A 103,992-nucleotide genomic window follows, 5' to 3' on the forward strand; every position below is an offset into this window, starting at 1 on the left:
CAGCGGATTCATTTGCTGCTCCCAGGGCGCTGGGCGTTCAGGTATTCGCGCAGCTGTTCGATCATTTCGCTTTGGGTGCTCAGCGGCATTAGCACCACGCGCAGCTTTTGCGCCATCAGGTCCCAACGCTCGATACGCGCTTCGGCCTGCTGACGGTAAGCCCGGCGCAGGTTGGCGTCCAGCGTGTCGAGCTCCAGCTGCGCGCCGCGCTGGGCGAAGCGCAGCAGGCCGGCAGCGGGCAGCGCATGGTCGAGCGGGTCGGAGACCGGCATCAGCAGCAGGTCGCAATGGCGCGAGAGCATGGCCAAGTGCTGTTCGGCCTGGGGGCTGAGCGAGCGTTCGTCGCAAATGACGATGGCCAGGCTGCCGGGGCGCAGCACTTCACGGGCGCGGCGCAGGGCCAGACCGAGGCTGTCGGCCTGGGGCACCGCTTCGGTGTGCAGCGCCTGATTGACCTTGGCCAAGCGGTTGAGCAACTGCAGCAGGCTCTGCTTGCTGCGGCGCGGCTTGATTTCGTGGTGTTCGTTGTCGCCAAACACCAGCCCGCCGATGCGGTCGTTGTGGCCCAGCGCCGCCCAGCCGAACAGCGCGGCGGCCTGCGCCGCGAGTACCGACTTGAACATCAGCCCCGAGCCGAAAAACAGGCGCTGGCTTTGCTCGACGAGGATGAAGATCGGCCGTTCACGCTCTTCATGGAACAGCTTGGTATGCGGCTCCTGGGTGCGGGCGGTGACGCGCCAGTCGATGTTGCGCACATCGTCGCCGGCCTGGTAGACGCGCACCTGGTCGAAGTCCACACCGCGGCCGCGCAGCTTGGAATGGTGCAGGCCGACCAGCGGGCTGCGCTGGCCGGGCCGGGAGAATAGCTGGATTTCGCGCACGCGGTGGCGCATGTCGATCAGCTCGGCGAGGCCGATGCGGATGCCGGGTTCGGCCTGCAGCGCAGTGGGCATGGGCTCAGGCAACGGCGACGACGTCGAGGATGCGCTGAACCACGCGGTCCTGGTCGACCCCCGCCGCCTCCGCTTCGAACGATAGGATGATGCGGTGGCGCAACACGTCGAACAGCACTGCCTGGATATCCTCGGGGCTGACGAAGTCGCGCCCGGCCAGCCAGGCATGGGCCCGGGCGCAGCGGTCCAGGGCAATGGAGCCTCGTGGGCTGGCACCGTAGGCGATCCAGTCGGCCAGTTCGGTATCGAACTTGGCCGGGGTGCGGGTGGCCATGACCAGTTGCACCAGGTATTCCTCTACGGCGTCGGCCATGTACAGGCCGAGAATTTCCTTGCGCGCGGCAAAGATCGCTTGCTGGCTGACCCGCCGCTCGGGCTTGACCTCACCGCCCAGGGCTTCGCCGCGGGCTTGGGCAAGAATACGCCGCTCCACGGCGGCATCGGGGAAGCCGATTTTCACGTGCATGAGAAAGCGGTCGAGCTGGGCTTCGGGCAGCGGGTAGGTGCCTTCCTGCTCGATCGGGTTCTGCGTGGCCATGACCAGAAACAGGGGCGACAGGTCATAGGTGCTGCGGCCCACACTGACCTGGCGCTCGGCCATGGCCTCGAGCAGGGCAGACTGCACCTTGGCGGGCGCGCGGTTGATTTCGTCGGCCAGCACCAGGTTGTGGAAGATCGGCCCCTGCTGGAACACGAAGCTGCCGGTTTCCGGGCGATAGATTTCAGTGCCGGTGATGTCGGCCGGCAGCAGGTCGGGGGTGAACTGGATGCGATGGAACTGCGCTTCCACCCCCTCGGCAAGCTCTTTGATGGCCTTGGTCTTGGCCAGGCCCGGCGCGCCCTCGACCAGCATGTGGCCGTCAGCCAGAAGCACGATCAGCAGACGCTCGACCAGCTTCTCCTGGCCTAGGATCTGGGAGGAAAGAAAAGTGCGTAGCGCGATCAGCGCTTCACGGTGTTCCATCGGCGACGGTTCCTGGAAGAGCGCCAGGGCGTGCGTTGTGGGCAACCGACCTGGCAGGGGGGGATACTTTAATCTATCCGCGGTGCCGCGTCGAAATCTGCGCTTGGGTGCAACGCCGTTGCAGATCTCGCGCGATGCTCATAGGGTCAGTTTTTCGAACTGGAATGTTTGCGACCCTGGTCGCACAGGGCAAACACTACAACCAGCACCCCGGCTATCGCCAGGATCAACGCCACGCCATCGGTGGAGTGCGTCGCCGAACCCGCCACCGGCGACTGCCGTACCAATCTCGCGCCCGGTACCAAAGCCCGACGAGCGTGTCTGGGTCGGGAACTGGCGGCTGAGGAACGAGCCCTGCGGGGCGAACATCATCGGCGCAAGGATGCCGGTGCCGATGGCGATGGCCACGTAGATCAGCATCGGCTCACCGGTGCTCAGCAATTGCAGGAATGGGTAGGCGAACAGCACCGACAATGCGCCGCCGAGCATCAGCACGGTCTTGCTGCTCCAGCGGTCGCACAGCCAGCCGAAAAACGGCACGGCGAAAATCGCTACCAGGCTGGCGATGGTCACCGACAGCGACGTGACATGCGCTTCGACGCCCTTGAACTGGGTCAGGTAGGCCAGCGAGAACGTCTTGAAGATGTAGCTCAGGGCGTTGTAGCCGATGGCCACGAAGAACACCACGGCCAGGCCCTTCAGGTCATTGCGCAGCAACAGCTTCAGCGGCGACACCTGCGGTTTGTCACCCGGTGCCATCCACCGCGGCGCCTGCTTCGCGGCTGAAGCCGCTCCCACAGGGTATGCGGCGCGCTCGCGGGCCTTGTTCTCTGCGCGACAGCGCAGCCCGAACGGCTGGGTAATCTCCCACAGGGCTGAGCAGCGCCGCAGTCATTGTGGGAGCCGGCTTGCCGGCGATGAGGCCGGAACTGACCACCTCAAAGTTCGTTGACGAAGGTGCCGGTGCCTTTGAGGATGTTCTCCAGGGTCAGCGCAACTTCTTCCAGGTCAGTCCCCGCCGAAGTCAGCACGATCTCCAGCGCCTCATCCCCCTTCAACGCATCGCGGTCGCCCGCCGCCACTTCTATCAGCAAACGCTGGGCACTGAGGGTTACCTTCAACCCATCCAGTGTCGACGGCTCATCGTCCAGGGTCAGGTCGACGGTGTCTTCATCCGGGTAGCGGGTCAGCAAGAACATCTGCCCCTTGTCGCTGTGGCAGCACAGGGTCGCCATGTTGTCTTCCTCGTCATCGCAAGGGGTGGCGAACAGCAGGGCAGTGGTGATTTGCATGGAAGCGACTCGGGTCAATGGAAACGAAAGTGAATTCTGACAGCCTTGCGTGCATCCATAAACGTAAAGTTACCCCCCCTTGACCGAAATTGTCGCAGCGCTGCAAGCGGCGATGACCGATCAGTCGTTAAGCTTCCGCGAGCCCTGAACATATGCGTCCGGCTTGCCACGGGTTGGCTATCGTTGATCCGTAACCGTCGGACGCACGCGACGCTTCAATTATTACAAAGCCCAAGCGGAGTACCACAGATGGCGTTCTTCACCGCAGCCAGCAAAGCCGACTTTCAGCATCAACTGCAAGCGGCCCTGGCGCAGCACATCAGCGAGCAGTCACTGCCACAAGTGGCGCTGTTCGCCGAGCAGTTCTTCGGCATCATTTCCATGGACGAACTCACCCAGCGCAGGCTGTCGGACCTGGCCGGCTGCACCCTTTCTGCCTGGCGCATCATCGAGCGTTTCGACTCCGAGCAACCGCAAGTGCGGGTGTACAACCCCGATTACGAACGCAACGGCTGGCAATCGACCCACACCGTGGTCGAAGTGCTGCACCACGACCTGCCATTCCTGGTCGATTCGGTACGTACCGAACTCAACCGCCGTGGCTACAGCATCCATACCCTGCAGACCACGGTGCTCAGCGTGCGCCGTGACGCCAAGGGCGAGCTGCTCGAGCTGCTGCCCAAGGGCAGCCAGGGCGAGGGTGTACGCCATGAATCGCTGATGTACCTGGAAATCGACCGCTGCGCCAATGCCGCAGAGCTGAACGTGCTTACCCGCGAAATCGAGCAGGTACTGGCCGAAGTGCGCGTGGCGGTGGCCGACTTCGAGCCGATGAAGGCCAAGCTGCGTGAAGTCGTGGCAGAGGTGGAGCAAACCGCGTACGCCCCGGCGCAGCATGAAAAGGGTGAGGTCAAAGCGTTCCTCGAATGGCTGCTGGACAACCATTTCACCTTCCTCGGCTACGAGGAATTCACCGTGCAGGCCGACAGTGCCGGCGGCCAGATGGTCTACGACGAGCAGTCGTTCCTCGGCCTGCCGCGCCGCCTGCGCGTGGGCCTGACGGCCGAAGAGCTGCGTATCGAAGACTACGCCGTGGCTTACCTGGCCGAGCCGCTGCTGCTGTCTTTCGCCAAGGCCGCGCTGCCTAGCCGCGTGCACCGCCCGGCCTACCCGGACTACGTGTCGATCCGCCAGCTGGACGCCGACGGCAAGGTGGTCAAGGAGCACCGCTTCATGGGGCTGTACACCTCCTCGGTGTACGGCGAGAGCGTGCATGCCATCCCCTACATCCGGGTCAAGGTTGCCGAAGTGGAGCGCCGCTCGGGCTTCGACCCCAAGGCGCACCTGGGCAAGGAGCTGGCGCAGGTGCTTGAAGTGCTGCCGCGCGACGACCTGTTCCAGACCCCGATCGACGAGCTGTTCAGCACCGTGATGTCGATCGTGCAGATCCAGGAACGCAACAAGATCCGCGTGTTCCTGCGCAAGGACCCCTACGGGCGCTTCTGCTACTGCCTGGCCTATGTGCCGCGGGAAATCTACTCCACCGAAGTACGGCAGAAGATCCAGCAGGTGCTGATGGAGCGCCTCAAGGCCAGCGACTGCGAGTTCTGGACCTTCTTCTCCGAGTCGGTGCTGGCCCGTGTGCAACTGATTCTGCGGGTGGACCCGAAGAACCGCATCGACATCGACCCGCAGCAGCTGGAAAACGAAGTGATCCAGGCCTGCCGCTCGTGGCATGACGACTACTCGGCACTGGTGGTCGAGAACTTCGGCGAAGCCCAGGGCACCAACATCCTCGCCGATTTCCCCAAAGGCTTCCCGGCCGGCTACCGCGAGCGCTTTGCCGCGCACTCGGCGGTGGTCGACCTGCAGCATGTGCTGGCGCTGTCCGAGAGCAAGCCGCTGGCGATGAGCTTCTACCAGCCGCTGACGCGCCTGGGCGACCGCCTGCTGCACTGCAAGCTGTACCACGCCGACACCCCGCTGGCGCTGTCGGACGTGCTGCCGATCCTCGAGAACCTCGGCCTGCGCGTGCTCGGCGAATTCCCCTATCGCCTGCGCCACGCCAGTGGCCGTGAGTACTGGATCCACGACTTTGCCTTCACCTACAGCGAAGGCTTGAGCCTGGACATCCAGCAGCTCAACGACGTGCTCCAGGACGCGTTCATCCATATCGTCCAGGGCGATGCCGAAAACGACGCCTTCAACCGCCTGGTACTCACCGCCGGCCTGCCATGGCGCGACGTGGCGCTGCTGCGCGCCTATGCCCGCTACCTCAAGCAGATCCGCCTGGGCTTCGACCTCGGTTACATCGCCAGCACCCTGAACAACCACACCGACATCGCCCGCGAGCTGACGCGGCTGTTCAAGACCCGCTTCTACCTGGCGCGCAAGCTCACCCTTGATGACCTTGACGACAAGCAGCAGCGCCTTGAGCAGGCCATCCTCACCGCCCTGGACGACGTGCAGGTGCTCAACGAAGACCGCATCCTGCGCCGCTACCTGGACCTGATCAAGGCCACCCTGCGCACCAACTTCTACCAGCCGGATGCCAACGGCCAGAGCAAGCCGTACTTCAGCTTCAAGTTCAACCCCAAGCTCATCCCCGAACTGCCCAAGCCGGTGCCGAAGTTCGAGATTTTCGTCTATTCGCCTCGGGTCGAGGGCGTGCACCTGCGCTTTGGCAACGTCGCCCGCGGCGGGCTGCGCTGGTCGGACCGGGAAGAAGACTACCGCACCGAGGTGCTCGGCCTGGTCAAGGCCCAGCAGGTGAAGAACTCGGTGATCGTGCCGGTCGGCGCCAAGGGCGGCTTCCTGCCCCGGCGCCTGCCGTTGGGCGGCACGCGCGATGAAATCGCGGCTGAAGGCGTGGCCTGCTACCGCATCTTCATCTCGGGCCTGCTCGACATCACCGACAACCTCAAGGACGGCGGCGTGCTGCCACCGGCCAACGTGGTGCGCCACGATGACGATGACCCGTACCTGGTCGTGGCGGCCGACAAAGGCACCGCAACCTTCTCCGACATTGCCAACGGCATCGCCATCGACTACGGCTTCTGGCTGGGCGACGCCTTCGCCTCGGGCGGCTCGGCCGGTTACGACCACAAGAAGATGGGCATCACTGCCCGCGGCGCCTGGGTGGGCGTGCAGCGCCACTTCCGTGAGCGCGGCATCAACGTGCAGCAGGACCCGATCACCGTGATCGGCGTCGGCGACATGGCCGGCGACGTGTTCGGCAACGGCCTGCTGATGTCCGACAAGCTGCAGCTGGTGGCAGCGTTCAACCACCTGCACATCTTCATCGACCCGAACCCGGACCCAGCCACCAGCTTCGTTGAGCGCCAACGGCTGTTCGACTTGCCGCGTTCGGCCTGGAGCGACTACAACACCAGCATCATGTCCGAAGGCGGCGGGATCTTCCCGCGCAGTGCCAAGAGCATCGCCATCAGCCCGCAGATGAAAGCACGCTTCGCCATCGAAGCCGACCGCCTGACCCCGACCGAGCTGCTGCATGCGCTGCTGAAGGCGCCGGTAGACCTGCTGTGGAACGGCGGTATCGGCACCTATGTCAAGGCCAGCACTGAAAGCCACGCCGATGTCGGCGACAAGGCCAACGACGCGCTGCGGGTCAACGGCAACGAGCTGCGCTGCAAGGTGGTGGGTGAGGGCGGCAACCTCGGCATGACCCAGCTCGGCCGCGTCGAATTCGGCCTGCATGGCGGCGCCACCAACACCGACTTCATCGACAACGCTGGCGGCGTGGACTGCTCCGACCACGAGGTCAACATCAAGATCCTGCTCAACGAAGTGGTGCAGGGTGGCGACATGACCGAGAAGCAGCGCAACCAGCTGCTCGGCAGCATGACCGATGAAGTTGCTGGCCTGGTGCTCGGCAACAACTACAAGCAAACCCAGGCGCTGTCGCTGGCGGCCCGTCGCGCCCGCGAACGCATCGCCGAATACAAGCGCCTGATGGCCGACCTGGAAGGCCGCGGCAAGCTGGACCGGGCCATCGAGTTCCTGCCGTCCGAGGAGCAACTGGCCGAGCGCCTGGCTGCCGGCCAGGGCCTGACCCGTGCCGAGCTATCGGTGCTGATCTCGTACAGCAAGATCGACCTCAAGGAGCAGTTGCTCAAGTCGCTGGTGCCGGACGACGACTACCTGACCCGCGACATGGAAACCGCCTTCCCGCCGTCGTTGGTCAGCAAGTTCGCCGAAGCCATGCGTCGCCACCGTCTGAAGCGCGAAATCGTCAGCACCCAGATCGCCAACGACCTGGTCAACAACATGGGCATCACCTTCGTGCAGCGGCTCAAAGAGTCCACTGGCATGAGCCCGGCCAACGTCGCCGGGGCCTATGTGATCGTGCGCGATATCTTCCACCTGCCGCACTGGTTCCGCCAGATCGAGGCGCTCGACTACCAGGTGCCGGCGGAAATCCAGCTGACGCTGATGGACGAGTTGATGCGCCTGGGCCGCCGCGCTACGCGCTGGTTCCTGCGCAGCCGGCGCAACGAGCAGGATGCCGGGCGTGACACTGCGCACTTCGGGCCGAAGATCGCGCAACTGGGCCTGAAGCTCGACGAGCTGCTGGAAGGCCCGACCCGCGAGCGCTGGATGGTCCGCTACCAGAGTTTCGTCGACGCCGGTGTGCCGGAGTTGCTGGCGCGTATGGTGGCGGGTACCAGCCACTTGTACACGCTGCTGCCGATCATCGAGGCGGCCGACGTTACCGGGCATGATCCTGCCCAGGTGGCCAAGGCGTTCTTTGCCGTCGGCAGCTCGCTGGACCTTACCTGGTACCTGCAGGAAATCAGCAACCTGCCGGTGGAAAACAACTGGCAGGCCCTGGCCCGCGAGGCGTTCCGCGACGACATCGACCTGCAGCAGCGGGCGATCACCATTTCCGTGTTGCAGATGGCCGATGCGCCGGAAGACATGGACGCCCGGGTGGCGCTGTGGGTAGAGCAGCACCGGGTGATGGTCGAGCGCTGGCGCGCGATGCTGGACGACTTGCGCAATGCCACGGGGACTGACTATGCGATGTACGCGGTGGCCAACCGCGAGCTGGTCGACCTGGCGATGAGTGGGCAGGCGGCGGTGGTGCCTTCCTGATCCTTCAGGTGAAATGAAAAAGCCCCGGCAGTGATGCCGGGGCTTTTTTGTGTGTCAGTGACGGCCTCTTCGCGGGGCAAGCCCGCTCCCACAGGTTCCACACCGTCCTTAAGCTCACAGGTTTCCCACCGCCCTCAAGCTCGCTGGGGCATCTGTGGGAGCGGGCTTGCCCCGCGAAAGGGCCGGAACAGGCTTACTTGAACCGCCGCTCCACCCCTTTCTCCACCAGGATCTTCGCCGAAATCTCTTCCACCGAAAAATGCGTGGAATTGATGTTGGGAATGTTCTCCCGGCGGAACAGGCTCTCCACCTCACGTACCTCGAACTCGCACTGGGCAAAGCTCGAATAGCGGCTGTTGGGCTTGCGCTCATGGCGGATGGCGGTGAGGCGGTCGGGGTCGATGGTCAGGCCGAACAGCTTGTTGTGGTGCTTTTTCAGCACCGCTGGCAACTGCAGGCGCTCCATGTCGTCTTCGGTCAGCGGGTAGTTGGCGGCGCGGATGCCGAACTGCATCGCCATGTACAGGCAGGTTGGGGTCTTGCCACAACGCGACACGCCGACCAGGATCAGGTCGGCCTTGTCGTAGTAATGGGTGCGCGCACCATCGTCATTGTCGAGGGCGAAATTGACCGCCTCGATGCGTTCCATGTAGTTGGAATTGCCGCCGATCGAGTGGGATTTGCCTACGGAATACGACGAATGGGCAGTCAATTCCTGCTCGAGCGGGGATAAAAACGTCGAAAAGATGTCGATCATGAAGCCGTTCGACGTGGCCAGGATCTCTCGGATGTCCTGGTTGACGATGGTGTCGAAGATGATCGGGCGCATCCCGTCACGCTCGGCCGCAGCGTTTATCTGCTGCACCATGGTCCGCGCCTTGTCCGGCGTATCGATGTACGGGCGGGTGAATTTGTTGAACGGAATGCTATCGAATTGCGCGAGCAGGCTTTGGCCCAGGGTTTCGGCAGTGATGCCGGTGCCATCGGAGATGAAGAACGCGGTTCGTTTCATTTGCGATCTGGGCCTTAAGCTGATGACGTTTCTTGGATATGATAAGTTCGGTTTGCCGAATGCGGCTGTCGGCATTCTCACTTATTTTCCAGGTACAGGCCACAAGCGCCCGGCCAAGTCACAAAGACAGGCGGGCGCCCTTGAGCTTTTCCAATACAGTTAGTGGAGAGATCACCTTGGTAGAGTACGTAGTTTCCCTCGATAAGCTCGGCGTCCATGATGTGGAGCATGTGGGGGGCAAGAACGCATCCCTGGGCGAGATGATCAGTAACCTCGCCGGTGCCGGCGTGTCGGTGCCGGGCGGCTTTGCCACTACGGCTCAGGCGTACCGTGATTTTCTCGAGCAGAGCGGGCTGAACGACCGCATTCACGCCGCGCTCGACGCGCTGGACGTCGATGACATCAATGCCCTGACCAAGACCGGCGCGCAAATCCGCCAGTGGGTGATGGAAGCCGAATTCCCGGCGCGCCTTGATTCGGAAATCCGTACGGCCTTCGCCGAAATGGCCGCCGGCAACGACAACATGGCCGTCGCCGTGCGTTCCTCGGCCACCGCCGAAGATTTGCCAGACGCTTCGTTCGCCGGCCAGCAGGAAACCTTCCTCAACATCCGTGGCGTCGACAACGTGATCCGCGCGGCCAAGGAAGTGTTCGCCTCGCTGTTCAACGACCGTGCCATCGCCTACCGCGTGCACCAGGGCTTCGACCATAAGCTGGTGGCCCTGTCTGCCGGCGTGCAGCGCATGGTCCGCTCGGAAACCGGCACTGCCGGCGTGATGTTCACCCTCGACACCGAGTCGGGCTTCCGCGACGTGGTGTTCATCACCGGCGCCTACGGCCTGGGCGAAACCGTGGTGCAGGGTGCGGTCAACCCTGACGAATTCTACGTACACAAGAACACCCTGCAGGCCGGCCGGCCGGCCATCCTGCGCCGTAACCTGGGCAGCAAGGCGATCAAGATGATCTACGGCGACGAGGCCAAGGCCGGTCGTTCGGTCAAGACCGTCGAAGTCGACCGTGCCGAGCGTGCGCGCTTCTGCCTGACCGACGCCGAGGTCAGCGAGCTGGCCAAGCAGGCCATGATCATCGAGCAGCACTACCAGCGCCCAATGGACATCGAGTGGGCCAAGGACGGTGACGACGGCAAGCTGTACATCGTCCAGGCGCGCCCCGAGACCGTGAAGAGCCGCGCCAGCGCCAATGTCATGGAGCGCTATCTGCTCAAGGAGAAGGGCACCGTTCTGGTTGAAGGCCGTGCCATTGGCCAGCGCATCGGCGCCGGCAAGGTCCGTGTGATCAAGGACGTGTCCGAGATGGACAAGGTGCAGCCAGGCGACGTGCTGGTTTCGGACATGACCGACCCGGACTGGGAACCGGTCATGAAGCGCGCCAGCGCCATTGTCACCAACCGCGGCGGCCGTACCTGCCACGCGGCCATCATCGCCCGTGAGCTGGGTATCCCGGCCGTGGTCGGTTGCGGCAACGCCACCCAACTGCTCAAGGATGGCCAGGGCGTGACCGTCTCCTGCGCCGAGGGCGACACCGGCTTCATCTTCGAAGGCGAGCTGGGCTTCGACGTCAAGCAGAACTCGGTCGATGCCATGCCGGACCTGCCGTTCAAGATCATGATGAACGTCGGCAACCCGGACCGCGCCTTCGACTTCGCCCAGTTGCCCAACGCCGGTGTCGGCCTGGCGCGCCTGGAGTTCATCATCAACCGCATGATCGGCGTGCACCCCAAGGCACTGCTGAACTACGCCGGCCTGCCGCCGGAGCTCAAAGAGAGCGTCGACAAGCGCATCGCCGGCTACAACGACCCGGTCGGCTTCTACGTCGAGAAGCTGGTCGAGGGCATCAGCACCCTGGCGGCGGCCTTCTACCCGAAAAAGGTCATCGTGCGCCTGTCGGACTTCAAGTCCAACGAATACGCCAACCTGATCGGCGGCAAGCTGTACGAGCCGGAAGAAGAAAACCCGATGCTGGGCTTCCGCGGTGCATCGCGCTACATCAGCGAGTCGTTCCGTGACTGCTTCGAACTCGAATGCCGTGCGCTCAAGCGTGTACGCAACGAGATGGGCCTGACCAACGTCGAGATCATGGTGCCGTTCGTGCGTACCCTGGGCGAAGCCAGCCAGGTCATCGACCTGTTGGCCGAAAACGGCCTGGCCCGCGGTGACAACGGCCTGCGCGTGATCATGATGTGCGAACTGCCGTCCAACGCCATTCTGGCCGAAGAGTTCCTCGAGTATTTCGACGGCTTCTCCATCGGCTCCAATGACTTGACCCAGCTGACCCTGGGCCTGGACCGCGATTCGGGGATCATCGCCCACCTGTTCGATGAACGTAACCCGGCCGTGAAGAAGCTGCTGGCCAACGCCATTGCTGCGTGCAACAAGGCTGGCAAGTACATCGGCATCTGCGGCCAGGGCCCGTCGGACCACCCGGACCTGGCCAAGTGGCTGATGGAGCAGGGCATCGAGAGCGTGTCGCTGAACCCGGACTCGGTACTCGAAACCTGGTTCTTCCTGGCCGAGGGCCAGGGCGCAGCCTGATGCGGTAAAACGCGGGGGTGCGTCTGGCGCGCCCCCGCCTGGTTTTTTCCAGGGCGAGCTCCAGCAATGGATCCCGCCCTTTTTTGTGCAACAAGCAACCCTATGCATAGCAGCAGCAGTTTATTTCCCGTGGCTTTGCTCAGTGCCGAGCGCCGTGGCGACCTCAGCGAAGACGTGTACCGAATCAAGGCTGGCAACAGCCCTGACCCGAGCGTTGAATTGGCCGTGACGCGCCTGGGGCTGGCCGACCATGGCAGTGCCCAGGGCGTGCCGGTCATTCTTTTGCACGGCAGTTTCTCCAACCGGCGTTTCTGGTATTCGCCCAAAGGCATCGGCCTGGGCGCCTACCTGGCACGGGTGGGCTTCGATGTGTGGATCCCGGAGATGCGCGGCCACGGCCTGTCGCCGCGCAACCTTCAGTGGCGGCACAACCGGGTGGCCGACTATGCCCGCGATGACCTGCCGCTGATCGCAGCGTTCGTGCAGGAGCAGTCTGGCAAGGCGCCGCACTGGATTGGCCATTCCCTGGGCGGTACCACCCTGGCAGCCGCGCTGGGGGGCGGGTTTCTGCCTGCGGCGCAGGTCGCCAGCGCCGCGTTCTTTGGCACGCAGATCAGCCGAGTGTACTGGCCGCTCAAGGTGCCACCTGTGACCTGGGGGGCAAAGCTGCTGCTCAAACGTTGGGGGCAGATTTCCGGGCCGCGTTTCAAACGCGGGCCCGAGGATGAGCCGATGGGTCTGGCCCTGGAAAGCATGCGCTGGCATGGCCTGTTCGGGCGCTTCGGTGACAAGGACAACGACTGGTGGGCGGGGCTGGCCGAGGTGGATGTGCCGGTGCTGGCGGTGGCGGGGGCGGGCGACTTCCAGGACCCGGTCTGGGCCTGTCGCAAGCTGTTCGATCAACTGGGCGGCGAGCGCAAGCAGTTTCTCAGGCTGGGCCGCGAAGAAGGCTTCGACGCGTTTGGCCATGTCGACATGCTGGTGAGCAAGGCGGCGCAGGAACAGGTGTGGCCGCTGGTGGAGCGCTGGTTGCGTGACCCGATGGTACCGGTGCATGCGTCAACGGTGGGTGCGGAGCCTGTGCCGGCCAGCTGATCCTGGGATCGCTTTACGGGCTTGCCCGCGAACAGGCCGCAATAGACGAAACGCAGATGACCACCCAGTCCCGGATGACTGCGACAGCCTCCCCGGTGTAGCCTTGGCGGATACCCGCTTTCGTTGTGACTGACAGGAGCTTCCCATGCAGCATTACGTAACGCCCGACCTGTGCGACGCCTACCCGGAACTGGTCCAGGTGCTGGAACCGATGTTCAGCAACTTCGGTGGCCGCGATTCGTTCGGTGGCCAGATCGTCACCCTCAAGTGCTTTGAAGACAACTCGCTGGTCAAGGAGCAGGTAGAACTCGACGGCAAGGGCAAGGTGCTGGTGGTCGATGGTGGCGGCTCCCTGCGCTGTGCGTTGCTGGGCGACATGCTGGCCGAGAAGGCCGCCAGGAACGGCTGGGAAGGCCTGGTGATCTACGGCTGTGTACGTGACGTGGATATCCTGATCCAGACCGGCGTCGGCGTGCAGGCGCTGGCCAGTCACCCGAAAAAGAGCAACAAGCGTGGCGTTGGCGAACTCGACGTACCGGTGACCTTCGCCGGCGTCACCTTCCGCCCGGGCGAGTATGTGTATGCCGACAACAATGGCGTGATCGTCTCGCCAAGCCCGCTGAAAATGCCGGAGTGATGCGCCGCACGCGCTGATGGAGCTTTGATGTTCGAGGAAGACAACGCGCAGTGGGGGCTGGTGCATGCCCTGGTGCTCGATGGTAAAGGCGGCGCGCGCTCGATCGCCCGGACCGCGCTGGACGACCTGCAACTGCAGCCACAGGAAAGCCTGTGGCTGCACTGGGATCGCAGCCATCCACAAACCCGTACCTGGTTGCTGCAGGCAAGCGGCCTGAGCGCGTTCGCCTGCGACCTGCTGCTGGAGGAGAACACGCGTCCGCGCCTGCTGCCGCTGGCCGATGAGCAGCTGTTGCTGTTTTTGCGCGGGGTCAACCTCAACCCGGGTGCCGAACCTGAAGACATGGTATCGGTAAGAATCTTCGCCCAGGCGCGGCGGGTGATTTCCCTGCGCTTGCGGCCACTGCGCGCCAGTGACGAAATGCTCCAGCTGCTGGACGAGGGCAGGGGGCCGAAATCGGCGTCCGAACTGTTGCTGCTGATGGGCGAATTGCTGACGGAAAAGGTTCAAGGGTTGGTCAGCGACCTGTCGGAGCTGGTCGATCTGGAGGAAGAAAAGGTCGAAGCCGACGAACGGTACACGCCGGAGCAGGGGAGCCTGCAGCAAATTCGCCGGCGCGCCGCTGGTTTGCGGCGTTTTCTCGCCCCGCAGCGAGAAATCTACGCTCAGCTGTCGCGCAGCAAATGGAGCTGGTTCGCCGACGCCGACGCCGATTACTGGAACGAGCTCAACAACAGCCTGATCCGTTATCTGGAAGAGCTGGAACTGGCCCGCGAGCGCGCGGCGCTGGTGCTGGAAAGCGAGGACCGGCGGCGCAGCGAGCGCATGAACCGGACCATGTACCGCTTCGGCATCATCACCTGCATCTTCCTGCCCATGAGCTTTGTCACCGGCCTGCTGGGGATCAACGTCGGCGGCATTCCGGGGGCGGATAACCCCTATGGCTTCCTGTTTGCCTGCATCGTCGTGCTGGGGCTGGCGGTAGGGCAGTGGTGGATGTTCCGCAAGCTGCGCTGGGTGTGAAAATGTCGAGTCATATTGAAACATTCGTGCCAGTGGGATGTGTGACCCATCGAACGGTGCCCTCGTCTCTGACTGACACTGCGCGAGGTGCACATGCACGATCCGTTTGAAGAATCCCTGCGTGACCTGCTCCAGGCGTCGCCGTCCGGTGAGGACAGAGACGACGCTGCGTGCCTGGGGCGCGTGCTGAAAACCGCTAACCGCCAGGTTGGCGCGGGTGATCTGTTCAGCCTGCTTGGCCGCTGGAGCCAGGCGCTGCTGATCGCTGTGAACAACGGCTCGGCGCATGTTGCGCCGGTGCGCCGCCATTCTGCCCGTAACGCTGCCCCTGGCAGCAAAGCTGATAAGGCCGATTGAATATGGAACTCGATCTCTGGACCCAGAGCCTGGTCACTGCCATGACCGCCCTATGGACCAAGGTAGCGAACTTCATCCCCAACCTGTTCGGCGCGCTGGTCGTGGTGCTGCTCGGTTTCGTGGTGGCCAAGCTGCTCGATACATTGCTGTCCAAACTGTTGGCCAAGTTCGGCCTGGACCGCCTGATGGCCGGTACAGGGCTGACCAAGATGCTCAGCCGGGGCGGCATCCAGGTGCCGATCTCGACCCTGATCGGCAAGATCGTCTACTGGTTCGTGCTGCTGATTTTCCTCGTGTCTGCCGCTGAATCGCTCGGCCTTGAGCGGGTTTCGGCTACCCTCGACATGCTCGCCCTGTACCTGCCCAAGGTGTTTGGCGCAGCCTTGGTGCTGCTGGCCGGCGTATTGTTGGCCCAGGTGGCAAACGGCCTGGTGCGGGGCGCCGCCGAGGGCATCGGCCTGGAGTATTCCGCAGGGCTCGGGCGCATTACCCAGGGGCTGGTGATCATCATCAGCATCTCGGTTGCCATCAGCCAGCTGGAGGTGAAAACCGACCTGCTGAACCATGTCATCGTCATTGGGTTGATAACCGTTGGTCTGGCCGTTGCGCTTGCGATGGGCCTGGGCAGCCGCGAACTTGCCGGGCAGATTCTGGCTGGCATTTACGTTCGCGAACTCTTTCAGGTGGGCCAGCAGGTGCGGATTGGAGAGGTCGAAGGGCAGATCGAGGAAATTGGCACGGTCAAGACGACGCTGTTGACCGATGATGGCGAATTAGTGTCGCTGTCTAACCGCGTGCTGCTTGAGCAACGTGTCAATAGCCGCTAACCGCACAAAAGCTGTTAATGTATGCCGCCGCAAAAATCAGCCTGCGTGGCTGTGCGGCGACATTGACCTGACTGTCGGCCAGATCCGTTTTGAATAAAGTTCATTCGCCGCCCATGCGTTACGACCCCCGCGAGCTCACCGACGAGGAGTTGGTGGCGCGTTCGCATGAGGAGCTGTACCACGTTACCCGCGCCTATGAGGAACTCATGCGGCGCTACCAGCGGACCCTGTTCAACGTTTGTGCGCGTTATCTAGGGAACGACCGGGATGCGGACGATGTCTGTCAGGAAGTGATGCTGAAGGTGCTGTACGGTCTGAAGAACTTCGAGGGCAAATCCAAGTTCAAGACCTGGCTCTACAGCATCACGTACAACGAGTGCATTACCCAGTACCGCAAGGAGCGACGTAAACGTCGGTTGATGGATGCCCTGAGTCTTGACCCTGTTGAAGAGGCGTCTGAAGACAAGGCACCCAAACCCGAAGAGAAAGGCGGGCTGGACAAATGGCTTGTGCATGTCAACCCGATCGACCGTGAAATTTTGGTGCTGCGCTTTGTCGCAGAACTGGAATTCCAGGAGATTGCTGACATCATGCACATGGGTTTGAGCGCAACGAAAATGCGTTACAAGCGTGCGCTAGACAAGCTTCGGGAGAAATTTGCAGGCCTTGAGGAAACTTAATCACCTGCAAATATCTCTAACCAACCGGCGAGTTCTGCTAGACTTGCCGTCGAGTTGTCCCCCGTGTTGTTGGTGGGACTGCTTAACTATCACCAGATGGGGATTTAACGGATGAAATTGAAAAACACCTTGGGCTTGGCCATTGGCTCGCTCGTTGCCGCTACTTCGTTCGGCGTTCTGGCTCAAGGCCAAGGCGCAGTCGAAATCGAAGGTAACGTAACCAAGCAGTACTACGACAGCGAACGTAACTTCAAAAACGACGGCACCAACCCTGGTGTGCGCCTCGGTTACTTCCTGACCGACGACGTCTCCCTGGACCTGGGCTACAACGAGACTCACAACGCTCGTGGCGAAGTCTTCAACAAAGACATCAAAGGTTCCAAGGCCAAGCTCGACGCTACCTACCACTTCGGTACCGTAGGCGATGCTCTGCGTCCGTACGTTTCCGCTGGTTTCGCTCACGAGAGCCTGGGCCAGGCTACCCGTAGCGGCCGTGACCACTCCACCTTCGCCAACGTTGGCGCTGGCGCCAAGTGGTACATCACCGACATGTTCTTCGCCCGTGCTGGCGTTGAAGCCATGTACAACATCGACAACGGCAACACCGAGTGGGGCCCAACCGTTGGTGTGGGTCTGAACTTCGGCGGTAGCGGTGGCAAGGTTGCTCCTGCTCCGGCTCCAGTTGCTGAAGTCTGCTCCGACAGCGACAACGATGGCGTTTGCGACAACGTCGACAAGTGCCCTGACACCCCAGCCAACGTTACCGTTGACGCTGATGGCTGCCCGGCTGTTGCCGAAGTCGTTCGCGTTGAGCTGGACGTCAAGTTCGACTTCGACAAGTCGGTCGTCAAGCCTAACAGCTACGGCGACATCAAAAACCTGGCTGACTTCATGAAGCAGTACCCACAAACCACCACCGTGGTTGAAGGTCACACTGACTCCGTGGGCCCAGACGCTTACAACCAGAAGCTGTCCGAGCGTCGCGCCAATGCTGTCAAGCAGGTCCTGACCCAGCAGTACGGCGTGGAATCCACCCGTGTTGATTCGGTTGGCTACGGCGAAACCCGCCCAGTTGCTGACAACGCCACCGAAGAAGGCCGTGCTGTCAACCGTCGCGTTGAAGCTCAGGTAGAAGCTCAGTCCAAGTAATTGGCCTTAGGCTTCAATGAAAAACCCGGCCTTGGCCGGGTTTTTCTTTGCCCGCGATAAGGGCAGCGCCGGCGCAGCATCAACCGGCCGCAGCCACCAGTGTCTGCATCACCTGCGCCCCAACCACCTCGCCAATCACCAGAATCGCCGGGCTGCGCAAGCCGAACGCCCGCGCATCCTCGAGCATCCCCTGCACATCGCTGCGGCATTCGCGCTGCTCAGGCAGTGATGCATTCTCGATCATCGCCACCGGTATCGTCGGCGCCATGCCACCGTCCAGCAAGCCCTGACGAATCTGCCCCAGCCGCGCCACACCCATGTACACCACCAGGGTGGTGCCGCCCTGCGCCAAGGCTGCCCAATTCAGCTCGCTGTCATCCTGGGTATGTGCTGTCACCAGTGTCACCCCACGGCTAACGCCGCGCGAGGTGAGCGAAATGCCGCACTGCGTCGCGCCCGCCAGCCCTGCGGTAATACCGTTGACCACTTCCACCTCGATGCCATGGCCTTGCAGCCACAGCGCCTCTTCGCCGCCACGCCCGAAGATGCACGGGTCGCCGCCTTTGAGCCGCACCACGCAGCGCCCTTGCCGCGCATGGCGCAGCATCAGGCGCTGAATAAAGGCCTGTGGCGTGGAGCGGCAACCGCCACGCTTGCCCACGGCAATTACGCGTGCCTGCGGGCAGTGTTCCAGCACGGCCGGGTTGACCAGGTCGTCGATCATCACGACCTGCGCCTGCTGCAAGGCGCGTACGGCCTTCAGGGTGAGCAGTTCGGGGTCGCCAGGGCCGGCACCGACCAGCCAGACTTTTGCATTCATCAACGGTTCCTCATCGGCAGGTGTGTTCAGCCCTTGAGCAGGCTGAGCAGCAGTATCAAGTTGAGTAGCAGGGACAGCAGGGCCAAGGTGCGCCATACCTTCAGCGGCTCGCGTTCGAGCAGCGGGCGAGGCTGGCTGTTGAGGGCCTGACGGTCGCCCCGTTCGAGCAGCAACAGCCAGTGTTCGGCCGTTTCGAAGCGTTGCGCCGGGTCTGGGGCCACCGCCTGTTGCAGGTTGTGCTGCAGCCATTCCGGCAAGTCGGGGCGATAGCGCGATGCATTGACCGGCTGGCCGAAGCGCGGGCGTTGGAAGGCCTCGACTTCGCCGTAGGGGTAGTGCCCGGTCAGCAGGTAATAAAGCGTGACACCTGCGGCATAGAGGTCCTGGCGCGGGCTGGGTGGCTGGCCTTCGAAGGCTTCCGGGGCGATGAACGAAGGCGTACCTGGCAGTTCGTGCAGGGAGGCTTGCGACAACCCGGGGCAGTACGCCAGGCCGAAGTCCAGCAGGCGCAGTTGGCCGTCTTCGCCCAGGTGCAGGTTGTCGGGCTTGATGTCGCGGTGCAGCAGGTTGCGCCGGTGCAACACGCCGACGGCCTGCAGCAGCTGGCGCGCCACCTCCAGCCACTGCGGCAGCGGTAGCGGGCCTTGCTCGGCAAGTTGCGCGGCCAGGGTGCGGCCGCTGTGCTCACGCATCACGTAGTAAAGGTGCTGGCGCTGGCTGGCGGCGTGCAGCTCGGGGAAGTGGCGGCCGGCAACCCGGCGCAGGAACCATTCTTCGAGCAACAGCGCCTGCGCAGCACCAGGCTCGTGTTCGCGTTCGGCGGGCAGGGTTTTCAGCAGCCACGGCTGGCCTTGCCCGTCGCGTACACGGTAGAGCAGGGACTGGCGGCTGTGCGCCAGGCGCGTCTCGACCCGCCAGCCATCAATCGCCTGGCCGTCGCGCAGCGCCCCTGGCAGCGGCCATTGCTGCAGTTGCACCAGGGTGTCTCCAAGGTTGCTGGCGCCCAATTGCTCTACCCGCACCAGCAAGGCGCTGGCGTTGTCCTGGCTGCCATTGTGATGGGCGCTGGCAACCAGGGTGTCGGCGGCTATTTGCAAGTCGGGCTGCTCGCGCAGTACGGCCTGGATGTGCTGGTCGCCCAGGCTGGCCCACACCCCGTCGCTGACCAGCAGGTAGCATTCGCCGGGCTGCAGGTCGCCGTCCAGGTAATCCACCAGCAGGTGCTGGTCCAGGCCCAGCGCGCGTTTGAGCACATGTTGCATGCCGGGCTGGTCCCAGACATGGTCTTCGCTCAGGCACTGCAGGCGACCGGCGTGCCAGCGGTAGGCGCGGCAGTCACCGACATGTGCCAAGGTGAAGCGGCGCCCACGCAGCACCAGGGCGCTGAGGGTGGTCAGCAGCGGCTGGCTGCCCTGGGCGCGCAGCCAGCGGTTCTGCGCCAGCAGCAGGCGGTCCAGGGCCTGGGCCACGCCCCAGGTGGCGGGCGTGGCGTAGTAGTCCATGGCCAGCGCCTGCAGGCTGGCCCGTGCTGCCAGGGCTCCGTCGGCACATTGGCTGACGCCGTCGGCAAGGGCGAACAGGTAGCCCTTGCTGGCGGCAAGTTCAGGCGCCGGGGTGACCAGGCGCAGGGCATCCTGGTTCTCTGCGCGCGGCCCGGTGGCGCTGGCCTGGGCGAAGCTCAGTTGCAGGCTCATCGATGTGCCTCAGACCCGCGCCGCGGTAACCGCCGCCGAGCCCCAGGTGGTGCGCCAGCGCTGCTTGACCCCATGCAGGCCGAACCAGGCCAGCACGCCCAGGCTGGCAAACAGCCAAAGGCCCATCTGGTAGTCGCCTGTGTGCTGCTTGATGGTGCCGAGCCCGGCTGCCAGCAGGAAGCCGCCGATGCCGCCAGCCATGCCGATCAGGCCGGTCATCACGCCGATCTCCTGGCGGAAGCGTTGCGGCACCAGCTGGAACACCGCGCCGTTGCCGGCGCCCAGGCCCAGCATGGCGCTGACGAACAGGGCCAGGGCCGCAGCGGCGCTAGGCAGGTTGAAACCGACTGCGGCGATGCAGATGGCCGCCACGCTGTACATCCCGAGCAGGGTGCGGATACCGCCGAAGCGGTCGGCCAAGGCGCCGCCCAGCGGGCGCATCAGGCTACCGGCGAAGACGCAGGCGGCAGTGTAGTAGCCGGCGGTGATCGGGCTCAGGCCGTACTGATCGCTGAAATACCCGGGCAGGGCGCTGGCCAGGCCAATGAAGCCGCCGAAGGTGACGCTGTAGAAGAACATGAACCACCAGCTGTCGCGATCGCCCAGCGCCTTGAGGTAGTCGGCCATGGCCTTGGGTTTGGGCCGTTGGGGTGCGTTGCGCGCGAGCAGGGCGAACAGCACCAGGGTGAGCACCAGCGGAATCACCGCGAAACCGAACACGTTGTTCCAGCCAAAGGCTGCGGCCAGCAGCGGCGCCAGCAGGGCGGCGAACACGGTGCCGGAATTGCCCGCGCCGGCGATGCCCATGGCCTTGCCCTGATGCTGGGGCGGGTACCATTGCGACGCGAGCGGCAGCGACACGGCGAACGACGCACCGGCAACCCCTAGAAACACGCCCAGCAGCAGTGCTTGCTCATAGGTGTGCACGCCCATGTACCAGGCGCTTGCGAGGGCGACGATGACGATGACCTGGCCGATCAACCCAGCGGTCTTCGGCGAAAGCCGGTCCACCAGCAGCCCCATGACGAAGCGCAGCACCGCGCCGGCGAGGATGGGCGTGGCGACCATCAGGCCGCGCTGCTGCGTACTCAATTGCAGGTCGGCGGCGATCTGCACCGCCAGCGGGCCCAGCAGGTACCAGACCATGAAACTCAGGTCGAAATACAGGAACGCGGCGAACAGCGTGGGCACATGCCCGGATTTCCAGAAGCTGGTACTCATCGAACACCTCACTCGGCAATGCAACGGAAACGAAAAGACGCCGCTACCCGGCCCACTGGCGTGGACGGGAGAGCGACGTCTTTGTCGGGGTTTGTGGGCAACCGCCGTTGGCTACCGGTGCGATATCTTCAGCAAGAGCTGGGCCAACATCGCTAGCCAAGCATCTCGTGCATGGCAATGATCTGCTCGGCCACCTGTATCAGCTTCTGTTGCCGGCTCATGGCCTGGCGGCGCATCAGGGTGTAGGCCTGTTCTTCATTGCAGTCCTTCATCTTCATCAGCAAGCCTTTTGCCTGCTCGATGCGCTTGCGCTCGGCCAATTGCTGGTCGCGCGCCAGCAGTTGCGCCCTGAGCGCCTGGTCGCTTTCGAAGCGGGCCATTGCCACGTCGAGGATCGGTTGCAGCCGGGCGGCGTGGATGCCTTCGACGATGTAGGCGCTGACGCCGGCCTGGATCGCCTGGCGCATCACGGCGGGGTCATGCTCGTCGGTGAACAGTACGATGGGCCGCGGCTGGTCGCGGCTGACCATCACTACCTGCTCCATCACATCCCGGTCGGGTGAGTCGGTATCGATCAACACCACGTCCGGGCGCACCGTTTCGACGCAGGCGGGCAGGTCGATGGTCAGGCCTGGCGCTTCGACCACCTCGAAACCGGCTTCGCGCAGCGCCGCCTTGAGCCGGCCAAGCTTGTTCTGGGTATCGTCGATCAGCAGGATGCGCAGCATGGTGGTGACCCTCACAGACCGAGACGGGCATCGGGCGCATCGCCCAAGGCATGCAGGGGGAAGCTTCGGGCATAGCCGTGTGGGTCGCTGCCGTCCCAGCGCTTGCCGTCGATCAGCAGGCTGCTGCGCATGGGCAACGCCGGGCAAGGCACACCCAGTGCTTCGGCGGCCTCGTGGTAAAGCGACAGTTGTTGGACCTGGCGGGCCACGCCGAGGTAATCGGGGTCGTCGCGCAGCAGGCCCCAACGGCGGAACTGGGTCATGAACCACATGCCGTCGGACAGGTACGGCAGGTTGGCGCGGCCCTGATCGAACAGGTGCAAGGCATGCGGGTCCTGCCAGTGGTTGCCCAGGCCGTCCTGATACGCGCCAAGCAGGCGCGGTTCGACGGTTTCGATCGGCGTGTCCAGGTAGGCGCTGCCGCTGAGCAATTGCGCGGTGCTGCGGCGGTTTTCCTGGCTTTGTTCGATGAAGCGGCTGGCGGCGAGGATCGACTTGATCAGCGCGCGCGCGCTGTTGGGATAGTGTTCGGCAAAGGTGCGGGCGCAGGCCAGGACCTTTTCGGGGTGGTCGGGCCAGATCGACTGGCTGGTAGCCAGGGTAAAACCTTGGCCCTGGGCCACGGCAGCGGCAGCCCAGGGTTCGCCCACGCAGAAGCCGTCGATGCGGCCAGCCTGGATGTGCGCGGCCATCTGGGCCGGCGGCACCACCACGCTGTTGACGTCATGCAGCGGGTGGATGCCCTGGCTTGCCAGCCAGTAATACAGCCACATGGCATGGGTGCCGGTGGGGAAGGTCTGGGCGAAGGTCAGCTTTGCACCGTGCTGGTGCACCAGGCGCGCCAGTGCCTCAGGGCTGGTCACCCCCTTGCGCTGCAGGGCAGGCGACAGGTTGATGGCCTGGGCGTTCTGGTTCAGCCCCATGAGCACGGCCATATCGCTGGCCGGCACCCCGCCGATGCCCAGGTGCACGGCGTAGACCAGGCCGTACAGGCAATGCGCGGCATCCAGTTCGCCGCTGGCCAGTTTGTCGCGCAGGCTGGCCCATGAGCCCTGGCGCTTCAGGTTAAGTGTCAGGCCGTGCTGCTGTGCAAAGCCTTGGGTGGCGGCAACCACCACCGAGGCGCAATCGGTCAGGGCCATGAAGCCGATATCGAGGCTGGGCTTTTCTGGCGCGTCGCTGCCGTTTACCCAGGCCAGGGCTGATGTATTCACGTAGATCCTCGCCGGTACGGATTAGGCCGTTATGCAGGCGATGTAGCAACGCATGTGCCAAGGCGCTGTCATGCTGCGCGCGCGCTGGCTATAATCGCACCCTCACTCAACCCTGAGCCTTGCCCGCCCATGTATACCCTGGCCCGCCAGCTGCTGTTCAAGCTTTCCCCGGAAACCTCCCATGACCTTTCCCTGGACCTGATCGGTGCCGGTGGGCGCCTCGGGCTCAATGGCGTGCTGTGCAAGCAGCCGGCGGCGTTGCCAGTGAGCGTGATGGGCTTGAACTTCGCCAACCCGGTTGGCCTGGCCGCTGGCCTGGACAAGAACGGCGCGGCCATCGACGGTTTTGCCCAGCTGGGCTTTGGCTTCGTCGAAATCGGCACCGTGACGCCGCGCCCGCAGCCGGGCAACCCGAAGCCGCGGCTGTTCCGCCTGCCAGAGGCCACGGCGATCATCAACCGCATGGGCTTCAACAACCTGGGTGTCGATCACCTGCTGGAGCGGGTGCGGGCGTCGCGCTATGAGGGTGTGCTGGGCATCAATATCGGCAAGAACTTCGATACCCCAGTCGAGCGTGCGGTCGACGACTACCTGATCTGCCTGAACAAGGTCTACACCGAAGCCAGCTACATCACCGTCAACATCAGCTCGCCCAATACGCCGGGCCTGCGCAGCCTGCAGTTCGGCGATTCGCTCAAGCAACTGCTCGATGCGTTGGCCGAGCGCCGCGAGCAGCTGGCCGGCGAGCATGGCAAGCGGGTACCGTTGGCGATCAAGATCGCGCCGGACATGAGCGATGAAGAGACCGCGCTGGTGGCGGCAACGCTGATGGAATCGGGTATGGATGCGGTGATCGCCACCAACACCACCATGGGCCGTGAAGGCGTCGAGCGCCTGCCGCATGGCGGCGAAGCCGGTGGCTTGTCGGGTGCGCCGGTGCTGGAGAAAAGCACCCATATCGTCAAGGTGCTGGCCGCCGAGCTGGCTGGCAAGATGCCTATCATTGCTGCCGGTGGTATTACCGAGGGCCGTCATGCCGCAGAGAAGATCGCTGCCGGGGCGAGCCTGGTGCAAATCTACTCGGGCTTCATCTACAAAGGGCCGGCACTGATCCGTGAAGCGGTGGATGCCATTGCTGCAATGCCGCGGGCATAACACGCAGGCATAAAAAAGGGCCCCATCTAGGGGCCCCTGGGCCTTAGCCCGCCGCCCGGATGGGGCGTGCATGGTAATTCGAATTCAGTGTCCTCGATCAGCCAACGGCGTGATTTTCGTTGAGTCTATGGATGCCAGCGGTGCCAGTCATACCGTCCCAGTTATCACCGCGACCTTCACGCCAGCCGTTGATCCAGGCTTGGCGAACTGAAGGTAGATTGAAAGGGCAAAGTTCGCGGGATTTGCCGGTGACCCCATATTGGTAGCCACGTGAATATGCTCTTTCCAACGGATCACGCTTAAGTCTTCTCATAGGGTGTTGCCCTCACTTGTTGACTGTAATGTCCCGTCGGCCTCTCCGAGGCCGGGCAGAGTCTTTCTGCCGGTTTGCGCCCGCTGCCGGCGTGGCGGGCTGAAGGTGCCGCCTCGTTGCGAAGCGGCCTGAGACCAGTTCTAACGAATGCGGGTGACGGTGTGAATGATCGATTTGTCATAAGCACGTAACCTTTCCAAGGGTGAGGGGATAAGTAAATAAATGCGACTCAACCTTATTTGGGGTTGGGCCCGCTATGATCGGGGTTTGCGGAACATTGACGTCATTTCGCCAGCGTTGCAGCGTGGTGTCAGAAATATTCAGCAATGCGACGAAGGGTCACATCTACCCCGTTATCGTTAGAAATTATTCGTACTGCCTGATGATCTAAGCTGTTTCTGCCACCGGCGAGAGCAGTTCGATCAGGCGGCCCGGCCAGCCCGCTGCAGCATGATGCGCAGGGGAGGCCACTCGGACGCTTGCTGGAAGGGCGTTCGGGCAAACATCGGCGGGTCGATGCGTCGCCTCGTCACTCAAATAGCCAAAGGCTCTGGAATTTACATGTCGGACCGTTTCGAACTCTATCTCACCTGCCCCAAAGGCCTGGAAGGCCTGCTTGCCGAAGAGGCCAAGGGCCTCGGCCTTGACGAAGTGCGTGAGCACACCTCGGCCATCCGCGGCGCCGCCGACATGGAAACCGCCTACCGCCTGTGCCTCTGGTCGCGCCTGGCCAACCGCGTGCTGCTGGTGCTCAAGCGCTTCAACATGAAGAACGCTGATGACCTGTACGACGGCGTCAACGCAGTCGACTGGGCTGACCACCTGGCCGCCGACGGCACGCTGGCCGTCGAATTCAGCGGCCATGGTTCGGGTATCGACAACACCCACTTTGGTGCGCTCAAGGTCAAGGATGCGATCGTCGACAAGCTGCGCAACCGTGAGGGCCTGCGCCCATCGGTGGAGAAAATCGACCCGGACGTGCGCGTGCACCTGCGCCTGGATCGTGGCGAGGCCATCCTTTCGCTCGACCTCTCCGGCCACAGCCTGCACCAGCGCGGCTACCGCCTGCAGCAAGGTGCTGCGCCGCTCAAGGAAAACCTGGCAGCGGCCGTGCTGATCCGCGCCGGCTGGCCACGCATCGCCGCCGAGGGCGGCGCCCTGGCCGACCCGATGTGCGGTGTGGGTACCTTCCTGGTCGAAGCGGCCATGATCGCAGCCGACATGGCGCCCAACCTCAAGCGTGAGCGCTGGGGCTTCAGTGCCTGGCTGGGCCATGTGCCGGCCACCTGGCGCAAGGTTCACGAAGAGGCCCAGGCCCGCGCGCAAGCGGGCCTGGCCAAGCCACCCCTGTGGATACGTGGCTACGAGGCCGACCCGCGGCTGATCCAGCCGGGCCGCAACAACGTCGAGCGTGCAGGCCTGAGCGACTGGATCAAGATCTACCAGGGTGAGGTGGCCAGCTTCGAGCCGCGCCCGGACCAGAACCAGAAAGGCCTGGTCATCAGCAACCCGCCGTATGGCGAGCGCCTGGGTGATGAAGCCAGCTTGCTGTACCTCTACCAGAACCTCGGCGAGCGCCTGCGCCAGGCGTGCATGGGCTGGGAAGCGGCGGTGTTTACCGGTGCCCCCGAGCTGGGCAAGCGCATGGGCATCCGCAGCCACAAACAGTACGCGTTCTGGAACGGTGCGCTGCCGTGCAAGCTGCTGCTGTTCAAGGTGCAGCCTGACCAGTTCGTCACCGGCGAACGCCGCGAGGCCCAGGCCGACAACGCTGATACCGCTCGCCAGGCGCCGGTGGCCAATGAGCCGGCACGCCTGTCGGAAGGCGCGCAGATGTTCGCCAACCGCCTGCAGAAAAACCTCAAGCAACTGGGCAAATGGGCGCGCAAGGAGCAGGTCGACTGCTACCGCGTGTACGATGCCGACATGCCTGAGTACGCCGTGGCGGTCGACCTGTATCAGGATTGGGTACACGTGCAGGAATACGCCGCGCCGCGCTCCATCGACCCGGAAAAGGCCCAGTCGCGCCTGCTCGATGCCTTGGCAGCGATCCCCCAGGCACTGGGCATCGACCCGCAGCGCGTGGTGCTCAAGCGCCGTGAGCGTCAGAGCGGCACCCGCCAGTATGAGCGCCAGGCTACCGAAGGGCGCTTCCAGGAGGTGAACGAAGGCGGCGTCAAGCTGCTGGTGAACCTGACCGACTACCTCGATACCGGGTTGTTCCTCGACCACCGCCCGATGCGCATGCGCATCCAGCGCGAGGCTGCCGGCAAGCGCTTCCTCAACCTGTTCTGCTATACCGCCACGGCCAGCGTGCATGCCGCCAAGGGCGGTGCACGCAGCACCACCAGCGTCGACCTGTCGAAGACTTACCTGGACTGGGCGCGGCGCAACTTGTCGCTGAACGGTTTCTCGGAGCGCAACCGCCTGGAACAAGGTGATGTGATGGCCTGGCTGGAGGCCAACCGCGACAGCTATGACTTGATCTTCATCGACCCGCCAACCTTCTCCAACTCCAAGCGGATGGAAGGCGTGTTCGACGTTCAGCGTGACCATGTGCAACTGCTCGACCTGGCCATGGCACGCCTGGCGCCCGGCGGCGTGTTGTATTTCTCCAACAACTTCCGCAAGTTCCAGCTCGACGAGCACCTGGATGCGCGGTACGTGGTGGAAGAAATCACTGCCCAGACCCTGGACCCGGACTTCGCTCGTAACAACCGCATCCACCGCGCCTGGCGCCTGCAATTGCGTTAATTGAGACGAGCTACATTGCGTGGCTAATGGCCAATAGCTATAACTCTGCTCAGGGCCAGAATTTTCGCAGGACGCTGACGTGATGAGAGTTGTCTATGTCGAAGTATGGCGTGCGTGCGAAGGTACTGGGCGTGTGCAGCGAGGCAATGGCTGCCTGGGCCTTGGCGTTGGTGGCGCTGGTAGCCGGCGGCTTGCTGTCGGTTGCCTTGGCGCTGGCCACGCAGGCGTTCTACAAGCAGCAGCTGCGCCAGCGCTTCGAGCTGCTGGCCAGCGAGCGTTATAGCCGCATTGCCGAGCGTTTCGAGGATCAGGAGCAGCGCCTTGACGCGTTGCGGCGCTTCTTCGATTTCTCCCACGAAGTCACCCCTCACGAATTCGACGGCTACGCGCGGCCCTTGCTGCGCCGCACCTTGGCCTACTCCTGGGCACCCCGGGTCGAGGCCGCGCAGCGGGCCGAGTTCGAGCGTCGGGCCAGTGACGCACTGGGGCAGGCGTATGGCATCCGCGACCTCGATAGCCAAGGCAACTGGCAGCCGGCACCGCCCCGCGATCACTACTACCCGGTGCTGTACACCCAGGCCACCCTCCAGCAAGGCCAACCCTATGGCCTGGACCTGCGCGGGCAGGTGACCCGTCAGCAGACCCTGCTGCGTGCCTTGCAGCCCGGCAGCATGGCGGTGTCTGCGCCGCTGGACATGATCAATGTGGTACCGGGCTACAGCCGCGGGCTGTTGATGGTGGCGCCTGTCTTTGCCGGGACCCAACCCGAGGTGCCTCCCGCAGGCTATGTGATGGCGTTGTTGAACCTGCGCCAGCTGATTACCGAAGGCTTGCCGGCCGCCGCCGAGGACAACCTGGTGGTGCGCATTTTCGACCCCAGTGGGCGCGACGGGCATGAGGTGTTGTTTGACTCCCAGAACTCGCCTGCGCCATTGGCTTTGGCCAGCACGCAGTCGCTGCACTTGGCCGATCACTTCTTTGAGCTCGATATCCGCCCAAGCCAGGTGTTCATGCAGGGCAATCGTTCTACGGCAGCGCTGGCGGTGGGCTTGCTCGGTGGCCTGTTGAGCCTGCTGCTCAGTGCCTTGCTCTATAACCTGTTCAGCCAGCGGCAGCGGGCGCTGACGCTGGTCGAACAGCGTACGGCAGAACTGCGGGTCAGCGAGCAGTCGCTGCGCGAGACCCATAATCAGCTGCGCAGCGTGCTCGATGCCGCCACCCAGGTCGCTATCATCGCCACCAGCCTGAAGGGCGTGGTCAGCACCTTCAATGCCGGTGCCGAGCGCATGCTGGGCTATTCAGCCAGTGAAGCGATCGGCCATTTGCAGCTCGAAGACCTGGTCTTGCCAGAGGAGCTCAGCCAGCGCGCCCACGCCTTAAGCCAGCGCTATGGTCGGCACATTGCCGGGGGGCAGGCGATGTTCGCCGAAACCATCCAGGAGGGTGGCGCGCAGCCCGGGGAGTGGACCCTGGTGCGCAAAGACGGCAGCCAATTGCTGGCCAACATGCTGGTGACCGCGGTGCTGGACGAGCAGGGGCTGTGGGTCGGCCATCTGGCGATCTGCATCGACGTCACCGAGCGGCGTCGGGTACACGAGGCGCTGGCGCTGCGGGACCGGCTGCTGGAAAAGCTCAGTGCAGAGGTGCCCGGCGGCATCTATCAGTATCGCCTCGACCCGGATGGGCACTCGTGTTTCCCGTACGCCAGCCAGGGGCTGTTCGATATTTACGAGGTCGACTTGCAGCTGCTGCGCGAGGACGCCTCGGTGGTATTCGAGCGTATTCACCCCGATGACCTGGAGCGCGTCCGGCGCTCGGTGCGTGACTCCGCCGAACACCTGTCACCCTGGCGTGAAGAATACCGGGTCTGTTTGCCCCGGGCCGGCTTGCGCTGGGTGCGCGGCGAGGCTACGCCGGAGGTGGGGGAAGAGGGCTGCACCCTGTGGCATGGCTACCTCACTGATATCTCCGACCTCAAGGGCGTGGAGGAGGATTTGCGGGCGCTGTCGGTGACCGATGCCCTCACCGGTATCCATAACCGGCGTTATTTCCAGGAGCGCCTCAAGGTCGAACTGGACCGCGCACAGCGTGATGAGCTGGATCTTGCAGTGATCATGCTCGATATCGACCACTTCAAACGGATCAACGACCAGTTTGGCCATGCGGTCGGGGACCATGTGTTGCGCAGCTTGTGCCAGCGCATTGGCCAGCGCTTGCGGCGCACGGATGTGTTCTGCCGATTGGGCGGGGAGGAGTTCATGGTGCTGTGCCCGGGCAGCGATGCCGAACAGGCACGGCTGCTGGCCATGGAGCTGTGGCAGGGCGTGCGCAATATGCCAGTCGAGGGGGTAGGCATGGTGACCGCGAGCTTTGGCGTGGCAGGCTGGCGGCCAGGGGAGGGGGCTGATGCACTGTTGTTGCGGGCAGATGCCGGGGTGTATGCGGCGAAGCAGGCGGGCAGGGACCGGGTCGAAGGCGAGCTGAACTGATGCCTGAAAGGCCAGGCCTGCCGCACCCGCTACAGGAGCGGCATGGCCGCTCCTGTACAAGCCTCAAGGGTTGATAGCGGCTGTGCTATTGCCAGCCTTGGGCTGGCGATACAGGTCCAGCAGCACCTGGTCCAGCACCTGCGAGGCGCCCCATGGCTTCGGATCGTTGAGGATCGCCGACACCGCCCAGGTATTGCCATTGCTGTCACGGCTGAAGCCGGCAATGGCACGTACGGTGTTCAGGGTACCGGTCTTGATGTGCCCTTCGCCGGTCATCGCCGTACGCTTGAGGCGCTTGCGCATGGTGCCGTCCATGCCCACCAGTGGCATCGAGCTGATGAATTCGGCCGCGTAGGGGCTGTTCCACGCCGCCTGCAGCAGTGCTGCCATCTCGCGGGTGCTTACCCGTTCGGCACGTGACAGGCCCGAACCATTCTCCATCACCAGGTGCGGCGCGGTGATGCCTTTTTTCGCCAGCCACTGGCGCACCACGCGCTGGGCAGCACGGGCATCGTCGCCATCGGCATCGGTGCGGAACTGCGCGCCAAGGCTCAGGAAAAGTTGCTGAGCCATGGTGTTGTTGCTGTATTTGTTGATGTCGCGGATCACTTCCACCAGGTCTGGCGAGAACGCGCGAGCCAGCAGGCGGGCGCTCTTGGGCACGTTCTCGATGCGGTCACGGCCCTGGATGCTGCCACCCAGTTCGCCCCAGATCGCGCGTACGGCGCCGGCGGCGTAGGTTGGGTGGTCGAGCAGCGACAGGTAAGTTTGCGAGTTGCAGCCATCGCCAAGCTGCCCGCTCACCACCACGTTGATACCGTCTGGCTGGGGCACCGGGTTGTAGCGTACGTCGCCGCTGCATTGCTTGGAGGCGACGGCCTTGACCTGGTTGTCGATGCGGATGTTGGCAATCGGCGGCTCGACCGCGATAGTCACCTTGCCGCCATCGTTGCGGGCGACGAAACGCAGGGCCTTGAGGTTGACCAGCAAGGAATCGGGCTTGACCAGGAACGGCTTGTTGACGTCGCCGCCGTCATCGTTGAACTGCGGCAGGTTGGGCTGCACGAAGTGGCTGCGGTCCAGCACCAGGTCGCCGGTGATGGTGCGTACGCCGTTGGCGCGCAGGTCACGCATCAGCAGCCACAGTTTCTCCATATTCAACTTCGGGTCGCCACCGCCCTTGAGGTACAGGTTACCGTTGAGCACGCCATTGCTCAGGGTGCCATCGGTGTAGAACTCGGTTTTCCATTGGAAGGTCGGGCCGAGCAGCTCCAGCGCCGCATAGGTGGTGACCAGCTTCATGGTCGAGGCCGGGTTGACCGACACATCGGCGTTGAACACGGTAGCGGTGCCAGGGCCGTTGAGCGGCAGCATCACTAACGACAGCGCCGTGTCCTGCAGTTTGTTGGCTTTGAGCGCCTGCTGCACCTTGGGTGGCAGTGTGGTGTTAACGGCAGCGGCCTGGCTGGACAGTGCGAATGGCAGAAGCAGGCCGGCGAGAACGAGGGGACGGAGCGTTTTGATCATATGAAATTGATACCCTGCGCACGAGGGAAAAGGACATTGGGGCTGTAAGAGATGGTGACCCCACGACGAAATATAGTGCGCATTATGCCCCAAGCGCAGCGCTCATGCGCCACGTTCGACGGAAAAGCGCCGTTGCACCGCGGAAACTGTTAAAGTGCCGCGCGTAATTACTCAAGAGGATTGTTTCATGGCTACCAACCGTTCCCGTCGTCTGCGCAAGAAGCTGTGCGTTGATGAATTCCAGGAGCTGGGTTTCGAACTGAACCTGGGTTTCAAGGAAGACCTGTCTGACGAAGCCATCGATGCCTTCCTCGACGCTTTCCTGGCAGAAGCCATGGATGCCAACGGCCTGGACTACGTCGGTGGTGATGATTTCGGCCTGGTCTGCAAAGCCGAGCGTGGTTCGGTCACCGAAGAGCAGCGCGCCGCTGTCGAAGCCTGGCTCAAGGGCCGTAGCGAACTGACCACCATCGAAGTCAGCCCGCTGCTGGACGCCTGGTATCCGGAAAAACCGGTCAACCCGGCTTCCTGATGCAGGCTTGAAGCGGCCGCCTGATCGGGCGCCGCTTCATCAAGCTGTGGCCAGCAGCCTGGCCAGGGCTTTCTCGACGCGGCGCATGTGCCGCGCTAGTACCTGCCGCCGCAGCTTCAGCTGTGATACCGGCATAGCGCTTTCTTCCAGGGCCTCGCAGGCCGCCATCATGTCACGTGCATCCAGCATTCGTGCTGCGCTGAGGATCTTGTGTGCCTGCTCGCTGATTGCCGTTGCCTCGGTCTCGGGGTCCAGGGCCAGCAGCTCGGCGAAGTCCTCTTGCAGGCTCAGGTGCACGGCGGCCAGAAACCGTTCGCGATCTTTGCGGTTGCCGCTAACGATGCTGTCTAGCCCGCTCAGGTTGAACGATTGGCCCGTGTGGACCTGTTGCCCGGGAACGATGCCGGCGAGGCGCTGGCTGAGGGCCCGCAGGCTGATCGGCTTGAGCAGGCAGTCGTCCATGCCGACACTGAGGCATTTCTGCCTGACCTCGGGTTGGGCGTTGGCGGTATAACCCAGGATGACGCAGCGCCGTTGCCCGGCTTGGCGCTCCTCAGCGCGCACTGCGGCGGCGAGCTGATAACCATTCATGTGCGGCATGTTGCAATCGAGTACCACCACGTCGAAAGCGCCCTCGCGCCATTTTTCCAGGCCCACGGGGCCGCTGCTGGCACTGGAGTGGCTTAGACCCAGGTAGCCCAGTTGTTGCGACATCAGTAACAAGTTGGCCGGGTGGTCGTCGATCACCAGCACTCTCAGCCGTGGGTCGGGGGGCTCGATCTCGGCGGTGTCCAGCCCTTGTGCAGACGTTGCGCCTACGCGCTGCAGCGGCATCATCAAGCGCACCTGGGTGCCGAAGTCGGGCAGGCTCTTGATGCTCAGGGTTCCACCCATCATTTCACACAGGCTGCGGCAGATGGCCAGGCCCAGCCCGGTGCCCGCGCGGGCGCCCTGGCTATGGGGGTTGGCCTGGACGAAAGGGTTGAACAGGCGCTGCAGGTCATCGTCGTGAATGCCGATGCCACTGTCCCGTACTTCCACCTCCAGGCACGGCGCCGTATCGAGGCTATCGTCAGTCAGGCCAAGGCTGATGCGCACCTGGCCGTGATCGGTGAACTTGATGGCATTGCTGACCAAGTTGGACAAGATCTGCTTGAAGCGCAGCGGATCGAGCAGAGCATGGCATCGGGCACTGGGGTGGATGGTCACTTCAAAGGCCAGGCCTTTCTGCCGCGCCTGGCCATCGAATACGCGACCCACCGATTCCACCAGCGCCGCCAGGTCGACCGGCTCCGGCGCGAGCGACAGGTGCCCGGATTCGATGCGCACGATGTCCAGGATATCCCCGATCAGGCCCAGCAGGTCTTTGGCCGAGTGGTGGGCGACTTCCAGGGAGGTGCTGTCTATCTGCCCTTCGTGGGCGCGTTTGACGGCCAGTTCGAGCATGCCGATGACTGCGTTCATCGGCGTGCGGATCTCGTGGCTGATGGTCGCCAGAAAGGTGCTCTTGGCGCGGTTGGCATCATCAGCCAACTGCTTGGCCTCGCGCAGTTCCTGGACAAGCTTGCGGCGCTCGCTGATGTCGATCCAGCCACCGATGATACCTTGCACTTCACCCAGCGAGTCGCGGTAAGGCAGGATCCAGTGGTAGATGGTGAGCTCGCAATCCTTGACCTTCAGGGGGCGATCGATGATCAGGGGTACGCCGGCTGCCATCACCTGCAGGTAGTCGGCTTGAATCTGACGGGTATTTTCGGCACCCGCGAACAGGCTGTCTTCCAAGCGCTTGCCGATTACCTCATCAAGGGTTGCCTGCACCGCCTCAAGGTAACTGGCATTGCAACTTTGCAGGCGCCCGGCCCGGTCTCGGACGTACATGGGGTGCGGGGTGCCATTGAGCAGCGCACCCATGAACTCCAGCTGGTCATTCAAGGCCCGTTCGGCACGCTGGCGCTGTTTGATCTGGCGCCGTAGGCGGGCGTTCCAGACCAGTGCCAGCAATAGCAGCAGCCCGGTCCCGAGCAGCACTTGCAGTACGATGCGTCGAAACTCTTGCAAACTGCTGTCGTCATGCTGGCTATAGCCTCGCCAGCGGTTATTGATAACCCCCAGTTCTTCCGGCGAAATGCTTACCAGTGCCTTGTCGAGGATGGAGGCCAACACGGCGTCTTTCTCGGTAGTGGCCATGGCGAAGCTGGCGGGCTCGGTGCCCACCGTGCTGCGCAGGACCAGATTGGCGTCGCCGGCCAGGGCGTGATGGGCATCGATCAGCGTGGTGATCACTGCATCGACTGCGCCACTGCTCAGCAGAGCCATGGAATAGAAGGGGCTTTCCGTTTCTATCCAGCCTGTTTCCGGGTAGCGGCTACCCAGCAGTTCGGCCATGGCACTGTAGCGGGTGATGGCGATACGGCGCCCGCGCAGTTTATCCAGTGAGCTGTACTCGGTATTTTCGGCGCGGGTTACCAGCACGTAGGTGCTTTCGAGGTAAGGGCGGCTGAGCTGCAGCCGTTCGCCGTTCATCTTGTCGACGGCAAGGGCGGCGATCATGTTCACGCGCCCGTCTTCAAGGCGGGCGATCATTTCGGCGATGCCGTTGGCCCGCTGTACATCGAAGCGCAGGCCGGTGCGCAAGCGAATCAGGTCCAGCAGGTCTGCGGTTATTCCTCGAAATTGGCCATTGGCGTCGAAATACGACAGTGGCGCTGCGGTCTCGTCGATGGCCACCTGCATGACTGGATGGTGGCGCAACCACTGCTTTTCCTCTGCTGTCAGCGGAAGTTGTCGGTTGCTCAGAAGGATGTCGCCACCCGCGCTCCAGCGTTTGGAAATGCTGGCACGCACGCCACTGGGCTGGTGGTCGAGCGTGGTGTTGACCAACTCCATGAGGTAGGTGTCCTGTGCCCGCATGGCGAAACTGAAGCCGATGCTTGCGTGCTTGCCGAAGCTTGCCATGCGCAGGCGTGGCAGGTGGCCGCGATTGAGCTGGTAGTGGGTCGAGAGGGTGTCGCCGATAAACACGTCGGCCTGGCCGAACGCCACGGCATTGAGGGCCTGGGTGGAGGAGCCAAATGCCAGGAGTTGCGCGTTGGGGTAGACGTTGCTGACATCTTGACTGGGCAGGTAGTGGTAAAGCATCCCCAGGCGCATGCCGTCCAGGCCGTGGTCAAGTGCACGGTTTTCATCCTCACGGGTGACCAGCACGGGCTGGTCGACGGCGTAGGGGTGCGACAGCGCCAGGCCTTGGGTCGCAGCCTCGTAACCGTTGGCGCTGCCGAGCAGGTCGATCTCACCGTTTTTCAGCGCCTCCACGGCAGCCTGCCGGTTGGGGTAGCGCAGCACGCGAACCGGCAGTTGCAGTGCCTTGCCGATCAAGCTCGCGTATTCGGCGGTGAGGCCTTGATAGTCGCGCCCGCCGCTGCTGATGTCGAAGGGGGCATAGTCCGGCGCCGATGTGCCCAGCATCAGGTATTTGCGGCCCATCAGCCATTCCCGCTGTTCTGCGGTCAGTTTCAGCTTTATCGGCGTGGGCATCGAGCGGGCGAGCAGGGAGTAGGGCACTGCCTCCTGCTCGGAAGCCTGCACGCTACCCCCGGCCAATGCCAGCAGGAAGGCCAGGCAGGCAATCAATTGAGCCATGCGCACGCCTCAGACCAGTGCGTTGCGCTTGGCCATATCGATAAGGTCGACCAACGTGTCGACCTGAAGTTTTTGCATCAATCGTTTTTTGTACGTGCTGACGGTCTTGTTGCTCAGGAACATACCTTGAGCAATTTCCTTGTTATTGCGACCCTGGGCGAAAAGTTGCAGGACCATCAATTCACGATCATTCACCTGTCGGAAAAGCCTGAGGTCGGCGTCCGCTGTTTCGTGGCTGGTGTGAATAACCTGACTGGGGAAGTAGTTGTATCCGGAGAGCACCGCCTTGATGGCACTGAGCAATTCCCCCAGGTCTTCCTGTTTGCACACATAGCCCGCCGCGCCTGATTGCATGCAGCGCACTGCAAACAGCGCCGGCGACTGCGCGGTGAGGATCAGCACTTTCAGTGGCAGCGCCATGGCCTGGAGGCGAGAGAGCACCTCGAGGCCGTCCAGCTTGGGGATGCTGATGTCCAGAATCACAAGGTCCGGGAGGGTTTCACGGACCATCTGCATGGCGTCCACGCCATTGTCCGACTCGCCGACGACTTTGTAATTCTGGTTCTCGAGCAACATTCGGACAGCCAGGCGAATGACCGGATGGTCATCGACAATGAATACGGTGTGCATGTTCAACTTTCCTGGGCAAGTGCAGTCAAGCGCACCTTAACCCAGTTGCAACTCACGCGGGTTGCGAGGAGTGGCGATTAAACGTATATGGGAAATGCCCTACAGAAGAAATCTATTAGAGCTACGAAGTGTAAGCGCCTGAAATGAAATTGCCGCAGTTTGTGTGATTTTGTAAGTGCGTTTAACTTAAGTGTTCAAGTGTGGGCGCCCTGTGTAGGAAACTTCCTTCAATAAACACTGCCGCGTGGTGGGGGAGGCGCGGCAGGGTGCTATTTCATGTCGGGCTTGAGCGCCCGGTCATTTCCCGTGCCATCTCGCTGGCGTAGCTGTCGGTCATGCCGGCGATGAAGTCGATCATGCGCAGGAAGGCTGTATGCAGGGAATCGTGCGGGTGTGGGGCGTTGTTGCCGATCAGGTCGAGTACCCGGCGGCTTTTGAAGGAGGGGGTGCGCCCGCCATGCTGTTCGAGCGCGGCGCCACAGAACGTATTGAGGAGAATCTCGAGCGTGGTGTAGGCACCGATCTCATGCAGGGTCTTGCGTTTGTCCTGGAAGATCTTGTGGCGGGCCATGTCTTTGGCCTGGAGCACGCAGCGTTTGGCCGGGCCGTGCATGTGCTCGACCAGGTCGCCCGTCAACTGCCCGGCCAGCAACGCTTGCTGCTGCTCGACGAAGGCGCGGGCGGCGGCGTTGGTCAGGTGTTCGATGGCTTTGCCTCGCAAGATCGCCAGCTTGCGCCGTCGGGAGTCTGCGGGGCCGAGCTGGCGATAGGTTTCGGGCAGGTCATCGCCCACCAGGTCCAGCAGTAACGCCTCGACCTCGGCGTAATGCAGCAACTCCATTTCCAGGCCGTCTTCCAGGTCGATCAGGCCGTAGCAGATGTCATCGGCCGCCTCCATCAGGTACACCAGCGGGTGGCGTGCCCAGCGCTGTTCTTCCAGCAATGGCAGCTCAAGCTTGTGGGCGATCTGTTCGAGTAACGGCAGTTCGCTCTGGTAGCAACCGAACTTGTGTTTTTTGTAGCCCAGCGCGTCGGCATGCCGTGCTGTCCACGGGTATTTGAGGTAGGTGCCGAGGGTGGCGTAGGTCAGCCGGGTGCCGCCATCGAACTGGTGGTACTCAAGCTGTGTGAGCACGCGAAACCCTTGGGCATTGCCTTCGAAGTTGAGGAAGTCGCCGCGTTCTTCATCACTCATGTCATCCAGCCAGCCGCGCCCTGCAGCCTGCTGAAACCAGTGGCGGATGGCATCTTCGCCGGAGTGGCCGAACGGCGGGTTGCCGATGTCGTGGGCCAGGCAGGCCGACTGCACGATCATGCCCAGGTCACTGGGTTCGCACCAGTCGGGCAGGCTGTCGCGCAACGTTTCGCCAACCCGCATACCCAGCGAGCGGCCCACGCAACTGACCTCGAGGGAGTGGGTCAGGCGGGTGTGGATATGATCGTTGCTGGAGACAGGGTGAACCTGGGTCTTGCGCCCCAGGCGGCGAAATGCCCCTGAGAATATGATCCGGTCGTGGTCTTTGTGGAAAGGGCTGCGCCCGAGTTCCTCGGGGCTATACAGGGCTTTGCCCAGGCGTTCGCGGGTGAGCAGGGTGTGCCAGTCCAAGGCTCGGTCTCCTGTCGGTCGAAGGACGTAGCTTCACGTGTCGTCGAGCGCCGTGCAAGTGGCAAATCAGCACCGCCCCTGTAAGCGCGGTGCGGGCCTTCAAGGGCGACGGCTACCTTGCAGGTAAAGTTTTACCAGCGGCAGCAGGCTGGCACCCAGGCGTACCAGGCGCGACAGGTTGCCGCTGCGCACACCCTTGCCGGTCAGGAAACCCATCGCCACCACGGCGCCAATCCCCCAGAGCGGCGCATGCTTGATGCCCAGCCCGTCGTGCAACGAACCGCCAACGCCACGCAGGCGCTGTAGCGGTTCGAGCATCTGCCCCGATTCGACGCGGATCTGCTGGCGGTGCATCTCCATTCGCAGGCGCAGCAGCGCCTTGCGCAGCTCACGCGGGTTACGTGTATTCGGCAGTTCAGGCAGGCTCATGGCAACAGGCGCTCCCGGTCCTTGGCAAGTTCTTCGAGGGTGGAACCGAACGGCGACGACTCGTCGAACACTGCGGCCTTGAGCCGCAGCCCGCAGTACAGTGCGGCCAGGCCATAGAATATGCACAGGCCAATGATGCCGGCCAGGCGATAGCTGTCCCACAGCAGTACCAGCAGCAGCCCCGACAAGGCCGTCAGCAGCAACAGCGCAAACACCAGTGCAAGGCCTGCGAACAGCAGCAGGCTCAAAGTGCGCCCTTTCTGCTCCTGCAACTCGATGCCGAACAGTTCGATATGGCTGTGCAACAGCCCCAATATCGCAGCACCCAGGCGCCTGCCCGAGGCGCCGGTGCCGATGGCGTCATTCTCCATGTAAGCCTCTCAGCGCCGATTGGCCAGCAGGCCGATCAACAGGCCGACACCTGCCGCGATCCCGATGGCGTGCCAAGGGTTTTCCTGTACGTACTGTTCGGCGCTGCCCAGGGCAGCTTGACCCCGTTCGCGGACCGATTCCTGCGTCAGTTGCAAGCTTTCGCGGGCCTGGGTCAGGCGGTCGTGAATCTGCTCACGCAGCTCATCGGCTTGGTCACCCGCCAGGTTGGCGGTATCGGCCAGGAGTTTCTCGGTGTCACGGACCAAGGCCTGGAAGTCAGCCATCAATATCTCTTGTGCAGTCTTTGCCGATTTGCTGGCCATGGTGCTCTCCCTGTGTAGGTGTGTAGGTAGTTCGAGTTACCCGACGTGCGGAAGGTTCACTGCGGTTGCTGGTATGGGGCTTGCTAACAAGCATGCCACAACGCGGGGCGTAGACCGCAGCGATGCGCCGATGCAGGGCGCCGACGCCGGCGACTACCGATAAACCTTAACCCAATCCACGACAAACCCAAGAAAAAACCACGCAGGCTTCGCCCGGTTGCTCGCAACGGGCGGTAGGTTGGCACCGATTCGGTGCAGGGATGCAGGTTCTTGAACTGTCATGGTGCCTTTTATGAAGGTCTGCCAATTCAATGCAAAACATGCACAGCGCGATGGACTCCCTGGTCCACGGTTCCAATACCCTGTTCATCCTCATGGGCGCCATTCTGGTCCTGGCGATGCACGCCGGCTTCGCATTTCTCGAAGTTGGGACTGTGCGGCACAAGAACCAGGTCAACGCCTTGTCGAAGATCCTCAGTGATTTCGCCATCTCGGCCCTGGTGTACTTTTTCATCGGCTACTGGATAGCCTACGGTGTGAGCTTTCTGCAGCCGGCCGCTCAGCTGGCTGCCGACCACGGCTATGCACTGGTCAAGTGCTTTTTCCTGCTGACCTTCGCTGCGGCGATCCCGGCGATCATCTCGGGTGGCATTGCCGAACGTGCACGGTTCGTGCCTCAGCTGTGTGCAACAGCGTTGATCGTGGCGTTCATCTACCCCTTCTTCGAAGGCATGGTGTGGAACGGAAACTTCGGTGTCCAGGATTGGCTGAATGTCCAGTTCGGCGCACCGTTCCATGACTTTGCTGGCTCTGTGGTGGTGCATGCCATGGGCGGCTGGCTGGCACTGGCGGCAGTGCTGCTGCTGGGCGCCCGGCGTGGGCGCTATCGGGACGGCCGGCTGGTGGCCTTCGCACCGTCGAGCATTCCATTTCTGGCGCTTGGGTCGTGGATTCTGATCATCGGCTGGTTCGGCTTCAACGTGATGAGCGCCCAGACCTTGCAAGGTGTCAGCGGGCTGGTGGCGATCAATTCGCTGATGGCCATGGTCGGCGGCACCCTGGCGGCCTTGCTGGCCGGGCGCAATGACCCGGGCTTCCTGCACAACGGCCCCTTGGCGGGCCTGGTGGCGATCTGCGCCGGCTCCGACCTGATGCACCCGATTGGCGCGCTGGCTACCGGCCTGGTGGCCGGGGTGTTGTTCGTGTGGAGTTTCACCGCTGCACAGAACCGCTGGAAAATCGATGACGTGCTCGGCGTCTGGCCGCTGCACGGCCTGTGCGGCGTATGGGGCGGGATTGCGTGCGGCATCTTTGGCCAGGCAGCCCTTGGCGGTATGGGCGGCGTCAGCTTGGCCAGCCAGTTGATCGGTAGCCTGGCCGGTGTGCTGGTCGCGCTGCTCGGTGGGTTTGCGGTGTATGGCGTGATCCGCAAGGTGCTTGGGCTGCGCTTGACCCACGAGCAGGAGTTCCAGGGGGCCGACTTGTCGCTGCACCGTATCGGTGCCACCAGCCAGGATTGAGCGAGGCCAGGTGCGCAGGGGGCGGTAGCGACCTAGAATAGGTGTCTCATCCATGCCAAACCGGGTCCCGCTCCATGTTGCCTGAATGCCAACTCTTCGGCACCGTCGGGTGCCACCTGTGCGAAGTGGCCGAAGCCGTCCTGATGCCTTTTGTCGACCACGGCTTGTTGGTCGAACTGATCGATATCGCCGACAGCGAAGCGCTGTTCGAACGCTACGGCCTGATCATTCCGGTACTGCGCCGCTGTGATACCTCTGCGGAATTGCATTGGCCGTTCGATGGCGAGCAGGTGGTGGCGTTTCTGGCCCAGTGAGGGCGGCCTGTGGAAACGATACCTGCCTGCATGTACGGCATGGCGAGTTGATGATGCTGCGCCGGCGACATTGTTGCCGCCCATCATCAACCCCGTCGAGAACCATGCCATGCGCCTCACGCCACATTTCACGCTTGAAGAAATGACCGCCTCACAAGTCGCCGCCAGAGAAGGGTTGGACAATACGCCCTCGGCAGAGGCCGCCAGCAACCTGCTGCTGTTATGTCAGGCACTCGAACAGGTGCGAGCCCTTTTTGGCCAACCTGTACTCATCAGCAGTGGCTACCGTTGCGCTGCCTTGAACGCACGTGTCGGTGGGGCATCGCGCAGCCAGCACGTGAGCGGGCTGGCTGCGGACTTCACGTTATCTGACTACAGCCCCCGGGAAGTCGCCCGCCGCATCAGTGAAAGTGATGTGGTTTTCGACCAGTTGATCCTCGAGTTTGACAGCTGGGTTCACTTGTCGGTGACAACGGGCACACCGAGGCGCGAGCTGCTGACCATTCGCAAGGGCACCGGCTATTTGCCCGGCTTGCGAGGATGAACAGCATTGACGCAAAGGCAGGCATGTTCGTATGCTGTATATAAATACAGTATCGAGGTAAGCCCATGCTCAACGTCGAGCAATTGAAATACACCGTTAACCGAATGCCGGTCGAACGGGTGTACGACGCCGTGCTGGAACTGCGCCTCAAAGGCCTGGTTACCGATGACCGTACGCCGTTCGGCAAAGTGCATTTCAATACCTGTTTCGCCGAGATCGAAGCACTGTTCCAGCGGGCCGGCTACCACCGTGGGCTGGATGTGGTGGGTTACCAGGGGTTGCTCTATGCACTCTATGACCCCGGCCGCTGGGAGCCTGTACAGGTGCTGCGCTGGCTGAAAGAGCGGAGCGAGGCTGCGGTGCAGGCTGGTTGAGCTGTCGGCCATGGGGGATAATACCCGGCCCTGCCTGTTCCGAGCCTTGCCATGACCACGCCTTTCGACCCCGCCCGCCAGCAAGCCAGTACGGTCTGCCTGCCACCCGGCAACTGGCCAACGGTACTCGATTGCCTGTGCGACCATTTCAAGGCCATCGAGCGTGCGCAGTGGCTTGACCGCTTTGCCCGTGGTCGAGTGCTCGACGCGCAGGGGCAGGCGATTGCCGCCGACCTGCCTTATCGCCGTGGCATGCGCCTGCACTATTTTCGTGAAGTGCCCAACGAGCGACCAATCCCGGTGCAGGAAGCCATCCTGCATGCGGATGAGCACCTGGTGGTGGCCGACAAACCTCATTTCCTGCCGGTGACGCCGACCGGCGAGTATGTCGAGCAAACGTTGCTGCGCCGCTTGATCCGTCGTCTGGACAACCCTCACCTGGTGCCGCTGCACCGCATCGACCGGCATACCGCGGGGTTGGTGCTGTTTTCCGCCAACCCGCAGACCCGCAGCGCCTATCAACGGCTGTTTCCCGAGCGGCGCATCGACAAACGCTACCAGGCCATTGCCGCTGCCTTGACGCAGCGTGAATTCCCGTTGGTACACAAAAGCCGCCTGGTGCACGGCGAGCCGTTTTTCCGCATGCATGAGGTGGAAGGGGCGCACAACAGCGAAACCCTGGCCGAGGTGCTGGAGAAGAACGGTGAGCAGTGGCGCTATGGGCTGTCGCCAGTCACCGGAAAGACCCATCAGCTGCGGGTACATATGGCAGCGTTGGGGGCTGGGATCTGTAATGACCCGTTCTACCCTGAGTTGCTCAAGGTAGAAGATGATTATCAGCGGCCATTGAAGCTGCTGGCGCACAGCTTGCGGTTTGCCGACCCGTTGACGGGGGAAGAGCGCTACTTTGAAAGCCGGTTGACGCTGGATTGGTAAGGGCCGCTTTGCGGCCCATTCGCGGGTCAAGCCCGCTCCCACAGGTTCTGCCGAATCCTCGGAATTCGCAGACTGGTTGCGGGAGCGGGCTTGCCCTTAGCGGTTGAACCGCTCCACCAGCGAATACTGGCCACCGGCGGTAGTGGTCAGCGCTTCGCTGAGCAACGCCGAGTGCTGCGCCTGTTCGGCGGTCTGGTCGGCCAGTTGGGCGATGGTGCTGATGTTGCGGCTGATCTCGTCGGCCACCGCTGTCTGCTCTTCGGTGGCCGCGGCAATCTGGGTCGCCATGTCAGTAATATTGCCCACGGCTTCGCTGATACCGACCAGCGCCTGGTCGGCCTGCATCACACGCTCGACACCTTCCTGAGCCTGGCGGTGGCCGGTTTCCATGGTCAGCACGGCGTTGTTGGCAGTCTGCTGCAGCTTGGCAATCAGGCCATGGATTTGCCCGGTGGACTCCGCGGTGCGTTGGGCCAGCTGGCGCACTTCGTCGGCGACCACCGCGAAACCGCGGCCCATCTCGCCGGCACGAGCCGCTTCGATGGCGGCGTTGAGTGCCAGCAGGTTGGTCTGGTCGGCGATGCCCTTGATCACATCGACCACGCCACCGATCTCGTCACTGTCCTTGGCCAGTTGCGTCACGGTCTCGCCGGTTTCGCCCACCGCAGCCGACAGGCGTGCAATGGCATCGCGGGTTTCCCCGGCGATCTGTCGGCCCTGGCTGGTCAGGCGATTAGCTTCCTGGGTGGCATCGGCGGTGCGCTGAACGTGGTTGGCCACTTCCTGAGTGGTAGCGGCCATCTGGTTGACGGCAGCGGCGACCTGTTCGGTCTCGACCCGCTGGCGCTCCAACCCCGTAGAGCTCTTGTGGGCCAGTGCGTCGGACTGGCGCGCCTGTTCGCTGAGGTGCTCGGCGCTGTCCTGCAGGCGGGTCAGGCAAGTCTTCATGCGCGCGTCCTGGCTGAGCATGGCCATCTCCAGCCGCGCCTGCACACCGCGGCTGTCGGTGAACATCTGCGCGATCAACGGGTCGGAGGTGGTCTGTTCGGCCAGGCGCAACAAACGCTTGAGGCCGCGTTGCTGCCAGCTCAGGCCGAGCAGCCCCAGCGGCACCGACAGGCCGGCGGCCAGGGCAAAGCCCCAGGAGTGGCCGAGCCAGTTGCCGATCAGGAAGCCCACCTGGCTGATCAGGATGAACGGCAGCCAGTCCTGCAGCACCGGCAGCCATGTGTCCCGGCGCGGCACAGCGCTCTTGCCCTGGTTGAGGCGCTGGTACAGGGCTTCGGCGCGGCGGATCTGCTCGGCGGTCGGCTTGACCCGCACCGATTCGAAGCCGGTGACCTGGTTGTTGTCGAAGATCGGCGTCACGTAGGCGTTGACCCAGTAATGGTCGCCCGACTTGCAGCGGTTCTTGACGATGCCCATCCAAGGCTGGCCTTGCTTGAGGGTTTGCCACATATGGGCGAACACCGCCGACGGCACATCAGGGTGGCGTACCAGGTTGTGCGGCGCGCCGATCAGCTCCTCGCGCGAGAAACCGCTGATCTCGACGAATGCATCGTTGCAGTAGGTGATCACGCCTTTGGCGTTGGTGGTCGAGATCAACCGTTGTTGGGCTGGGAAAGTCCGTTCCCGTTGAGTGATCGGCTGGTTGTTACGCATGGGCTGAGTAATCCGCAAGGCTTTCGACAGGTATCGGCAAGCCCTTGCTTTAATTGAATGGATATTTAAGTTTGTTGATCTGACGCAACTGCACGCCGTTGCAGTTGCGCTAGCGCAACTGGCCCGTTCGCGAAAGATGGCGTCACTATTACCGTTGTTTTGCTGAAATAGTGACGTATAAGTCGGATGATGACTGATTGGCTGGCCAAGGGCCAGCCCCCCAGGGCAGGAAGGGGCGCGTAGCGCCCCGGTGTGTGTCAGGCCGAAGGTGCGATCATCTGCCGCAACACATAATGCAGAATGCCGCCCGACTTGAAGTATTCCACTTCATTGACCGTGTCGATGCGGCACAGCACTTCGATGTCTTGCACTTGACCGTCCTCTCGGGTGATCCGCAGCGGCAGGGTCATGCCGGGCTTCAGTTCAACGCCAGCCAGCCCCTTGATGTCAATGCGCTCCTTGCCGGTCAAGCCCAGTTGCTTGCGATCCTGGCCCGCCTTGAACTGCAAGGGCAGCACGCCCATGCCCACCAGGTTGGAGCGGTGGATACGTTCGAAGCTCTCCGCCAGCACCGCCTTGACCCCTAGCAGGTTGGTGCCTTTGGCTGCCCAGTCGCGGCTGGAGCCGGTGCCGTATTCCTGCCCGGCTATCACCACCAGCGGCGTACCATCGGCTTGGTAACGCATGGCCGCGTCATAGATCGACAGTTTTTCGCCCGTGGGCGCGTAGAGCGTATTGCCGCCTTCTTCGCCGCCCAGCATCTCGTTGCGGATGCGGATGTTGGCGAAGGTGCCGCGCATCATCACTTCATGGTTGCCCCGCCGAGAACCGTAAGAGTTGAAGTCCCGCGGCTCTACGCCTTTCTCACGCAGGTAGCGGCCAGCTGGGCTGTCGGCCTTGATGTTGCCAGCAGGGGAAATGTGGTCGGTGGTGACCGAGTCGCCGAGCAGGGCGAGAATATGTGCGCCCTGAATGTTCTCGATGACCGGCAGCGGCCCGCCGATGTCGTCGAAGAACGGTGGGTGCTGGATATAGGTGGAGTCTTCCTGCCACACATAGGTGGCTGCCTGCGGCACTTCGATTGCTTGCCACTGGGCGTCACCGGCGAACACTTCGGCATATTCCTTGTGGAACATCGCTGTATCGACCTTGGCCACTGCGTCGGCGATTTCCTGTTGGGTGGGCCAGATATCGCGCAGGTACACCGGTTGCCCATCCTTGCCCGTGCCCAGTGAATCGCGTGTCAGGTCTACCCGCACGCTGCCCGCCAGGGCGTAGGCCACCACCAGCGGTGGCGAGGCCAGCCAGTTGGTCTTGACCAGCGGGTGCACACGGCCTTCGAAGTTGCGGTTGCCCGACAGCACCGAGGCCACTGTCAGGTCGGCACTGCCGATGGCTTTTTCGATGGCTTCGTCCAGCGGGCCCGAGTTGCCGATGCAGGTGGTGCAGCCATAGCCGACCAGGTCGAAGCCAAGTGCGTCCAGGTAAGGGGTAAGCCCGGCGGCGTTGTAGTAGTCGGTCACCACCTTGGAGCCGGGCGCCAGCGAGCTCTTGACCCAAGGCTTGCGCTGCAGGCCCTTTTCCAACGCTTTTTTCGCCACCAGCCCGGCGGCCATCATCACGCTGGGGTTGGAGGTGTTGGTGCAGGAGGTGATCGCGGCAATCACCACGGCGCCATGGCGCAGTGTGTGGGTTTGGCCTTCATGGCTGTAGTCGATTTCACCGGCCTGGTCGGCATTGCCAACCGCCACGCCACCGCCGCCCTCGCTTTCCAGGCGGCCGACTTCTTTTGCCAGCACCTTGGGCTGCTGTTCGACGAAGTGGTTGAACGCCTGGCTGACCTCGCCGAGGGCGACCCTGTCCTGAGGGCGCTTTGGCCCGGCGAGGCTGGCCTCGACCTCGCCCATGTCCAGCGCCAGGGTATCGCTGAACAGCGGCTCCTGCCCTGGCAGGCGCCACAGGCCCTGGGCTTTGCAGTACTGTTCGACCAGTTGTACCGTCTGCTGCGGGCGGCCTGACAGGCGCAAGTAGTCGAGGGTAACCTCATCGACCGGGAAGAAGCCGCAGGTTGCGCCATATTCCGGCGCCATGTTGGCGATGGTGGCACGGTCAGCCAGGGGCAGGTCGGCCAGGCCGTCACCGTAGAACTCGACGAACTTGCCGACCACGCCTTTCTTGCGCAGCATCTGCGTCACGGTCAGCACCAGGTCGGTGGCGGTGATGCCTTCGCGCAGCTTGCCGGTGAGCTTGAAGCCGATCACTTCGGGGATCAGCATCGACACTGGCTGGCCGAGCATGGCGGCTTCCGCTTCGATGCCGCCCACACCCCAGCCGAGTACGCCCAGGCCATTGATCATGGTGGTGTGCGAGTCGGTGCCGACCAATGTGTCGGGGAATGCGTAGGTGCGCCCGTCGGCTTCGCGGGTCCAGACGGTGCGGCCAAGGTATTCGAGGTTGACCTGGTGGCAGATGCCGGTGCCGGGCGGTACCACGCGGAAGTTGTCGAACGCGCTCTGGCCCCAGCGCAGGAAGGCGTAGCGTTCGCCATTGCGCTGCATCTCGATGTCGACGTTCTGGCCAAACGCCTGAGGGGTGGCGTAGCGGTCGACCATCACCGAGTGGTCGATGACCAGGTCCACGGGTGACAGCGGGTTGATCCGCTGTGGATCGCCGCCGGCCTTGGCCATCGCGGCACGCATGGCCGCCAGGTCGACCACGGCGGGTACACCGGTGAAGTCCTGCATCAATACCCGCGCCGGGCGATACTGGATTTCGCGATCGGAGCGGCGTTCCTGCAGCCAGCCGGCGAGGGCGCGCAGGTCGTCGCTGCTGACGGTCTTGCCGTCCTCCCAGCGCAGCAGGTTTTCCAGCAGTACCTTGAGCGACATGGGCAGGCGCTGCAGGTCGCCGAGCTGCCGGGCAGCCTCGGGGAGGCTGTAATAGTGATAGGTGCTATCGTCCACCTTCAAGGTCTTGAGGGTATTCAGGCTATCGAGCGAGGGCATTGCCAACTCCTTATGCACCGGTGCCCGGCATTTGCTGGCGCATGCCGGTGTCACCGCTCTGTTTCGGCCCGCACGGTACGGACCTGGCTGAGTGGTCAGGTTAGACCTGTTTGCCACCCCTGACCCTTTTCTGGACCGGCGGGGCATGTCGCAGGTTCCGAACTTCCTTTATCATCGCCGCCCTGCCGGCGCCTGTGGTGCGCCAGCCGTAGTGGAGTGAGAGATGAATACCCTGTTCATGCATTGCCGGCCCGGTTTCGAGGGCGAGGTCTGCGCCGAGATCAGCGAACACGCGGCCCTGTTGGGTGTTGCTGGCTATGCCAAAGGCAAGCCGCAGAGCGCCTGCGCCGAGTTTGTCTGTGCCGAGGCCGAAGGTGCCGAACGGTTGATGACGCAACTGCGCTTCGCGCAACTGATCTTCCCGCGTCAGTGGGCGCGTGGCTGCTATATCGAATTGCCGGAAAGCGATCGTATCAGCGTGCTGCTCGAGCACCTGGCTGACCAGCCGGTATTTGGCAGCCTGTGGCTGGAAGTGCTCGACAGCAACGATGGCAAAGAGCTGTCGACCTTCTGCCGCAAGTTCGAAGTGCCGCTGCGCAAAGCGATGGAAAAGGCGGGGCGCCTGGTCGACAACCCCAGCTTGCCGCGCTTGCTGCTGACTTTCATCAGCGGCCGTCGGGTGTTCGTTGGCGTTGCCGAGGCCAATAACAGCGCGCTGTGGCCTATGGGTATTCCGCGCCTGAAGTTCCCGCGCGAGGCGCCGAGCCGTTCGACGCTCAAGCTCGAGGAAGCCTGGCATCAGTTCATCCCGCGCGAGCAGTGGGATCAGCGCCTGGGCGATGACATGACAGGTGTCGACCTGGGTGCATCGCCGGGTGGCTGGACTTACCAGCTGGTACGTCGCGGCATGCTGGTGACTGCAATCGACAATGGGCCGATGGCCGAGAGCCTGATGGACACTGGTTTGGTTCAGCACCTGATGGCGGACGGTTTTACCTGGCAGCCGAAGCAGCCGGTGGATTGGATGGTGTGCGATATCGTCGAGAAGCCGGCGCGGTCCACTTCGTTGATCGAGACTTGGCTGGGTGAGGGGTTGTGCCGTGAGGCGGTGGTGAACCTGAAGTTGCCGATGAAGCAGCGTTATGCGGAGGTGCGGCGGTTGCTGGACCGCATGGAGGCGACGTTCAAGGCGCGTAAGGTCAAGGTGTCGATTGCGTGCAAGCAGCTTTATCACGATCGTGAGGAAGTGACTTGCCATTTGCGTAGGCTGGACTTGAAGCCGCGGTAGCAAACGGCGGGGTTTGGTGCCGGCATCGCAGACGGATATGTCCCCCTTTTTAAAAGCCCGAAAGCATCACGAGACGGTTCTGATGTGTTTGAGATCCATTGGCTGTGGCGACGCTCACCCACCTTTCCGCCCTTAGGGCGGGTCACTTTTTGGCAAACGCCCCAAAAAGTAACCAAAAAAGGCTGCGGTATGACTCACCCACATGGGTTACAAATCAGTTCACGCACATAGGTAACAGTCTTTAACTGGCTTTGGCTTTGGCTTTGGCTTTGGCTTTGGCTTTTAAGCGCGCAATGGTCCAGACGACACAGATTGCGACTTCAGGAGGCCGAGCGGAGGTCTTGCGGAGGGAGGTGACGGACAGGATGCCCGGCAAGCGCTTCGGCCCATGGATGGGCCGTGGGCGCGGTCCTCCCGGGAGCAAGGCCGGAGCGAGGGAACCCCGGAGCGCAGCGTAGGGGCCGGATGATGGGAGCGGGCGGTTTTGGTTACTTTGGCCAAGACCAAAGTAACCCGCCGTAAGGGCGGAAAGGTGACCCAGCGCCGCCATCGCAAATGGATATGCTCGCAAAGCCAAAAGCCAAAAGCCAAAAGCCAAAAGCTCATGCGGTGGTTCTGATGACGGGGAGCAGATCCATTGGCTGTGGCGACGCTCACTCACCTTTCCGCCCTTACGGCGGGTCACTTTTTGGCAAACGCCCCAAAAAGTAACCAAAAAAGGCTGGCTCCTATCATACGGCCCCTACGCTGCGCTTCGGGGTTCCCTCGCTCCGGCCTTGCTCCCGGGAGGACCGCGCCCACGGCCCATCCATGGGCCGAAGCGCTTGCCGGGCATCCTGCCCGTCACCTCCCTCCGCAAGACCTCCGCTCGGCCTCCTGAAGTCGCAATCGGTGGTGACTGAGCTAGCGCGCGCTTAGAAGCAAAGCAGAGCAAAAGCAGAGCAAAAGCAAAGCAGAGCAGAGCAAAAGCAAAGCAGAGATAAAGCAAAGCAAGGCAAAGAGCAGCAGAGCAAAAGCACAGCAGGGCGCTTCGCACTCACGCGGGAGGGCAGGTGGGTATTGGTCCGCGCTGCGCTATGCGCCACAATAGGCGATCATTTGCGGAGCCCCCCATGACTGATTTCACCCCCGACGCCATCCTCGATGCCACCGGCCTGAACTGCCCGGAACCAGTGATGATGCTGCACACCCACGTGCGCAACCTCGCCGCCGGCGGCCTGCTCAAGGTTATCGCCACCGACCCCTCCACCCGCCGCGACATCCCCAAGTTCTGCAACTTCCTCGGCCACGAACTCCTCCAGCAGCAGGAAGAGTCCGGCACCTACCTGTACTGGATTCGCAAGAAAGCCGACTGATCCGCGCTGGATCGCACCCCGCGTAGCACCTACACTGCGTTCCCCAGACAGGAGAGCGCCATGCTGATAGTTGCCGACGAGAATATCCCGCTGCTCGATGCCTTCTTCGAAGGCTTCGGCGAGATCCGCCGTTACCCCGGCAGGAGCCTCGACGCCGCCAGCGTCAAAGAGGCCGATGTGCTGCTGGTGCGCTCGGTGACCAAAGTCGACCGGCACCTGCTCGAAGGCAGCAAGGTGCGCTTCGTCGGCACCTGCACCATCGGCACCGATCACCTGGACCTCGACTATTTCGCCCAAGCGGGCATCCACTGGAGCAGCGCACCAGGCTGCAACGCCCGCGGCGTGGTCGATTACGTGCTGGGCAGCTTGCTGACCCTGGCCGACCTGGACGGCGTGGCGCTGGCCCAACGCACCTATGGCGTGGTAGGCGCCGGTGAAGTCGGCGGGCGGCTGGTGCGTGTGCTGCATGGCCTCGGCTGGAAGGTGCTGGTCTGCGACCCCCTGCGCCAGGCCGCCGAAGGCGGTGACTTCGTCAGCCTCGAACGCATCCTCGAACAGTGCGATGTGATCAGCCTGCACACCCCATTGCAGCGTGCCGGCGAGCACCCCACCTGGCACCTGCTGGGCCAGGCGCAACTGGCGCAGCTGCGCCCCGGCGCGTGGCTGATCAACGCCAGCCGCGGGCCGGTGGTGGATAACCGAGCGCTGCGCGAACTGCTGCTGGACCGCGAAGACGTGCACGCGGTGCTTGATGTGTGGGAAGGCGAACCGCAGGTCGACTTGCAGCTGGCTGACTTGTGCACTCTGGCTACCCCGCACATCGCCGGTTACAGCCTGGACGGCCGCCAGCGCGGTACGGCGCAGATCTACCAGGCGCTGTGTCGCTTCCTCGGCGAGGCCGAGCGTGTGCAGTTGCAGGACCTGCTGCCCAAGCCGCCGTTGGCGCAGATCGAGCTGGATGCCAACGCCGACCTGAACTGGGCCTTGGCCACCTTGTGCCGCGCGGTGTACGACCCACGTCGCGACGATGCCGATTTCCGTCGTAGCCTCAGTGACGATGCCGCCGAGCAGCGCGCGGCATTCGACCAGCTGCGCAAGCACTACCCGGCGCGGCGAGAGGTCGAGGGGTTGCGTGTACGCTTGCGCGGCGAGGCGCCGCAGTTGGCGCAGATGGTCAGTGCACTGGGGGGTGTGGTGGTCTGACAGGCCAATAAAAACCCGGCGCCAGCGCCGGGTTGCAGCAATTCTTCTTTCAGCCCTTGGGCACTTTCCTGACCCGGCTGTCCTCAAGGTCTTTGCAGGCCCGCTGGATCATCTGCTCGGTAATCGGGACTTCATGGCCTTGGGCATCGATAATCGAACCGCAGGGCTTGGATTGCGGATTGTTCTGGGGCTTTTGGGTGTCACTGCCGTGTTGCAGGGGCATATACAGTCTCCTCATCAGGTCCAGTTTCAAGGTAAACCTGCGCCGTGACCGGCCCGTGACAAGGGCTCTTGGGTGCCACGACCTCTACAGTCCAACAGAATCGCAGGCAAACCTCCAGAGGCGTTTTAGAACGTTGAGCTATAGCCACCACCAGGGCTGATGAGTGCTAGGCTGCAGGCTCATTGTTGCTGTGGTCTTCGTCATGCCCGAACCGGTTTCCTCTCGACAGCGTCGCGCCTTGTCCCTCTGCTGGCAGTTCCTGCGCCCTTACCGTCGCCAGGCAGGCCTGGCGTTGCTGGCGCTGGTGGCGACAGCGGCTATCACCTTGTCCATGGGGCAGGGCATTCGCCTGTTGGTGGACCAGGGGTTCATGACGCGCTCGGCGCACCAGCTGAACCAGACCATCGGGCTGTTCCTGATGTTGGTGTTGGCGTTGGCCATCGGAACGTTCAGCCGTTTCTACCTGGTTTCATGGATCGGCGAACGGTGTGTGGCCGACATTCGCCGCGCCGTGTTCGATCACCTGATCGGGCTGCATCCGGGGTTCTTCGAAGACAACCGCAGCTCGGAAATACAATCCCGGCTGACCGCCGACACCACATTGCTGCAAGCGGTGATCGGCTCGTCGCTGTCGATGTTCTTGCGCAATGCCCTGATGGTCATCGGTGGCGTGGTACTGCTGTTCATCACCAACCCCAAGCTCACCAGCATCGTCGTGGTGGCGTTGCCGCTGGTGCTCGCGCCAATCCTGCTGTTTGGCCGGCGCGTGCGCAGCCTGTCGCGGCAAAGCCAGGACCGGGTGGCGGATGTGGGCAGCTACGTGGCAGAGACGCTGGGGCAGATCAAGACGGTGCAGGCGTATAACCACCAGGCGCTGGACCGCCAGCTGTTTGCCGGCACGGTCGAGGCGGCGTTCAGCGTGGCACGCCAGCGCATCGCCCAGCGGGCGTGGCTGATCACCCTGGTGATCGTGCTGGTGCTGGGTGCAGTGGGGGTCATGCTGTGGGTGGGTGGCATGGACGTGATTGCCGGGCGTATTTCCGCCGGTGAATTGGCCGCCTTCGTGTTCTACAGCCTTATCGTCGGCAGCGCTTTCGGTACCCTCAGCGAAGTGATCGGGGAGCTGCAGCGTGCGGCGGGCGCGGCTGAGCGCATCGCCGAGCTGCTGGCGGCGCGCAGCAGTATTCTTGAGCCCGAGCAGGCAGTGGCCCTTGATCGACAGCACGCCAGCGGCTGCATAGAACTGCAACAGGTGGAGTTTGCCTACCCTTCACGGCCATCGGTTGCCGCGATCGACAACCTCAGCCTGGTCATCGAGCCAGGCCAGACCGTAGCGCTGGTGGGGCCATCGGGGGCGGGCAAGTCGACCTTGTTCGACTTGCTGCTGCGCTTCTACGACCCTCAACGCGGGCGCATCCTTCTTGATGGGCAGCCAATCACCAGCCTTGAATTGGCCCAGTTGCGCAGCCAGTTCGCCCTGGTTGCGCAGAACCCATCGCTGTTCAGGGGTACGGTGGAGGCCAATATTCGCTACGGCCGCCCCGAGGCCAGTTTTGCAGAGGTCGAGGCGGCAGCACGGGGCGCACACGCCGACGCCTTTATCCGGCAATTACCGCAGGGTTATCAGACGCCGCTGGGCGAGGGCGGTACCGGCCTGTCGGGCGGGCAGCGCCAACGCCTGGCAATTGCCCGGGCGTTGTTGGTGGATGCTCCCATCCTGTTGCTCGACGAGGCGACCAGTGCCCTCGATGCCCAGAGCGAACACCTGATTCAGCAGGCGCTGCCAACCCTGATGGCCGGCCGCACCACGCTGGTCATCGCCCACCGCCTCGCGACCGTGCAGCATGCCGACCGCATCGCGGTGATCGACAAGGGGCAGCTGGTGGCGGTCGGTACCCATCGCCAGCTGATCGAAACAAGCCCGTTGTATGCCCGCCTGGCCTCGCTGCAGTTCACCACATCCTGATGCAACTTGCGTTTGTAACATTTCTGTAGCAATGGCTTGAGACTATCCCCGCATCTGTTGTGTAAGTGCTCGAATTGGCTGCTATCGCCCGATGGCAGCTTTTTTTTGGCCTGCGAACGAGGACAAGGATGTCTGTCGCGGCGCTGCCAACGGCGCGCTGTTTCCTACTTCCTTGTTCCCGAGATCCGCGATGTTGCGTAAATCCCTCCGAGTGCAAATTCTCACCCTGCTTGGCGGCAGCGTTGCAGCGATGCTGCTGATCGCCCTGGTGTGTTTCCAGTTCCTGACGTCCAGCGTGCGCGGTTACGCCGAGCTGGTCGAAGGGCCGCTGCAGGCTTCGCAATCGATCGACGAAGCCAACCTGCAGTTCAAGATCCAGGTGCAGGAATGGAAGAACGTGCTGCTGCGCGGCCGCCAACCGGCCGAGTTGGACAAGTATTGGCAGCAGTTTCAGGCTCGCGAACAACAGGTTCAGCAGTTGCTTGGGCAACTGATCGACAGCAGTGATGACAAGCTCAAGGCACCCTTGCAACAGTTGCGCGACAGTCACCGGCAGTTGGGCGTGGCCTACGCGCAAGGGCGCCAGGCGTTTCTGGCTGCCGGTGCTGACCCGGTTGCCGGCGACCTGGCGGTCAAAGGTGTCGACCGTGCCGCCAGTGAGCAGATGAGCGCGCTGGTCGAGCAACTGCGCGCCGCTGCCCGAGAACGCGCCGCCAGCATCAATGCCAGTGCCGAGCGCACGGTATGGCTGGGTGTGGTGGTGATGCTGGCCTCGGCGCTGCTGGTAGGCTTGCTGAGCCTGTGGCGGGTCAATCGTAACCTGATCGAACCCATCACCCAGCTGACCGAATACGTTGCGCAACTGAGCCAGGGCCGCTTCGGCGCCCGCGTCGACGGCCGTCGTGAAGATGAACTGGGCCGCCTGGCCCGCGCGGCCAATACCCTGCGTGATTTCCTGGCCGAAACCGTTGGCCGCCTCAAGGACAACGCCCAGGAACTTGAAGGCGCCAGTGGCCAGCTGCGCACGATTGCCGGCGACATGGCACGGGGCACCCAGGACCAGTTCCAGCGTACCGACCAGGTGGCCACGGCCATGCACGAGATGTCCGCCACTGCCCAGGAGGTTGCCCGCCACGCTGCCGAGGCCGCGCGTGCCGCAGATGATGCCGACCACAGTGCCCAGGCTGGTGAGCAGGTCATGCAGCAGACCATCGACATCATTGGTGTGGTCAACCGCGAGATTGCCGGTACCGCCGCAGTGATCCGCCACCTTGAAAATGACAGCTCGCGCATCGGCAAGGTGCTGGAAGTGATCCGGGGGATTGCTGAACAGACCAATCTGCTGGCGCTCAACGCGGCCATTGAAGCGGCCCGTGCGGGCGAGGCCGGGCGTGGCTTTGCAGTGGTCGCCGACGAGGTGCGCAGTTTGGCCCAGCGTACCGCCGCGTCGATTGCCGAAATCCACCAGATCATCGAGGCGGTGCAGTCGGGTGCGGTAGAGGCGGTCAAGGCTATTGAAAGCGGCCAGCAGCGCAGCGAGGAGGGCGCCGAGCAGGTGCAGCAGGCCGGGCAGATGCTGCAGCGCATCACCACGGCGGTGGAAGCGATCCGCGACATGAACCGGCAAATCGCCACGGCGGCCGAAGAGCAGACCAGCGTGGCCGAAGATATTTCGCGCAACCTGATCGAGATCACCCGCATCGCCACAGCCAACCAGCAGGCGGTGCAGCACACCGAGCAGGCAGGGCAGCGCTTGCATGGTTTGTCGGGGCAGCTGGGCGAAGTGACGTCGCGGCTGACTGCATAGGCCAATCGCAGGCAACAAAAAGCCCGCACATGGCGGGCTTTTCGAGTGGGATTTGGTCGGAGAGACAGGATTCGAACCTGCGGCCTTCTCGTCCCGAACGAGACGCGCTACCTGGCTGCGCTACACTCCGATGAACGAAATCCTACTGCATCGCATTTTCGAGCGCAAGCCCTTGTTGTTAAACGGGCTTATGCTCAAAAGCCGGTGCCAGATCAGAGCTCTTTGACGGTGCGGATCTGGTCTTTGTTCAGGCGCGTACGCTTGCCATCGAGTTGCTCGAATTCGTAGAAACCGGAGTCCTCGTCGAAGGATGGCGTGTCCACTGCCTGGATCTCACGGCCGTCGTTCAGGGTGATCACGGTCGGCGAAGCACAGCCGGCGAGAGCGCCCAGGCCGAGGGCGAGCAGGAAGGCAGGAAGGGTCCGTTGAATCATCGTGTTTCTCCAGTGCAATGGTGCTAGATGACTTTATGACGCAGGGTGTCTGCGCAAGTTCCTTACAAGTGCAGCATAGCGCCAATGGCGAGGTATTGACCTGGGTCTGTCGAGGGTGCCGCAGGGGCGGCTGTGATATAAATGCGGCCACCCCTTCTCCTGCGATGGACACTCATGAAAGCCAAGGCAGATACCCCCTTCGTGGCGCTGAACATTGCCGTGCTGACGGTCAGCGACACCCGCACATTCGACACCGATACCTCCGGCCAGATGTTCGTTGACCGCCTGACTGCAGCGGGCCACCAGCTGGCTGCCCGTGTGCTGCTCAAGGACGATTTGTACAAGATTCGCGCGCAGGTCGCCACCTGGATCGCCGACGACAGCGTGCAGGTCGTGCTGATTACTGGAGGCACCGGCTTCACCGGCCGTGACAGTACCCCAGAAGCCGTTGTCTGCCTGCTGGACAAGCAGGTAGACGGCTTCGGCGAGCTGTTCCGGCAGATCTCGGTCCCGGATATCGGCACCTCCACGGTCCAGTCGCGCGCCCTTGCCGGCCTCGCCAACGGTACGCTGGTGTGCTGCCTGCCTGGGTCCACCAATGCCGTACGCACCGGCTGGGACGGTATCCTTGCCGAACAGCTCGATGCCCGCCATCGCCCGTGCAATTTCGTTGCGCAGCTGAAGCAGGCAGTGGCCTGCGAAAGCCGTGGCTGAGGCGCCGCAGGCGCGGCCATTGATGCCGGTGGAAGAAGCCCTGGCACAGCTGTTGGCGCTGGCTGAAGCGGCGCCGATCAAAGACATTGAAACCGTGCCGTTGGCCGAGGCCGAGGGCCGTGTGCTGGCGACCGACCTGGTGGCGTCGCTCGACCTGCCGCCCTGGCCGAACAGCGCCATGGACGGCTATGCGTTGCGTCTGGCTGATCACCAGGGCGAACCGCTGCCGGTCAGCCAGCGCATCTTCGCAGGGCACGCACCCGAGCCCCTGCAGCCCGGTACTTGCGCGCGGATCTTCACCGGTGCGCCGTTGCCGGCAGGTGCAGACTGCGTCGAGATGCAGGAAAACACAGAAGTGTTGGCCGATGGCCGGGTACGCTTTCTCGAGCAGCTGAGGCTCGATCAGAATGTTCGCCCCCAAGGCCAGGAAACCCGTAAGGGGGAACAGGTCATGGTGGCAGGCACACGCCTGGGGCCGATCGAGCTGGGCCTGGCTGCGACCCTGGGCCATGCGCAGCTGCACGTGGTGCGGCGGGTGCGGGTGGCGGTGTTGTCCACCGGCGACGAACTGGTCGAACCGGGGCTGCCGCTGGGCCCCGGGCAGATCTACAACAGCAACCGGCGCCTGCTGGCCAGCTGGTTGCAGCGCCTGGGCTGTGAGGTGCGCGACATGGGCATCCTCCCCGATGACCTGGTGCGTACCCGCGAGTGCCTGGCCGGCCTGGGTGATGTCGACCTGATCCTGTCTACAGGCGGGGTTTCCGTAGGTGAAGCCGACTACCTTGGCGCGGCATTGCGCGAAGCCGGTGAGCTGGCCTTGTGGAAGCTGGCGATCAAGCCAGGCAAGCCGTTGACCTTTGGGCACTATCACGGGGTGCCGGTGATCGGCCTGCCAGGCAACCCGGCCTCGACCTTGGTCACTTTCGGCCTGTTGACCCGCCCGTACTTGTTGCGACGCCAGGGTGTGGCAGACGTCACGCCGCTGCGTTTCGATGTGCCTGCCGGGTTCGATTGGCCCAAGGCCGGTACCCGCCGCGAGTACCTGCGCGCGCGCATCGACAACGGCCGCGTGCGCATCTACAAGAACCAGAGCTCCGGCGTGCTGCGCAGCGCTGCGTGGGCCGAGGGCCTGGTGGAGGTGCGCGAAGGCAGCACGCCGCAGCAGGGTGACAGCGTGCCGTTCATACCGCTGAGCGAACTACTTGGTTGAACGCCCCAGCCAGGCGCCGCCGGGCTGTGTGGCGTCGGCCGGCACCGCCTGGGTCAGGCGCATGTGCACGTTCTCCAGTTGCTGGGCCGCCACGCTCCAGTCGTGGCGCTGCCGGGCGAACTGGCGGCCGGCTTCGCTCAGCTGGCACATGCGCCAGGGCTGGTTGAGCAGTTGGGTGATCAGCAGCGCCAATTGGCCGCCGTCGTCGCTGCCCAGGTAATGCTCGCCGTTGTTCACGGCCAGCCCGGACACGCCCTTGCCGGTGGTGATGACCGGCAAACCGGCGGCCATGGCTTCGAGGATCTTCACCTTGGAGCCACCGGCGTAACGCAAGGGGGCAAAGAACAGCGCCGAGCGCCGCTGCAGTTCGCGCAGGTCGGGGCGATAGCCGAGCCATTCGATGCGCGGGTCGTTCCAATGAAGCTTCCAGCTCGCCGGCATGGCATGCCCGGCGATGGCCAGGCGCACTGCCGGGTTGCTCATCCACACTTGCGGCAGGATTTCTTCCAGCGCCCACTCGATGGCTTCCAGGTTGGCACCGTACTCGAAGTTGCCAACGAACAGCAGGCGTTGGCTGTGCATGGCCGGTTTCACGTCCTGGAAGTAATCGCAATCCACACCGTTGACCACCACGTTCACCGGGCGGCCGCTGATCTGGCTGATCAGGTCGGCGTCATGCGCGCTTACCGCCACCACCTCGTTGGGCTGGCTCAACACACGTTGTTCCCACCGACGATAGCGCCAGCGGTCGAACGCGTTCAGCGGCCGCAACCATAGCGGCAGGCGGTCGTGGCAGGCGGCACCCATCACCGACTCCAGGGTATGCTCGCTGAGCATGTAGGGCAGGCCCCGGGCTTGCAGGGCTTTCTCGAAGGGCTGGAAACCATAGCTGTGTTCGATCTGGATGACGTCCCAGGGTTCGTCCAGCAGTTGTTCGAAACGATGCCGCAGGCACGGCGCCAGGCCGTTGATGATTGCGCGCATGGGGTAATCGATGATCGGCGAGGCCAGCAGGTTCAGCGGGCTGTGCAGCGCGCGGCGGGGCAGCACGATCAGGCGCTCGACCAGTGGCTCCAGCGCTTCGCGGGTGGCATCGTTCAGCGGGATCTTTGACTGCACCAGCAAGGTGATCCGGTGGCCGTGCTGCGCAAGGGCGCGCAACAGGTGGTATTGCCGGGTCTTGCTGCCGCTGGTGGTGGGCCAGGGCAGGTAGGGCAGTGTCCAGAGTATGCGCATGAGCCGGAATCCTCGCCAAAAACCGCAGACAACAAACGCGCCCGCTGGTAGCTAGCCATGTGCTGCTGCCGGGACACGCCCTTTCTTTTGAGTAAAGCTCACCTTGTCTCGTTCGCCGGGGTCCGTTGCAGCCGTAGTGCCAGCGCTCAACGACAAAAAAACGCTGACGCAAAGTCAAAAAACTGGCGACACTCAAAAGTTTAAAGAGGAAAAGCCAATTACTTGTCGATGATGCGCCCGAGCAGCAAAGCTTTCAATGCCGTTCGGATTATTCTGGCGTTTTGCTCAGGCAGGTCGCTCGCCCAGACGTTTTATTACCTGAGCCATGCAGCATTCCTGCACTGACTGTGGTCGAGATTTGCAATGATCGATCCCCAGGGAGAAGCGCGATGCGCAAGGCGATAGTGATCCTGCATGGCAAGCAGGCGATGAACGAAGAGGTACGCAAAGCCGTGCTCGCCCAGCGCGAGCGGGGCTGGACCGTGGATGTGCGGGTTACCTGGGAGGCGGGTGATGCGCAGCGGCTGGTCGCCGAGGCGCTGGCGGCCGGTTATACGCATGTGGTCGCCGGGGGCGGCGATGGCACCTTGCGGGACGTGGCCGAAGCCATGGGGCATGCTCGCACCGAGGCCAGCCTGGCATTGCTGCCGCTGGGCACCGCCAACGATTTTGCCAAGGCGGCGGGCGTTTCACTGGAGCCGGCCGAGGCGTTGGCCCTGCTGGACCAGCCGGCTCGGCCGATCGACCTGGGGCGGGTTGGCGACCAGCTGTTCCTGAACATGGCCACCGGTGGCTTTGGCAGCCAGGTCACCGCCAACACCTCCGAGGACTTGAAGAAGGTATTGGGTGCCGCGGCCTACCTGTTTACCGGGCTGTCACGCTTCAGCGAGCTGCAGGCCGCATCGGTGGAGCTGACGGGCCCAGGCTTTCACTGGCAAGGCGACTTGCTGGCGCTGGGTATCGGCAACGGTCGTCAGGCCGGTGGCGGGCAGGTGTTGTGTGGGGAGGCGGTGGTGGATGACGGCTTGCTTGACGTCGCCATATTGCCGGCGCCGCAGGAAGTGGTAGGGGCGCTGCGTGATCTGCTGGCGGGGGAGGGGTTGTTCGTCCGCGCGCGCTTGCCCTGGGTTGAAATCAAAAGCTCCCAAGGCCTGGATATCAACCTGGATGGCGAGCCTTTGCAGGGTGACAGTCTGCGTTTCGAATCCCTACCCGCCGCGCTGCGCCTGCATTTGCCGCCCGATTCAGCGCTGCTCAGTCGTCCAGGCGAATGATTTTCTCGCGCACGGCAAACAGTACCAGGCCTGCAACGTCATGGATCTGCAGGCGCTTCATGATTTGTGAGCGATGGGTTTCAACGGTTTTGATCGACAGGCCCAGGCCAGTGGCAATCTCACGGGTGGATTTGCCGCGCACGATCAGTCGCAGGATTTCCAGCTGCCGAGCAGTCAGGTTGTGGCGGTCTACATTGGGCTGCTTGCCGTGCTGCGCCCGCATCAGCGCCTGGTTGATCACGGTGTGGGCGATGGCCGGGCTCAGGTAGCGCTCACCGCTGCGCAAGGCGGCCAGGGCCTGCTCCAGTTCGGTGGCGGTGGCGTCCTTGAGCAGGTAACCATGGGCACCGCTTTCCAGGGCCCGCATGATCAGGTCAGGGTCGGTGTGCATGGACAGGATCAGCACCTTGCAGGTGTTGCCGGTGGAGCGCAGCTGGGTGAGGGCGTCCAGGCCGCTGGTCGAGCGCATGGAAATATCCAGCAGGACCATATCGGGCGCCAGCTGCTGAGCCTGTTCGAGCAACTGGTCGCCATCTTCGGCTTCGCCCACCACGGTGTAGCCGGGAATGTCGGATACCAGGGCGCGAACGCCGGCTCGGATCAGCGAGTGGTCATCTACCAGCAACAGTCTGCAAGTCATGGGGAAACAGGGGTCCTGGCGCGTTCATGGGTGCGCGGCGGCCACGGGAACAAGACCTCGATCCGCGTGCCCAGGCCGAGCTGGCTGGTGATTTCCAGGCTGCCTTGCAGAGCAGTGGCGCGTTCCTGCATGCCGGCCATGCCGCGTTGGCCGGCTTCGGCCGGATTGGCGGCAGGCATGAAGCCCTGCCCGTCGTCCTGAATCGACAGGGCCAGGCCGACGGGGCTGCGCTGCAGGCGGATGGTCAGGTTACGCGCTTGCGCATGGCGCAGGATGTTGGTGACGGCTTCTTGCGTGATGCGAAAGGCCGCCATGGCCACGGCTTCGGAAATACCCCCCAGCCGTTGATGGCACTCCAGGCTCCAATGCACGTCGGTGTTCTCCAGCGTACGCACCAGGTGCGCACGCAGGCTGGCCTCCAGGCCAAGGCTCGCCAGTTGCCGTGGGTTGAGAATGGCAGACACATCGCGCACCTTGCCCAAAGTGTCTTCAAGCGTGCCGCGCAAAGTGCCGCAGTGTGCCTGCAGGTCGCTCGGTAGCCGCCGTTGCAACCAGCCCACCTGCATCGTGGCGGCAGTGAGCAGTTGGCCAATGTCGTCATGCAGCTCTCGGCTAAGGTGTTGACGCTCGCTTTCCTGAACCTTGAGCATGCGATCGGCCAACTCCGCCGGGTGAAGGTTGATTGACTTGGCGTCATGGCTCAACTGCCAGCCAACCCCGAGCATCGCCGCCAGTTGCAGCAGCAACAGGCTGGCCGGCATCGCCTGCCCGCCGATGAACAAGCAAAGATTGCCAGCCAGGGATGCCACGCACAGCAATGCAGTCGCCCAGCGCAGCAAGCTGGCGCGTGAACGGCAACGCAGAGGGATCTTCAAGCGTGGGAGCATAAATGGGAAGCCACTGAAGTCTTGCTGATGGGGGCCTTGAACATGTCTTGCCAAAGGCTTTGGCGTGGTGTTTTCAACAATCTCCGAGCGTGCGTCGAGGCGATCCATATACCGGTGGCCGATGATTGTTAGTGCGCATGTTAACACTTCAAGATGCGTCGGTCGCGGCTGGGTAATGCTTTGAAACCTAGGGATTTCCGGGCCGATCACGGCGGTTCTATGCCTGCGCTAAATAGCTAATTGCTATCATTGGTTCCGGTCTTGAGACATACCCCGTTCAACTTGCGCGCTGGCAGGCAAGTGCTCGCACCTCAAACTTAACAAGTTCATCCATTTCGGATTGCATGACGCGGTTAGTTGCAGGTTGCTATCCCTCTAGTGCGCCCGGCTTGCTCTGTAGGCTGTGCCCTGGGCGGCGGGTGCAGGGGGGTGAACGCATTCGTCGCCACTGTGCTGACAAGGCGCACACGTTTGCGGCAGTGGCTGGCCCAGCGCGCTTGCCAACTCGGTCAGCAACGCTACTTGCTCCGTCGCATCGAGGGCCAGGCGCCCGGTTTGCAGGTCCAGCAGCTCGACTTGCCAGGCCAACAGGGTGAGGCAGGCCCCCAGGGCGGGCAAGGCTTCATTGGGCAGGTGCTGGTGCTGGCAGGCTGGGGCCAGCAGTTGCTGCAGGGCAGTGGTGTAGTGCGCGACTTCGACCAGCCCCAGGCCGCTGGCACGCCGGGCAAGGGTATCGAGGGTATTGCTCAGGCAGAGGCAGGCGTCGGCGTCATTGGTGATCAGTTGCAGGTGCTGCAGGCATTCCTGAGACTGGGTCAGCAAGACCTGCGCATCCAGCAGAAACTCCTGCAGCGCGCTGCTGTTGGCGGCTGTGCTGTCCATCATGAGGCTCCGGCGTGCACGGCGGGAGCGGGGGATGGCAAAGCCATGTCGGTCGCTAGCAAAAGCCTGACTCCATTCATGCAGTGAGAATGGCGTCACATTAATGGCTAAAGGATATCGCGCAAATCAGGTTACACCCGATTGCTTCTAGGGGTTTCCCTGATGGCGGCCTAGGGTGCGACAGGGTGCCCAAGCACTGGATCCAAGCTGGGATGTCCGCAGTAAAGCATGATGGTAATGTGATATCAATTGCCTGCGCGGCATTTTCATACATGGGTCAAGCTGCGCTGCAAACCGCCGATACAGGGTGGATGATTTCACATTTTTCGACTCAAGCCTGGGGGCTTTCCAATGGCCGGCATTCTCGACACGGTAGACCAACGTACGCAACTGGTAGGTGAGAACCGCCTGGAAATCCTGATGTTTCGCCTGGCTGGCCGCCAGCTGTTCGCGATCAACGTGTTCAAGGTGCAGGAAGTGCTGCAACTGCCCAAGCTGACCTTGATGCCGCAGCGTCACCCGTTCGTCTGTGGCGTGGTCAACTTGCGCGGGCAAACCCTGCCGGTGATCGACCTGTCCCAGGCGATCGGCATGCGCCCGCTGACGCCTGGGCCAGACAGCACGATCATCGTCACCGAGTACAACCGTTCGGTGCAGGCATTTCTGGTGGGCGGGGTTGATCGCATCGTCAACATGAACTGGGAAGCCATCCTGCCACCGCCCTCCAGTGCCGGCCGCCAGCATTACCTGACCGCCATCACCAAGGTGGACGAGCAACTGGTGGAAGTGATCGACGTGGAAAAGGTGTTGGCCGAGATCGTGCCGTACAACGCCAAGGTGTCCAACGACAAGCTTGCCGACCCGGTACTGGCGCGTGCCCGTGGCCGGGAGGTGCTACTGGTGGACGACTCCAGCGTGGCCTTGGCGCAGTTGCGTGACACCCTGTCGCAATTGGGGGTGAAACTGCATGTGGCCAGCGATGGCCTGAAGGCGCTGCGCATGCTCAAGGGTTGGGCCGATGCCGGCGAAGATGTGTGCGAGAAGCTGCTGATGGTATTTACCGATGCAGAAATGCCTGAAATGGATGGTTACCGGCTGACCACGGAAATCCGCAGCGATGCGCGCCTGCGCAAGCTTTACGTGGTGCTGCACACGTCGTTGTCGGGCAGCTTCAATGAGTCGATGGTCAAGAAAGTCGGCTGTGACAATTTCCTCTCCAAGTTCCAACCTGATCGCCTGGTCGATGTGGTCAAGCAGCGCCTGCTGTTGAACACAACCGCTGCGTGATCCCAGCGCCTGCCGGGTATAAGCTGGGCTTTTGCATGGCACGAGGCAGGCAGGGATGTTTCTGAGTGAGTTGTATCGGTACCCGGTGAAGTCGGGGCAGGCGCAATGCCTGCAGGCTTCGGCGGTGGATCATCTGGGGCTGCGGGGTGATCGACGCTGGATGGTGGTCGAGGAAGGCAACGGCCGCTTCCTTACCCAGCGCGCCTGGCCGCAGCTCAGCCAGTTGAAGGCGCGCGATGATGAGGCCGGGGCGCTGCTGCTGGAGGCGCCGGGGCAAGCCGTGTTGAGGGTGGCGCTGCCTGGCGCTGATGAGGGCTTGCGCGGTGTGACCCTCTGGCGTGACACATTCCGTGTGCCGGATGCCGGCGACGAGGCGGCAGCCTGGTTGTCGCAGATGCTCGGCAAGCCGGTGCGTCTGGTCTACTGCCCGGAGCAGCGGGCGCGTTACCTGCCCAGTGGTTATGGTTTGATCAGTGACCGGGCGGCGTTCCCCGATGGGTTCCCGTTGCTGCTGATTGGCCAGGGCTCGCTGGATGAGCTGAACAGGCGCATAGGCCGCCCCATGGAGATGCTGCGTTTTCGCCCCAACCTGGTGGTGCAGGGTGCAGCGCCTTTTGCCGAGGATGGCTGGAAGCGGATTCGTATCGGCACGTTGCAGTTTCGTGTGCTCAAGCCCAGCGTACGGTGCATCTTCACCACGCTTGACCCGGCGACCGGGCAGCGCAGCCCGGACCGTGAACCACTGACCACGTTAAGGACCTTCCGCGAAAAGGAGGGGGATATCCTGTTCGGGCAAAACCTGGCGGTGGAGGGCACTGGCCGGGTTGAAGTGGGGATGGAAGTCGAAGTGCTGGAGTAGCGTTTACCAGCCAATGCTCTTCGCGGGTTTGCCCCGCGAAGAGCATTGGCGGTTTCACATGTCGTCGAAATACCGCTCGTGCCAATCCACCAACGGCTGAGGTGAGTTGAGCTTCTGCCCGTAGATCACCGAATACGACAGCACGTTCTGTACGTACTGGCGGGTTTCGTCGAACGGGATCGATTCCACCCACACATCGAAGCTCAGGTGCTTGGCGCCCTTGAGCCACTGGCGTACGCGCCCGGGGCCGGCGTTGTACGCCGCCGAGGCCAGTACGCGGTTGCCGTTGAACTGGCTGTGCACCTGGCTCAGGTAGGCGGCACCGAGCTGGATGTTCTTGTCTGGGTTGAACACCTGCTGTGGCGATGCCAACGGAATGCTGAACTTGCGCGCGGTTTCCTTGGCCGTGGCCGGCATCAACTGCATCAGGCCGCTGGCGCCGACGCTGGAGCGTGCATCTTCCATGAACGCGCTTTCCTGACGCGTGATGGCGAACACCCAGCTCGAATGCAGCCCACGTACCTTGGCCTCGCGTACCAGGGTGTCGCGGTGGGCCATCGGGAAGCGGATGTCCAGGTCATCCCAGTACTGGGCCTGGCTGATGGTGCGGATGGCCGGGAAGTACCAGCGCAAGTCGTAGGCCAGGCGCGCCTGGGCAACCATTTCATCGCGGTTGAAGTGGCGGCTGACGTGGTACCACTCGCGGCGCCCTTCGACGATCTGGCCGCGGGCGTGGAATTCCAGCGCACGCTGGACGCCCGGGGTGTTGCGCACCTTGTTGACCAGTTGCGGGCTCAGCACCAGCGGCCGGTTGTTCAGCTGATAAGGCGTTTGCGCACGGTCGGCAGCGATGAAGCCATAGAAATCACGCTCCCGCGCCACGGTCTTGTACAGCAGGGGTATTTGCGGGTTGTTCGGCTGTGCCAGCTCCAGGCTGCGCGCCTGCCAGTACTTCCAGCGGTTGCTGCTGGCCAGGTCTTGCGGCAAGCGTTTGGTCAGCTCGTAGGCATCTTCCCAGCGGCCCAGGCGTAGCAGCAGGCGCATGCGCCATTCACTGACGGTGTTGTCGCGCAGCTCCGGGTCGTAGCGGGTCATCAGGTCGAGGGCGCGCGGGTCGTAGCGACGCGCCAGGGTCAGGCCGATTTCGCGGGCGATGGCGACTTTCTCATCGCGGGAGAAGTGCATGCGCTGCGCGTAGTCGTCGAGCAGCGCCATGGCACGCTCCGGGTCCTGGCGGGCCAGGCGGCGCAGGCCGAGGCTGACCACGTCGGACATGGCTTCGTTGACCGGGGAGAAACGCGATGGCTGGTTGAGCAGCTCAGGCTTTTGCGCCACATCCACCAGCAGTCGGCCTTGCGGGGCAAGGGTGGTCAGGGAATTGACCAGGTTGTTGGCCAGGGCATAGTTGCGTGCCTGGGCTGCCAGCTTGGCGCGGTTCCAGCGTTTGGCCTCGGTGAGCTGGCCTTCGGCGGCCCACATGGCAAACAGGGTGTCGCAGGCGGCCGGTTGCGACTTGCCCACGTTCCACAGTTTCTCGGCGCTGGCATAGCCTTCGGCACGCTGGCCGTGGCTCAGCTGGTACTGGCCATTGAGGCAGTCCAGCTCGGTGAAGTTGAGCTTGGGGTCATAGTACTTGACGAAGGTGTTCCACTCGCCGCGCTCGGCCAGCCAGCGCAACCAGCGCAGTTTCATCCAGTTGGCCTGGGGCAGGTCGCCGTGCTTGGCCAGGAAGGCTTCGATTTCCTCGTTGCTGGCGCTTTTCAGGCGCGCGGTGAGTTCGTCGTAGGCCAGGTAAGGCGTCAGCGGGTAGTCGCGCAAGGCCTGGGAGTAGCGCAGGTAGGGGCCTTTGTCGCCTTTGGCCAGCGCACGCTTGGCCTCGTCGTAGTATTGGCGTTGCTGAGAAAGGTCGATGGCCTGCGCCGCGCTGGCGGTGGCGGCGGTAAGCAGCAGGCAGGAGGCAATCTGTAACAGGCGGCTGCGCATGATACGTCCGGGCAGTTGAACCATGGGAAAGTGACGGCGAAGCCAGCACTGTTGGGAGCAATTGCCTTAGCTTAGCCGTTTGCCGGCAGCGGGTGAAAGCACTGTGCTTGTATCAAGGCGTTAAGTTCGACCGGATGTCGTAATGCCCGGGCGTTGCGGCCAACTTAATGCCGGAACGAGCCAACTCAGGTAGAATGCGCGCCCGCTTTCTGGAGACAAACATGACCCTGCTCAAATTCAGCGATGTGTCCCTCGCATTCGGCGCGATGCCGCTGCTGGACAAAGTGTCCTGGCAGATCGCTCGTGGCGAGCGGGTGTGCATCATCGGCCGTAACGGCACCGGCAAATCGAGCATGCTGCGCCTGGTCAAGGGCGAGCAGAAGGGCGACGACGGTGATATCTGGCGCGCCCCTGGCCTGAAAATCGGCGAACTGCCGCAGGAGCTGCCGGTCGCCGACGAGCGCACGGTGTTCGACGTGGTTGCCGCGGGCCTGGATGGCGTTGGCGAGTTGCTGGCGCAATTCCACCACCTCAGCCAGAACATCCAGGGCGACGACGACCTGGACAAGCTCATGCACGTTCAGCACGAGCTCGAAGCCCGTGACGGCTGGCGCCTGCAGCAGGTGGTGGAAAGCACCCTGAGCCGCCTGCAACTGCCGGCCGACAAGACCCTGGCCGAGCTGTCCGGTGGCTGGCGCCGCCGTGTGCTGCTGGCCCAGGCACTGGTGTCGGAGCCCGATCTGCTGCTGCTCGACGAGCCCACCAACCACCTGGACATCGGTGCCATTGCGTGGCTCGAAGAGGCCCTGCGCGGCTTCAACGGCGCCGTGCTGTTCATCACCCACGACCGTTCTTTCCTGCAGAACCTGGCCACCCGCATCCTCGAACTGGACCGCGGTGGGCTGATCGACTGGAACGGCGACTACGCCAGCTTCCTGGTGCACAAAGAGGCCGCGCTGGCTGCCGAAGAAACCGCCAACGCGCTGTTCGACAAGCGCCTGGCGCAGGAAGAAGTGTGGATTCGCCAGGGCATCAAGGCCCGCCGCACCCGTAACGAAGGGCGTGTGCGTGCGCTAAAGGCGCTGCGCGTGGAGCGCGGGGAGCGCCGTGAGCGCCAGGGCAAGGCCAACATCCAGATCGAAGCGGCAGACAAGTCCGGCAAGCAGGTCATGGTGCTGGAGAACGTCAGCTTCCGTCACCCTGAAGGGCCGATGCTGGTCAAGGACTTCTCCATGGTCCTGCAGCGCCAGGACCGTATTGGCCTGCTGGGTGCCAACGGCACCGGCAAGACCACGTTGCTCAAGCTGATGCTCGGGGACCTCGAGCCTACCTCGGGCAAGGTCGAGCGTGGCACCAAGCTGGAAGTGGCCTACTTCGACCAGATGCGCCACCAGCTCGATCTGGAAAAGACCGTGATCGACAACCTGGCCGAAGGCCGCGATTTCATCGAGATCGACGGCCAGAACCGTCACGTGCTCAGCTACCTCGGCGATTTCCTGTTCAGCCCGCAGCGTGCCCGCACGCCGGTCAAGGCGCTGTCGGGTGGCGAGCGTGCGCGCCTGTTGCTGGCCAAGCTGTTCAGCAAACCGGCCAACCTGCTGGTACTGGACGAACCGACCAACGACCTCGACGTCGAGACCCTCGAGCTGCTGGAAGAAGTGCTGTCCAACTACAAGGGCACCGTGCTGATGGTCAGCCACGACCGGGCCTTCCTCGACAACGTCGTCACCAGCACCCTGGTGTTCGAAGGCGAGGGCAAGGTACGCGAGTATGTCGGTGGCTATGAGGACTGGATTCGCCAGGGCGGTTCGCCGCGCCTGTTGGGCGTGACCGAGAGCAAGGGCGGCAAGTCCGAGCTCAACACCGCAGTTGTCCAGAAGCAGGAGGTGCAAGCCGAACCTGCGCCAGTGGCAGCGGTGGCCGATGCCTCGAAGAAAAAGCTCAGCTACAAGCTGCAACGCGAGCTGGAGATGCTGCCAGGGCAGATCGACGCGGTCGAACAGCGCATGGCGGTGGCGCAGGAAGAGGTCAACGCACCGGGCTTCTATCAGCGGCCTATCGAGGAAACCTCGGCGGTGCTGGCCAAGCTCGAGCAGATGCAGGGTGAGCTGGATACCCTGGTAGAGCGCTGGGCTGAGCTGGAAGGCTGATCAGTCCTGCCCTCATCGCCGGCAAGCCGGCTCCCACAGGCTGCCACTGTTCTCAAGAGCAGTGCCAACCCCTGTGGGAGCCGGCTTGCCGGCGATGAGGCCGGGCCTGGCTACATCATTCTTTCTTCTGCAGCCGCACCGCCAGCACATCGCACGGCGCGCCATGCAGCACGTCATTGGCCGTTGAGCCCAGCAGCAATGCCAGCCCGTGCCGGCCATGGCTGCCGACCACGATCAGGTCGCACTTCTGGTCCTTGGCCAGTTGGTGGATTTCCTGACGCGGCTGGCCGTAGGTCAGGTGCGAGTCGCCACGGTTGATCTCAGGGTACTTGTTGAACAGGCGGTCCATGCGCTCCTTGGCCTGGTCGAACTGCTGCTGTTGCAGCTGCGACAGGTCCATTGGCACGTCACCGCCGAAGGCCATGGCCATGGGTTCGACGATATGCACCAGCGAGACCTTGGCGCCTGTAGGCTCGGCGAGCTTCATGGCACGTTTGATCACCGGGTCGCACTCTTCGGTAAGGTCGACGGCGACCAGAAGATGTTCGTAGGGCATGAGCTGTACTCCTGACAATCGCGATAGTAGAAGTATGGTCGCTTTCGAGCGGGTCTTCCGTGAAACCGAGTAACCCGCTCATTTGCAACGCTTTATGGGATCTACAGATATGACGGTATTGCTGGTGGTGTCAATCCTGGCGGTGATTCTCAGCCCGTTTGCCTGGCTGCGCCAGTCGCGCAAACAGGGTGAGCAGATGAGCTTGCGCCTGGAGGCGCGGCGCATGGGGTTGGCCATGCAGCTGGCGCCGCAGCAGTGGCCACACTGGTTGGAGCATGAGCCGCCGAGCCCGTGCCCGCAGTATCACCGCGGGCGCCGGCGGGGGCGGGAGGACAGCTGGTGCTACTGGCAGGTCAGCCCGGGCGTGTGGTGGAACCAGTGGCGTGAAGCGTGCGAGGAGCCGCGCCTGAACGAGGTGTTCGCGCGGCTGCCGGCCACCGTCTACAAGGTCGAAGCCGACACGCGCATGATTGCTCTGTACTGGAGTGAGCGTGGCGATAAATCTGTGTTGCAGGATATTGCCCACGCCTTCGAAGCCCTCGCTTAACCCCCAACTACGACAAAGCGGCAACCTGGCAGCACCCCATGAAGGGCGGTGCCAGGTTGCCGCTTTGTCGTTTCTGCTGCGCAGAAAAGGCCAGGCAGGCCGGGAATTTCTTCAAGCCAGTCGCAGTGTAGCCAGCCTGCGGCGCGGTGCATGAAAAAAATGCAGCGCCCCGCGATATTTGTGGTCAATCGCTGACATGAATGATCGGCGATCACGCTCATCATGCTATGCACCCGGACGATACAAAATGACCGGAAAGTCGCGTTTTAACCCCGCTTGCGAGCATTTGACAACGCCGACCTTTTCGGAGAATGTGTGCATACCCAAATCAAACGGGCGTATGAATTGAGCGTTTGTATGTCACATCGCTCATTCAAGCTCCCGACTAGCGCGCTGACGGGTGTGCCTGGGCAAGAGCAGCGAATGGCTGCTTTCCACCAGCGATCGGCGTGTACAGTTCAGCTTCCATATCGTGGAGATCAGTTGATGATTTACGAAGGTAAAGCCATCACGGTTAAGGCTCTTGAAAGCGGCATCGTCGAACTGAAGTTCGACCTCAAGGGTGAGTCCGTCAACAAGTTCAATCGCCTGACCCTGGACGAGCTGCGCCAGGCCGTCGACGCCATCAAGGCCGACGCCTCGGTGAAGGGTGTGATCGTCAGCAGTGGCAAGGACGTATTCATCGTCGGCGCCGACATCACCGAATTCGTCGACAATTTCAAGCTGCCCGAGGCCGAGCTGGTTGCCGGCAACCTGGAAGCCAACCGCATCTTCAACGCGTTCGAAGACCTCGAATTGCCGACCGTTGCCGCGATCAACGGCATCGCCCTGGGCGGTGGTCTGGAAATGTGCCTGGCCGCTGACTACCGCGTCATGTCCAGCACCGCGAAAATCGGCCTGCCAGAAGTCAAGCTGGGTATCTACCCAGGCTTCGGCGGTACCGTGCGCCTGCCGCGCCTGATTGGCTCGGACAACGCCATCGAGTGGATTGCCGCTGGCAAGGAAAACCGTGCCGAAGACGCCCTCAAGGTCGGTGCCGTCGACGCCGTCGTGGCCCCTGAGCTGTTGCAGGACGGCGCCCTGGACCTGATCAAGCGCGCCATCAGCGGCGAGCTCGACTACAAGGCCAAGCGCCAGCCCAAGCTGGAAAAACTCAAGCTCAATGCCATCGAGCAGATGATGGCCTTCGAGACCGCCAAGGGCTTCGTTGCAGGCCAGGCCGGCCCGAACTATCCGGCCCCGGTCGAAGCCATCAAGAGCATCCAGAAGGCCGCCAATTTCGGCCGTGACAAGGCACTGGAAGTCGAGGCCGCAGGCTTTGCCAAGCTGGCCAAGACTTCGGTTGCCGAAAGCCTGATCGGCCTGTTCCTGAATGATCAGGAGCTCAAGCGCAAGGCCAAGGCCCACGACGAAATCGCTCGCGACGTGAAGCAGGCTGCCGTGCTCGGCGCCGGCATCATGGGCGGCGGTATCGCCTACCAGTCGGCGGTCAAGGGCACGCCGATCCTGATGAAGGACATTCGTGAAGATGCCATTCAGCTTGGCCTTAACGAGGCCTCCAAGCTGCTGGGCAATCGTGTCGAAAAAGGCCGCCTGACGCCGGCAAAGATGGCCGAAGCGCTCAACGCCATTCGCCCGACCCTGTCCTACGGTGATTTCGGCAACGTCGACATCGTCGTCGAGGCTGTGGTCGAGAACCCGAAGGTCAAGCAAGCCGTGCTGGCGGAAGTGGAAGGCCAGGTGAAAGAGGATGCGATCCTTGCCTCCAACACGTCGACCATCTCCATCAACCTGCTGGCAAAAGCGCTCAAACGCCCGGAAAACTTCGTTGGCATGCACTTCTTCAACCCGGTGCACATGATGCCGCTGGTGGAAGTCATCCGTGGCGAGAAGTCCAGTGAAGTGGCGGTCGCCACCACCGTGGCTTACGCCAAGAAAATGGGCAAGAACCCGATCGTCGTCAACGACTGCCCGGGCTTTTTGGTCAACCGCGTGCTGTTCCCGTACTTCGGTGGTTTCGCCAAGCTGGTCAGTGCCGGTGTCGACTTCGTGCGCATCGACAAGGTCATGGAAAAATTCGGCTGGCCGATGGGCCCGGCCTACCTGATGGACGTGGTCGGCATCGACACCGGCCACCATGGCCGTGACGTGATGGCTGACGGCTTCCCGGACCGTATGAAGGACGAGCGCCGCTCGGCTGTCGACGCGTTGTACGAGGCCAATCGCCTGGGCCAGAAGAACGGCAAGGGCTTCTACGCCTACGAGACCGACAAGCGTGGCAAGCCCAAGAAAGTCTTCGACGCCACCGTGCTCGACGTGCTCAAGCCGATCGTCTTCGAGCAGCGTGAAGTCACCGACGAAGACATCATCAACTGGATGATGGTGCCGCTGTGCCTGGAGACCGTGCGCTGCCTGGAAGATGGCATCGTTGAAACCGCTGCCGAAGCGGACATGGGCCTGGTCTACGGCATTGGTTTCCCTCCGTTCCGCGGTGGTGCGCTGCGTTACATCGATTCGATCGGTGTGGCTGAATTTGTCGCCCTGGCCGACCAGTACGCTGACCTGGGGCCGCTGTACCACCCGACCGCGAAGCTGCGCGAAATGGCCAAGAACGGCCAGCGCTTCTTCAACTGAGCGGCCAACGAGTTAGAGCGAGAATATTGATATGAGCCTGAATCCAAGAGACGTGGTGATTGTCGACTTCGGTCGCACGCCGATGGGCCGCTCCAAGGGTGGCATGCACCGCAACACCCGTGCCGAAGACATGTCGGCGCACCTGATCAGCAAGCTGCTCGAGCGCAACGGCAAGGTCGACCCGAAAGAGGTCGAGGACGTGATCTGGGGCTGCGTCAACCAGACCCTGGAGCAGGGCTGGAACATCGCCCGCATGGCCTCGCTGATGACCCAGATCCCGCACACCTCCGCCGCGCAAACCGTCAGCCGCCTGTGCGGTTCGTCGATGAGCGCGCTGCACACTGCCGCCCAGGCCATCATGACCGGCAACGGCGATGTGTTCGTGGTCGGTGGTGTCGAGCACATGGGCCACGTCAGCATGATGCATGGCGTCGACCCCAACCCGCACATGTCGTTGCACGCTGCCAAGGCTTCCGGGATGATGGGCCTGACTGCCGAGATGCTCGGCAAAATGCATGGCATCACCCGCGAACAGCAAGACCTGTTTGGCGTGCGTTCGCACCAGCTGGCCCACAAGGCCACGGTCGAAGGCAAGTTCAAGGATGAGATCATCCCGATGCAGGGTTACGACGAGAACGGCTTCCTGAAAGTCTTCGACTTCGACGAAACCATTCGCCCGGAAACCACCCTTGAAGGCCTGGCATCGCTCAAGCCGGCATTCAACCCAAAGGGTGGTACCGTGACTGCCGGTACTTCGTCGCAGATTACCGACGGCGCCTCGTGCATGATCGTCATGTCCGGCCAGCGCGCAATGGACCTCGGCATCCAGCCGCTGGCTGTGATCCGTTCCATGGCAGTGGCCGGCGTTGACCCGGCAATCATGGGCTACGGGCCGGTGCCGGCAACCCAGAAAGCGCTCAAGCGCGCAGGTTTGACCATGGCCGACATCGACTTCATCGAGCTCAACGAAGCCTTTGCCGCACAGGCCCTGCCAGTGCTCAAAGATTTGAAAGTGCTCGACAAGATGGATGAGAAGGTTAACCTGCACGGCGGCGCCATTGCTCTGGGCCACCCGTTCGGTTGCTCCGGTGCACGGATTTCCGGCACCCTGCTCAACGTCATGAAGCAGAATGGCGGTAACTTGGGTGTCGCCACCATGTGTGTCGGCCTTGGCCAGGGCATCACCACGGTCTTCGAACGCGTCTGATCGCGTTGTAAGGCAGCAGCCGGGGCCCTGTGCCCCGGTTTTTGTTTTTTACAGAATTTGTTTCAAGAGGGAAGGCGACATGCAGATACAGCCAGGCGTATACCGGCATTACAAAGGGCCTGAGTACCGTGTCTTCAGTGTTGCGCGGCACTCCGAGAGCGAAGAGTGGATGGTCTTCTACCAATGCCTGTATGGTGATTACAGCTTCTGGGTACGACCCCTTTCGATGTTCCAGGAGTCCGTCGAGGTTGACGGCGAGCAGGTGCCACGCTTTGCTTTGGTCAAGGCCGAAGAGGGGCTTGCAGAGTTGTCTGGCAAGTCGCCGGCATGAACGACCGCGCTTGACCTCACAGTTTCGCCACTATATATAGCGGTGCCGCGTCTGGCACCTGACGCGTTTTTCATCTTCAGATTCAGGAATACTCCGATCCATGGGCAAATCGCTGGTCATTGTGGAATCCCCGGCCAAGGCCAAGACCATCAACAAGTACCTGGGCAACCAGTACGTGGTGAAGTCGAGTATCGGCCACATCCGTGACCTCCCCACCAGCGGTTCGGCCAGCGCCAGCAAAGAGCCGGCTGCCAAGCGGGGCAAGGCTGCGGGTGAGGCTCCGGCCCTGTCGCCAAAAGAAAAGGCCCGTCGCCAGCTGGTGGCGCGCATGGGCGTCGACCCCGATCACGGTTGGAAGGCCAAATACGAGATCCTGCCTGGCAAGGAAAAGGTGATCGAAGAGCTGCGCCGCCTGGCCAAAGATGCTGACACCATCTACCTCGCAACCGACTTGGATCGCGAGGGGGAAGCCATTGCCTGGCACCTGCGCGAAGCCATCGGTGGCGACGACACCCGCTACAAGCGCGTGGTGTTCAACGAAATCACCAAAAAGGCCATCCAGGAAGCGTTCTCGCAACCCGGCGAGCTGGACATCCATCGCGTCAACGCCCAGCAGGCGCGGCGCTTCCTTGACCGTGTGGTGGGCTACATGGTCTCGCCGCTGCTGTGGGCCAAGATTGCCCGTGGCTTGTCGGCCGGGCGCGTGCAGTCGGTGGCGGTGAAGCTGGTGGTCGAGCGTGAGCGCGAAATCCGCGCCTTCATCCCGGAAGAATACTGGGAAGTGCACGCCGACCTGGGCACCGCCAAAAACGCCAAGGTGCGGTTCGAAGTGGCACGCGAGAAGGGTGAAGCCTTCAAGCCGCTCAACGAAGCCCAGGCCATGGCCGCGCTGGAAAAGCTCAAGGCTTCCAGCTACACCGTGCTCAAGCGTGAAGACCGCCCGACCAGCAGCAAGCCGTCGGCACCGTTCATCACCTCCACCCTGCAGCAGGCGGCGAGCAACCGGCTGGGCTTCGGGGTGAAGAAGACCATGATGATGGCCCAGCGTCTGTACGAAGCTGGCTACATCACCTACATGCGTACCGACTCGACCAACCTGTCGACCGATGCCGTGGAAATGGCCCGCAGCTACATCGAAAGCGAGTTCGGCAAGCAGTACCTGCCCCAAGCGCCGCTGGTGTACGGCAGCAAAGAGGGTGCCCAGGAGGCGCACGAAGCGATTCGTCCGTCCGACGTCAACACCCATCCGACCAAGCTCAACGGCATGGAGCGTGACGCCGAGCGCCTGTACGAGCTGATCTGGCGCCAGTTCCTCGCCTGCCAGATGCCGCCGGCACAGTACCTGTCTACCAGCGTCACCGTGGCAGCGGGCGATTTCGAGCTGCGTGCCAAAGGCCGCATTCTCAAGTTCGACGGTTACACCCGTGTGCTGCCTCAGGTCAGCAAGCCGGGCGAAGACGACGTACTGCCGGAAATGGTCCAGGGCGAAGCGCTCAAGCTGATCCAGATCGACCCGAGCCAACACTTCACCAAGCCGCCGGCGCGCTTCACCGAAGCCAGCCTGGTCAAGGAAATGGAAAAGCGCGGCATTGGCCGCCCGTCGACCTATGCGGCGATCATTTCCACCATCCAGGACCGCGGCTATGTGACGCTGCACAACCGCCGTTTCTACTCCGAGAAAATGGGCGACATCGTCACCGAGCGCCTGTCGGAAAGCTTCGCCAACCTGATGGACTACGGGTTCACCGCCGGCATGGAGGAGAATCTCGACGACGTGGCCCAGGGCGAGCGTGACTGGAAAAACGTGCTGGACGAGTTCTACGGCGACTTCAGCAAGAAGCTGCAGACGGCCGAATCCGCTGAGAACGGGATGCGCGCCAACCAGCCGACCATGACCAACATTCCGTGCAAGGAATGCGGTCGGCCGATGATGATCCGGACCGCCTCCACCGGCGTGTTCCTGGGTTGCTCGGGTTACACCCTGCCGCCGAAAGAGCGCTGCAAGGCCACCGTCAACCTGGTGCCGGGCGATGAAATCGCAGCGGATGACGAGGGTGAGTCGGAGTCGCGCGTACTGTTGGGCAAGCACCGCTGCCCGATCTGCGCCACGGCGATGGACGCCTACCTGCTCGATGAGAAGCACAAGCTGCATATCTGCGGTAACAACCCGGATTGCGTCGGCTACGAGATCGAGGAGGGCAGCTACCGCATCAAGGGTTACGAAGGGCCGAGCCTGGAGTGTGACAAGTGCGGCAGCGAAATGCAGCTCAAGACTGGCCGCTTTGGCAAGTTCTTCGGCTGTACCAACCCTGCGTGCAAGAACACCCGAAAGCTGCTCAAGAGTGGCGAGGCGGCGCCGCCGAAGATGGACAAGGTGGACATGCCGGAGCTCAAGTGCGAGAAGGTCGACGACACCTACGTGCTGCGTGACGGTGCTTCGGGGCTGTTCCTGGCTGCCAGCCAGTTCCCCAAGAACCGCGAGACTCGCGCGCCGCTGGTAATGGAAATCGTGCCGCACAAGCACGAGATCGATCCGAAGTATCACTTCCTTTGCGAAGCGCCGCAAAAAGACCCGGAGGGTCGTCCGGCGGTGATCCGTTACAGCCGCAAGACCAAGGAGCAGTACGTGCAGTCCGAGGTCGATGGCAAGCCGACCGGCTGGAAGGCCTTCTACGAGGGCAACGCCTGGAAGGTGGAAGACAAGCGCTGATCGTTCAGCACTGCAAATGGGGCCGCTAGGCGGCCCATCGCCGGCAAGCCAGCTCCTACCAGGACCACGCAATACCCTGTGGGAGCCGGCTTGCCGGCGATGGGCCGCACAGCGGCCCCATTTCATTGGTGACAAGCAGTCGCTGATCCCTGAAACTGCAGGTATTCGCCTTGCAGCTTCAGGGAGGTCACTCGAGATGGCCCAGGAACTCTACACCCGCACCAACCAGAAACTCTTCTTTGCCGGGCTTGCGCTCGAGTCCATGGCCAAGGCGGCAGACAGCCAGGCGATGAACGCCCAAGGCCTGGTCCAGGCTGAGCGCGAATCGGCGCTGTTCCACCTGTACGGGGCCCTGCTGGGGCTATGTCACGAGATTGGTGGCTTTTACCGCTTGCCGGTTGCGACCAGTGTCGAGCAGGCGCTTGCCGGCGATGCGCTCAATGGCATCGCGATACCTGAGGTCGCCGAATTGCTGGAATTGGCCAGGCAGCGCGAAACGTGGCTGGCCCAGTTCCTCAGCGCTTATGCCGATTTGTTCCGACCACCCGTCGCGAAGAAAACTCCAAAAACCGATGTTACGCAGCCGCTGATTCAGGCCGTCAACCTCGACCAACCTGAGCAGCCTGCGCTCTCGCGGGAAGAGCTGGAAAGCTGGCGCACCAACCTCAAAGGCTTGGTGAGACGATTCCGTGACGCGTTGAGTGAGTGCTGATAGCTGCGCTGGCTGGTACAATACTGGCCTTTCGCGGAGAACAGCCCTTTATGTCTACGTCTTTTCTGGAAATTGTCGAGTTGCCTGATGGCCGGATCGAACTGCGTCGTGCCGAGGACGAAGGCTCCCTGGTAACCCTGGATTTCTCGGAAGATGCCAAGGTGTTCCTGCAGGGCCAACACGTCGAAGTCGCCAAGGCGATGCTGAGTGTCGGCGTGCAGATGGCAGGTCGCCTGATGGATGGCGAGCTTGAGCGTGACGAAGGGCCGCGCGTACTTCACTGACACTGGTTTTTAATCGTGTCCAGGCAAAGCCTGAACATCAGCCGAGGCGGATGTTCAGGCTTTGTGCATTTCCGGCACTGGCGGCACGGAGCAGTTGCTGCCGCGCAGTGGCGTTGACGCTGCCCAGCCAGCTGACCACGGTGTGGCTGCGGCCCAGGCGCAAGGCTTCACAGGCGAGTTGCAACGGGCTCTGGTTACCGCGTGGGTGCAGCAGCAGGATGCGTTCACGGTTGAGGCCGGCATCCCGCAACCAGGCCTGGGTCAGGCTGGCGGGTGGGGCTATCAGCGTCAGCCAGCGGGCCTCTTGCTCTTCGCTCAGTTCGCGCAGCACGGGTGCCAACAGGCTCTGGCAATGCTCGGGGGCGCCACGCAGGGACAGTTCACTGAACAGGTCCGGCTGGCTATTCTTGCGTGCCTGCTCACTGGCCTTCAGGCCAGGCAGTACCGGTTGAGCAAGGAACGCTTCGAAAAGCGGAAGCTGAACCTGCTGTTGTGGTTGGACGAGCTGCTGCATGACGCCTCCTGGTTCAGCGGCGAATGACGCCGACACTCAAACCCTCGATCACCAGTTCCTGATCTTTCAGGTCGACTTCGATGGGGGCGAACTCCGGGTTTTCGGCGATCAGCCAAACCTTGCTGCCCTCGCGCTTGAAGCGCTTGACGGTCACTTCATCGCCGATACGGGCGACGACGATCTGGCCGTTACGAGCCTCACGGCAGGTGTGCACTGCCAGCAGATCGCCGTCGAAGATGCCGACATCCTTCATGCTCATGCCGTGCACGCGCAACAAATAGTCGGCAGGCGGGTGGAAGAAGGTCGGGTTGATGTTGCACGATTGCTCGATGTGCTGCTCGGCGAGGATCGGTGCACCGGCCGCGACCCGGCCGATGATCGGCAGGCCGCTTTCTTCGGCTTTCGCTTCAAGGCCCGGAATGCGGATGCCGCGGGAAGCGCCCGGGGTCATTTCGATGGCGCCTTTGCGGGCGAGGGCCTTCAAGTGCTCCTCGGCGGCGTTGGGCGACTTGAAGCCCAGCTCCTGAGCGATCTCCGCACGCGTCGGTGGGAAGCCGTTGTCTTCGAGGCAGCGTTTGATGAAGGCCAGAATTTCGGCTTGGCGTGGCGTCAGTTTCAACATGGCAGGCGCTCTGTCTTTTTATACAGTGACTGGGATTATATACAGTACTGGATGAGCTGCAAGCTCCAAGCTGCAAGAAAAAGCGCTGTACCACCCATCTTGCTGCTTGCAGCTTCGAACCTGTGGCTTTCTAATGGCGACCGCACGGTCACTGAGCCTTGACATCATCAGGGCTGAAACGTATGTTTCAAACACCTGTTTGTTTGTCTGTCTGGCGGAGTGGTCATGGCCCAATCGGAAACCGTTGAACGCATTCTCGATGCTGCCGAGCAGCTGTTTGCGGAAAGGGGGTTTGCGGAAACCTCGTTGCGGTTGATTACCAGCAAGGCTGGGGTCAACCTGGCTGCGGTCAATTACCACTTTGGTTCCAAGAAAGCCCTGATCCAGGCGGTCTTCTCGCGCTTCCTCGGGCCGTTCTGCGCCAGCCTCGAGCGCGAGTTGGAGCGGCGTCAGGCCAAGCCCGAACAAAAGCCCAGCCTCGAAGAACTGCTGGAAATGCTCGTGGACCAGGCGCTGGTGGTGCAGCCGCGCAGCAATAATGACCTGTCGATCTTCATGCGCCTGTTGGGCCTGGCCTTCAGCCAGAGCCAGGGGCATCTGCGGCGCTACCTGGAAGACATGTACGGCAAGGTGTTCCGCCGCTACATGCTGTTGGTCAACGAAGCCGCACCGCGCATTCCGCCGCTTGAGTTGTTCTGGCGCGTGCACTTCATGCTCGGTGCGGCGGCGTTCAGCATGTCCGGCATCAAGGCGCTGCGTGCCATCGCCGAAACCGATTTCGGCATCAACACCTCGATCGAGCAGGTCATGCGCCTGATGGTGCCATTCCTCGCCGCCGGTATGCGCGCCGACAGCGGTGTCACCGATGACGCCATGGCTGCCGCCCAGCTGCGCCCGCGCAGCAAGACCAGCAGCACCACCGCCAAAGCCTGAAGGCTGGGCGGGGCAGGGCGCTTCGGCTAAGCTAGCGCCCATGCCCGACCTCGATTTCCTGCACATTTCCCTCGCTGACCAGCGCCTCTATGGCTTTGCCGAAGGGCGGCTGTGCCTGCGGCTTGCTGTTTCCACGGCGCGCAATGGCGCCGGGGAGCGCAACGGGTCCGGGTGTACACCGCGAGGGCTGCACCAGGTGCGTGCAAAGATTGGTGCAGGCTTGCCGCTCAATGCCGTGCTATGTGCGCGGCGCTGGACTGGAGAGGTCTGGTCGCCCGAACTGCACGCCCAACACCCCGGACGCGACTGGGTCCTCACCCGCATTCTCTGGCTCAGCGGCTGCGAGCCAGGGGTCAATCGCCTGGGTGTGGTGGACACGTTCCGCCGTTATATCTACCTGCACGGCACGCCCGACACGGAACCCTTGGGCGTTCCGCTGTCCCATGGCTGCATACGCCTGCGCAACACCGATCTGCTTGGCCTGTTCGAGCGTGTTCCGGCGCATTGCCCGGTGCGCATCGACCAGGCCGCATGCCCCCAGTGGGCTTCTTTAAGTCTGCAATGAAGGATTGCCTATGACCGTCAGCCTGCAAGGCTCCCTGATGGTGGATATCGCCGGTAAATGGCTGACCGCCGAAGACCGCCAACTCCTGCGCCAGCCAGAAGTGGCCGGCCTGATCATCTTTGCCCGCAACATCGACAGCCCGCGCCAGGTGCGTGAGCTGTGCACGTCGATCCGTGCCATTCGCCCCGACCTGATTCTGGCCGTGGACCAGGAAGGCGGGCGGGTACAGCGCCTGCGTCAGGGCTTCATGCGTTTGCCGGCGATGCGTGCAATCGCTGATAACCCCAACGCCGAATACCTGGCTGAGCAGTGCGGCTGGTTGATGGCCACCGAGGTGCTGGCGGTTGGCCTGGACCTGAGCTTCGCCCCCGTGCTCGACCTTGACCACCAGCGCAGCGCCGTGGTCGGCAGCCGCGCTTTCGAGGGCGACCCGCAGCGTGCCACGCAACTGGCAGGCGCTTTCATTCGCGGCATGAACGCAGCGGGCATGGCCGCCTGTGGCAAGCATTTTCCCGGGCACGGCTGGGCCGAGGCCGATTCGCATGTAGCCATCCCGACCGACGAGCGCAGCCTCGACGAGCTACGCCAGGCGGACTTGGTACCGTTCACCCGCCTCAGCGGCCAGTTGGCGGCGGTGATGCCGGCGCACGTCATCTATCCGCAGGTCGACAACCAGCCGGCCGGCTTTTCACGCCGCTGGCTGCAGGACATCCTGCGCGGCGAGCTGGGTTTTGACGGGGTGATCTTCAGTGATGACTTGTCCATGGCCGGTGCCCATGTGGTCGGCGATGCGGCCAATCGCATCGAGGCGGCCCTGAGTGCGGGCTGCGACATGGGCCTGGTGTGCAACGATCGGGCGGCAGCGGAGCTTGCGTTGAGCGCAGCGCAGCGCCTGAAGGTCAAGCCATCACCGCGTATTGCGCGGATGCGAGGGCAGGGTTTTGCGCGGACCGACTACCGGCAGCAGCCGCGTTGGCTGGAGGCGCTGGGGGCATTGCGCGAGGCGCAGTTGGTGGATTGACCGGGCTGGCCTCTTCGCGGGGCAAGCCCGCTCCCACAGACTGGATTGCCCCCAAGAGGTTGGACATCAATCCAACCCTTGGAGGCAGTCCAGACTGTATTGAATTTGTGGGAGCGGGCTTGCCCCGCGAAGAGGCCGGCATGGCTGTCAGCGGCCGCGCTTGCCTGGCAGCGGCGCGAACAACGCCTCGATCTCCTCGTCCCCCAGCCGCCACTGCCCAGCCTGCCCACCATCGAGCAGGCTCGCCGCCAAGGCAGCCTTCTCCTGCTGCAGCTGTTGGATCTTCTCCTCCACCGTGCCGCGCGTGATCAGCTTGAACACGAAAACCGGCTTGTCCTGACCGATACGGTACGCGCGGTCGGTAGCCTGATTCTCACTGGCCGGGTTCCACCAGGGGTCGAAGTGAATCACCGTGTCGGCAGCGGTCAGGTTAAGCCCTACGCCGCCGGCCTTGAGGCTGATCAGGAACACCTCGCTGTCGCCCTGCTGGAACTGCTGCACGGGTGTGCGCCTGTCGCGGGTGTCGCCGGTGAGCAGGCTGTAGCGGATCTTGCGCTTGTCCAGCTCTTGCTCGATCAGTGCCAGCATCGAGGTGAACTGCGAGAACAGCAACACCCGTCGGCCTTCACTGAGCAGCTCTTCGAGCATGTCCAGCAGCGCACCCAACTTGCCTTTATCGGCCTGGTTGCCTTTGGTCTCGACCCCTTTCACCAGGCGCAAATCGCAGCACACCTGGCGCAGCTTGAGCAGCGCATCGAGGATCACGATCTGGCTGCGTGCCGCGCCATTGCGGGCGATTTCGTCGCGCACCTTCTTGTCCATGGCGACCCGCACGGCTTCGTAGGTGTCGCGCTGTGCATCGCTGAGTTCCACCCAGTGCACCATCTCAGTCTTGGGCGGCAACTCGGTGGCCACCTGCTCCTTGGTGCGGCGCAGCAAAAATGGGCGAATACGGGTAACCAGGTGAGCCAGTCGCTCGGTGTCGCCATGGCGCTCGATCGGGGTGCGGTAATCCTGGTTGAAGCGTTTGAGCTCGCCCAGCCAGCCGGGCATGAGGAAATGGAAGATCGACCACAGCTCGCCCAGGTTGTTTTCCATAGGCGTGCCGGTCAGGCACAGGCGCTGGTTGGCCTGCAGCTCGCAGAGGGCGAGGGCGGCCTTGCTGGTGCTGCTCTTGATGTTCTGCGCCTCGTCCAGCACCAGCACGCTCCACGGTTGCGCGCGCAGGTGTTCGAGGTCGCGCGGCACCAGGGCGTAGGTGGTCAGCACCAGGTCGTATTCGTGCAACTTGGCGAAATGCTTGCTGCGGCCGGGGCCCTGCAGGGCAAGCACACGCAGGCCTGGCGCAAAGCGCTTGGCCTCGTCGAGCCAGTTGGGTACCAGGCTGGTCGGCATAACAGCCAGGGCAGGGTGGGCCAAGCGGCCGTGCTGTTTTTCCAGCAACAGGTGGGCCAGGGCCTGCAAGGTCTTGCCCAAGCCCATGTCGTCGCCCAGGATGCCGCCGGTGCCCATTTCGCGCAGCGCCTGCAGCCAGTTGAGGCCCTGCTGCTGGTAGGGGCGCAGGGTGGCGTTGAGTGCGGCGGGTGGGGCCACCTGCAGGTCGCGTGCATCGCGCAGGCGCCGGCCGAGGTCACGCACATGGGCGCCACCCTCCCAGTGCAGTGGCAGGTGTTCGATCTCGTTCAGGCGTGCCGCGTCGGCGCGGTCCATGCGCAGTGCGGGGCCTGCACTGCCTTCGTGCAGGTACAGCTCGCCGAGGGTGCCCATCACCGCCTTGATTCGCCCGTAGGGCAGGGCGACGCGCAGCGCGGGGCTGTCCAGCCGGCCGCGGTTGAGGTCGATCAGCAGGTGCTCGTCGTCGCTGCGCCGGGCCAGCTCGCTGGGGCGCAGCAGCTCGGGGTTGCTGCGCAGCAACTGCAGCACGATTGGCAGCAGGCTGTGGCGCTGGCCTTCGACGACGATGCCCAGTTCCAGGTCGAACCATTCATGGCCCGGCGCTTCTTCGATACTGGCGTACCAGTCGTCCACGTCCTGAAGGTTGAAGGCGAAGTCGCGGTAGATGTCGACTTCCCAGCCGGCGTCGCGCAGGCGTGGCAGGCCATCGCGGGCGAAGCGCAGCCAGGCTTCGTCGTCGGGCAGCTGGAGCATTTCGCCGGCGCTGTCTGGCAGGGCTTTGCTTTGCCGGGTGGCGGGCTTGAAGCCCAGGTCGCGCAGGGTTTTGCGCAGTGCCTGCTCGGCCGCTGGCTGGCGGCGGATGCGTTGGCTGGTGGCGTCCACTAGCCGGGTCAGCGGCTTGTCGTCACTGCCGCTGGCGCGCAGGCCGTCGTAGTCGAACGCCAGCGCGGCGCGGTGCTGCATCTGGCGCTGCATGCGGCCGGTCTTGGGCATGTAGGCGCTGAATTCGAGGCTACCGAGGGTTAGCCGACCTTTGGGCGGGATGTCATCGACCTGCTGGGTGTTCACCGCGGTAGGCGTGGGGACTTGGCGGTTCAAGGCGTTCAATCGATGGCTCAAAGGGACAACCAGGTGTTCGGGGACAGTGGGCGCGCGTGCAAGCTGGCTGGCGATGAAGGGGTCGAGGTCGTGGCGGAGCTTGCCGGCCTGATGCCTCTGTTTGTCCACGTAGTACATAGGGTCGATGGGCAAGGCCTGCAGCTGGACTTGATCATCGAGGTACCAGGCCCCCCGGTAACTGCCGTTGTCCAGCCTGACCCAGCGGAATTCGGCATGCCGCTCAGGTCCGGCCGCCATTGGTGCGGGGTCTTCTTCGCAGAGCAGGCGCCCTGTCGCCAGGGCATAACCAAACAGTTCTGCGCCTTGCTTACCCTCCAGTTCCACCACCGGCGCAATGGTTTTGCTGCGGGCGTCGATCAGCCGAAGCAACCGCGCATCTTCCTCGGTAACGTAGCGCGGGGTGTAGTAGATCAATTCGGGCATCGACGTGATTCGGCCGATTTTCAAGGTGCCATCGGCTTGCCGGGTGCCCTTGATCGCCTCCAGTTGCCAATGCTCGCGGTCCATCTGGATGCGATAGTAGATTGCCGGGCCCTTGCGCACAGGCTCGCCGGTTGCAGTGCTCGGCGCGGGCGACTCGAGCGCCTCGACCCACAGGTTGAGATCCGGTGGCAGCACCAAGGCGGCCTGCTCTTGGGGCATAGGCGGCGCCAGGCGGCCGCCGCCGCTCTGCAGATGCAGGAGTGCGGCGACGCAGTGTTTGCAGTTGAGCCCCACTGGGCAGGTACAGCGCCCGAAAACGCGCAGGTCGGGGCCGTTGATCACCAAGTTGATGGTCTGGTGGTATCTCTGATCCGCCGACCCCTCGCAGGTCGCTTCGATGGTTCTGTCATTCGACGAGACGATGCGGGTGCGCGCCTGCGCAGCGTAATTCCGCCCCCGGGCCAACGCGCCGGGTTCGATAAAATCGACCCAGTGCGGGTAAGCCATCAACAAGTGCTGCGCATCGGCCGCGCTCACATCACTGCTCCATCATCTCCGGGTCCATCACAGGCATCTTGCGTGTGCCCGGTGGCGTGACCTTCAGCAGTACCGCCAAATGGCCCCCGTCGAGGAAGGTCAGCTGGCCGCCTTTCATGTTGCTGTTGCTCTGCCGGAACTGCTCGCTTTGCAGCACGTTGCCATTGCCGTCGAGCTGGTTGACCCAGACGTTGGCGTCCACGGCGATGAAGCGGCCGTTGGTGATGCTCAGGTTGCCTTCGATCGGGAAGTGGCCGAATTGCTCCTCGCCAGCGCTCAGGGCAATGCGGCTCGGGCCTTCGACCACTGGCTGCTGCCAGGCCTTGTGCAGCAGCACGGTGTAGTCTGCCGTCGCCTGCAGCCGTGTGGCTTCATCTTCAAGCGCCAATGGGCGCTCGGCGCCTTTGTCCAGGCGCGGCGCGCCAGCGCTCCAGTCTTCGGGCGCGAACGGGCTGGTGAAGGCGGGCACGCTGTTCTGCCGCACAAGGATCATTTCTACCTGATACAGGCCTTCGGCGAAGGCCGCCGGCGCGAACAGCGCAAGCAACAAGGTCAGGCAACGGATGGCACGCATGGATCTTCCTTAGGCTGTCTGTGGGGTCAGGCGCTCGAATAGCGCCTCCAGAGTGTTGAAGCGTTCGTCGGGGCGTTCCATGGGGACCAGGAAGCGGAACTGCGTGGCGCCTTCGAACTTGTAGCGTTTTGGCTGGCCCTGGATCAGCTTGATCAGGGTCAGCGGGTCGACCGGGGTTTCGGCCTCGAACTCGAGCTTGCCGCCATTGGGGCCGGCGTCGACTTTCTTGATGCCGAGCTTTTCTGCCTGCAGCTTGAGCTGGGTCAGGCGCATCAGGTTCTTGGTCGGCTCGGGCAGCAGGCCGAAGCGGTCGATCATCTCCACTTGCAGGTCCTTGAGGCCTTCTTCGTCGGCCGCCGAGGCGATGCGTTTGTAGAGGATCAGCCGCGCATGCACGTCAGGCAGGTAGTCCTCGGGGATCAGCGCCGGCAGGCGCAGGTTGATCTCCGGGCCGCCGCCAAGCGGTTGCTCAAGGTTCGGCTGGGTGCCCTTGCGGATGGCCTTGACCGCGCGTTCGAGCATTTCCATGTACAGGGTAAAGCCCACGGCCTGGATCTGCCCGCTCTGGCCTTCGCCCAGCAACTCGCCGGCACCGCGGATTTCCAGGTCGTTGGTGGCCAGCACGAAGCCTGCGCCCAGGTCCTGGGTGTTGGCGATGGCCTCCAGACGTTTCTCGGCGTCGCTGCTGACCTTTTGCCGTGCCGGGGTGAGCAGGTAGGCGTAGGCCTGGTGGTGGCTACGGCCAACCCGGCCGCGCAGCTGGTGCAACTGGGCCAGGCCGAACTTGTCGGCGCGCTCGATGACGATGGTGTTGGCGCTGGGCACGTCGATGCCGGTCTCGATGATGGTCGAGGCGATCAGCACGTTGAAGCGCTTGTGGTAGAAGTCGCTCATCACCTGTTCCAGTTCACGCTCGCGCATCTGCCCGTGGCCGATGCCGATGCGCGCTTCGGGGACCAGTTCGGCGAGGTCGGCGGCGCATTTCTCGATGGTTTTCACATCGTTGTGCAGGTAATAAACCTGGCCGCCGCGCAGCAGTTCACGCAGCAGGGCTTCTTTGACCGTGCTGTTGTTCTGCTCCATGACAAAGGTGCGTACAGACAGGCGCCGGGCGGGCGGGGTGGCGATGATCGACAGGTCGCGCATGCCGGCCACGGCCATGTTCAGGGTGCGCGGGATCGGCGTGGCGGTCAGGGTGAGGATGTCCACCTCGCTGCGCAGGGCCTTGAGCTGTTCCTTCTGGCGTACGCCAAAACGGTGCTCTTCGTCGATCACCACCAGGCCCAGGTCCTTGAAGCGCACATCGTCCTGCAGCAGCTTGTGGGTGCCGATGAGGATGTCGATCTTGCCTTCGGCAAGGTCTGCGGCAGCGCTGGCCACTTCCTTGGCCGACTTGAAACGGCTCATCACTTCAACCGTCACCGGCCAGTCGGCGAAGCGGTCACGGAAACTGTTGTAGTGCTGCTGGGCGAGCAGGGTAGTAGGCACCAGCACCGCTACCTGGCGGCCACTGTGCACGGCGATGAACGCGGCGCGCATGGCCACCTCGGTTTTGCCGAAGCCCACGTCGCCACACACCAGGCGGTCCATCGGCTTGGCGGCGAGCATGTCGGCACGCACCGCTTCGATGGCGTTCTGCTGGTCGGGAGTTTCCTCGAACGGGAAGCCGGCACTGAAGGTGGCATAGTCGGCGGCCGGGTCGGCGAAGGCATAGCCTTTACGCGCGGCGCGGCGGGCATAGATGTCGAGCAGTTCGGCGGCAACGTCGCGCACTTGCTCGGCGGCCTTGCGCTTGGCCTTCTGCCAGGCTTCGGAACCCAGCCGGTGCAGCGGGGCCAGGGCGTCGTCGCTGCCGGTGTAGCGGGCAATCAGGTGCAGGTTGGCCACGGGCACGTAGAGCTTGGCGTTCTCGGCGTACTCCAGGGTCAGGAACTCGGCGGCCTGGCCGTCGATTTCCAGTGTGGCCAGGCCCAGGTAGCGGCCCACGCCGTGGTCGATGTGCACCACCGGCGCGCCTTCGCGCAGCTCGGTAAGGTTCTTGATGACGGCGTCGTTGGCCGCCTCGCCGCGCTTGTCGCGGCGCCGGCGCTGCATCACGCGCTGGCCGAACAGCGGGCTTTCGGCGACCAGGGCCAGGCCTGGGTCTTCGAGCAGCAGGCCATCGTCGAGCGGGGCGATGGTGATCGCCAGGCGCGCGTTGCCGGTGATGAAGTCGGCCCAGCCTTCGACCGTCTGCGGCCTCAGCTTGAGGCGCTCGAGCAGCTCCAGCAGCACTTCGCGCCGGCCCGCCGATTCGGCGGTGAACAGCACCCGGCCGTTGAACTGGTCGAGGAATTCGGACAACGCCGCCAGCGGCTGGTTGGCCTTGGCCTCGATGGCCAGGTTGGGCAGGGCGCGGGCCGGGAAGCGTTCCCGGCCGCTGCCGGCCTCGACGTCGTCGGCGCTGACCACTACCCGCGGCCACTGTTTCAGCCGGGCGAAGCAGTCTTCCACTGGCAGGAACAGCTCGGCCGGTGGCAGCAGTGGGCGGCTCAGGTCGCCGCGGCGGTCTTCATAGCGCCCGCGCACATCGTTCCAGAAGTGCTCGGCGGCCTGTTCGACGCCAGGCAGGGAGAACACCTGGGTGTCGCTCGGCAGGTAGTCGAACAGGGTCGAGGTTTCTTCGAAGAACAGCGGCAGGTAGTACTCGATACCGGCGGGGATGATGCCGCTGGCGAGGTCCTGGAAGATCGCGCTGCGGCGGAAGTCGACGTCGAAGCGTTCGCGGAAGCGGGCCTTGAAGCGCGTCACTTCTTCCTTCTGCATGGGGAATTCGCGCGCCGGTAGCAGGCGGATCGAGTCGACTTTGTCGATCGAGCGCTGGGTCTCCGGGTCGAAGGTGCGCAGTGTTTCGATTTCGTCGTCGAACAGGTCGATGCGGTAGGGCAGTTTGCTGCCCATCGGGAACAGGTCGATCAGCGCGCCACGCACAGCGAATTCGCCGTGCTCGTAGACCGTGTCGACGCAGCGGTAGCCGCTGGCTTCCAGGCGCGAGCGCATCTGTTCGACGTCGATGGTCTGGCCCACGTCCAGCACCAGGCTGCTGCCGAGCAGGAAGCGCGTCGGCGCCAGGCGGTGCAGGGCAGTGGTGATTGGCACGACGAGGATGCCATGGCTCAGCTCCGGCAGCCGATAAAGGCTGGCGATACGCTGGGAGATGATGTCCTGGTGCGGCGAGAACAGGTCGTAGGGCAGGGTTTCCCAATCGGGAAACGGCAGCACCGGCAGGTCCGGGGCAAAGAAGCGCAGCTCCTGTTCCAGACGGTCGGCAGCCTGGCTGTCGGCGGTCAGCAGCAGCGTGAAGCGGCCAGCACTGCTGGCGGCCTCGGCGATGGCAAGGCTGAGGGCGGCACCTGGCAGGTTGCCCCAGGTTTGTTTGCCGGCCGTGGCCGACATTTGCGGTAGGCGCAGAACTGACACGGGAGATTGCACTCCAAGCGTTGCGGCAAAGAGACCGATTGTACCGGTGCCGGTGCGTGATGTCAGGCTCGAGAAGGGCCCTGAACTCAGGCTTCGGCTGCCACGACAGGCGCTCATTGCCGGTTACGCGTTGGGGCGTCATAATGTAGCCCCTTTTTTCTCCCCCTACATGTGGAAGGTTCCCGTGACTCAGAAGCCCGACCAGTGTCTTGGTGAGTGGATCGATCGTGAAGCACTTGCTGAAGCGATGATCCCGCTTATCGGTCAGCTCTACCGCAATAACAACGTGGTGAGCTCGATCTATGGCCGCAGCCTGATCAACCGTTCGGTTATCTCGATTCTCAAGGCGCACCGCTTTGCGCGTCACCGCCAAACCGACGAAACCGAGCTGTCCGTCCACGAGACATTCCCCCTGCTCAAGGCCATGAGCGAGCTGAAACTGGGCGCCGCTTCGGTCGACCTGGGCAAGCTGGCCAACAAGTTCAAGCAGGAAGGCAACGGCAAGACTGCCGAGCAGTTCGTCCGTGAAGAACTGGCCGACGTGGTTGGCCAGCAGAACGCTTCGGCGCGCAAAGGCACCGACGTCGTCCTGTACGGCTTCGGCCGCATCGGCCGCCTGCTGGCGCGCATCCTGATCGAGAAGACCGGTGGTGGCGACGGCCTGCGTCTGCGCGCCATCGTTGTGCGCAAGGGTGCTGAAAACGACCTGGTCAAGCGCGCCAGCCTGTTGCGTCGTGACTCGGTGCACGGCCCGTTCGATGGCACCATCACCATCGATGAAGCCAACAACACCCTGACCGCCAACGGCAACCTGATCCAGATCATCTACGCCAAGAACCCGAGCGAAGTCGACTACACCCAGTACGGCATCGAGAATGCGCTGATCGTCGACAACACCGGTGTATGGCGTGACGCCGACGGCCTGGGCCAGCACCTGGCCTGCCCGGGCGCTGCCCGCGTGATCCTCACCGCACCGGGCAAGGGCGCGCTGAAGAACATCGTGCATGGCATCAACCACGGTGACATCGCCGCCGATGACAAGATCATCTCGGCCGCTTCCTGCACCACCAACGCCATCGTGCCGGTGCTGAAGGCTGTCAACGACAAGTACGGCATCGTCAACGGCCACGTCGAAACCGTTCACTCGTTCACCAACGATCAGAACCTGATCGACAACTTCCACAAGGGCAGCCGCCGTGGCCGCGCCGCGCCGCTGAACATGGTCATCACCGAGACCGGTGCAGCCACTGCAGCCGCCAAGGCACTGCCAGTGCTCAAGGGCAAGCTGACCGGCAACGCCATTCGCGTACCGACGCCGAACGTTTCGATGGCCATCCTCAACCTGAACCTTGAGAAAGCCACTAACCGCGACGAAATCAACGAGTACCTGCGCCAGACGGCCATGCACTCGGAACTGCACAAGCAGATCGACTACGTAAGCTCGCAGGAAGTGGTTTCGACCGACTTCGTGGGCTCGCGCCACGCCGGTGTGGTTGATGCCGAAGCGACCATCGCCAACGATAACCGCGTTGTTCTGTACGTCTGGTACGACAACGAGTTCGGTTACAGCTGCCAGGTGGTTCGCGTGATGGAAGACATGGCCGGTGTGAACCCGCCAGCGTTTCCACGTTGATTCGCTTGTAAGGCAATGAAAAAACGGGAACCTTCGGGTTCCCGTTTTTTTTGCCTGTATTTATGGTGTCTGTACCGGCCTCTTCGCGGGGCAAGCCCGCTCCCACAAAGTGAGTGACATCCGCCGGGTCGAGGTGACCCTGTGGGAGCGGGCTCGCCCCGCGAAGAGACCGGCACTGGCAACCGAGAACTGAAATTTTGCGCACAGCCCTCCTGTTCATCCTGATGCTCCTCACCGCCTGCAACCAAGGCCCGACCCTGGAGCGCCTGGGCGGCCCGACCATGGGCAGCAGCTACAGCATCCAGTACGTCCGCGAGCCCGGCGGCCCCGCACCTGTCCAGGTGCAGGCCGCCGTCGAAACCATCCTTCACGACATCGACCAGCACTACTCGACCTACCGCGGCGACTCTACCGTCAGCCAGTTCAACCAGCTGCCCGCCAACCAGTGCCTGGCCCTGCCGCCCGACATGCTCGAACTGGTCAGCCTCGGCCAGCACCTGGCCAGGCAGAGCGATGGCGCCTTCGACCTCACCGTCGAGCCGCTGCTTGACCTGTGGGGTTTCGGCCCCCAGGCCCGGCATGAGCAGGTGCCTGACCCGCAGGCCCTGGCCCAGGCCCGCCAGCGCGTCGGCTACCGGCACCTGCGCATCGATGGGCAGGCGCTGTGCAAGGACGCTGCTGTGCAGCTGGACTTCAACAGCATCGCCGCCGGCCATGCCGTCGACCTGATTGCCGCGCGCCTGAGCGCGATGGGCATTGGCAACTTCATCGCCGAAGCCACCGGCGAGCTCAAGGCCGTTGGCCGCAAACCCGATGGCAGCCCGTGGCGCATCGCCCTGGAATTGCCCCGCGAAGACCGCCAGATTGCCCGCCAGGTAATCCCGGTAAATGGGCTGGGTGTGTCGACCTCGGGTGACTATCGGCACTATTTCGAGCAGAATGGCCGGCGCTATTCGCACACCTTCGATGCCCGCCTCGGGCGCCCGGTCGATCACGACCTGGCCGCCGTCACCGTGCTCGATGCCTCGGCGCTGCAGGCCGACGGCTATTCGACCCTGCTGCTGATCCTTGGGCCTGAGCGCGGCTGGGACTTCGCCATCGCCCACGACCTGGCAGCGGTATTGGTGACTCGGGCAGAGGGTGGTTTCGTCTCCCGAGCGACGCCCGCATTCGAACGGGCGCTGAAAGGCGAGTGAAAGCGCAAGCAGGGAAGATCAAGGCCAGGGAATGGGTGAATGCACATGTAGTGCAGGCAAAATTGGCCTACGACGCGACCAAGGGTTAATGTGCGCGCCGTTCACGCTTGATTAGACTGCACCCGAATTTTCTCATGGCGCCCCGGCGGCATGATCGAGTCCCGCGGCGACCGTGGCCAGCGGGCCAGTTCTGAAGGAGTACGCATGGCTGTCTACAACTACGACGTAGTGGTGTTGGGTTCCGGCCCGGCCGGAGAAGGCGCGGCAATGAACGCCGCCAAAGCAGGGCGCAAGGTGGCGATGGTCGACAGCCGTCGCCAGGTCGGTGGCAACTGCACCCACTTGGGCACCATCCCGTCCAAGGCACTGCGTCACTCGGTGCGGCAGATCATGCAGTTCAACACCAACCCGATGTTCCGTGCCATCGGTGAGCCGCGCTGGTTCTCCTTCCCGGATGTGCTCAAAAGCGCCGAGAAGGTGATCTCCAAGCAGGTCGCTTCGCGTACTGGCTACTACGCCCGTAACCGCGTCGATCTGTTCTTCGGCACTGGCAGCTTTGCCGACGAGCAGACCATCGAAGTGGTGTGCCCCAATGGCGTGGTAGAAAAGCTCAATGCCAAGCACATCATCATCGCTACCGGCTCGCGCCCTTATCGCCCGGCCGACATCGACTTCCACCACCCGCGCGTCTACGACAGCGACACCATCCTCAGCCTGAGCCATACCCCGCGCAAGCTGATCGTTTACGGCGCCGGGGTGATCGGTTGCGAATACGCCTCGATCTTCAGCGGCCTGGGTGTGCTGGTCGAGCTGGTCGACAACCGTGGCCAGTTGCTGAGCTTCCTCGACTCGGAAATTTCCCAGGCGCTGAGCTACCACTTCAGCAACAACAACATCACCGTGCGCCACAACGAGGAGTACGAGCGGGTCGAAGGCCTGGACAACGGTGTGATCCTGCACCTGAAGTCGGGCAAGAAGATCAAGGCCGACGCCTTGCTGTGGTGCAACGGCCGTACCGGCAACACCGACAAGCTGGGCCTGGAAAACATCGGTATCAAGGTCAACAGCCGTGGCCAGATCGAAGTCGACGAGGCCTACCGCACCGCCGTGCCGAATATCTACGGCGCCGGTGACGTGATCGGCTGGCCAAGCCTGGCCAGTGCCGCCCACGACCAGGGCCGTTCGGCGGCCGGTAGCATTGTCGACAACGGCAGCTGGCGCTTCGTCAACGACGTGCCGACCGGTATCTACACGATTCCGGAGATCAGCTCGATCGGCAAGAACGAGCAGGAGCTGACCCAGGCCAAGGTGCCGTACGAAGTGGGCAAGGCGTTCTTCAAGAGCATGGCGCGTGCGCAGATTGCCGGCGAGCCGCAAGGCATGCTGAAAATCCTGTTCCACCGCGAAACCCTGGAAATCCTTGGCGTGCACTGCTTCGGCTACCAGGCTTCGGAAATCGTCCATATCGGCCAGGCGATCATGAACCAGCCGGGCGAGCTGAATAACCTGAAGTACTTCGTCAACACCACGTTCAACTACCCGACCATGGCCGAAGCCTATCGGGTAGCTGCCTACGACGGCCTGAACCGGCTTTTTTAAGCGGCTCCGGCCGGTGGCCTGAGCCGGTCGGGGAGACCGATTTCAGCCCTACCCGAGGGTGGTCTTGGCCAAACCGGGAAAGTCTGTAATCAGGCTGTCCACGCCAAAATCAGCGAGCCGGCGCATCAGTGCCGGTTCGTTGACCGTCCATACCGACACATGCAAACCCTGGCCCTGCGCTTTGAGCAGGCGCTCGGGGGTGCACAGTGTCCAGTTCAATGCCAGCAGCTCGCAGCCGTAGTTCTGCGCGACCTTCAGCGGGTCGAGCCAGGCGTACTCGGCGACCAGCCCGCGCTTCACGTCCGGCACCAGCTCCAGCGCGGCGCCCAGTACTTCCCGTGAACTCGAGGTGATGGTCACTTTGTCCAACAGGCCGTACTGCTGGGCCAGTTCGCGGATGGCCAACACGGTGGTGGCGGCGCGGGTGCGCGAGGCACTCTTGACCTCCAGCTGCCAGTGCTCGAAGGCGCATTTTTCGAACAGTTCTTCCAGCCGTGGGATAGGGCAGGGCTGCACATGGCCCGGGCCGCCCTTGCGTGCGTCGTAGGTGACCAGGTCGGCAGCGGGGTGTTCGACGACCTTGCCACGCCTTCCGGTGGTGCGTTTGAGGCTAGGGTCGTGAATGACCATCAGCTCGTTGTCGGCCGACAGGTGCAGGTCCAGTTCGCAGCGGTTGACGCCGTGGGACAGGCACTGGCGGAAGCTGTGCAGGGTGTTCTCGGGCGCTTCGCCCTTGGCGCCGCGGTGGCCATAGATAAGGGTCACGTTCGTTCCTTCAGGTCAAGAATGAAAAGGCTCAGGGGGCGGGGTCGCTCTGTTCCAACTGCTGGCGCCGTTGCTGCTGTTGGCGCTGCAGGATGTAGCGGGCCAGCAACTGGCGCTGGGCGTCGGTCATGTCGGTGAATTCGGTGCCCAGTTCGAAACTGCCGTCGGGCTGCGGGTCGCAGTGGGTGACCTTGCCGCGCAGCAGCAAACCGTGGGCGCGGGGCATCAGCACCATCTTCACCTTGACCCGGGTGCCGGGGGCGATCTGCTGACGCTGCGCGAACTCGATGCCGCCTTCGGAGATGATCACTCGTTGCGGCTGGCCGATCTCGCCGAGCAAGGTTTGCGCGACCACTGCGCTGAGCAGGTCCAGGCGCTTGCTCTGTGCCCGCAGAAACGCAGCCAGTGTGCGGTCCTTGTCGCTCAGCTGGCGCAGCAGGTGCTGCGACTCGAAGTCGGACAGGTGCAGCTCGCTGAGCAGGTTGAACAACGGCGAATCATCCTGCAACAGTTCTGGCTCAAGGGCTTCGGCCGCGCTCAAGGGGCTGATTTCCAGTGCGATCCGATCTTCGATGCGGTAGTATTCGCGGCGATCTTCTTCGTCTAATGTCGTCATGGCGAACCCATGGTAGCGGCGGTGGTCCGAGTGTAAAGCCGCCACAGGCGCCTCGCCACAAGGACGTTCCCTTTCATCCGAACAAGCCCCGACATGTTCAGACCTCTTTTCGCATTCATCGGTACGCGTTACACCCGTGCCAAGCGCCGTAACCACTTCGTCTCGTTCATATCCCTGACCTCGATGATCGGCCTCGCCCTGGGCGTGGTGGTGATGATCGTGGTGCTCTCGGTGATGAACGGTTTCGACCACGAGATGCGTACCCGCGTGCTCGGCATGGTCCCTCACGCCACGCTCGAGAGCGGCCAGCCGATCAACGACTGGCCCGCCCTTGCTCAACAAGTAAAGCAGAATCCGCAAGTGCTGGCGGTAGCGCCCTACACCCAGATGCAGGGCCTGCTGACCCATGACGGCAAGGTGCAGAAGGTGCTGCTCAACGGCATCGACCCGGCCCGCGAACGTGAGGTGTCGATCATCGACAACTTCATCCAGCAAGGCCGCCTCGACCAGCTGGCGCCGGGCGAGTGGGGCATCATGATCGGCGACAAGGCCGCCGCCAAGCTGGGGGTGGCCATCGGCGACAAGCTGACCTTCGTCGCCCCGGAAGTCAGCGTTACGCCGGCCGGCATGTTCCCACGCATGAAGCGCTTTACCGTGGTGGGCACCTTCCACGTCGGTGCTGGCGAAATCGACGGCTACCTGGGCCTGACCAACATCGCCGACCTGTCCCGCCTGCACCGCTGGAAGCCGGACCAGGTGCAGGGCCTGCGCCTGAAGTTCGACGACCTGTTCCAGGCGCCGCGTGTGGCCTGGAGCATCGCCCAGCAGCTGGGCGAACAGGAGTACTACAGCCGCGACTGGACCCGTACCCACGGCAACCTCTACCAGGCGATCCGCATGGAGAAGGCCATGATCGGCCTGCTGCTGTTGCTGATCGTCGCGGTGGCGGCGTTCAACATCATTTCCACCCTGGTGATGGTGGTCAACGACAAGCGCGGTGACATCGCCATCCTGCGAACCCTGGGCGCCACACCTGGGCAGATCATGGCCATCTTCATGGTTCAGGGGACGGTGATCGGGGTGATTGGCACACTGATCGGCGCTGTGGTCGGCATTGTCGCCGCGCTCAATGTCAGCGCAGCGATCGCCGGCATCGAGAAGCTGATCGGGCACAAATTCCTCAACGCCGACGTGTATTTCATCGATTACCTGCCGTCGCAGATCCAGTCCCAGGACGTGTACATGGTCTGCGGTGCGGCGCTGGTCCTGAGTTTCTTCGCCACCCTGTACCCGGCCTGGCGTGCGGCGCGCACCCAGCCTGCAGAGGCGCTACGTTATGAGTGAGTCGCGCATGAGTGATAAAGCCGTTCTGAGCTGCCGCAACCTGGGCAAGTCCTACGACGAGGGCCCGGAGTCGGTGAAGGTGCTGTCCGGGCTCAACCTTGAGCTGCACGCCGGTGAGCGGGTGGCCATCGTTGGCAGTTCGGGCTCGGGCAAGAGTACCTTGCTCAACCTGCTGGGCGGCCTCGACCGGCCGACCCAGGGCAGCGTCTGGCTGGCCGGCGAAGAGTTGTCGGCACTGGGCGAGCGCGCGCGCGGCCTGCTGCGCAACCGTGAGCTGGGCTTCGTTTACCAGTTCCACCACCTGCTGCCCGAGTTCACCGCGATGGAGAACGTGTGCATGCCACTGCTGATCGGCCGCACCGCCATCCCCGAAGCCCGCGAGCGCGCACAAGCACTGCTGGAGCGTGTGGGCCTGGGCCACCGCCTGCACCACAAGCCTGCCGAGCTGTCCGGCGGTGAGCGCCAGCGCGTGGCGATTGCCCGTGCGCTGGTCAACCGCCCGGGCCTGGTGATGCTCGACGAGCCGACCGGCAACCTCGACCACCACACCGCCCAGGGTATCCAGGAGCTGATGCAGGAGCTTTCCAGCTCTTCGCGCACGGCGTTCCTGGTGGTGACCCACGACCTCAACCTGGCGCGCCAGATGGACCGCGTGCTGAAACTCGACGACGGTCACCTGGTGGCGATCTGAGCCGCTTGCACGGGGTGGCCTGAGCCGCCCCGCAACTCTTTCATTGGGTGTTTTACATGTTCAGACCCTTGCCCTTGTTCATCGGTGCGCGCTACACCCGTGCCAAGCGCCGCAACCATTTCATCTCGTTCATCTCGATGACCTCGATGATCGGCCTGTCGCTGGGCGTGCTGGCGATGATCGTGGTGCTGTCGGTGATGAACGGCTTCCAGCGCGAAATGAGCTCGCGCATCCTCGGCCTGGTGCCGCATGCCAGCATCCTCGGTGTGCAGCCGCTGGACGACTGGCGCAAGGCCGCTGACGCCGCCCTGCAGAACCCAGCGGTTGGGGCCGCCGCGCCGATCACCGAGATGGAGGGCATGCTCTCCTACAAGGGCGCCATGCAGCCGATACAGGTCAGCGGCATCGACCCGGCCGAGGAGGGCAACGTCTCGATCGTTGGCCAGCACATCGTCCAGGGGCGCCTGCAGGCCCTGCAGCCGGGTGAATACGGCGTGGTCATCGGCGAGCTGACCGCGCGGCGGTTCCGCCTCAATACCGGTGACAAGCTGACCCTGATCGTGCCGGAAATCAGCAAGGAGCCGGGCGGTATCACCCCGCGCATGCAGCGCCTGACGGTGGTCGGTATCTTCAAGGTGGGCGCCGAGCTGGATGGCTCGCAGGCGTACATGCATGTGGCCGACGCCGGCGAGATGCAGCGTTGGGCACCGGGCCAGGTGCAGGGCGTGCGCCTGAAACTGCATGATCTGTATGCCGCGCCACAGGTGTCCAAGGCCATCGCGGCCGGGCTGGGTGATGCCTACCGTGCCGATGACTGGTCGCACACCCAGGGCAGCCTGTTCAGCGCCATGAAGATGGAAAAGACCATGATCGGCCTGTTGCTGATGATGATCATCGCCGTGGCGGCATTCAACATCATCGCCACCCTGGTGATGGTGGTGAACGACAAGGGGCCGGACATCGCCATCCTGCGCACCCTGGGGGCCACGCCGGCACAGATCATGGGTACCTTCATGGTCCAGGGCAGCCTGATCGGCATTGTCGGTACCTTGATTGGTGGTGTGCTCGGGGTGATAGCCGCGTTCAATGTCAGCCAGATTGTCGGCTGGCTGGAGCGGGTGAGCGGGCAGCATATCTTCACGTCGGATGTGTACTTCATCAGCAGCCTGCCCTCCGAGCTGCAGTGGGGGGATGTGGCGATCATCTGTACGGCGGGGTTGGTGATGAGCTTCCTGGCGACCATTTATCCTGCGTATCGGGCTTCGCAGGTGCAGCCGGCGATCGGGCTGGCGGTCTGAAGCGTCATTGCCGGCCCCATCGCCGGCAAGCCGGCTCCCACAGGTACGGTGCAGCACTTGATGGCGCTGCTGTACCTGTAGGAGCTGGCTTGCCGGCGATGGGCTGCAAAGCAGCCCCGCGATCTAAAGATTTTCGCTGAACTCAATCAAGAACCGCGTCCAGCCGCCCCCACACTCCGCCCGGATACTCCCACCATGGGCCTGGATGATCGAGCGGGTAATCGCCAACCCGAGCCCCGCATGTTCGCTGCAGCCTTCCCGCCGCGACGGGTCCACCCGGTAAAACCGATCAAACAGCCGAGGCAATGCAGCAGGCTCAATCGGCATGCCGGTATTGGCCACGCAGATGCTTGACCCAGGCGCCAGCGTCACGCGTATTTCCCCGCCCGCTGGCGTAAACCGCAGGGCGTTGTCCAGCAGGTTGGACAGCGCCCTGCGCAGCATGTGCCGGTCGCCCTGCAGCGTCGCTTCACCTTCGCGCACCAGCGCTACCGCGCCCTCTTCGGCCAGCGGTGCGTAGTACTCGAGCAATGCATCGACCTCGTCGTGCAACGCCAGCGCCGCCTGCCCAGGCACCAGCAGGCCATGGTCAGCCTTGGCCAGGAACAACATGTCGTTGATCATCTGCGCCATCCCTTGCAGTTCTTCCAGGTTGCCATGCAGGGCCTCGCGGTAGTCTTCCAGGCTGCGCGGGCGGGTGAGGGTGACCTGGGTGTGGGTCAGCAGGTTTGAGAGCGGCGTGCGCAGTTCATGGGCGATGTCGGCGGAAAACGCCGAAAGGCGCTGAAAGGCGTCTTCCAGGCGCTGCAGCATCGCATTCACGGTGCTGGCCAGCGCTGCCAGCTCTTCGGGCATCTGTGCGACGGGCAGGCGTGTGGTCAGCGAGCGCGCCGAAACGCTGGCAGCCACCTGGCCCATCTGCCGCAACGGCTGGAGCCCGCGGCGTGCGGCCCAGGCACCCAGCAGCGCCGTGGCCAGTGCCGACAGGCCCACCGTCAACCAGATCAGGCGCTGCATGCCCTGCAGAAAATGCTGATGGTGGGTGATGTCGAGAAACAGGGTCAGCCGGGCCTCAGGGTTCAGCCGCACAGCCAGGCTGCGGTAGTCGACGCCGCCCGCATGCACAGTCGCCAGGCCGGTGGCGGTGGGGGCATCGGGCAATGCGTTGCGGCTGGCGTACCATGCGCGGCCATCGTTGCCGGTGATGCGCAAGGCCAGGTCGGCCTGGTGGCTGAGCTCGTTGCGCAGGGCTGGCAGCAGGGTTTGCAGGTCGCTTTGGCGTTCCAGCCCGGAGAGTTGGCTACGCAGCAGCGACAGGCGCGATTCGAGCAATTGCTGGTCGAGTTCGATGAAGTGCTGCTCGCTGCCGCGGTTGAACAGCAGCCCGGCACCGAGCGAAACGGCGGCGGTACAGGCGGCGAACAGCAGTGCCAGGCGGCTGCCGAGGGAAAGCCTGCGCATCAGTCGTTGCGCTCTTCGAGTACATAGCCCATGCCGCGCACGGTGTGGATCAACTTGTTGGGGTGCGGGTCATCGATTTTCAGGCGCAAGCGGCGGATGGCGACCTCGATGACGTTGGTGTCGCTGTCGAAATTCATGTCCCACACCTGCGAGGCGATCAGCGACTTGGGCAGGACTTCGCCCTGGCGGCGCAGCAGCAATTCGAGCAGGGCGAACTCTTTGGCGGTAAGGTCGATGCGCTGGCCTGCGCGCTCGGCGCGGCGGCGGATCAGGTCCAGGCGTATGTCGGCCAGTGCCAAGGTAGTGTCCTGGCTGGGGCTGGCACCGCGGCGCAGCAGGCTGCGGACCCGGGCCAGCAATTCGGAAAAGGCAAACGGTTTGACCAGGTAGTCGTCGGCGCCCAGCTCCAGGCCGTGCACGCGGTCCTCGACGGCGTCGCGCGCGGTGAGGAACAGCACCGGCGTGTCCAGGCCGGCCTGGCGCACGGCCTTGAGGATCTGCCAGCCATCACGGCCTGGCAGCATCACGTCGAGGATCAGCAGGTCGTGATCGCCGCTCAGGGCCAGGTGCTGGCCGGTTTCGCCGTCGGTAGCCAGTTCGGTGGCAAAGCCCGCTTCACTGAGGCCCTGGCTCAGGTACTGGCCGGTGCGGGCCTGGTCTTCGACGATCAGCAGTTTCATGCAATGCCCACAGGTACGGTGTGATGGCTGAAATGATACGTGACTATCCCAGCCGCCGGCCAAGCTGACAAAGTTGTAATCTTCCCGTCAGTCAGCTGCCAGTCAGCGCTTTCTAAAGTGGCCTCATCCCTGCTGTAAGTACTGGAGTCATCATGAAACACCTGTTCATCGCCGCCGCCCTTGCCCTGGTCAGCCTGCCCAGCCTCGCAGACGGTGGCAAAAGCTTCGCCTTTGGCGAGCCAGCCCCGGCGGCGAAGGCCACCCGCACGGTCGAGGTGGTGTTGAAGGACATCGCCTTCGAGCCCCAGAGCCTCAAGGTCAAGGCCGGTGAGACCGTGCGCTTTGTCCTGATCAACAAAGGCCAGCTGCCCCACGAATTCAACCTGGGCGACAAGGCCATGCACGCCGAGCACCAGAAAGAAATGGTCGCCATGCAGGGCAAACTGTTCACTGCCGGCATGAACCACGATGGCATGGACCACGGCCAGATGAACCACGGTGATCACGGCCATGACGCTGGCAACACCGTGCTGGTGCAGCCCGGCCAGCGTGCCGAGCTGACCTGGACCTTCCGCCAGTCGGCGCCCATCGAGTTCGCCTGCAACGTGCCGGGGCATTATCAGGCTGGCATGGTCGGGCCGCTGACCATCGAGTGACTTGCGCTGCAAGGCGGGGTGTAAAAACGGTAGACTAAGGGCATTTCCAAACCTTCAGGTCAGTTTGCATGCATCCCGCCGCCGAACATTCCCCGCTGGGCAAGTCCAGCGAGTACATCGCCACCTACACGCCCTCGCTGCTGTTCCCGATCCCGCGCACGGCCAAGTGGGCCGAGCTGGGCGTTACCGCCCAGACTCTGCCGTGGCAAGGCGTGGATTACTGGAACTGCTTCGAACTGTCCTGGCTGCTGCCGTCGGGCAAGCCGGTGGTGGCGATCGGTGAGTTCGCCATCCCTGCCGATTCGCCGAACATCATCGAGTCGAAGTCGTTCAAGCTCTACCTCAACTCCTTGAACCAGACTGCGTTCGCTTCCATCGCTGAGCTGCAGGCTTGCCTTGAAAAGGATTTGTCGGCGGCTGCCGGCAAGCCGGTGGGTGTGAAGGTGCGTACGTTGGCAGAGGTGGAGGCGCAGGGTGTCGTGGCGCTGCCAGGGCAGTGCATCGATGCGCTGGACGTGGCCATCAGCAACTACGAACAGCCACAGCCCGAGCTGCTGCGCTGCGACCCGGAACGTGTAGTGGAAGAAACCCTGCACAGCCACCTGCTCAAGTCCAACTGCCCGGTGACAGGCCAGCCAGACTGGGGCAGCGTGGTGGTCGAGTACAAGGGCCGGGCGCTGGACCCTGCCAGCCTGCTGACTTACCTGATCAGCTTCCGCCAGCATGCCGACTTCCACGAGCAGTGCGTGGAGCGGATCTACCTGGACTTGAAAAACCTGCTGCAGCCTGAGCATCTGACCGTGTACGCGCGGTATGTGCGCCGGGGTGGGCTGGATATCAACCCGTACCGCAGCACAGCGGCGATAAACCCTGAGAATGTGCGTCTGGTGCGGCAGTAGTTCTGACATCACTGGGCCGTTTCTCGGCCCATTCGCGGGGCAAGCCCGCTCCCACAGGTACACCGAGCAGTGCCTAACCTGTGGGAGCGGCCTTGTGTCGCGTAAGGGCCGTGAAGCGGCCCCAGCTATCGTCAGATGCCCATGCTGTGCAGCGAGTTGACAATGCTGCGCAGGGTTGCGGTCAGGTCCGGGTGGTCGGCCTCGAAGCGCTCTATGGCCAGGTTGACACCGTCCACCACGTTGTTGTCCGGCGTGGCTTCTTCAAGCTTCAGTTGCGCCTCGATCTGCCTGGCTTCCTCGTGTAGCGCGGCCAGTTCTTCATCGGTAAGCGGTACGTTTCGATCCAGTTGCTCGCGCAAGCTGTTCAGGCGCTCTTGCAATTCGCGGGCAGGCATTGGTTGTTCTCCATCAATGGCTTGGCAAGGCATGGACCTCAGCGAAGCGGCAAAGGTTCGTGCCTGTCTTCAGCGTAATCCACTCGCCGGTGCTTTGCATGATCCGCATCAAGGGTGCTGTGTCAGGGTTTTTCACCTTTGCGCCGGCGCAAGGCAATGTCGGTCAGGCAGGTGTCCAGCGCTTCGAGGTGGTCGATCACCGAGTGCACGCCCAGGCGGAACAGCTCCAGCGTGGCCTTGCCGCGGGCCAGCTCTTGTTCCTGTTGGCTCATGCCTTGCCACGCCTGCGAGCCGAGGTCACAGGATGGGCTGCAGGCAGCCAGGCCAATGGTCCACAAACCGGCGTTCAGGCCCGACTGCAGCAGGCGCGGTTCACCGCTGACCAGTACGCAGCCGTCCAGGCATCGGCTGTCGATTGCCATCAGTGCCTGCCAGCAGGCGTTCGGCGCCGGCCAGCGCACGCCATTGGCCACGTGCCCCGGCAACCAGTCGGGTAGCACGCTGGCCAGGCGTTTGCCCTGGGTGCTGCTCAGGTCGTCGAGCCAGATGCACGGCACCTGCCGGCGGCGCAGGCAGGCGAGGGTGTCGAGGGCCCCGGGGGCGGGCAGGGGGCTGCCGCTGGCGGCCTGGACCAGGCAACCGCGCAGGCCGAACAGCACAGCGGTGAAGGCGGGCGCATCGTGCATGGCAACTTCCCTGAAATATTTCGCAGGCTATGCGGTCATTGTTACGGGCCTATGACGCTCAACACATGTTCACAAAATATTGAGCAAAAATTTGTAAAGCTGTTTATCAGCCCGCAAGCCTCTATACTGCCGCCTTACCAGCGGCGTACCTGTTGCGCTTGCGGCCGAGAAATTCGATGGAGAAACATCTATGCGTAGGATCGGTGCCGGTGTGATCGAGCGAGTCACCCAGGCCTGTGTCTGTGCCAGCTTGCTGCTGGCACCCGTGGCAGCCACCCAGGCAGCCACCGAGGAGGATCCCTGGGAGACGGTCAACCGGCCGATCTTCCGTTTCAACGATATCCTCGACACCTATGCCCTCAAGCCATTGGCGCAGGGCTACCAGGCAGTAACTCCCCAGTTCCTCGAGGATGGTATCCACAACGTCTTCCGCAACCTGGGCGATGTCACCAACCTGGCCAACAACGTGCTGCAGCTCAAACCGCATGCGGCGGGCGTGGACACGGCGCGGCTGATCGTCAACACCACCTTCGGCCTCGGCGGTTTCTTCGATGTGGGCACCAAGATGGGCCTGCAGCGCAGCGACGAAGACTTCGGCCAGACCCTCGGCTATTGGGGCGTACCCAGCGGCCCGTACGTGGTCATCCCGCTGCTTGGCCCGAGCACCGTGCGTGACGGCCTGGCCAAGTACCCGGACAGCTACACCAAGCCGTACCGCTACATCGACCACGTGCCGACCCGCAACTCGATCTTCGCCCTGGATATCGTCGATACACGCGCCAGCCTGCTGTCCGCTGAAAAGCTGATTCAGGGTGACAAATACATCTTCATTCGCAACGCCTACCTGCAGAACCGTGAGTTCAAGGTGAAGGATGGCGAGGTCGAAGACGATTTCTGAGTCAGGCCTGTGCTGAAAAGGCGACCTTCGGGTCGCCTTTTTCGTAACAGTGTCCCGTCCTGAATAAGGTTTACACCTCCCATCCCGAATTTCCGGAGAGTCAGATGGAGCAAGGTGTAAAGCGCACACAGCGAGATTACTCACTGTCTTTTAAATTGGCGGTGGTTGATCAGATTG

At 63.1% G+C, this 103,992-nt stretch carries 87 protein-coding genes, 1 tRNA gene and 1 pseudogene (1 of these 89 only partly in view); 48 read left to right on the top strand and 41 right to left on the bottom strand.

What is annotated here, in order from left to right:
• The 5 genes and pseudogenes from ABEH27_RS12000 to ABEH27_RS12020 all read right to left on the bottom strand — a co-directional run.
• Positions 1-12 carry the start of a DUF4381 domain-containing protein gene (locus ABEH27_RS12000; protein WP_346613786.1) on the bottom strand. 483 nt of this gene lie to the left of the window's left edge, so 12 of the gene's 495 nt are visible here — the first part of the coding sequence; its start codon is at positions 10-12; its stop codon lies off the left edge, out of view.
• Complete coding sequence (locus tag ABEH27_RS12005) at positions 9-953, bottom strand: DUF58 domain-containing protein (RefSeq protein WP_346613787.1); 945 nt, start codon at positions 951-953, stop codon at positions 9-11. The genes ABEH27_RS12000 and ABEH27_RS12005 overlap by 4 nt, the downstream gene beginning before the upstream one ends.
• Positions 954-957: 4 nt before the next feature.
• Positions 958-1,917, bottom strand: coding sequence for a MoxR family ATPase (locus tag ABEH27_RS12010; RefSeq protein ID WP_039601915.1), 960 nt, complete (start codon positions 1,915-1,917; stop codon positions 958-960).
• Between the two features lie 146 nt (positions 1,918-2,063).
• Positions 2,064-2,649: pseudogene (locus tag ABEH27_RS12015) on the bottom strand (MFS transporter); the annotation flags it as partial.
• A gap of 206 nt (positions 2,650-2,855) precedes the next feature.
• Complete coding sequence (locus ABEH27_RS12020; RefSeq protein ID WP_346613788.1) at positions 2,856-3,209, bottom strand: hypothetical protein; 354 nt, start codon at positions 3,207-3,209, stop codon at positions 2,856-2,858.
• Between the two features lie 249 nt (positions 3,210-3,458).
• Between ABEH27_RS12020 and ABEH27_RS12025 the strand changes: the two genes are divergently transcribed.
• Positions 3,459-8,324 carry an NAD-glutamate dehydrogenase gene (locus ABEH27_RS12025; protein WP_346613789.1) on the top strand — a complete coding sequence of 1,622 codons (4,866 nt, stop codon included), beginning with the start codon at positions 3,459-3,461 and terminating at the stop codon, positions 8,322-8,324.
• Between the two features lie 193 nt (positions 8,325-8,517).
• On the opposite strand, the gene ABEH27_RS12030 is transcribed toward ABEH27_RS12025, so the two are convergent.
• Complete coding sequence (locus ABEH27_RS12030) at positions 8,518-9,336, bottom strand: pyruvate, water dikinase regulatory protein (RefSeq protein WP_012313507.1); 819 nt, start codon at positions 9,334-9,336, stop codon at positions 8,518-8,520.
• Positions 9,337-9,512: 176 nt separating this feature from the next.
• On the opposite strand from ABEH27_RS12030, the gene ppsA reads away from it, so the two are divergent.
• From ppsA to ABEH27_RS12070, 8 genes are all read left to right on the top strand, one after another.
• Positions 9,513-11,888, top strand: a complete 2,376-nt coding sequence (gene ppsA, locus ABEH27_RS12035) for a phosphoenolpyruvate synthase (RefSeq protein WP_346613790.1) — start codon at positions 9,513-9,515, stop codon at positions 11,886-11,888.
• Positions 11,889-11,954: 66 nt separating this feature from the next.
• Complete coding sequence (locus tag ABEH27_RS12040) at positions 11,955-12,983, top strand: alpha/beta fold hydrolase (RefSeq protein WP_346613791.1); 1,029 nt, start codon at positions 11,955-11,957, stop codon at positions 12,981-12,983.
• A 145-nt stretch (positions 12,984-13,128) separates the two neighbouring features.
• Complete coding sequence (gene rraA, locus ABEH27_RS12045; protein WP_346613792.1) at positions 13,129-13,620, top strand: ribonuclease E activity regulator RraA; 492 nt, start codon at positions 13,129-13,131, stop codon at positions 13,618-13,620.
• Between the two features lie 27 nt (positions 13,621-13,647).
• Positions 13,648-14,643, top strand: coding sequence for a zinc transporter ZntB (locus ABEH27_RS12050; RefSeq protein ID WP_346613793.1), 996 nt, complete (start codon positions 13,648-13,650; stop codon positions 14,641-14,643).
• A 93-nt stretch (positions 14,644-14,736) separates the two neighbouring features.
• On the top strand, positions 14,737-15,000 hold the full coding sequence (locus tag ABEH27_RS12055; RefSeq protein ID WP_346613794.1) for a CrfX protein: 264 nt from the start codon (positions 14,737-14,739) through the stop codon (positions 14,998-15,000).
• 2 nt (positions 15,001-15,002) lie between these two features.
• Positions 15,003-15,827: a mechanosensitive ion channel domain-containing protein gene (locus ABEH27_RS12060; RefSeq protein WP_346613795.1), complete on the top strand. Its 825-nt coding sequence runs from the start codon at positions 15,003-15,005 to the stop codon at positions 15,825-15,827.
• Between the two features lie 113 nt (positions 15,828-15,940).
• Positions 15,941-16,507 (top strand): RNA polymerase sigma factor SigX, encoded by a 567-nt coding sequence (gene sigX / locus ABEH27_RS12065; protein WP_346613796.1) that lies wholly within the window; start codon positions 15,941-15,943, stop codon positions 16,505-16,507.
• Positions 16,508-16,618: 111 nt separating this feature from the next.
• Positions 16,619-17,656 carry an OmpA family protein gene (locus ABEH27_RS12070; RefSeq protein ID WP_346613797.1) on the top strand — a complete coding sequence of 346 codons (1,038 nt, stop codon included), beginning with the start codon at positions 16,619-16,621 and terminating at the stop codon, positions 17,654-17,656.
• Between the two features lie 79 nt (positions 17,657-17,735).
• Here the strand turns inward: ABEH27_RS12070 and cobA are convergent, their stop codons facing one another.
• The 5 genes from cobA to ABEH27_RS12095 form a co-directional block, all read right to left on the bottom strand.
• Positions 17,736-18,476: a uroporphyrinogen-III C-methyltransferase gene (gene cobA / locus ABEH27_RS12075; protein ID WP_346613798.1), complete on the bottom strand. Its 741-nt coding sequence runs from the start codon at positions 18,474-18,476 to the stop codon at positions 17,736-17,738.
• 26 nt (positions 18,477-18,502) lie between these two features.
• On the bottom strand, positions 18,503-20,170 hold the full coding sequence (locus ABEH27_RS12080) for a bifunctional protein-serine/threonine kinase/phosphatase (RefSeq protein WP_346613799.1): 1,668 nt from the start codon (positions 20,168-20,170) through the stop codon (positions 18,503-18,505).
• A 9-nt stretch (positions 20,171-20,179) separates the two neighbouring features.
• The gene (locus ABEH27_RS12085) at positions 20,180-21,391 is read right to left on the bottom strand and encodes a nitrate/nitrite transporter (protein ID WP_346613800.1); all 1,212 of its coding nucleotides are present in this window, start codon (positions 21,389-21,391) and stop codon (positions 20,180-20,182) included.
• A gap of 152 nt (positions 21,392-21,543) precedes the next feature.
• Positions 21,544-22,119, bottom strand: coding sequence for an ANTAR domain-containing protein (locus ABEH27_RS12090; RefSeq protein ID WP_346613801.1), 576 nt, complete (start codon positions 22,117-22,119; stop codon positions 21,544-21,546).
• Between the two features lie 11 nt (positions 22,120-22,130).
• Complete coding sequence (locus ABEH27_RS12095) at positions 22,131-23,333, bottom strand: CmpA/NrtA family ABC transporter substrate-binding protein (protein WP_346613802.1); 1,203 nt, start codon at positions 23,331-23,333, stop codon at positions 22,131-22,133.
• A gap of 129 nt (positions 23,334-23,462) precedes the next feature.
• On the opposite strand from ABEH27_RS12095, the gene ABEH27_RS12100 reads away from it, so the two are divergent.
• Positions 23,463-24,488: a quinone-dependent dihydroorotate dehydrogenase gene (locus ABEH27_RS12100; RefSeq protein WP_346613803.1), complete on the top strand. Its 1,026-nt coding sequence runs from the start codon at positions 23,463-23,465 to the stop codon at positions 24,486-24,488.
• 97 nt (positions 24,489-24,585) lie between these two features.
• Here ABEH27_RS12100 and ABEH27_RS12105 read toward each other — a convergent pair whose 3' ends face one another.
• Positions 24,586-24,801 carry a ribosome modulation factor gene (locus tag ABEH27_RS12105; protein WP_003248687.1) on the bottom strand — a complete coding sequence of 72 codons (216 nt, stop codon included), beginning with the start codon at positions 24,799-24,801 and terminating at the stop codon, positions 24,586-24,588.
• A 561-nt stretch (positions 24,802-25,362) separates the two neighbouring features.
• Between ABEH27_RS12105 and rlmKL the strand changes: the two genes are divergently transcribed.
• Positions 25,363-27,555 (top strand): bifunctional 23S rRNA (guanine(2069)-N(7))-methyltransferase RlmK/23S rRNA (guanine(2445)-N(2))-methyltransferase RlmL, encoded by a 2,193-nt coding sequence (gene rlmKL, locus ABEH27_RS12110; protein WP_346613804.1) that lies wholly within the window; start codon positions 25,363-25,365, stop codon positions 27,553-27,555.
• A gap of 95 nt (positions 27,556-27,650) precedes the next feature.
• Positions 27,651-30,044 (top strand): diguanylate cyclase, encoded by a 2,394-nt coding sequence (locus tag ABEH27_RS12115; RefSeq protein WP_346613805.1) that lies wholly within the window; start codon positions 27,651-27,653, stop codon positions 30,042-30,044.
• Positions 30,045-30,107: 63 nt separating this feature from the next.
• On the opposite strand, the gene dacB is transcribed toward ABEH27_RS12115, so the two are convergent.
• Positions 30,108-31,571, bottom strand: coding sequence for a D-alanyl-D-alanine carboxypeptidase/D-alanyl-D-alanine-endopeptidase (dacB, locus tag ABEH27_RS12120; protein ID WP_346613806.1), 1,464 nt, complete (start codon positions 31,569-31,571; stop codon positions 30,108-30,110).
• A gap of 187 nt (positions 31,572-31,758) precedes the next feature.
• Between dacB and ABEH27_RS12125 the strand changes: the two genes are divergently transcribed.
• On the top strand, positions 31,759-32,103 hold the full coding sequence (locus tag ABEH27_RS12125) for a YggL family protein (protein WP_346613807.1): 345 nt from the start codon (positions 31,759-31,761) through the stop codon (positions 32,101-32,103).
• A 39-nt stretch (positions 32,104-32,142) separates the two neighbouring features.
• On the opposite strand, the gene ABEH27_RS12130 is transcribed toward ABEH27_RS12125, so the two are convergent.
• From ABEH27_RS12130 to ABEH27_RS12155, 6 genes are all read right to left on the bottom strand, one after another.
• Positions 32,143-35,742, bottom strand: coding sequence for a transporter substrate-binding domain-containing protein (locus ABEH27_RS12130; RefSeq protein ID WP_346613808.1), 3,600 nt, complete (start codon positions 35,740-35,742; stop codon positions 32,143-32,145).
• A gap of 9 nt (positions 35,743-35,751) precedes the next feature.
• Entirely contained in the window at positions 35,752-36,372 is a 621-nt protein-coding gene (locus ABEH27_RS12135) for a response regulator transcription factor (protein WP_346613809.1), read from the bottom strand.
• Between the two features lie 274 nt (positions 36,373-36,646).
• A complete protein-coding gene (locus tag ABEH27_RS12140; RefSeq protein WP_346613810.1) occupies positions 36,647-37,978 on the bottom strand; it encodes a deoxyguanosinetriphosphate triphosphohydrolase in 1,332 nt (443 codons plus the stop codon).
• Between the two features lie 99 nt (positions 37,979-38,077).
• The gene (locus ABEH27_RS12145) at positions 38,078-38,407 is read right to left on the bottom strand and encodes a hypothetical protein (protein WP_346613811.1); all 330 of its coding nucleotides are present in this window, start codon (positions 38,405-38,407) and stop codon (positions 38,078-38,080) included.
• Positions 38,404-38,778 (bottom strand): phage holin family protein, encoded by a 375-nt coding sequence (locus tag ABEH27_RS12150; protein ID WP_346613812.1) that lies wholly within the window; start codon positions 38,776-38,778, stop codon positions 38,404-38,406. Before ABEH27_RS12150 ends, ABEH27_RS12145 begins: the two co-directional genes overlap by 4 nt.
• Positions 38,779-38,787: 9 nt before the next feature.
• Positions 38,788-39,102: a YqjD family protein gene (locus ABEH27_RS12155; protein WP_346613813.1), complete on the bottom strand. Its 315-nt coding sequence runs from the start codon at positions 39,100-39,102 to the stop codon at positions 38,788-38,790.
• A gap of 311 nt (positions 39,103-39,413) precedes the next feature.
• Between ABEH27_RS12155 and ABEH27_RS12160 the strand changes: the two genes are divergently transcribed.
• The 5 genes from ABEH27_RS12160 to ABEH27_RS12180 all read left to right on the top strand — a co-directional run bounded on the left by ABEH27_RS12160 (position 39,414) and on the right by ABEH27_RS12180 (position 42,790).
• On the top strand, positions 39,414-40,622 hold the full coding sequence (locus tag ABEH27_RS12160) for an ammonium transporter (RefSeq protein ID WP_346613814.1): 1,209 nt from the start codon (positions 39,414-39,416) through the stop codon (positions 40,620-40,622).
• Positions 40,623-40,696: 74 nt separating this feature from the next.
• Positions 40,697-40,936 (top strand): glutaredoxin family protein, encoded by a 240-nt coding sequence (locus tag ABEH27_RS12165; protein WP_346613815.1) that lies wholly within the window; start codon positions 40,697-40,699, stop codon positions 40,934-40,936.
• Between the two features lie 109 nt (positions 40,937-41,045).
• The gene (locus ABEH27_RS12170) at positions 41,046-41,480 is read left to right on the top strand and encodes a D-Ala-D-Ala carboxypeptidase family metallohydrolase (RefSeq protein WP_346613868.1); all 435 of its coding nucleotides are present in this window, start codon (positions 41,046-41,048) and stop codon (positions 41,478-41,480) included.
• Between the two features lie 65 nt (positions 41,481-41,545).
• Positions 41,546-41,854: a transcriptional regulator gene (locus tag ABEH27_RS12175; protein WP_346613816.1), complete on the top strand. Its 309-nt coding sequence runs from the start codon at positions 41,546-41,548 to the stop codon at positions 41,852-41,854.
• Between the two features lie 51 nt (positions 41,855-41,905).
• Complete coding sequence (locus tag ABEH27_RS12180; protein WP_346613817.1) at positions 41,906-42,790, top strand: pseudouridine synthase; 885 nt, start codon at positions 41,906-41,908, stop codon at positions 42,788-42,790.
• 96 nt (positions 42,791-42,886) lie between these two features.
• Here the strand turns inward: ABEH27_RS12180 and ABEH27_RS12185 are convergent, their stop codons facing one another.
• Entirely contained in the window at positions 42,887-44,452 is a 1,566-nt protein-coding gene (locus ABEH27_RS12185; protein ID WP_346613818.1) for a PAS domain-containing methyl-accepting chemotaxis protein, read from the bottom strand.
• Positions 44,453-44,709: 257 nt separating this feature from the next.
• Entirely contained in the window at positions 44,710-47,457 is a 2,748-nt protein-coding gene (gene acnA, locus ABEH27_RS12190) for an aconitate hydratase AcnA (protein ID WP_346613819.1), read from the bottom strand.
• A 223-nt stretch (positions 47,458-47,680) separates the two neighbouring features.
• Between acnA and rlmM the strand changes: the two genes are divergently transcribed.
• From rlmM to pdxB, 3 genes are all read left to right on the top strand, one after another.
• Positions 47,681-48,745 (top strand): 23S rRNA (cytidine(2498)-2'-O)-methyltransferase RlmM, encoded by a 1,065-nt coding sequence (gene rlmM, locus ABEH27_RS12195; RefSeq protein ID WP_346613820.1) that lies wholly within the window; start codon positions 47,681-47,683, stop codon positions 48,743-48,745.
• Positions 48,746-49,857: 1,112 nt separating this feature from the next.
• Positions 49,858-50,100 (top strand): sulfurtransferase TusA, encoded by a 243-nt coding sequence (gene tusA, locus ABEH27_RS12200; RefSeq protein WP_346613821.1) that lies wholly within the window; start codon positions 49,858-49,860, stop codon positions 50,098-50,100.
• Positions 50,101-50,160: 60 nt separating this feature from the next.
• Complete coding sequence (gene pdxB / locus ABEH27_RS12205) at positions 50,161-51,303, top strand: 4-phosphoerythronate dehydrogenase PdxB (RefSeq protein WP_346613822.1); 1,143 nt, start codon at positions 50,161-50,163, stop codon at positions 51,301-51,303.
• Positions 51,304-51,352: 49 nt separating this feature from the next.
• Here pdxB and ABEH27_RS12210 read toward each other — a convergent pair whose 3' ends face one another.
• On the bottom strand, positions 51,353-51,526 hold the full coding sequence (locus ABEH27_RS12210; RefSeq protein WP_346613823.1) for a PA1571 family protein: 174 nt from the start codon (positions 51,524-51,526) through the stop codon (positions 51,353-51,355).
• Between the two features lie 202 nt (positions 51,527-51,728).
• On the opposite strand from ABEH27_RS12210, the gene ABEH27_RS12215 reads away from it, so the two are divergent.
• Positions 51,729-53,492 carry an ABC transporter transmembrane domain-containing protein gene (locus ABEH27_RS12215; RefSeq protein WP_346613824.1) on the top strand — a complete coding sequence of 588 codons (1,764 nt, stop codon included), beginning with the start codon at positions 51,729-51,731 and terminating at the stop codon, positions 53,490-53,492.
• 190 nt (positions 53,493-53,682) lie between these two features.
• Positions 53,683-55,299, top strand: a complete 1,617-nt coding sequence (locus ABEH27_RS12220; protein WP_346613825.1) for a methyl-accepting chemotaxis protein — start codon at positions 53,683-53,685, stop codon at positions 55,297-55,299.
• A 53-nt stretch (positions 55,300-55,352) separates the two neighbouring features.
• Here ABEH27_RS12220 and ABEH27_RS12225 read toward each other — a convergent pair.
• Positions 55,353-55,429, bottom strand: a tRNA-Pro gene (locus ABEH27_RS12225).
• A gap of 82 nt (positions 55,430-55,511) precedes the next feature.
• Entirely contained in the window at positions 55,512-55,733 is a 222-nt protein-coding gene (locus ABEH27_RS12230) for a YgdI/YgdR family lipoprotein (protein ID WP_027596642.1), read from the bottom strand.
• A 174-nt stretch (positions 55,734-55,907) separates the two neighbouring features.
• Between ABEH27_RS12230 and moaB the strand changes: the two genes are divergently transcribed.
• Together moaB and glp are read left to right on the top strand one after the other, a co-directional pair.
• Positions 55,908-56,447 carry a molybdenum cofactor biosynthesis protein B gene (gene moaB, locus ABEH27_RS12235; protein ID WP_346613826.1) on the top strand — a complete coding sequence of 180 codons (540 nt, stop codon included), beginning with the start codon at positions 55,908-55,910 and terminating at the stop codon, positions 56,445-56,447.
• Between the two features lie 22 nt (positions 56,448-56,469).
• Positions 56,470-57,657, top strand: coding sequence for a gephyrin-like molybdotransferase Glp (gene glp / locus ABEH27_RS12240; RefSeq protein ID WP_346613827.1), 1,188 nt, complete (start codon positions 56,470-56,472; stop codon positions 57,655-57,657).
• Here the strand turns inward: glp and ABEH27_RS12245 are convergent.
• A complete protein-coding gene (locus tag ABEH27_RS12245; RefSeq protein WP_346613828.1) occupies positions 57,646-58,893 on the bottom strand; it encodes a glycosyltransferase family 4 protein in 1,248 nt (415 codons plus the stop codon). The genes glp and ABEH27_RS12245 overlap by 12 nt on opposite strands.
• 389 nt (positions 58,894-59,282) lie before the next feature.
• Here ABEH27_RS12245 and yegS point away from each other — a divergent pair, with 389 nt between their 5' ends.
• Positions 59,283-60,167, top strand: coding sequence for a lipid kinase YegS (yegS, locus tag ABEH27_RS12250; RefSeq protein ID WP_346613829.1), 885 nt, complete (start codon positions 59,283-59,285; stop codon positions 60,165-60,167).
• Here the strand turns inward: yegS and ABEH27_RS12255 are convergent.
• From ABEH27_RS12255 to ABEH27_RS12265, 3 genes are all read right to left on the bottom strand, one after another.
• Positions 60,148-60,807 carry a response regulator transcription factor gene (locus ABEH27_RS12255; protein WP_346613830.1) on the bottom strand — a complete coding sequence of 220 codons (660 nt, stop codon included), beginning with the start codon at positions 60,805-60,807 and terminating at the stop codon, positions 60,148-60,150. The genes yegS and ABEH27_RS12255 overlap by 20 nt on opposite strands.
• The gene (locus ABEH27_RS12260) at positions 60,804-61,694 is read right to left on the bottom strand and encodes a histidine kinase (protein WP_346613831.1); all 891 of its coding nucleotides are present in this window, start codon (positions 61,692-61,694) and stop codon (positions 60,804-60,806) included. Before ABEH27_RS12260 ends, ABEH27_RS12255 begins: the two co-directional genes overlap by 4 nt.
• Before the next feature lie 375 nt (positions 61,695-62,069).
• Positions 62,070-62,579: a histidine kinase gene (locus tag ABEH27_RS12265; RefSeq protein WP_346613832.1), complete on the bottom strand. Its 510-nt coding sequence runs from the start codon at positions 62,577-62,579 to the stop codon at positions 62,070-62,072.
• Positions 62,580-62,927: 348 nt separating this feature from the next.
• On the opposite strand from ABEH27_RS12265, the gene ABEH27_RS12270 reads away from it, so the two are divergent.
• Positions 62,928-63,863 (top strand): chemotaxis protein CheV, encoded by a 936-nt coding sequence (locus ABEH27_RS12270; protein WP_346613833.1) that lies wholly within the window; start codon positions 62,928-62,930, stop codon positions 63,861-63,863.
• Between the two features lie 55 nt (positions 63,864-63,918).
• Positions 63,919-64,722 carry an MOSC domain-containing protein gene (locus ABEH27_RS12275; RefSeq protein WP_346613834.1) on the top strand — a complete coding sequence of 268 codons (804 nt, stop codon included), beginning with the start codon at positions 63,919-63,921 and terminating at the stop codon, positions 64,720-64,722.
• A 54-nt stretch (positions 64,723-64,776) separates the two neighbouring features.
• Here ABEH27_RS12275 and ABEH27_RS12280 read toward each other — a convergent pair whose 3' ends face one another.
• Complete coding sequence (locus tag ABEH27_RS12280) at positions 64,777-66,705, bottom strand: transglycosylase SLT domain-containing protein (RefSeq protein WP_346613835.1); 1,929 nt, start codon at positions 66,703-66,705, stop codon at positions 64,777-64,779.
• Between the two features lie 221 nt (positions 66,706-66,926).
• Here ABEH27_RS12280 and ABEH27_RS12285 point away from each other — a divergent pair, with 221 nt between their 5' ends.
• Complete coding sequence (locus tag ABEH27_RS12285; protein ID WP_346613836.1) at positions 66,927-68,855, top strand: ATP-binding cassette domain-containing protein; 1,929 nt, start codon at positions 66,927-66,929, stop codon at positions 68,853-68,855.
• 115 nt (positions 68,856-68,970) lie between these two features.
• Here the strand turns inward: ABEH27_RS12285 and ABEH27_RS12290 are convergent, their stop codons facing one another.
• On the bottom strand, positions 68,971-69,411 hold the full coding sequence (locus ABEH27_RS12290) for a universal stress protein (RefSeq protein WP_346613837.1): 441 nt from the start codon (positions 69,409-69,411) through the stop codon (positions 68,971-68,973).
• 109 nt (positions 69,412-69,520) lie between these two features.
• On the opposite strand from ABEH27_RS12290, the gene ABEH27_RS12295 reads away from it, so the two are divergent.
• From ABEH27_RS12295 to ABEH27_RS12325, 7 genes are all read left to right on the top strand, one after another.
• Positions 69,521-69,958 (top strand): hypothetical protein, encoded by a 438-nt coding sequence (locus tag ABEH27_RS12295; protein WP_346613838.1) that lies wholly within the window; start codon positions 69,521-69,523, stop codon positions 69,956-69,958.
• Between the two features lie 486 nt (positions 69,959-70,444).
• Entirely contained in the window at positions 70,445-72,592 is a 2,148-nt protein-coding gene (gene fadB, locus ABEH27_RS12300) for a fatty acid oxidation complex subunit alpha FadB (RefSeq protein ID WP_346613839.1), read from the top strand.
• A 31-nt stretch (positions 72,593-72,623) separates the two neighbouring features.
• Complete coding sequence (gene fadA, locus ABEH27_RS12305) at positions 72,624-73,799, top strand: acetyl-CoA C-acyltransferase FadA (protein ID WP_346613840.1); 1,176 nt, start codon at positions 72,624-72,626, stop codon at positions 73,797-73,799.
• A 79-nt stretch (positions 73,800-73,878) separates the two neighbouring features.
• Entirely contained in the window at positions 73,879-74,130 is a 252-nt protein-coding gene (locus tag ABEH27_RS12310) for a DUF1653 domain-containing protein (protein WP_346613841.1), read from the top strand.
• A gap of 100 nt (positions 74,131-74,230) precedes the next feature.
• Positions 74,231-76,840 carry a type I DNA topoisomerase gene (gene topA / locus ABEH27_RS12315; protein ID WP_346613842.1) on the top strand — a complete coding sequence of 870 codons (2,610 nt, stop codon included), beginning with the start codon at positions 74,231-74,233 and terminating at the stop codon, positions 76,838-76,840.
• Positions 76,841-77,036: 196 nt separating this feature from the next.
• Positions 77,037-77,552, top strand: a complete 516-nt coding sequence (locus tag ABEH27_RS12320; protein ID WP_346613843.1) for a DUF6586 family protein — start codon at positions 77,037-77,039, stop codon at positions 77,550-77,552.
• A 50-nt stretch (positions 77,553-77,602) separates the two neighbouring features.
• Positions 77,603-77,836, top strand: coding sequence for a hypothetical protein (locus tag ABEH27_RS12325; RefSeq protein WP_003248777.1), 234 nt, complete (start codon positions 77,603-77,605; stop codon positions 77,834-77,836).
• A 37-nt stretch (positions 77,837-77,873) separates the two neighbouring features.
• On the opposite strand, the gene sulA is transcribed toward ABEH27_RS12325, so the two are convergent.
• Both sulA and lexA read right to left on the bottom strand, forming a co-directional pair.
• Entirely contained in the window at positions 77,874-78,350 is a 477-nt protein-coding gene (gene sulA, locus ABEH27_RS12330; protein ID WP_346613844.1) for an SOS-induced cell division inhibitor SulA, read from the bottom strand.
• Positions 78,351-78,363: 13 nt separating this feature from the next.
• Entirely contained in the window at positions 78,364-78,972 is a 609-nt protein-coding gene (lexA, locus tag ABEH27_RS12335) for a transcriptional repressor LexA (RefSeq protein ID WP_346613845.1), read from the bottom strand.
• A gap of 225 nt (positions 78,973-79,197) precedes the next feature.
• Between lexA and ABEH27_RS12340 the strand changes: the two genes are divergently transcribed.
• Genes ABEH27_RS12340 through nagZ form a run of 3 tightly spaced genes read left to right on the top strand, consistent with a single transcriptional unit; the run spans position 79,198 to position 81,491 of the window.
• Positions 79,198-79,905 carry a TetR/AcrR family transcriptional regulator gene (locus tag ABEH27_RS12340; RefSeq protein ID WP_346613846.1) on the top strand — a complete coding sequence of 236 codons (708 nt, stop codon included), beginning with the start codon at positions 79,198-79,200 and terminating at the stop codon, positions 79,903-79,905.
• A gap of 40 nt (positions 79,906-79,945) precedes the next feature.
• On the top strand, positions 79,946-80,470 hold the full coding sequence (locus tag ABEH27_RS12345) for a L,D-transpeptidase (protein WP_346613847.1): 525 nt from the start codon (positions 79,946-79,948) through the stop codon (positions 80,468-80,470).
• 22 nt (positions 80,471-80,492) lie between these two features.
• Positions 80,493-81,491 (top strand): beta-N-acetylhexosaminidase, encoded by a 999-nt coding sequence (gene nagZ / locus ABEH27_RS12350; protein WP_346613869.1) that lies wholly within the window; start codon positions 80,493-80,495, stop codon positions 81,489-81,491.
• 147 nt (positions 81,492-81,638) lie between these two features.
• On the opposite strand, the gene ABEH27_RS12355 is transcribed toward nagZ, so the two are convergent.
• Genes ABEH27_RS12355 through mfd form a run of 3 tightly spaced genes read right to left on the bottom strand, consistent with a single transcriptional unit; the run spans position 81,639 to position 88,998 of the window.
• Positions 81,639-84,965 (bottom strand): DEAD/DEAH box helicase, encoded by a 3,327-nt coding sequence (locus tag ABEH27_RS12355; RefSeq protein WP_346613848.1) that lies wholly within the window; start codon positions 84,963-84,965, stop codon positions 81,639-81,641.
• Between the two features lies 1 nt (position 84,966).
• Positions 84,967-85,539 (bottom strand): CsiV family protein, encoded by a 573-nt coding sequence (locus tag ABEH27_RS12360; protein WP_346613849.1) that lies wholly within the window; start codon positions 85,537-85,539, stop codon positions 84,967-84,969.
• A gap of 9 nt (positions 85,540-85,548) precedes the next feature.
• Complete coding sequence (gene mfd, locus ABEH27_RS12365) at positions 85,549-88,998, bottom strand: transcription-repair coupling factor (protein ID WP_346613850.1); 3,450 nt, start codon at positions 88,996-88,998, stop codon at positions 85,549-85,551.
• A gap of 169 nt (positions 88,999-89,167) precedes the next feature.
• Here mfd and ABEH27_RS12370 point away from each other — a divergent pair, with 169 nt between their 5' ends.
• The 3 genes from ABEH27_RS12370 to sthA all read left to right on the top strand — a co-directional run bounded on the left by ABEH27_RS12370 (position 89,168) and on the right by sthA (position 93,426).
• Positions 89,168-90,631 carry a glyceraldehyde-3-phosphate dehydrogenase gene (locus tag ABEH27_RS12370; protein ID WP_346613851.1) on the top strand — a complete coding sequence of 488 codons (1,464 nt, stop codon included), beginning with the start codon at positions 89,168-89,170 and terminating at the stop codon, positions 90,629-90,631.
• A gap of 197 nt (positions 90,632-90,828) precedes the next feature.
• The gene (locus ABEH27_RS12375; protein ID WP_346613852.1) at positions 90,829-91,827 is read left to right on the top strand and encodes an FAD:protein FMN transferase; all 999 of its coding nucleotides are present in this window, start codon (positions 90,829-90,831) and stop codon (positions 91,825-91,827) included.
• Between the two features lie 204 nt (positions 91,828-92,031).
• Positions 92,032-93,426: a Si-specific NAD(P)(+) transhydrogenase gene (gene sthA / locus ABEH27_RS12380; protein ID WP_346613853.1), complete on the top strand. Its 1,395-nt coding sequence runs from the start codon at positions 92,032-92,034 to the stop codon at positions 93,424-93,426.
• 48 nt (positions 93,427-93,474) lie between these two features.
• Here the strand turns inward: sthA and ABEH27_RS12385 are convergent, their stop codons facing one another.
• Both ABEH27_RS12385 and ABEH27_RS12390 read right to left on the bottom strand, forming a co-directional pair.
• Positions 93,475-94,191, bottom strand: coding sequence for a glycerophosphodiester phosphodiesterase (locus tag ABEH27_RS12385; RefSeq protein WP_346613854.1), 717 nt, complete (start codon positions 94,189-94,191; stop codon positions 93,475-93,477).
• A 31-nt stretch (positions 94,192-94,222) separates the two neighbouring features.
• A complete protein-coding gene (locus ABEH27_RS12390) occupies positions 94,223-94,807 on the bottom strand; it encodes a PilZ domain-containing protein (RefSeq protein WP_346613856.1) in 585 nt (194 codons plus the stop codon).
• A 93-nt stretch (positions 94,808-94,900) separates the two neighbouring features.
• Between ABEH27_RS12390 and ABEH27_RS12395 the strand changes: the two genes are divergently transcribed.
• From ABEH27_RS12395 to ABEH27_RS12405, 3 genes are read left to right on the top strand one after another with little or no spacing between them, the layout of a single operon-like run.
• Positions 94,901-96,151, top strand: a complete 1,251-nt coding sequence (locus ABEH27_RS12395; protein WP_346613857.1) for a lipoprotein-releasing ABC transporter permease subunit — start codon at positions 94,901-94,903, stop codon at positions 96,149-96,151.
• Positions 96,152-96,158: 7 nt separating this feature from the next.
• Positions 96,159-96,842, top strand: a complete 684-nt coding sequence (lolD, locus tag ABEH27_RS12400; RefSeq protein WP_346613858.1) for a lipoprotein-releasing ABC transporter ATP-binding protein LolD — start codon at positions 96,159-96,161, stop codon at positions 96,840-96,842.
• Positions 96,843-96,898: 56 nt separating this feature from the next.
• The gene (locus tag ABEH27_RS12405) at positions 96,899-98,140 is read left to right on the top strand and encodes a lipoprotein-releasing ABC transporter permease subunit (RefSeq protein WP_346613859.1); all 1,242 of its coding nucleotides are present in this window, start codon (positions 96,899-96,901) and stop codon (positions 98,138-98,140) included.
• A 123-nt stretch (positions 98,141-98,263) separates the two neighbouring features.
• Here the strand turns inward: ABEH27_RS12405 and ABEH27_RS12410 are convergent, their stop codons facing one another.
• Positions 98,264-99,604: a heavy metal sensor histidine kinase gene (locus ABEH27_RS12410; RefSeq protein ID WP_346613870.1), complete on the bottom strand. Its 1,341-nt coding sequence runs from the start codon at positions 99,602-99,604 to the stop codon at positions 98,264-98,266.
• Positions 99,601-100,281, bottom strand: a complete 681-nt coding sequence (cinR, locus tag ABEH27_RS12415) for a two-component system response regulator CinR (protein ID WP_346613860.1) — start codon at positions 100,279-100,281, stop codon at positions 99,601-99,603. The genes ABEH27_RS12410 and cinR overlap by 4 nt, the downstream gene beginning before the upstream one ends.
• 152 nt (positions 100,282-100,433) lie before the next feature.
• On the opposite strand from cinR, the gene ABEH27_RS12420 reads away from it, so the two are divergent.
• Positions 100,434-100,937, top strand: coding sequence for a cupredoxin family protein (locus ABEH27_RS12420; RefSeq protein WP_346613861.1), 504 nt, complete (start codon positions 100,434-100,436; stop codon positions 100,935-100,937).
• A gap of 68 nt (positions 100,938-101,005) precedes the next feature.
• Positions 101,006-101,836, top strand: coding sequence for an NADPH-dependent 7-cyano-7-deazaguanine reductase QueF (gene queF / locus ABEH27_RS12425; protein ID WP_346613862.1), 831 nt, complete (start codon positions 101,006-101,008; stop codon positions 101,834-101,836).
• Between the two features lie 131 nt (positions 101,837-101,967).
• Here the strand turns inward: queF and ABEH27_RS12430 are convergent, their stop codons facing one another.
• Entirely contained in the window at positions 101,968-102,231 is a 264-nt protein-coding gene (locus ABEH27_RS12430) for a DUF4404 family protein (protein ID WP_346613863.1), read from the bottom strand.
• Positions 102,232-102,353: 122 nt separating this feature from the next.
• Complete coding sequence (locus ABEH27_RS12435; RefSeq protein WP_346613864.1) at positions 102,354-102,917, bottom strand: phosphonoacetaldehyde phosphonohydrolase-related protein; 564 nt, start codon at positions 102,915-102,917, stop codon at positions 102,354-102,356.
• A 190-nt stretch (positions 102,918-103,107) separates the two neighbouring features.
• On the opposite strand from ABEH27_RS12435, the gene ABEH27_RS12440 reads away from it, so the two are divergent.
• Positions 103,108-103,815 (top strand): VacJ family lipoprotein, encoded by a 708-nt coding sequence (locus ABEH27_RS12440; RefSeq protein ID WP_346613865.1) that lies wholly within the window; start codon positions 103,108-103,110, stop codon positions 103,813-103,815.
• The last annotated feature ends 177 nt before the right edge of the window (positions 103,816-103,992 follow it).

It is taken from the genome of Pseudomonas sp. P39-UII1 (genome assembly GCF_039672635.1).
Taxonomy (GTDB): Bacteria; Pseudomonadota; Gammaproteobacteria; order Pseudomonadales; family Pseudomonadaceae; genus Aquipseudomonas.

Coding starts and splice junctions, on each gene's coding strand:
- ABEH27_RS12030 (WP_012313507.1), bottom strand. CDS start 9,336: ATGAAACGAACCGCGTTCTTCATCTCCGATGGCACCGGCATCACTGCC.
- ABEH27_RS12295 (WP_346613838.1), top strand. CDS start 69,521: ATGACGGTATTGCTGGTGGTGTCAATCCTGGCGGTGATTCTCAGCCCG.
- ABEH27_RS12150 (WP_346613812.1), bottom strand. CDS start 38,778: ATGGAGAATGACGCCATCGGCACCGGCGCCTCGGGCAGGCGCCTGGGT.
- ABEH27_RS12105 (WP_003248687.1), bottom strand. CDS start 24,801: ATGAGAAGACTTAAGCGTGATCCGTTGGAAAGAGCATATTCACGTGGC.
- ABEH27_RS12340 (WP_346613846.1), top strand. CDS start 79,198: ATGGCCCAATCGGAAACCGTTGAACGCATTCTCGATGCTGCCGAGCAG.
- ABEH27_RS12210 (WP_346613823.1), bottom strand. CDS start 51,526: ATGCCCCTGCAACACGGCAGTGACACCCAAAAGCCCCAGAACAATCCG.
- ABEH27_RS12040 (WP_346613791.1), top strand. CDS start 11,955: ATGGATCCCGCCCTTTTTTGTGCAACAAGCAACCCTATGCATAGCAGC.
- ABEH27_RS12345 (WP_346613847.1), top strand. CDS start 79,946: ATGCCCGACCTCGATTTCCTGCACATTTCCCTCGCTGACCAGCGCCTC.
- rlmM (WP_346613820.1), top strand. CDS start 47,681: ATGAATACCCTGTTCATGCATTGCCGGCCCGGTTTCGAGGGCGAGGTC.
- ABEH27_RS12185 (WP_346613818.1), bottom strand. CDS start 44,452: ATGCGTAACAACCAGCCGATCACTCAACGGGAACGGACTTTCCCAGCC.
- ABEH27_RS12320 (WP_346613843.1), top strand. CDS start 77,037: ATGGCCCAGGAACTCTACACCCGCACCAACCAGAAACTCTTCTTTGCC.
- ABEH27_RS12050 (WP_346613793.1), top strand. CDS start 13,648: ATGTTCGAGGAAGACAACGCGCAGTGGGGGCTGGTGCATGCCCTGGTG.
- lolD (WP_346613858.1), top strand. CDS start 96,159: ATGAGTGATAAAGCCGTTCTGAGCTGCCGCAACCTGGGCAAGTCCTAC.
- tusA (WP_346613821.1), top strand. CDS start 49,858: ATGACTGATTTCACCCCCGACGCCATCCTCGATGCCACCGGCCTGAAC.
- ABEH27_RS12255 (WP_346613830.1), bottom strand. CDS start 60,807: ATGACTTGCAGACTGTTGCTGGTAGATGACCACTCGCTGATCCGAGCC.
- ABEH27_RS12390 (WP_346613856.1), bottom strand. CDS start 94,807: ATGACGACATTAGACGAAGAAGATCGCCGCGAATACTACCGCATCGAA.
- ABEH27_RS12280 (WP_346613835.1), bottom strand. CDS start 66,705: ATGCGCAGCCGCCTGTTACAGATTGCCTCCTGCCTGCTGCTTACCGCC.
- sthA (WP_346613853.1), top strand. CDS start 92,032: ATGGCTGTCTACAACTACGACGTAGTGGTGTTGGGTTCCGGCCCGGCC.
- ABEH27_RS12115 (WP_346613805.1), top strand. CDS start 27,651: ATGTCGAAGTATGGCGTGCGTGCGAAGGTACTGGGCGTGTGCAGCGAG.
- dacB (WP_346613806.1), bottom strand. CDS start 31,571: ATGATCAAAACGCTCCGTCCCCTCGTTCTCGCCGGCCTGCTTCTGCCA.
- ABEH27_RS12020 (WP_346613788.1), bottom strand. CDS start 3,209: ATGCAAATCACCACTGCCCTGCTGTTCGCCACCCCTTGCGATGACGAG.
- acnA (WP_346613819.1), bottom strand. CDS start 47,457: ATGCCCTCGCTCGATAGCCTGAATACCCTCAAGACCTTGAAGGTGGAC.
- ABEH27_RS12245 (WP_346613828.1), bottom strand. CDS start 58,893: ATGCGCATACTCTGGACACTGCCCTACCTGCCCTGGCCCACCACCAGC.
- ABEH27_RS12060 (WP_346613795.1), top strand. CDS start 15,003: ATGGAACTCGATCTCTGGACCCAGAGCCTGGTCACTGCCATGACCGCC.
- ABEH27_RS12130 (WP_346613808.1), bottom strand. CDS start 35,742: ATGGCTCAATTGATTGCCTGCCTGGCCTTCCTGCTGGCATTGGCCGGG.
- ABEH27_RS12090 (WP_346613801.1), bottom strand. CDS start 22,119: ATGCTGCGCATCCTGCTGATCGACGATACCCAGAACAAGCTTGGCCGG.
- yegS (WP_346613829.1), top strand. CDS start 59,283: ATGCGCAAGGCGATAGTGATCCTGCATGGCAAGCAGGCGATGAACGAA.
- pdxB (WP_346613822.1), top strand. CDS start 50,161: ATGCTGATAGTTGCCGACGAGAATATCCCGCTGCTCGATGCCTTCTTC.
- ABEH27_RS12085 (WP_346613800.1), bottom strand. CDS start 21,391: ATGAGTACCAGCTTCTGGAAATCCGGGCATGTGCCCACGCTGTTCGCC.
- ABEH27_RS12100 (WP_346613803.1), top strand. CDS start 23,463: ATGTATACCCTGGCCCGCCAGCTGCTGTTCAAGCTTTCCCCGGAAACC.
- ABEH27_RS12080 (WP_346613799.1), bottom strand. CDS start 20,170: ATGAGCCTGCAACTGAGCTTCGCCCAGGCCAGCGCCACCGGGCCGCGC.
- ABEH27_RS12005 (WP_346613787.1), bottom strand. CDS start 953: ATGCCCACTGCGCTGCAGGCCGAACCCGGCATCCGCATCGGCCTCGCC.
- ABEH27_RS12145 (WP_346613811.1), bottom strand. CDS start 38,407: ATGAGCCTGCCTGAACTGCCGAATACACGTAACCCGCGTGAGCTGCGC.
- ABEH27_RS12325 (WP_003248777.1), top strand. CDS start 77,603: ATGTCTACGTCTTTTCTGGAAATTGTCGAGTTGCCTGATGGCCGGATC.
- ABEH27_RS12010 (WP_039601915.1), bottom strand. CDS start 1,917: ATGGAACACCGTGAAGCGCTGATCGCGCTACGCACTTTTCTTTCCTCC.
- ABEH27_RS12360 (WP_346613849.1), bottom strand. CDS start 85,539: ATGCGTGCCATCCGTTGCCTGACCTTGTTGCTTGCGCTGTTCGCGCCG.
- ABEH27_RS12395 (WP_346613857.1), top strand. CDS start 94,901: ATGTTCAGACCTCTTTTCGCATTCATCGGTACGCGTTACACCCGTGCC.
- rraA (WP_346613792.1), top strand. CDS start 13,129: ATGCAGCATTACGTAACGCCCGACCTGTGCGACGCCTACCCGGAACTG.
- ABEH27_RS12310 (WP_346613841.1), top strand. CDS start 73,879: ATGCAGATACAGCCAGGCGTATACCGGCATTACAAAGGGCCTGAGTAC.
- ABEH27_RS12125 (WP_346613807.1), top strand. CDS start 31,759: ATGGCTACCAACCGTTCCCGTCGTCTGCGCAAGAAGCTGTGCGTTGAT.
- ABEH27_RS12170 (WP_346613868.1), top strand. CDS start 41,046: ATGCGCCTCACGCCACATTTCACGCTTGAAGAAATGACCGCCTCACAA.
- ABEH27_RS12230 (WP_027596642.1), bottom strand. CDS start 55,733: ATGATTCAACGGACCCTTCCTGCCTTCCTGCTCGCCCTCGGCCTGGGC.
- lexA (WP_346613845.1), bottom strand. CDS start 78,972: ATGTTGAAACTGACGCCACGCCAAGCCGAAATTCTGGCCTTCATCAAA.
- ABEH27_RS12270 (WP_346613833.1), top strand. CDS start 62,928: ATGGCCGGCATTCTCGACACGGTAGACCAACGTACGCAACTGGTAGGT.
- ABEH27_RS12055 (WP_346613794.1), top strand. CDS start 14,737: ATGCACGATCCGTTTGAAGAATCCCTGCGTGACCTGCTCCAGGCGTCG.
- topA (WP_346613842.1), top strand. CDS start 74,231: ATGGGCAAATCGCTGGTCATTGTGGAATCCCCGGCCAAGGCCAAGACC.
- ABEH27_RS12135 (WP_346613809.1), bottom strand. CDS start 36,372: ATGCACACCGTATTCATTGTCGATGACCATCCGGTCATTCGCCTGGCT.
- ABEH27_RS12070 (WP_346613797.1), top strand. CDS start 16,619: ATGAAATTGAAAAACACCTTGGGCTTGGCCATTGGCTCGCTCGTTGCC.
- ABEH27_RS12265 (WP_346613832.1), bottom strand. CDS start 62,579: ATGATGGACAGCACAGCCGCCAACAGCAGCGCGCTGCAGGAGTTTCTG.
- ABEH27_RS12160 (WP_346613814.1), top strand. CDS start 39,414: ATGCAAAACATGCACAGCGCGATGGACTCCCTGGTCCACGGTTCCAAT.
- ABEH27_RS12370 (WP_346613851.1), top strand. CDS start 89,168: ATGTGGAAGGTTCCCGTGACTCAGAAGCCCGACCAGTGTCTTGGTGAG.
- ABEH27_RS12260 (WP_346613831.1), bottom strand. CDS start 61,694: ATGCTCCCACGCTTGAAGATCCCTCTGCGTTGCCGTTCACGCGCCAGC.
- ABEH27_RS12180 (WP_346613817.1), top strand. CDS start 41,906: ATGACCACGCCTTTCGACCCCGCCCGCCAGCAAGCCAGTACGGTCTGC.
- ABEH27_RS12175 (WP_346613816.1), top strand. CDS start 41,546: ATGCTCAACGTCGAGCAATTGAAATACACCGTTAACCGAATGCCGGTC.
- ABEH27_RS12165 (WP_346613815.1), top strand. CDS start 40,697: ATGTTGCCTGAATGCCAACTCTTCGGCACCGTCGGGTGCCACCTGTGC.
- sigX (WP_346613796.1), top strand. CDS start 15,941: ATGCGTTACGACCCCCGCGAGCTCACCGACGAGGAGTTGGTGGCGCGT.
- ABEH27_RS12430 (WP_346613863.1), bottom strand. CDS start 102,231: ATGCCTGCCCGCGAATTGCAAGAGCGCCTGAACAGCTTGCGCGAGCAA.
- fadB (WP_346613839.1), top strand. CDS start 70,445: ATGATTTACGAAGGTAAAGCCATCACGGTTAAGGCTCTTGAAAGCGGC.
- ABEH27_RS12155 (WP_346613813.1), bottom strand. CDS start 39,102: ATGGCCAGCAAATCGGCAAAGACTGCACAAGAGATATTGATGGCTGAC.
- ABEH27_RS12420 (WP_346613861.1), top strand. CDS start 100,434: ATGAAACACCTGTTCATCGCCGCCGCCCTTGCCCTGGTCAGCCTGCCC.
- queF (WP_346613862.1), top strand. CDS start 101,006: ATGCATCCCGCCGCCGAACATTCCCCGCTGGGCAAGTCCAGCGAGTAC.
- ABEH27_RS12440 (WP_346613865.1), top strand. CDS start 103,108: ATGCGTAGGATCGGTGCCGGTGTGATCGAGCGAGTCACCCAGGCCTGT.
- ABEH27_RS12405 (WP_346613859.1), top strand. CDS start 96,899: ATGTTCAGACCCTTGCCCTTGTTCATCGGTGCGCGCTACACCCGTGCC.
- ABEH27_RS12285 (WP_346613836.1), top strand. CDS start 66,927: ATGACCCTGCTCAAATTCAGCGATGTGTCCCTCGCATTCGGCGCGATG.
- ABEH27_RS12220 (WP_346613825.1), top strand. CDS start 53,683: ATGTTGCGTAAATCCCTCCGAGTGCAAATTCTCACCCTGCTTGGCGGC.
- ABEH27_RS12215 (WP_346613824.1), top strand. CDS start 51,729: ATGCCCGAACCGGTTTCCTCTCGACAGCGTCGCGCCTTGTCCCTCTGC.
- ABEH27_RS12025 (WP_346613789.1), top strand. CDS start 3,459: ATGGCGTTCTTCACCGCAGCCAGCAAAGCCGACTTTCAGCATCAACTG.
- fadA (WP_346613840.1), top strand. CDS start 72,624: ATGAGCCTGAATCCAAGAGACGTGGTGATTGTCGACTTCGGTCGCACG.
- cinR (WP_346613860.1), bottom strand. CDS start 100,281: ATGAAACTGCTGATCGTCGAAGACCAGGCCCGCACCGGCCAGTACCTG.
- cobA (WP_346613798.1), bottom strand. CDS start 18,476: ATGAATGCAAAAGTCTGGCTGGTCGGTGCCGGCCCTGGCGACCCCGAA.
- ABEH27_RS12275 (WP_346613834.1), top strand. CDS start 63,919: ATGTTTCTGAGTGAGTTGTATCGGTACCCGGTGAAGTCGGGGCAGGCG.
- ABEH27_RS12435 (WP_346613864.1), bottom strand. CDS start 102,917: ATGCACGATGCGCCCGCCTTCACCGCTGTGCTGTTCGGCCTGCGCGGT.
- glp (WP_346613827.1), top strand. CDS start 56,470: ATGCCGGTGGAAGAAGCCCTGGCACAGCTGTTGGCGCTGGCTGAAGCG.
- moaB (WP_346613826.1), top strand. CDS start 55,908: ATGAAAGCCAAGGCAGATACCCCCTTCGTGGCGCTGAACATTGCCGTG.
- rlmKL (WP_346613804.1), top strand. CDS start 25,363: ATGTCGGACCGTTTCGAACTCTATCTCACCTGCCCCAAAGGCCTGGAA.
- sulA (WP_346613844.1), bottom strand. CDS start 78,350: ATGCAGCAGCTCGTCCAACCACAACAGCAGGTTCAGCTTCCGCTTTTC.
- ABEH27_RS12290 (WP_346613837.1), bottom strand. CDS start 69,411: ATGCCCTACGAACATCTTCTGGTCGCCGTCGACCTTACCGAAGAGTGC.